The organism is Streptomyces sp. SID13031 (assembly GCF_010548305.1).
Classification (GTDB): Bacteria; Actinomycetota; Actinomycetes; order Propionibacteriales; family Kribbellaceae; genus Kribbella.
Map to the genome: position 1 here is coordinate 170,378 of NZ_JAAGLV010000003.1, position 111,586 is coordinate 281,963.

Below are 111,586 nucleotides of genomic sequence, written 5' to 3' on the forward strand. Positions count from 1 at the left end.
GCGGCTGGTGCCGTGTGACGTCTCGACGCTGGCCCTCGGGCTGGCCTGCAGCGCGGGGCAGTTCCTGCTGTCGGCCGGTACGCCGGGCAAGCGCTTCGCGCTCCGCCATGCGCGGGTGCTCATGCACCAGGGGTCGGCCGGGATCGGTGGCTCGGCGGTGGAGATCGAGATCCAGGCGAACGACCTGCGCCACATCCGCGACACCGTGCTCGCCCTGATCGCGGCCGACACCGGGCAGTCCATGGAGACCGTCTTCGACGACTCGCTGCACGACCGCTGGTACACCGCCGACGAGGCCCGGACCTACGGGTTCATCGACCACATCGTCGAGACCTTCGACCAAGTGATGCCGCAACAGCCCGCGCAGGCAGGAGCCGACCGATGAGCTACATGATCCCCAACGTGATCAGCCCGCACCCGCGCGGCGAGCGGATCATGGACGTCTACTCGCACCTGCTGACCGAGCGCATCATCTATCTCGGTACTGCCATCGACGCCGGCGTCGCCAACGCGCTGATCGCCCAGCTGCTGCACCTGGAGGCGGACAAGCCGGACAGCCGGATCAACCTCTACATCAACTGCGAGGGCGGTGACATGACCGCGATGCTCGCGATCTACGACACCATGCAGGTCATCAGCCCACCGGTCGCGACGTTCTGTGTCGGCCAGGCGATCGCGGCCGGCGCGGTGCTGCTCGCCGCCGGCGCACCAGGTCAACGGGCGGTCCTGCCGCATGCGCGCGTAGTACTGCATCAACCGGGTGCGCGCGGGCAGGGCACCATCCCCGACCTGATCCTGCAGGCCGACGAGCTGGTCCGCGTTCGCAGCCAGCAGGAGGCGATCCTGGCGACCCACACCGGTCAGTCGATCGAACGCCTTCGCCACGACACCGATCGCGACCATGTGCTGACCGCGCAAGCGGCCTGCGACTACGGCATCGCCGACGAGGTGATCCAGCACCGCACCCTGGCCAAGACCCCGGCGCTGACGGCGTAGCCCGAAGCCCGGCAGCTAAGGTCGCCGCGTGACTGCGCCTACCGCGAGTCCCCGCCCTGACAGTGAGATCGAGCGTGTGCTGGTCGTCGCCGCGCACCCCGACGACGTCGACTTCGGTGCCGCGGGCACGATCGCGCTCTGGACCAAGGCGGGGATCGAGGTCACCTACTGCATCCTGACCGACGGTCAGGCCGGCGGGTTCGAGTCCGACCGCGACCGCGCCGCGGTGATGTCGCACGCCAGCCAGCACGCCGATCCCGAGACGCTGACGACGCGACTCCAGCGGTTGTTCGCCCAGAACGCCACCAAGGCCGGCCTCCCCGAGAACCACTACGCCGAGGCCTTCACCGTCATCCGCCTCGGCGGCTGAGGAACTGCGCTACGAGGCACGGCTTGGTTGGGCGGCTAAAGGAATTGCGGTGGGTGGGGTGGGGGCGGGAGGGTGCGGGGATGACGATCTTTTATCAGGTGGCCGGCGATGGGCCGACGGTGTTGCTGGTTCATGCCGGGGTCGCCGATTCGCGGATGTGGGCGCGGCAGGTCGATGAGCTGCGGGGCGATCATCGGGTGATCACGGTTGATCTGCGCGGGTTCGGCGAGACGCCGTTGGAGGCGGGGGCGAAGTACGCCGACGCGGGGGACGTGCTCGCGGTGCTCGACGAGCTTGGGGTGGAGAGCACCAAGGTGGTCGGTTCCTCGTACGGCGCGTACGTCGTGTTGCAGGCCGCGAGTCGGCAGCCGGAGCGGTTCAGCCGGTTGGTGTTGCTGCCGCCGCCGGCGGACGACGTCGTACCGACTGATGACTTCCGCGCTTTCGCCGGTGAGGAGAACCGGCTGCTGGATGCCGGCGATATCGATGGCGCGACGGAGCTCAACGTGCGGACGTCGGTCGGGCCGGAGGCGGACGACGCGGCGCGCGAACTGGTGCGGGTGATGCAGAGGCGCGCGTTCGAGGTTCAGCTGGCCGCGGGTGACGTGGACAACGAGGAGTGGGAGGTCGGTGGCATCACGGCGCCGATCAAGCTCTTCACCGGCGCGCACGAGCTGACCTTCTTCGCCGCCTGCGCGAAGCACCTGAGCGAGATCCTCCCGACCGTCGACCACACCGAACTCCCCTGGGCCGGCCACCTCCCGTCCTTCGAACGCCCGGAAGAGATGACCGCCCTGATCCGCGCCGCCCTCGCCTGAACCGCTGAGCCTTAACCGCCGGGCCTTAACCGCTGGGCCTGTACTTCCGCCTGCCTGGGCTCAATCCGTGGTGAGGGCGTCGACGACTGCCGCCGCGGCTGCGACCACCGCGGCGCGATGCGTCCTGGCCCGGCGCTCCGGGTCGTCGCTGCCGATCGCCCGCAGCTCGGCGGCGGTGGTGAACCAAGCCGTCGACAGCCCGATCACCAGCATCAGGATGTCCATCGCCCGGGCGTCGCTCAACGTGCCGCCAGAGACGGCGGCGATCTCGCGCGCCTTCTCGCGATGGGACTCGACCTCGCCGGCCGAGACGTCCGCGCGCTCGAGCGAGCTCCACTGCGTCAGCCGCAGGATCTCCGGGCTCTCCTTCAACGCGTCGAACAGCGCGCCCGCGTAGGCCGGCAGGTCGTCCGGGGTGAACGGCGCCGCGTCGGCGAGCGCGCCCAGCCGGACCGCGAGCATCGCGTCGAACAACCCGTCCTTCGACCCGAAGTACGCATAGATCGCCTGCTTGTTCGCGGCGGCGACCGCGGCGATCCGCTCGACCCGCGCGCCGGCCAGTCCCCGCTCGGAGAACTCCGTGTACGCCGCGTCGAGCAGCCGCGTCCGGGTCGCAGCGGAGTCGTAGACCATGCCCCCAGCATACCAATCCAACCGGATGGTTTGAAATCATCGACCCTTTCAGGCTACGGTTTAAACCACCCGGTTGGATTCAAATCACAAGGGGAACACCATGACCACCTGGTTCATCACCGGCGCCTCATCCGGTTTCGGCCGCGAACTGACCGAGCGCCTGCTCGACCGGGGCGACCGCGTCGCCGCCACCGCGCGGCGGCCCGAGCGCCTCGCCGACCTCGCGACGAAGTACGGGGACCAACTCTGGACCGCCACCCTCGACGTCACCGACACCCCGGTACTGCGCGGCGTCGTCGACCGCGCATTCGCCGAACTCGGGCGGATCGACGTGATCGTGTCGAACGCCGGCTACGGGACCTTCGGTGCGGCCGAGGAGTTCACCGACGAGGCGATCGAGACGCAACTGGCCACCAATCTGCTCGCGCCGATCCAGCTCACCCGCGCGGTGATGCCCCATCTGCGCGCCCAGGGCGGCGGCCGGATCGTGCAACTGTCGAGCGCGGGCGGCCAGGCGGTCTTCACCGGCGGAAACCTGTACCACGCGACGAAGTGGGGCGTGGAAGGCTTCTTCGAGGCCCTGATCGACGAGGTCGCGCCGTTCGGCGTCGAGATCACGCTCGTCGAGCCGGGCGTCGCCCGGACCGAGTTCGGGCCGTCCCTGGTCGTCGCGGAAGCTCTCGAGGCGTACGCGGACACCCCGATCAGCCAGAACCGCCAGTACATCGAGGCTCCCGGCGGCATCACCGCGAACGGACCCGGCGACCCCGGCAAGATCGCCGACGCCATCATCGCCTCGGTCGCCGTCTCACCGGCCCCTCGCCGCCTCACCCTCGGCAGTGACGCCTACGCCTCGGTCCACGCCGCCCTGACGACCCGCCTCGCCGAACTGGAAGCCGCCGAGCAACTCGCCCACTCGACCGACTTCTGAAAACCACAACGTCCGAAGAACCGGCGGGACGTCACTTTCGGTTCTTCGGACGCAAGGGCTGTTAGGCGTAAGGCTGTAGGGGATCAGTCGGCGAGGGCGCCCATCGGGTCCCAGGCCGGGAGCACGATCGGGGCCTCGTCGAAGCGCGCCTGCAGCTCGGCCGGGAGGGCCGACTTGCGGACCGCGATCTCGAAGACGTGCTCGCCGAACCAGGAGTCGTTCATCGTCCAGAAGCCGCTGTCGGCCTTCTCGTCGCCCCAGCTGTTCTCCACCCGCCAGCGGCGCGGCTTGCCGTCGACCAGGTCGACGCCGGTGAACAGCATCGCGTGCGTCATCAGCGTCTCGTGGTGCAGCAGCCGCTCGGCCTTGTCGAGGCTGAACTCGGTGTCGTAGACGGCGCCGAAGTCGTACAGGTTGGCGTCCCAGTAGCCGAGGTCGGCCGACATCTGCTTGCCGACGTCACAGCCGAACCAGACCGGCTCGCCGCCGACGATGGCGTCCTGGGTGAGCTGCTTCATCAGGTCGACCTCGACGTTCAGGTAGACCACCGGCGGCGCGTCGATGACGTTGCCCAGGTAGTCGACGGTGAAGGTCTTGCCGGTCGGGCTGGATTCGCGCGGGTCGTGCACGATGCAGACGTACTCCTCGACCGGCACCGTCACGTACGCCGCGGCGAACTCCGCCGGCGTCGTCCAGCCGTCCCGGTGGAAGGCCTTGTCGCCGTCCTTCCACTGCCACAGGAACTTCTGCGGCGGCGTCCCGAGGTGGATGCTCAGCACCCGGTGGATCGTGGTCAGCAGCTCCTGCTTGTGCGCCCGCAACTCCTCCACACCGGAACCGGCGCCGGCCAGCTTGCGCAGGTCGCGCGCGCCCTGGCGCAGCAGCTTGCGGAGCATGTCGTTCATCTGCGCGGTCGCCGACGAGCTCTCGGTCTCCGGCATCGCGGACTTCGGCACCAGACCGTGCTTGCGGACCAGCGCGACGAACATGTTCCACTGGCCGCCGTCGCCGATCGGGTCGGACAGCAGGTGCGCGACGGTCCGGTCGTCGACGTCGCGGTCACCGGTCTCGATCATCGCTTCGAGGAAGAAGTTCGCCCGCTCGAACTTGTCCCAGAACAGCAGGTAGTTCTGGGAGAACTCGAAGTCCTTCACGCCGAGCTTCGCCGCGGCGCCGGCCCGGAACAGGTTCAGCCCGGCGAACAGCCAGCAACGGCCGCTCTTCTGCTGGTTCGTCACCTTCCAGTCGTCGAGCAGGTTCGACACGGAATGGTCGATCGAGGTGACGATCTGGCGATCCAGGGCGATCTTGGCGATCGGCGTCTCCGTGACGGCGTTCTGCATCACCCGGTACTGCGGGGTCGACGCAAACTCCTTCTCGAAGAGCGCGAGCTGTTCGGCTGTCAGATTCCGCTCCATGAGAGTCGACGGTATAACAGTCCCAAAGCTCGCTGCGCCCCTGTCGGGGTGGCGAATCTGTGCCCTGGCCGGAAGTCGCCACCCACCCCCACCGGCCGCCTGGGTGTGCTCTACCCCGGCCCGGAACGATCCGGTCACTCGATCAGGCCGCGCTGGTACGCCTTCACCAGCCGCCGGGGCACCCGCAACTGCCGCCCGTTGACCGTGATCGGCACCAGGTCGACCGGCGTCGCCTTCCACTGCGCCCGCCGGTTGCGGGTGTTCGATCGGGACATCTTGCGCTTCGGTACCGCCACGAGCCCATCTCCTCTGCCGTCGTCTTCAACCGCTATGCTAATTGAAAACGATTATCAACAGCAAGAAGGGTATGACGATGGTACGAGGTGGCAAGCCTGCCGGGCCGCGTAAGCCGAAGCAGAACCCGTTCAAACGCGACGGCATCGAATCCGTCGACTACAAGGACACCGCCCTGCTCCGCAAGTTCATCTCCGACCGCGGCAAGATCCGCTCCCGCCGCGTCACCGGCCTCACGGTGCAGCAGCAGAAGCAGATCGCCAGAGCGATCAAGAACGCCCGCGAAATGGCGCTACTCCCCTACAACTCCACCCCCCGCTGACCCTCGAACCGCTGACGTCCGAAGAACTCGAGAGACGTCATCGTCAGTTCTTCGGACGTAAGGGGTCAGACGAGGCGGCGGTCGGTGGCCCAGCGGGTCAGTTCGTGGCGGTTGGACAGTTGCAGCTTGCGCAGTACCGAGGAGACGTGGGTCTCGACGGTCTTGACCGAGATGAACAGCTCGCGGGCCACTTCCTTGTAGGCGTAGCCGCGGGCGATCAGCCGCAGTACTTCGCGTTCGCGGTTGGACAGCCGGTCCAGGTCCTCGTCCACCGAGGCGATGTCGATCGCGCCGGAGAAGGCGTCCAGCACGAAGCCGGCCAGCCGCGGCGAGAAGACGGCGTCACCGTCGGCGACCCGGCCGATCGCGTCGACCAGCTCGGTACCGCTGATGTTCTTGGTGACGTAGCCGCGGGCGCCGGCCCTGATCACGCCGATCACGTCCTCGGCCGCGTCGGACACCGACAGCGCCAGGAACTTGATGTCCGGGTGCCGCACGTGCACCTGCTTCATCACCTCGATGCCACCGCCACCGGGCAGGTGCACGTCGAGCAGCACCACGTCCGGCTCGGTTCCCACGATCGCCTTCACCGCGGACTCCACGTCGGCACCCTCGCCGACGATCTCCACCGAGGCGCCGATCTCGCTGCGCACGCCTGCCCGGAACATGTCGTGGTCGTCGATGACCACCACTCGCCTCTGCGTCATCTGTCCATCTCCAGTCGCACTTCGGTGCCTGTCTCCGGGCTCGACCGCACTGTCGCGCGGCCGCCGTGCCGTTCCATCCTGCCCATCACGCTGTGCCGCAGCCCCAGCCGGTCCTCCGGCACCCCGTCGGTGTCGAAGCCCTTGCCGCGGTCCCGGACGAACATCTCGGCCCGGTCCCCGTCCACCTCGACGAACACGTCGATCTTGTCAGCTCCGGAGTGCTTGGCGGCGTTCACCATCGACTCGCGCGCGGCCCGGACCATCGCCGACAGTCCCTCGGTCAGGTCGCAGTCGCCGACGGTCACCACCTCGACCGGTACGCCGTGGGAGTCCTCCACCTCGGCAGCAGCCCGCTTGGCCGCACCGGACAGCGTCTGGTCGGTCTGGTCGTCCTCGTCGTACAGCCAGGTGCGCAGGTCGCGCTCCTGCGCCCGAGCCAGCCGCACTACGGCCCGCGGGTCGTTCGCCTGCTTCTGGATCAGGGCCAAGGTCTGCAGCACCGAGTCGTGCAGGTGCGCGGCCATGTCGGCGCGCTCCTGCGACCGGATGCGCTCACCACGCTCGTTATTCAGGTCACGGCTGAGCCGGTGCACCCACGGCCCCGCGATGACTCCGATGCCGACCACTGCGAGCAGAAGGGCGACCAGTACGTCGCCGACCATCGACAGCCGGCCGTTCTGCACCAGGAACACGGTGACCGCGGTCCCGAGCAGGATCAGTCCGACAGCCACTCGCAGGACCGATTGCCAGCGGCCCTTGCCGAACAGCGCACCGAGGGTCGGCGCCTTGTCGACCCAGGCGTTCCGCTGCCCCTCGTCGGCCTGCCGCCAGATCAGGGCCAGGCCGGTCCCGGCGAACACGAGCGGCCAGAACATCTTGCCGGCCACCCCGAGCCCGGCCACGTTGAGCAGCAGCAAGACACCGATGCCCACCACGACCAGCGCGGTCAGCTGGCCGCGGCTCTTCTCCTTGCGACGTTCCTTGGTCGCCGACGCGATCGGCGGCGGCTGCGTCTCGGGGCGCATCCCGTTCCGGGTCGCCGCGGCCAGGCCGGGCGCGTTCGGACCGGTCGGCACGTCCAGTGGCATCAGGAACCACAGCGCCGCGTAGATCAGTACGCCGAAACCGCCGAAGACCGTCGCGCCGATGAAGACCAGCCGCACCAATGTGTCGGACACGTTCAGATGATCGGCGATGCCGCCGGCCACGCCACTCAATACGCGGCCGTCAGTACGCCGATAGGCGCGGCGTACTGGCGGGGGCTCGGGGCTTGGCGGCTGCTGCGGACCAGGGGTGCCGTACTGCGGTCCAGGGGCAAACGAACTGCCGACCGGGCCCCCAGGCGTCGAGGGCCCGCCCGTAGGCGCGGCAGCAGCTGGTTGTGTCATCACCACGATCGTCACATGCCTGCAGTCCGCACACCAGCAGGCTTCTCCCCGGCCGACTCCTCAACGCGCCCCCGCCCAACTCAGGGTCCACCGAGGGACAACCCCGAACGGCCCGGCCAACGCAGTGACTCCCAGTGACGTCCGGGGTCAGCGAGGGGGATCCCCGATGGTGCCGACGCGCTGGGCAGGACACCATCAGTGTCATGGAGCAGAACTCGAGCGGAGGATTCGACCGCGAGCAGCTGAAGGACGTGCAGAGCTGGCGTCGCAGCCGGTCCGACCGGATGCTCGCCGGTGTCTGCGGCGGGATGGGCCGCGCGCTGAACGTCGACCCCGTGCTGATCCGGGTGGTGATGGCCGTTCTGGTCGTCAGCGGCCCCGGCATCATCTTCTATGGCGCCGCCTGGGTGCTGATGCCCGACGAGGGCAGCGACCGCTCCGCCGCGCAGGGTCTGCTCGGTGACCGGGTCCGGCCCGATCACCCGTGGCTGTGGCCGGTGGTGATCGGCGTCTGCGTGTTCTCCGCGATCGCGATCATGTCCTCCTTCGACTTCGGCAAGCTGATCCCCGGGCCACTGGTGGTGCTCGGACTGCTCTGGCTGTTCTTCTTCCGCCGCAAGGGCCGCGACCACTGGGGTCATCGCAATGTCCCGTGGGGCCAGCGCAGCATGGAGCGGGCCCAGCGCACCGCCGAGCGCGCCCAGCGCCACGCCGAGCGGCACATCCAGCGGGCCCAAGGCAGTGGCCAGTGGGCCGAGCAGGCCGCCCAGTGGAGTGCAGGCAACACGCCTCCGACCGGCCAGCCCGCCGGCACGCAGTACGGGCCTGCCCAGACCGGCACGCCGACTCCCCCGCAGGCCTCGGCCTCCGAGCGCCCCCAGGACCGGGTGACCGAGCCTGCCCAGTCTGTATGGACCCAGGACGACCCGCTGGGCCTGTACGTCGACGAGCCGCCGCCGGCCACCACCGCGACGGCCACCCGGACTGCTGCTGCCCCGCCGGTGAAGGGGTACCGCGGGGTGAAGCCCGCCGTCGTCCTGCTGACGGGTGCCGCGATCGCCATCGCCTGGGTGTCCGGCGCGCAGACCACCACGATGCTGGTGATCGGCCTGGCCACGCTCGGCCTGGGCATGCTGCTCGGCGGGTTCCTGGGCAAGACCCTCGCCCTGCTACCGCTCGGTATCCTGCTCGCGGCCGCCATCGCGGCGAGCACGGTCTTCCCGAGCATCCCCCGCAACTTCGCCGAGGTGGACTTCGTCGCCACCCCGCAGAACTCGGTCGACGCGACCAACACGTCGTACACGTTCGACGCCGGCTCGGTGAAGCTCGACCTGTCCAAAGCCGTCTTCAAGCCGGGCGCCAAGGTGTTCGTCCAGGGCGGCGCCGGTGAGGTCGTCGTCACGCTGCCGCCAAACGTCGACGTGACCGGCAACCTGGTCACCGATACCGGCCAGGTGGACGCGTTCGGCAAGACCCAGGGCGGCCACGATGCGAAGATGTCGCTGACCGATCTGGGTGCCGACGGCGTGGCAGGACCGCAGTCCGTCACCCTGGACCTTCATCTCAAACTGGGCAGTATCCGGGTGGTGCGCTGATGCGGAAGATCAAGCCGGACGTCCCCGGCGTCATCGCCGGCACCGTCCTGAGCGGCGGCGCCACGATCTGGATCCTCAACGACAACGGCATCGTCCAGACCGACGACGTAGGCCTCACCGCTGCCCTCCTCCTGGTCGCCGCCGGCATCATCGGCCTGGCCGCCTCCCACCGCGGCTGAGGGCATTCACATTCACTCAGGGGTTCGGCGCAGTTTACCCCGGCCCGGGCCTGGTGCCGGTGGCGCTGGGCTAGTCTTGTTGACCGTTCGATCAACCGGTTCACCGGTGGCCGAACACCGAGGGGCCCGGTCAGCGGGTTCCGTTGAAGGTCTACAGGAGTTGTGATGGTGCGCGGCACCGTGAAGTGGTTCAACGCCGACAAGGGTTACGGCTTCCTCGCCATTGACGGCCAGGACGACGTGTTCGTCCACTGGAGCAAGATCGTCACCGACGGGTACAAGACGCTCGAGGACGGCCAGCAGGTCGAGTTCGAGGTCGTGGACGGCCCCAAGGGCCGCGAGGCCGACGCGGTGAAGACGCTCTGAGGGTACGTTCTGGTCCGGCGGCGCGGCAGTGCTTTCCTCACCCTGCGCTGAGCGTGGGCAACCGGTAACCTGACCTCTCACCTTGGGAGGGGTAACCACGTGACCGACGAGCCGGTGCCTGTGATCCGGAGGCTCGAGCTGGCGCTCGCCGACGACGACTTCGCCTGGTCGCTGGTCCTGGTCGGCGAGGACCAGACCGACAAGCTCGCCACCTTGACCGGCGACCTGCGCGGGCCGCACTCGGAGACCGGCGACGGCAAGCAGATCACCTCGGGCTTCTCCTACTGGGGGATCGGCCCGACGATCGCCTGGGCGAACGCGACCAACGACCCGTTTTACCTGGTGATGAAGGCCGGCGCGGAGTCGTTCCTGCGGCACTGGCGCAAGGTCCGGCCGCACACCGACAAGACCGGCTTCCACTTCGTCAGCCTCGGCGTCGGTACCGGCGTGAAGGACCGGACCATCCTCGCCGACATGTACCGGCGGAACCCGAACATGTACTACATCCCCGTCGACATGAGCTCCGAGATGCTCCGGATGGGCACCCTGGAGCCGGTCCGCGGCGTCCGCTTCCCGATGGCGCAGGTGCTGCCCGTCCAGCTCGACTTCTCGATCGCGGACAACATGAAAGAGCTGGGCGAGATGCTCGCCCGGCTGGTCGGCGCCGACCCGATCCTGTTCACACTGACCGGGAACACGCTGGCCAACTTCGAGAGCGACCGGGAACTGCTCAGCATGATCACCCGGATCCTGCGCCCGCAGGACCGGCTGCTGCTCGAGGTCGCGAGCACCAGCAGCCTCGACCAGGCAGCAGCGGACGCGGCGGCCGACGAGTACCAGCAGACCCGCGCGTTCGCCGAGTTCGTCACCAGCGCGCTGCGCTACAACACGGATCTGCGGATCGAGGACGGGCTGATCGACTACCGCGGCGAGGTCGAGAACAACGACGCCCTGCGGGTGAAGATCGTCTGGCAGAACAACACCAGCGAGACGATGACGATGGGCCTGCCCGACCACACCGAGGTGGTGCTGAAGCCGGACGACACGATCCTGCTCTACACCACCCGCAAGTTCTCCACCGAGCGACTGAAGAAGCTCACCGCGGAGTGCGGCCTCACCGCGATCGAGCACGCCCACTCCGGCTTCCGCCACACCCGCCGCCCGAGCCCGTTCGGCCTCGACCTCCTCCTACTGGCGGGCGAGGGCGCCGAGATCCCCAACCTTCTCGCCGACGACATCTGGGCCCAGTGACAACAACCCCTGGTACGGGCGCCGAGCCGCCGAAGCCGCGAGCCGGCGCCACCAGCGGGTCCGGCACCGGGGGTGTGGAGGCGGCTGCTGATGCCCGCCAGGTGAGGCGGGCGCGGTGGCGCGCCCTTGCCAGGCTGCGACTGCTGGGCGGCGCGCTGCGCGTCTCCCGCAGCGACCTGCGGTGGGCGGCGTACCGGCGGATGGTTGTCACCTCGGTCAGCTACGGGTTGCTGGCGGTCGCGTTCGTGCTGGGCGTGATCTGGTTCTTCTGGCCGGACAACAGCCGGTGGGAGCCAGCGGTCAACTCGCTCACCCTGGTGGCGGGACTGACCGGTATCTTCGTCGAGCGGCTCACGGCGGAGGCAGAGCGGCGTACCGGCGTACTGCGGGCCGTGGCCGACGAACTGCAGGAGAACACCCGTCTGCTGTCCGACGAGCGGTTCTCGCCGCGGACACCTACGCAGCGCCAGGTCTACCCCCGGCTGGTCGTCTCGGCCGTCGACCTCGCACTCGTCTCGGGCGCGCTCGGCCGGCTCCGTGATGCCGAACTGGTCACCCTGCTGCATCGCTGGCGCGACACCGTGCACCTGTTCAACCGCCGCCTCGACCTGACCGAGATCAGCACCTTCTCCAACACGATCTCCGCCGCGGAACTGGCCGCCTTCCACCGCGCGCTGACCCGCGAGAACAGCTACTTCGCCGCCACCCGCGAGATGCTAGAAACGCTGCTCGGCCGCCTCCCCAACCCCTGATCAGCTATCGGCCCGGGCCGAAAACGCCACCGAAAACCTGCACTAAGCGGCAGCACCTGAGAGCTTGACGCATCCAGAGTCACGGGCTCTACTTTCGGACAAGACCGTTATTCGCTGACCTGACCGGGGTGGTGGGGTGGGGTCAGCGACGACAGAGCCCCTGGAGGCAGCTCCGATGCGATCAGCGCGTGCGCTTCTGACAACGGCTTTTGCGGTCCTGCTCCTGGCTCCGCTGACGACGGCCGAAGCAGGTCATCCGCCCCTACCGCCCACCGCAGTACCGCTGGGCATCCCGCTCTCCGACGTCCTGCTGATCGGCGGCACGGTCGCCCCCGGCCCCGACGCCGGCAAGCCGGCCATCTGGAACGTGTCCACCGGCAAACCGGCGTACCTGGTCGCACTCGACCCGGCCACCGGCGCCAGTCTGATCTCGGCGCCACTCGGCGGCGCCGACGGCAGCTACGCGGTCACGGCGGCCCCCGACGGCACGATTTACGTCGGCACCTACGTTGACGGCCACCTGTATCGCTGGCGTCCGGGCAGCGGCAACACCGTCGAGGACCTCGGCCGCCCGATCGCGAGCGAAAGCTACCTCTGGGACCTGACCACCGATGAGCAGGGCAACGTGTACGGCGGCACCTACCCCAACGGCAAGGTCTTCCGGTACGACGCCGCGACCGGCGCCGTGCGCGACTACGGCCAGATCACCCCGGGCCAGCCGTACATCAAGAGCATCGGCTATGCAGGCGGCAAGATCTACACCGGATCGCTGCCCGACGCGCATCTCGCCGAGCTCGATCCGGTGACCGGCACCGTGACCGAGATCCCTGCCCCACCTGGGCTTCCGAGCCCGATCGGGATCCCCGTCAACGATCTCAACGCCCAGGACGGCAAGCTCTACGCGCGCATCGCGACGGCGTACCCGGGCCCGTTGTTCGTCTACGACCTGGCCACCCGCGCCTGGACCGACGAGATCCCCGCCGCACACGGCCTCGACCTCTCGCCGTCCGGTGACAGCGGCGAGATCTACCTGATCCAGAAGAGCGAGCTCAAGCGCTATGACCCCGCGACCAAAGCTCTGACCGGCACCGGCCTGACCTTCACCGGCCGGATCCAGAACGCCCGCTCGATCGGCTGGGCCGAGCTCGGTCTGCCCGACTACCCGGGCAAGAGCATCGTCGGCACGCTGTGGCGCGGCGAGCTGTTCCACTACAACCCGCAGACCGGCAAGTCCGAGATCCTGCAGTCGGCGGTCCGGCGCGAGCCGATCGACATCCTGTCGGTGGCCGGCGGTAAGGACACCGTGTACGCCGGTGGCTTCCTCAACGGCGGCGTCTCGCTCGTCAACCCGTCGACCGGCGCGGCCGTCTTCAATCGGTTCTCCCAGGTCGAGGCGCTGATGGAGGCCTCCGACGGCAAGGTCTGGATCGGCGCGTATCCCGAGGCCCGCCTCTACTCGTACGACCCGAAGCAGCCGTGGAGCAGTCCGGAGTACTCACCAGGACCACCCGGTACGCCGGACAACCCGAAGCTGGCCGTCAACCTCAAGCCAGAGCTGCAGATGCGGGCCCGCGCACTCGCCGAGGTGGACGGCAAGATCGCTGTCGGCACCGTCCCCGAGGGCGACCGGCTCGGCGGCGCGCTGGTGATCCATGACCCCAAGACTCAGACGACGCAGACCTTCCGCAACGTCGTCCAGGACGAGAGCGTCTTCGCCCTCGCCGCCGACCACGGCGCCATCTACGGCGGTACGTCGATCACCGGCGGTCTGGCCACGACTCCGCCGACCCGGACGGAGGGCACTGTCTTCGCCTGGGACGTCCGGCACTCCCGCAAGCTCTGGGAGACCCCGATCGCGGGCGCCGGCACGGTCAGTTCGGTGGCGATCGGTCCGGACGGGCTGCTCTGGGGCGTGGCCGGCAAGACGATCTTCGCCGTCGACACCCTCCGCGGCCGGCTCAAACGCCGCTTCGACCTGGGCACCACCAGGGCCGGCGGCGATATCGTCGCCACCCGCGATGCCCTGTACGCCGGGCTCGACGGCACCAAGCTCTACCGGCTCGAGCCCTGGCAACGCACCCCACCAGCCGTCTGGCTGACCCAGCCCAACCGCCGCCTCGCCGTCTTCGGTGACAACCAGCTACTGGTCACAACCGGGGCACAGCTCTTCGGGATTTTCTAAATCGTTGACAGCCCAAATTCATTCCCAGTAGTTTCGGCCTGGACCGTAATTAGTCCGGGCGGTCATCCGCCGGTTCGTCTCTGGACAAAAAGGGGTCTGATGAAAACACGTGTCAGCCGCATCCTGGCGCCGCTCGCCGCCTTCGCCGTGGCGGCCTCCCTCGCGGCCTGCAACAACTCGGACGAGCCGTCGTCGTCCGGATCAGGCACCGTCACCGTCTGGATGTACCCGGTGATCGGCGACCCCCAGACAGGTCCCGCGTACTGGAGCCAGATCGAGAAGGACTTCGAGGCCGCCAACTCCGGTACCGACCTGAAGATCGAGCAGCAGCCCTGGACCGAGCGCGACCAGAAGCTCGCCACCGCCTTCTCCGGCGGCAAGGGCCCGGACATCGTCGTACTGAACCCCGACCAGATCCCGCAGTACGTGAAGAACGGGTCGCTGGCCCCGGTCGACAAGGTGATGGATCCGGTCAAGAGCAACTTCCTGCCGGGCGCGCTCAGTTCCCTGACCGTCGACGGCAAGATCTACGCCGCGCCGATCTACCACACGGCGACGACGACGATTTACAACAAGACGCTGCTCGACAAGGCCGGCATCACCACCCCGCCGCAGACCTGGGACGAGATCAAGGCGGCCGCGCCCAAGCTCAAGGCGGCCGGTGTCGCGACCCTGGACTACTCGGCCTCGCCGAGCGCGACGATGAACCTCAACTTCTACCCGCTGCTGTGGCAGGCCGGCGGTTCGGTCTTCTCCGAGGACGGTAAGAAGGCGGTCTTCAACGAGGCGCCCGGCGTCGAGGCGCTGACCTTCCTGACCAACTTGTACAACGAGGGCGCGATCCCGAAGAGCGCGCTGACCAACAGCAACCTGATCGCCGACGCGGCGCTCGGCAAGCAGCAGGTCGCGATGGGCTTCACCAACTCGCTGGCTGATGCCAAGACGGTCGCCACCACCTGGGGTGCAGGCAACGTCGTCATCGGCCTGCCGCTCAAGGGCAAGAAGCAGGTCGGCTTCGGGCTGCCCGGCGGGCTCGGCGTGAACGCGGCGTCGAAGAACATCGCCGGTGCGGAGAAGTTCCTGTCGTTCATGATCGAGCCGAAGCAGGTGGTCAGCCTCGGTACCGCGTCCGGCTTCCTGTCGCCGCGGACCGACGCGAAGGTACCGGCCAAGGACGCCGAGGCGGCCAAGTTCGCCGACGCCCTGCAGTACGCGTTCCCCGGCGAGCCGAATCCGGCCGCCCGGCAGGTGAACGCGCTGCTCGCCGTCGAGATGCAGGCCGCGCTGACCGGCAAGAAGACGCCTCAACAGGCGCTGGATGACGCTGCCAAGCAGGCGAACGACCTGCTGTCGAGACAGCGGTGAGCTCGCGGGGAGGTCGCGCGGCAATGACGGAGGGAGGCCGCGCGGCATCCCCGCAGAACCAGGCGACAGGCCCGGCCGCAGGGGCGGTGCGCCGGGGCCTGTCGCCGTGGTCCCGAAGAGGATCGGACCAGAACCGATCGCCGCGGCATGGCAGGGGTCTGTCGCGGCGGTCTCTGGCCGGCCTGTTGTTCGTGGCCCCGATGCTGGTGCTGTTCGTGGTCTTCCGGTTCGTCCCGGTGGTCGGTGCTTTCCTGCTCTCACTGACCGACTACCGGCTCAACGGCCAGTGGTCGTTCATTGCCGTTGACAACTACTCGCGCCTGCTCGGCGACAAGCTCTTCCACGAGAGCCTGCTCGTCACTCTTACCTACGCGCTGATCTTCGTCCCGCTCACCGTCCTGCTCTCCCTCGGTGCTGCGCTGCTGCTGCACCAGGTGGTCTGGAGCCGCGGCTTCTTCCGGGGCGTCTTCTTCCTGCCGTACGTGACCAGCATCGTGCTCGCGGCCGTGCTCTGGAAGTGGATCTACAATGCCGAGGACGGCCTGCTGAACGGCGCGCTCGGACTGCTGTCCATCGGCCCTTACGACTTCCTCGGCAAGGCCGGGACCGTACTTCCGTCGATCGCGGTGACGTCGGCGTGGAAGGGTTTCGGCTACTCGATGCTGATCCTGCTGGCCGGCTTGCAGGCGGTGCCGAAGTCGTACCTGGAAGCGGCGATGATCGACGGCGCGGGCCGTTGGCAGCGGTTCCGCTACATCACGCTTCCGCAGTTGCGGCCGATCTTGTTCTTCGTGCTGGTGATCGAGACGATCGGCGCGTTCCAGGTCTTCGACGCGATGTACGTGATGACGGCCGGCGGTCCGGTCCGGGCCAGCTACTCGCTCGTCTACTTCCTGTACGACTCCGGCTTCAAGTTCTTCGACTTCGGCTACGCGAGCGCGATCGGGCTGGTGCTGTTCCTGATCGTGCTGGTCGTCTCGCTGATCCAGCGCCGGCTGGTCGGGAGGGACGACTGATGCGGCCGGCCCGGCTGACCGTGCCGACCCTGCTGGTCCTGACCGCGATCGTGACGATCGTGCCGTTCGCCGCGATGGTGCTGGTCGCCTTCGCGCCACCGAGTGGCCAGACGTTCCCCGGCGCGCTCGACCCGAGCCGGTGGACCTGGCAGAACTTCTCCAACGTGCTGTCCAGCTCGGACATCCCGCGCTGGACGATCAACTCGCTGATCTACTCGCTCGTCTCGGTGTTCTTCGTCCTGCTGTTCTCCGCGATGGCCGGTTACGCCTTCGCGAAGAAGCGGTTCCCGGGCCGCGAGCTGATCTTCTGGGCCTTCCTGGCGACGCTGATGGTGCCGTTCCAGGCGACCCTGATCCCGTCGTACATCCTGGTCGCGAAGCTCGGCTGGGTGGACGGCTACTGGGGCCTGATCGTGCCGACGCTGGCGAACTCGCAGGCGGTCTTCCTGATGCGCCAGTTCATCAGCCAACTCCCGGACGAGCTGTTCGAGGCGGCCGAGATCGACGGCGCCTCGGAGTGGCGGACGTTCACCACGATCGTGCTGCCGCTGGTCCGGCCGGCCCTGGCGACGCTCGGCATCTTCGTCTTCCTCTGGCACTGGAACGACTTCCTCTGGCCGCTGGTGATCGGCCAGTCGGCGCAGATGCAGACGCTGACGGTCGGCCTCGCCACCCTGCAGAGCGAGGCGGTCCCGATCAACCAGGTGATGGCCGGCGCGACCATCACCGTCGTCCCGAGTCTGCTCGTCTTCGGCCTGCTGCAGCGCTACCTGACCGACAGCATCGCGATGACGGGCCTCAAAGCCTGAGAGGCACTAGTGTCCTGCGTCTGAAATTCGCTGCATAAGTGGCTCTTCGGACCTGTCCGTGGGGTGTTTGGTGGGGTGGGTGTGGCGCACGTCGTTCCCGTCCGGGTGGGGCGAGATCTCTTGCAGGGAAGGCGTTCTGGTGGAAACTAACTTGCACCTGGAGCAAGTTGGTTTCCCCGTAGATCGACCCGGCCACCGGTCAACGCGTACCCGGGGCTCGCATGGTGCGACAGCGGGAGTTCGCGAGGTCTGCTGTGCAGCCGTGGGTGATCGCGGTCCGGACCGCCACCACCCACCAACCTCGACTGGTCGCCTGCGGCTGAGCGTGCGTAGTCGCGCTCCCGAGCAAGAACGGCAAGTTGATGTGTGATGGCAGCGCAGGCCCGCCACCCGACACCTGCGGCCGTAGTACCAGGCCTACAACCATTGAGACTTACGCGGCGAACTTCCGACGCAGGACACTAGAGGTTGCCGAAGGCCTCGATCGCCTTCAGCGCATCGGCTTGCGACATGCCCGGCGGCTGGATCCGGAGAATGATGCCGTCGGCACCCAACTCCTCGTAGTGCTGGATCCGCTCGGCACACTCGGCCGGTGAGCCGATCACGCTGCGGTCGGCGATGTCGTCCCAGCCCTGGGTGTAACGCGAGGCGTCGGCCGACGTGCGCTTCCAGCCGGCGTAGGCGTCGTACAGATCGCGCAGCGGCTCCTCGAGTGCCTTGCGGGCATCCTGTGAGGTCGGCGCTGCGAACCCTTCCCTGCAAAGGATCACCTCGGCGCCGAGCGTGCCTTCGCCCCTGGGGTACGACCTGTACTCCGCCATCTTGCCCGGAAGGTCGGAGTCGAGCTCGTTGAACGAGGTGGTCCAGCCGTCGCACATCCGGGCGGTGCGCTCGAGCATCGCGGAGACGCGGCCGCCGTTCCAGAGCCGGGGCCGCGGGTTCTGCACCGGCTTCGGCGACAGGAAGGCCTCGCTGATACTGGCGAACTTGCCGTCGTAGGTCACCTCGTCCTCGGTCCACAGCCGGGTGAGGATCTCCAGGCACTCCTCGAACCGCGCGACCCGCTCGGCCTGGGTGACGCCGTACAGGGCGAACTCCTCCGGCCGGTAGCCGAGCACGAAGCCCGCGGTGAGCCGCCCGCCCGACAGTACGTCGAGATGCGCGAGCGCCTCGGCCAGTACGACGGGCTGGTAGAGCGGGGCGACGATACCCGCGGTGGCGATGCCGATCCGGTCGGTCTTGGCGGCCAGCCAGGTCAAAGAGGTCAGGATCTCGTGGTATCCAGGTCGGTGGAGGTGCCGTTCACCGAGGACTACCCACTCGAAACCCGCCTGTTCGGCCAGCCGGGCCTGCTCGACGCCGTCCTCCAGGGACGGCCGATCCGCCTCGTCGCCGTACAGGTTCAGATAGAGGCCCAACCGCATGAGTGCCGCCTTTCCGTCCATTGACATCAACCGTCCGGGGTATTTACGGTCTTGACCGTAAGTCCTTTTTTCGTGTGGCGCGACCCCCTAGGAGCAGAATCGTGAGTGTCGCATCGCAGCCCATCGGTTTGCCGGCCGCTATGGCCGCCGGCTCGATCGCGCAGATCCGGACCCGGGTGGTGCGCGCGGCGTACCGGCGGCCGTTCCGGATCAGCAGCGGCGTGAGCAACGAACTCGTCAGCCTGGTGGTGGAGGTCGAGACGACCGACGGTGTGATCGGCATCGGCGAGACGTCCCCGATGACGGCGTACACGGGTGAGACGCTGGCCGGCGTCAGGACGGCGATCGAGGAGCACCTCGCCCCGGCGCTGATCGGCCACGACCCGCTCGACCGGGCCGGCGCCCACCTGGTGATGGACACCGCGCTGCGCGGCCAGCATGTAGCCAAGTCGGGCCTCGACATCGCCCTGCACGACCTGGCGGGCCTCTTGAGCGGCTGGCCGGTCCACGTCCTGCTTGGCGGCAGCATCCGCTCCCGGGTGGAGACTGCCTGGGTCGTAGGGCTCGGCACACTGGACGAGATGGCGGCGGAGGCTGCGGAGTACGCAGAGCGCGGTTTCCGGCACCTGAAGGTCAAGGGCGGCGAGGACCCTGCGCGCGACCTCGAACTGGTGCGCGCCGTGCTTGCCGCGCTTCCGCCGGGGGCAGAGCTGAGTCTGGACGCAAACGAGGGATATGACGCCGCTACTGCACTGCCGGTGCTCTCCAAGATGGCCGACGCGGGTCTGGCGCTCGTGGAGCAGCCACTGCCGCGCTGGGACCTGGCAGGGCTCGTGCGGCTCCGGGAGCGGCTCGACCTGCGACTGATGGTCGACGAGAGCATGCAGTCGCTGCAGGACGCCATGGAGATCGTGCGGCGCGGCGCTGCCGACGTACTGAACATCAAGATCCTCAAGGTGGGTGGTCTGCACCGCGCTCTCCAGATCGCACACCTGGCCGAGGCTGCCGGGCTGGCGGTCAAGGTGGGGTCGATGCCCGAGCTGGGGGTGGCGACACTGGCCGCAGTGCATCTGGCGGCAGCTGTGCCCGGCGCTACAGTCCCGGCTGACCTCGTCGGGCCGCTGCTCGTCCGGGAAGAGCCGCTGGCCCCCAAGGCCTTCGCTGACGTCAACGGCTGGGTGGAAGTGCCTACCCGGCCGGGACTGGGACACGACCTCTGATGCACCCCCTGGTTGATCAACTCCGCGGCACGCTCCTCCCCGCTGTCGTCACACCGATGGACAGCTCGGGCGTCGTCGCGTACGACGCCCTGGAGGCCTATGCCTCGGCTATTGCGGCTGGGTCCATCGGTGGAGTTGCTGTGTGGGCTCACACCGGCCGGGGGCTCTATCTGAGCGAGGCGGATCGCGGGAAGGTCATGGCGACCTGGCGGGCCGCTACTAGGGCTCCTCTGGTGGCTGGGGTTGGGATGCCTCGCAGTACTCCTGTCTCGACCTTGCAGGAGGCCGAGGACGCCACAGTGGCGATGGCTGTCAACGCAGCGGGCTTCGGGGCCGATGCGGTGATGGTCTACCCACTGGCCGCCTACGGCTCCCTCCCTGACGGAGATGCCGCCGCCGTGCGGCTGCACCGGCGGGTAGCGGCCGAGAGCGGGCTGCCGCTGGTCGGCTTCTACCTCCACGGCGGCGCCGGCGGCTACCCGTACCCGCCGTCGCTGATCCAGGAATTGCTGTCGCTCCCGGAGATGCTCGGCGTCAAGACGGCCACCCTGCACGACGCCGTCTCGTGTCAGGACGCGATCTGGGCGGGGCGTAGTACCGGCAAGCTGTTGATCACCGGCGAGGACCGGATGTACGGCCCGTCGATGATGTGGGGCGCCGACACGGCCCTGGTCGGCATCGCCGCCGCCCAGGTCGAGCTGTCGGCCGCCGTACTCCGCGCTTGGACCACTGGAGCTCATGCTGAGTTCTTGAGCGCCTCGGAGCGGTTGGACCGCTTCGCCGCGGCCACCTTCTACGACCCCATCGAGGGCTACATCCAGCGCATGCTCTGGGCCGCCGTCTGGGAAGGCCTACTCCCCGAGGAAGCCGCTCACGACCCCTACGGCCCTTCGCTGCCGTCGTCCGAACGCGACCTGGTCATCCGTTGCCTGGAAAGCCTCTGAACAACCTGTCCGCATTGCCGGAGAGCACCTGTTCGAGCTCTCCTTCGGTGAAGCCCGCGTCCCGGATGACCCCGAGCGAGATGCACGGATCGATCAACGTCGAGTCGGTCCCGAACAAGAACTGCGCCATCGGTACGCCGACGCTGCGGGCGAAGCCGATCCGCCCGGCATCCGTCACCGTGCGGCAGTGCTCGAGATAGATCCGATCGCACTCGACCGCGGCGTGTGCCGCCTCCCGCCAGGCATCTCCCCCTGCATGCCCAGCGATCACCTTGAGACCGGGCCGCTTCGCCAGCATCGCCGGCAGTAGCGCGACGTCCGTCCCCCAGGTATGCAACAGCAGCGGCACCCCGACCTCGTCCAGCATGTCGAACGTGTCCGCCATCAACGGCGACCCGATCCCCACTCCTGGATAGGTCGTATGAATCTTGGCCCCGACGAATCGTCCCGTGCTCAGACAGTCCCTGAGGTCTTCGGCGCTACGCTCCAGCCGGTTGGCGTTCACCACCGCATAGCCGTGCAGCCTGGGTTGCCCGACCAGTACCTCGGCCAGCTTCGCGTTCCCCGCCACCGCGTCGTACACGACCGCCTCGGCCGCCGACACGATCTGCCGCTCGATCCCGTACCGATCCATCAGCTCGAGATTGAGCGCGACATTCCCTACGTCCAGGTGAAACGGCCACGGCCCCCAGTGCCCGTGCACATCGATGATCCGCATCTCAGCCGACCAGCTTCTTGATGTTGCCGCCGGCAATCAATACCCGGTCCTCGGCCCTGATCCGCGCGTACCGCAACCGCAGCGTCTGCGGCGAGACGTCCATGAACGGCGTCCGCGATCCGAACACCAGATGCTCCGCCCCGACCGTGTCGACCACCCGCTCGATCCCGTCCGGACTCGACAACATCCGCGTCGTCGCCCTGAACCCGGCCTCCTGCCTGGCCATCAGGAGGAAGTCGCCCAGCAGATAGACGTGCAGATCCAGAAAGACGACCTCGGCGCCCCGGCCCGCCAGCACGTCCCCGAACTTCCGCGGATCCCCGTCCTGCAACAACACCAGCCTCCGCCGGATGGCCTCGTCGACGACGTGCCGGTAGCCAGGTGTGTCCCCCAACACCCCTTGGGCCCCGGTGAACAATCGCAGAAACCGAACCCCTTGCTCCACCAGCTCGTCAAGCCGCTCACCGGCGGCCATCGGGTCCCGGAGATCCACCGTTCCCACCGGAATCAACCCGATGGCTGAAGGCGACGAGCTGGTCGCGGCCAGGGTCTCCGTGTTGCCCGCCTGGTCCGAGAAGAGGGCTCCCCGGGTGGAGATGGCCAAGGCGTTCTGGATCCGATGGTGAGCCAGGTGAGCCTTGAGGGTTTCCAGGTCGGTGTCGGTGGAGCGGGCCGGCCACGGGCCGAAGAAGACGTCCGCGTCGTACTCGATGTCTTCTTCAGGGGTTCGGGTCAGCCAGTCAGCCACCGGCGTGCACCTTCCGGATCGCTCGAGCGATGTCGTCGACGTCGGACTCCGTGTAGGCCTCGTTCCAGGGCAGTACGACGAGGGTGCGGTCGATCAGCTGCTCGGCGTTCGGGCACAAGCCCACCGGATACTCCCGGCCTTCGAGTGGATAGCGCGACGTGCCGTAGACAGGACCGCTGAAGACCGGGTTCGCATACAGCGGCCGATCCAGATAGCCGGCCGACGCGGGCACCCCCTCGGCAGTCAGCCCCTCCGCCCACGGACGGTTGTCGTCGACGATCAGCGGGAACAGCCAGAAGGCGTGCCCAACCAGCGACGGCAACGCGACCCCCGCCAACTCCTCTCCCGACCCGAGTGCCGCGATCAACTGCGCGGCTGCCTCCCGCCGGCGCTTGACCACCTCGGCGACCTTGCCGAGCTGAGCGCGGGCGACCGCGGCCACCAGCTCCGTCATCCGGTAGTTCAGGCCGAGCATGAGGTGCACCCGGCCGCCCGAGCGATCCCAGCCCTTGTCCATGAAGAGCCGCATCCGCGAAGCCAGGTCCGGATCAGCAGTGATCGCCAGCCCGCCGTCCCCCGCGGTGATGTGCTTGTACTGCTGCAAGCTGAAGCAAGCGATGTCGCCGAACGTCCCCAGCAACTCACCATCCGTCGTGGCCCCGAGCCACGCCTGGGCGCAGTCCTCGATCAGCACCAACCCGTGCCGATCGGCGATGGCCCGCAACGCGACCACGTCCGCCGCCGCACCGAACAGATGCACCGCGATGATCGCCCGGGTCCGCGAGGTGATCGCCGCCTCGACCGCCGCCGGATCCAGGTTCCCCGTCAACGGATCGACATCGGCGAACACCGGTACGCCGTTCTGCGCCAGGATCGGTGCGACCGTGCCGAAATCGGAGATCGGCGTCGTGATCACCTCGTCGCCCGGGTCGAACCCCACCGCCGCGACCGCGAGGTGCAACGCCGCGGTGCCAGAGCTGCACGCCACCGCGGTACGCCCGTAGAGCGACTCCATCTCGGCTTCCAGCGCCCGCGCCTCGCCGCCGAAAGTGCTGCACAGCACCGCCGAATCGAGCACCCGCAAGACGGCGGCTCGCTCCTCGGCGCCGATGGTCCGCCCGGCCGGTACGAGCACCCCGGGCAACGGCGTACGGCGTACTGGCGCTCCGGACATGAGCGGCTCCCCGAAATCTGCAGCAATTTAGGTCTTGACCGAAACCTAGGAGACAGCGTCAGATGGCGTCAAGGGTGCCTCGCAGCGTGCAAGCAGTGCGCTATTGTGCCGCTTCGAGGGCCGGAGCAGACTTTTCACGGGTCCATTGAGGAGCGCAGAGCAGTGATCAGCGTCGGGATCATCGGCCCGGAGGACCTGGTCCAGCGCGTCCTCGCCGTCGGTACCTCGAACAACCCGGCGACCCTCGTCCCGTTGCCCTACCGGCACGAGACAGAGGCCGTCCAGCTGGTCGAGCAGGTCCGTGAGCAGGTCGACGCGATCCTCTTCACCGGTGTCGTGCCGTTCACGATCGCCACCGAGGCCGGCGTGATCGACCGCCCGGCGATGTACGTCTCGTACGACGGCGCCACCTTGCTGCGCGCGCTCGTCGAGCTGCTCCGGCTCGGCCACGACGTCACCCGGCTGTCGATCGACACCCTGCGCCGCAGCGAGGTGATCGAGACGCTGATCGAGGCCAAGCTCCCCACCGACGACATCCAGGTCCTGCCGTACCGCGCCGGGCTTACGTCGGACGACATCGTCGCCTTCCACCGCAACGTCCACGAGCAGTACGACACCAAGGTCGCGATCAGCTGCCTCGGCTCGGCGTTCCACCTGCTGGAGAACGAGATGCCCTCGGTGCGCCTGGCGCCCTCGCGGTACTCGATCCAGTCCACCCTGCAGGCCCTCGTGCTCACCACCACCGGCCAGCATGTCGGCGACGCCCAGGTCGCGCTCGGCATCATCGAGCTCCCCGAGCCCGACGACGCGCTGGCCCGCGACCTGATCACCCTGGGCGGCAGCCTCGCAGTACTGCCCGACGGCCGGAACCTGGTCGTCACCACCCGCGGCCTGCTCGAACAAGCCACCGAGCAGTTCAGCCGGATGCCCCTCCTGGACGCCCTGGCCGCCCGTCACGCCACCGCCCGGGTCGGCTTCGGAGTAGGCCGCACCGCCGCCGAAGCCGAAGCCCTGGCCAGACGAGCCGTCAGCCGAGCCGCCTCGATGGGCCCGGTCGCCGGTGTCGTCTCGATGTCGGACGACGTAGAGATCGTGATCGAGCCGTCCAGCGACCAGGACCAGCCGGCCCCCGACCGCGGCCCAGAATCCCTACCGCTGCTAGCCCGCCGGGTCGGCCTCAACACCCAAACCCTCTCCCGCATGCGCGAACTGGTAGCCACCCTCCCCGACGGCCTAACCACCCAAGACGTCGCCGAACACCTGGCAGTCCAACTCCGCACCGCCCGCCGAGTCCTCAAACGCCTAGAACGAGCCGGCCTAGCCGACCCAATAGGCAGCCAACAACACGGCCGAACCGGCCGCCCCCCCACGGTCTACCTAATCCGCCTCTAACCGCCCAAATCGCGGGCGGCGGAGGGCTGCCGAGGTCGCGCTCAGGGCTTGATGACGGTGACGCCTGCTGGCGTGCCGGTGCTCAGGGCGGCGAGGGCGGCCGGTACTTCCTCCAGACCGATGGTCCGCGTGATCAGCTCAGCGGGCCTCAAGTTGCCACTAGCAACCAGCGAAAGCATCTCGGGGTAGGCGTGGGCCGGCATTCCGTGGCTGCCCAGCCACTCCAGTTCCTGGCCGATCAGCCGGCCCACGTCGAGCTGGACGCCGCCTGGTAGCAACCCCACTTGCACGTGCCGCCCTCGCGGCCGCAAGGAGTTCAATGCGCTCTGCACGATGGCAGCTGACCCCAGCGCATCCATCGTGACCTGCGCCCCGCCGCCCGTGAGATCCAGCAACTCCTGCACGACAGTCTCCGAGGACACCACCGCGTCCGCAGCACCGTACGAGCGCGCCAACTCCAACGCAGCCGGATTCGTGTCGACGGCGATCACCCGGGCGCCGAGAGCAGCGGCGATCATCACCGCCGACAACCCGACCCCGCCGCACCCGAAGATCACCACGTTCTCCCCGGCCACCACCCGACCGACCTGCCGGACAGCCCGGAACGACGTGGCAAAGCGGCACCCCAGCCCAGCCGCAGTACCGAAGTCCATCGAATCCGGCAGCCGCACGAGATTCACCGCAGCGAACGGCAGTGCGACGTACTCCGCGAACGACCCCCAGTAGTTGAACCCCGGCTGCAACTGATTCGGGCAGACCTGCTGATTGCCCGACAGGCACTGCTCACAGCTCCCACAAGCGCAGATGAACGGCGAGGTGGCGCGATCGCCAACCGCCCAACCCTCCACCCCAGAGCCGATCGCGGCGATCGTCCCGGCCAACTCATGCCCCGGCACATGCGGCAGCACGATGTCCGGATCGTGCCCCTGCCACCCATGCCAGTCACTGCGGCACAGCCCGGTCGCCTCGACCTTCAACACCACCCCGCCAGGCTCAACCTCGGGCTCGGGTACCTCCTGTACCACCGGCAGTACGCCGTACTGGCGGATCACAATCGCGCGCATCGGGTCATCCTATCCAGACGGTTTGCATGATCATGCAGACCAGTGCATACTTATTCTCATGTCCAAGGTCATCACCTCTCTGCCCGTCGGCGAACGGGTCGGCATCGCCTTCTCCGGAGGGCTCGACACGTCGGTCGCGGTCGCGTGGATGCGCGACAAGGGCGCCGTGCCCTGCACCTACACCGCCGACATCGGCCAGTACGACGAGCCCGACATCGACACGGTCCCCAGCCGCGCGAAGGCGTACGGCGCCGAGATCTCCCGGCTGGTCGACTGCCGCGCCGCGCTGGTCGAGGAGGGGCTGGCCGCGCTGACCTGCGGCGCGTTCCACATCCGCAGCGGCGGCCGGGCGTACTTCAACACCACCCCGCTGGGCCGGGCGGTGACCGGCACGCTGCTGGTCCGCGCGATGCTCGAGGACGACGTCCAGATCTGGGGCGACGGCTCGACCTTCAAGGGCAACGACATCGAGCGGTTCTACCGGTACGGACTGCTGACCAACCCGAAGCTGCGGGTCTACAAGCCGTGGCTCGACGCCGCCTTCGTCACCGAGCTCGGTGGGCGCAAGGAGATGAGCGAGTGGCTGCTCGCCCACGACCTGCCGTACCGGGACAGTACCGAGAAGGCGTACTCGACCGACGCGAACATCTGGGGCGCGACGCACGAGGCGAAGACGCTGGAGCACCTGGACACCGGGATCGAGACGGTCGACCCGATCATGGGCGTGAAGTTCTGGGACCCGGCGGTCGAGATCGCCACCGAGGACGTCACGATCGGCTTCGTCCAGGGCCGGCCGGTGACGATCAACGGCAAGGAGTTCGGCTCGGCGGTCGACCTGGTGCTGGAGGCCAACGCGGTCGGCGGCCGGCACGGGCTCGGGATGTCCGACCAGATCGAGAACCGGATCATCGAGGCCAAGAGCCGCGGTATCTACGAGGCGCCCGGGATGGCGCTGCTGCACGCGGCGTACGAGCGGCTGGTGAACGCGATCCACAACGAGGACACGCTGGCGGCGTACCACAACGAGGGCCGCAAGCTCGGCCGGCTGATGTACGAGGGCCGCTGGCTCGACCCGCAGGCGCTGATGATCCGGGAGTCGCTGCAGCGCTGGGTCGGCTCGGCGATCACCGGTGAGGTCACGCTGCGGCTGCGGCGGGGCGACGACTACTCGATCATCAACACCACCGGGCCGGCCTTCAGCTACCACCCGGACAAGCTGTCGATGGAGCGCACCGAGGACTCCGCCTTCGGCCCGGTCGACCGGATCGGCCAGCTGACCATGCGCAACCTCGACATCGCCGACTCCCGCGCCAAACTGGAGCAGTACGCCGGCCTCGGCATGATCGGCACCGCCCACGCCGAGCTGCTCGGCGCCGACACCAACCAGCTCGGCGAGACCACCCTGATCGGCGAGATGACGACGGGCGGCGCAGACGCAATCGCCTCCCGGGGCGAGCCCAACCCCGCCGACACCCTCCTCGACAACGCCGCCATGGAATCCGGCACCGACTGACCGCCACTCCACTGCCGCGACGTCTCAGGGGTTAACCCCGCAGATGATGGGTTGCCCGCTCAGATTCTGACTGGGCAACCCGCCGTCTCAGGGGTTAACCCCTGAGACGGCGCGCGGGGCGGGTCAGCCGCCGGCGACGGCGGGGATGATGGAGATCTGGCCGCCGTCCTTGATGGGGGTCTGGAGGCCTTCGGAGAAGCGGACGTCGTCGTTGTCGACGTAGATGTTGACGAAGCGGCGGAGTTCGCCGGACTCGTCGAGGACGCGGCCCTTGATACCGGGGTATGAGGTGTCGAGGGACTCGAGCACCTCGCTCAGGGTCGCCCCCTCGACGGAGACCTCGGAGACACCCTGGGTGTAGGGGCGCAGGATGGTCGGGACACGGACGCTCACACTCACTGCAGACCAGCCTTCACGAAGGCGTCGTACGACGCGGGGATGGTGACCTTCGGGCCGACCCGGTCGGCCACGGCGTCGAGCGTCTTGAGCCCGTCGCCGGAGTTGATGATCACCGTCTCGGCGTCGGGGTCGAGCTGCCCCGTCTCGATCAGCTTCTTCAGCGTCGCGACGGTCACCCCGCCCGCGGTCTCGGTGAAGATGCCCTCGGTCCGGGCGAGTAGCTGGATGCCCTGGATGACCTCTTCGTCGCTGACGTCCTCGATCACCCCGCCGGTACGCCGGGCCACGTCCAGCACGTACGGTCCGTCGGCCGGATTCCCGATCGCCAGCGACTTCGCGATGGTGTCCGGCTTGACCGGCTTCACCACGTCGTAGCCGTCGCGGAACGCCTGCGCCACCGGCGAGCACCCGGTCGCCTGCGCTCCGTAGATCTTGTAGTCGGTCGCGTCGACCAAGCCCAGCTTGCCGAGCTCGGTGAAGCCCTTGTCGATCTTGGTCAACTGCGAGCCGGACGCGACCGGGATCACCACCTGCTGCGGGATCCGCCAGCCGAGCTGCTCGGCGATCTCGAACGCCAGCGTCTTGGAGCCCTCGGAGTAGTACGGGCGGACGTTGACGTTCACGAACGCCCAGCCCTCCTCCTCACCGGCGATCTCGGAGGCGAGCTTGTTGACGTCGTCGTAGTTGCCCTCGACGGCGACCAGCGTTCCGCCGTACACGGCGGTGGTGATGATCTTGGGGCGCTCGAGGTCCTGCGGGATGAACACGACCGAGCGGATGCCTGCTCGCGCGGCGGCCGCGGCGACGGCGTTCGCGAGGTTGCCGGTGGAGGGGCAGGCGAAGACCCTCATGCCGAGCTCGCGGGTGGCACTGAGTGCACTTGCGACAACCCGGTCCTTGAAGGAGTGGGTCGGGTTGCCCGAGTCGTCCTTCACCCAGAGCTTCCGCAGACCGAGCTCGCGGGCCAGGTTGCCGGCGTCGATCAGCCGGGTGTAGCCGGGCTCCATGTTCGGGAAGCTGGCCACGTCGACGGGGACGGGCAGCAGCGGCTGGTACCGCCAGATGTTCTTGGGTCCGGCTTCGATCTGTTCGCGCGTGATGGTCGGGAACTCGTACCCGACCTCCAGCGGACCGAAGCACTCCATACAGGCGTAGAACGGACCGAGCTCGGACTTCGCGCCACAGGCGCGGCAGCTCAGATGCGTTCCGTTGCCGAAGGCACCTTCACGGATGGTGTGGGTGGTGGCTGCGGTGCTCAGGCTCATGACGGAGTTTTCCCTCCTCATCTTCCCCGGACCGGATCTCGGCACAGGACGGATTTGGCACCGGTCCGCCGCCGAACGCCTCGGATCGAGACGCCCTACGGGGAGGGTTGCCGGGACTTCAACGGGCCGTTTCCCTCAGTCCCTCTGGATGAGCACTGCCGAGGTTACCCAATCGGGTCCATATTGTGTCTCCCGGTCCCATCATGCGAGACAGTCGATCTCATCTCCCGGCCGCCGCTCTGGAGCAATATTGACCACTTCCTGACCAGTGTGGGATCGTGCGGGACATCGACCACACCCAGGAGGTGTCATGAGACGAGCCCGCCCCACGGCTGCGCTGATCGCAGTCGTCATCGCCTCGGCAGCGCTGGCCATCACGTCCGCCACGGCCGACCGCAAACCCGAGTACGTCCCGCCGCTCGCGATCAGCTGGCAGGACGATTTCAGCGAACCGGCCGGTACCAGGCCGAGCCCGGCGCGCTGGACCTTCGAGCTCGGCGGCGAACCCGCCTGGGGCAACGAGGAGTGGCAGTACTACACGAACCGCCGCGAGAACGCGTCCACCGACGGCGCCGGCAACCTGGTCATCAGCGCCCGCAAGGAGAAGCTGCCCGGGATGGAGAAGTGCCAGTTCGGGAGCTGCGACATCACCTCCGCCCGGATCACCACGAAGGAGAAGTTCGACCAGGCGTACGGCCGGTTCGAGGCGCGGATCAAGACGCCGGCCGGGCAGGGCCTGTGGCCGGCGTTCTGGATGATGGGCAACGACATCGACGAGGTCGACTGGCCGGGCAACGGCGAGATCGACATCATGGAGATCATCGGCAAGGAGCCCGGCACGCTCTACGGCACGGTGCACGGACCGGGGTACCACTCGGAGAACGGTCCGGGCGGCCAGACCTCGTTGCCGGCCGGGCAGAAGTGGTCCGACGCGTTCCACGTCTACAGCGTCGAGTGGTCGCCGGCCCAGATCCTCTGGAAGGTCGACGGACGGCAGTACCTCCGGATCACCCCGGCGAACCTCCCGGCCGGCGCCAAGTGGGTCTTCGACCACGAGTTCTACCTGCTGCTCAACCTGGCTGTCGGTGGGGTCTGGCCGGGTCCCCCGAACTCCGCCACCGCGTTCCCGGCCAAGATGCTGGTCGACTACGTTCGGGTGTACAGCTAGTGTCCCGAGTTCGAAGTTGTTTGACAGTGGATGATTCTCAAGTGCCGCGAGGTGCGTGCCTGGGCGCCACCCACGTCAAAGAACTTCGGACTCGGGGCACTAACGTTTGGGACCTTGTGACAGCCAGCCTCCGCAAGCGCGATCGTGCGCGCGAACACCTGATCGGCCTGATCGAAGCACGGGCCGTCGGTCAGGCGATCCCGTCGGAGCGCCAGCTGTCCGCCGAGCTGGGGATCTCCCGGCCGACGCTGCGAGCCGTTGTCGACGATCTGATCCGCGACGGCTGGCTGGTCCGCGAACACGGCCGTGGCATGTTCGTCGGCAGCCCCAAGGTCGTCCAGGAGATCGTCGGCGGTCCCACCTCGCGTGGGGCCGCCTATCCTCCGGCCGCGGGGACGTGGACCAGCCGCGTGCTCGACCACGCGGTGATCCCCGCCGGCATGACGCTCGGCAGCCGCCTGCGCGTCACCCCGGGCACCCCGGTACTACGGATCGCCCGGCAGCGGCTCGTCGACGGTGAACCGATGTCGGTGGAGACCATCCACGTCCTGGACGAGCTCGTCCCGGCCATCGACCTCAGCGCGATCGAGACTGGCTCCTTCTATGCGCTGCTTCGGGACCGGTACGGCGTAGTACCGACTGATGCCGAGCAGGTGCACGAGGCTGCAGCAGCGGACGCCACCGAGGCTTTGCTGCTTGGCGTGGCTGCGGGAGCGCCCGTGCTCGTCCTGGAGCGACTGACCCGGGATCAGAACGGACGGCTCTTCGAGTTCACCCGAGCCGTCTACCGCGGCGACCGGTACCGCGTCACGACCCAGCTGTCGCTCGGCTCAGGCGGCGCGATCGCGGCGGAGGTCCAGCATGCGCATGAGTGGAGTGGCGGCGACACCGTGGACGACCACGCTCAGCACGACGGTGAAGCCGACGGTCGCCCATAGCCACGGCAGGTCGGTGCTGAAGTCGGCGCCCGCGTCGGCGAGGTAGAAGACCGAACCGACACCCCGTACGCCGAACGCGGCCGCCACCCATCGCTCGGACCGGCCCATCGGCGTACCGGTGAGTGAGATCCAGGCAGTCAATGGGCGGATCACCAGGACGAGCAGGAGCCCGATCGCGGCGCCTGCCCAGGTCAGTGGCTTGAGCAGCCCGCCGGTGACCGCCACCCCGAGAAGCAGCAGGATCCCCCAGGTGAGGATGTGCTCGAGCTGCTCGATGAACCCGTGCAGCTCCCCGTGGAAATCGTGGCTGCGCTCCGAGGCCCTTAGCGTCAACGCGGCGACGAACACGGCGATGAATCCGTAGCCGTGCAGTACTTGGGTGAGGCCGTAGACGCCCAGGGTCATCGCCAGCGCCAGTACCGGTTCGCGCGAATCGGCCAGCCGGAAGGTGCGCGACGGCGCGGAGAACGCCATCTTCCCGAGCAGCCAGCCGGCGCCGACCCCGATGGCGACGCCGATCACGGTCTTGCCGATCAGATCCCAGGCGAACCACTCCAGCGCCCAGTGCCCGACCGTGCCTTTGGTCGCGGCGAAAACGGCCGCGTAGATGAACGGAAACGCCAGCCCGTCGTTCAACCCGGCCTCCGAGGTGAGGGCGAACCTCACCTCGTCATCCTCCTCGGGCTCAGCGCCCGCCCCGGTCGTCGGCCCTTGCACCTGTACGTCCGACGCGAGCACCGGATCGGTCGGAGCCAGTACTGCGCCCAGCAGCAGTGCTGTGGCAGGCGCCAACCCGACCAGCCACCCCACCCCGGCGACAGCGGCGATACAGGCCGGCATGGCGACCAGCAGCAGTCGCCAGGTCGCCTTCCATCGCTTCCACCCAATCGGCCGATCGATCGCCAGCCCGACACCCATCAGCGCGACCAGGATCGTCAACTCGGCCAGATGCTCGGTCAGCTCCGGCTCAGCAATCGGGCTGACCCGCCCCTGCTGCACGAACAGCCCCAGCAGCAACCCGGCCGCCACGAACGCGATCGGCGCCGAGATCGCATACCGCCGCAACAGCCGCGGCAGTACGGCCCCGACCAGCAGAGCCACGCCCGCAACCAGGTACAGCCCATCCCCGTCAATCTCCATATTGCGAACCCAGTGCCCAGCCCGCCCCGACTTCAGTACCCGGGGACAGCCTGAAACGGCCGACCACTCTGGCGTCTTCCGAGCGCTCAGCGCAGGCGGTGGGTGGCGCCTGGGGTGTGGGTTGGGAGGGATTTGCGGGGGCCGTAGCGCGGGTGGCTGATGCCGGCCAGCCCCAGCAGGGCTTGTACGCGGTACCGGTGGCCGCGGTAGGGCTCGATCAGTTCGGCGCAGCCGTCGTCGTCGAGCTCTTCGCCGGTCAACGCGTAGGAGACGTCGCGCGAGACGTGGTAGTCGGCGAAGGAGAACGCGTCGGCGTCACCGTGAGCGCGCTGCCGGACCTCGGCCGCGGTCCAGACGCCCACGCCAGGCAGGGATCTGAGCCTGCGCTCGACCTCAGCTCCATCGGTCAGCTCAAGCGTCCGCTCCAGCGCGGCGGCCCGCGTCGCCGCCGTGATCACCACCCGCGACCGCCGCCCCTCGACGCCCGCCCGCAACCACTGCCACGACGGAATCAACCGCCACTCCTCCGGCGACGGCGGCACCATCATCTTCCGCCCGTCAGACGCCCCCGGCCCCGGCGCCGGCTCCCCGTACTCCCGCAGCAGCATCCGCCACCCCGCGAACGCCTCCTTGCCCGTCACCACCTGCTCGATCCCAGCCGCCGCCATCGCCTCGAACACAGCCCGAGTCCGAGGCACCCGAAAATCAGCAAACCGCCGAGCCGCCTCCACCAACGCCGGATGCTCCGCCAGCGGCTCGAACCCCTCCCAGCTATCCCCGTCCCCCAACAACTCAGGCACCCCATCGACAGCCCAGGCAGCCCCCGGCCCCCACGCCTCCGCCTCGACCTCACCCAGCGCGGAGTACGGCGTAAGCCTGATCAGCACCGGCCCATCAGGCGTCCTCGTAGCCCGCCAAACCGTCCGCCGCCCCGCCTCGAACACATACGCAGGATCCCCGGGCCCCTTCCGCAACCCCCCAATAACCACATGCGGATCCACCACCCGCCCAGCCCGCCACCGCCGCACCACAGAACTCACACCACCCAGTCTCACCCACCCCACCGACAACCGCTGTTGGAGCCCCACGCAGCTACCCACCCCAGCAGCCCGGACGGCCACGCATACCCAACCTGGCCGGCAAGCGCTTCCCTCGGCACATCAAGCCGCCGACCCGGGTTTTGCATGCGTGGCCGTCCGGCCGTCGCTAGCGTCCGAAGAAGTGGCGGAACGTGTTGCGCAGTTGTTCGGACGTAAGGACTGGGCAGACGGTGGCGGGCTCCGCGTTGTGGGGCATTTCCGTGGTCGCCGCTGGAGGGATGTCCTAAGAATTGCGACATTAGGACATCGGGGTGGAGGGCGGTTGATACTGAGAGCGGAGGTGGGGCGATGTCGGGGTGGCAGGTGGTGAAGTCGGTGGGGAACGCGGTGAATCTGTCGACGCTCGCGGGGGTGATCGTCGGGGTGATCGGGCGGGCGAAGTTCAGTCGGGGGCCGCGTGGGTTGTTCTACGCGAACGGCTACAAGCTCGGGTTTCCGGTGGCCAGTGCGTTCACGATCGGGAACGTGGTGTTGAGCATGCATGATCGGGCGTACTTCGAGGCGCGGCCGATCCTGGTCAAGCATGAGGAGCGGCATTCGTGGCAATACTTCTGTTTGCTCGGGTTGCCGATGCTGCCGCTCTACGTCCTCGGCGTCGTCTGGTCGTTTCTTCGGACCGGGTGCCCGGCCTCGCGCAATCCGTTCGAACGGCTCGCGAGTCTGACCGACGGTAACTACGACGAGAAGCCGGTGCGGCCGCTCGGTCAGGCCTTGACTCAGGCGTTCAGCGGGTTGCGATCGCGTCCGAAAGGGCCGTGAGGACGGTTACTACGCCGGCTGGGTCGTCTACGACTATGTCGGCGGCGTCTGTGAGGGCGGTGGCGCCTGAGGAGCGGGTAGCCACTAGTACTGCGTGTAGGCCTTCGGAGCGGAGGGCGTTGAGGGCCTGGAAGGCGGCTAGGTCGCCTAGGTCGTCGCCGGCGTAGAGGACTGAGCGCGCGCCGGTGGACTCGATCAGGCGGCGGAGGGCCACGCCCTTGTCGATGCCGGGTGGGCGGAGCTCCAGGACCAGGTTGCCGGGCTCCAGGCGGAGGTTGACCGACTCGGCCAGCTCAGTCAGCGGCTGGCGCAGTGCTTCGAGCGCAGGCACCGGCTCGGCAAGGCGGCGGGTGTGGATCGCCAGTGAGCTGCCCTTGTCCTCTACGAAGGCATCCCCCAGCCCCGCCTCATGCAGTAGCGCAGGCAGCTTCTCCCGAGCGACAGCAACCCCCGCAGGTACAGGGTCGCTGGTGACAGCTCCAGTAGAAGCCTCCCACCGCTCCAGCCCGTAGTGACCCAGTACTACGAGACGCCCGAGCCCCGGATGCCCAGTGACCCCAGACAGCTCGGTGGCGACCAGTGCGGGCCGGCCGGTCACGATGGCTATCTGGCCCACCGAGCGGGCCAGCCGGGCGAGTGCATCCAGCGCTCCATCGGCCGCGCGGGACATCGACGGGTCCTCGACCAGGGGTGACAGCGTGCCGTCGAAGTCCGAGGCGATCACCGCGCCGGCCGGGTTCTCGACGATCGCTTCCCAGCCCTCCCGCCCGGCTGCAGTCGCCAGCACGGGAGTGCTCATCCGGCGTAGTCCGTCGTCAGGATGACGCTCAGCCGATCTTTCTTCATGTTCGGCAGGGCGTCCTTGGTGCGGCCGACCCCGATGTCCTTGGCGAGCTGGTTCGCCTCGGCCTGCATGCCGGCCGGGAAGTACACCGTGCTGGCGACGATCTTGCCGTGCCAGTTGTCCCGGCCGGTGACGATCCAGCCGGACTGCCGGGCCCGGATCGCGACATCCTCGGCGAGACCCTTGCGCGGAGTGTTGTTGTAGACCTCCACGGCCGGCCGCTCGGAAGCTGGGATCGATGCCGGAGCACTCGGCGGCGCGGTCGGCTGGCCGGAGGGCTCCGTGGACGGCAGCGAAGTCGGCTCCGTGACAGGCACAGAGCTGGGCTTTGCAGAAGGCGTGACCGGAGGCGTCGTCGGATCAGCCGAGGACGGCGTCACCGAAGGCTTGACAGAAGGCTTGGTCGAAGGCGTGGTCTTGCCGGCCGGCTTCCCCGAGTCGGCCACGCTGTCGTTACCGCGGGTGCCGAACAGCACCAGCAGCCCACCGACGATCGCGACGACGGCGAGCACGGCGACGAGGGACGAGAGGACCTGGCCCTTTTCGTCCTGCGAGCGGTTCAAAGTTCAGACCTCGATGCCCAGGCGGCGGGCGGATCGGGCCCGTTGGCGAGCAGCCCGGAGCCGGCGCAGACGCTTGACCAGCAGCGGGTCGTGCGCGAGGGCCTCGGGCTTGTCGATCAGGGCGTTGAGCACCTGGTAGTACCGGGTCGCCGACATCTGGAACTGGTCCCGGATCGCCTGCTCCTTGGCTCCGGCGTACTTCCACCAGTGCCGCTCGAAGCCGAGGATCGCACCGTCGCGGTCAGACAACCCAGCGATAGCCGGCAGGGCTGCTTCGGCGGGGCCGGAAGAGCTGGCGTTGGCGCTGTCCATCTGCTGGTGACTCCCGTGCGGTCGGTGATCGTCCGTCCGCGTTCCACCCTACGCGGAGAACGACAGCAATGTCATTCACCGCGCAACTACCCAGGGTTGTGTCGCGGGACTCATCCCACGGACACCAGGCGGACGGCCGGGCAGGCTCAACTCTGGCAGGATCGACGGTGTGAGCTCAACTCGACAGGGCCCCGGCGACGTGTCGCCCGGTCCGCGAACCGCCGTCGCGACGGTCGAGGAGCTGCAGAACCGGTACTCCGAGCTGAATCCCCTCGTGAACGCCGTCTGCACCCCCAACCCAGCAGCCCTGACCGAAGCCACCCGACTGGACACAGAGCGTGACGACGGGCGGGCTCGTGGACCACTCCACGGCCTCCCCGTGCTGGTGAAGGACAACATCGACACCGCCGACCTGCCCACCACCGCGGGCTCGCTGGCGCTGGCCGGCCAGCCACCCCCGCCGTACGACGCCCCGCTGGTCCGCCGCCTGCGTGAGGCCGGCTGCATCATCCTGGGCAAGACCAACCTGAGCGAGTGGGCCAACTTCCGCGGCTCGGCCTCGTCGTCCGGCTGGAGCGCGTACGGCGGCCTGACGCGCAACCCGTACGCCCTGAACCGCTCGGCCGGCGGCTCCTCGAGCGGCTCCGGCGCAGCAGTCGCCGCCGGGCTGGCCGACCTGTCGATCGGCACCGAGACCAATGGGTCGATCGTCTGCCCGGCCGCCCTCAACGGCGTTGTCGGCCTCAAACCGACCGTAGGGCTGATCCCCCAGCAGGGCATCGTCCCGCTCAGTCATTCCCAGGACACGGCCGGCCCGATGACCAGGACGGTCCGCCAGGCCGCCGCGCTGCTCACCGTGATGACCGGCGGTGGCACTGACTACGAGGCCAGCTGCCGAGGGGAAGACCTCACCGGCCTTCGCATCGGAGTACCGCGGGGTCCGTTGTGGGGGTATTCGACCAGCCTCGACCAGGTCACCGAGCACTCCCTGACCCTCCTCTCAGCAGCGGGCGCGACGCTCGTCGACGGGCTGTCACTGCCGTCGCCGGGCAGCGAGGAGGACCAGCTCGCGATCCTGGCGTACGAGATGAAGGTCGACCTCGCCGCCTACCTCGCCACTCGCCACCCGGGCGGCCCGCGCAACCTGGCGGACGTGATCGCCTTCAACAACGCCCACGCCGACACTGAGCTCCGGTACTTCGGACAGGAGCTGTTCGAGCGCTCGGACGAGACCGATGGACTCGATTCGGCGATCTACGCCGCGGCGAGGTTGTCCGGACTGCGGGCCGGCCGCGACGGTATCGACAACCTGTTGCGCGACAATCAGCTCGACGCCCTGGTCACGCCGTCCTACTCACCGGCCTGGGCGATCGACCTGATCAACGGCGATCACGTGCTCGGCAGTTCGTCGTCCCATGCGGCGCTGGCGGGCTATCCGCTGCTGGCGGTGCCGTCCGGGCTGGTCGAGGGCCTGCCGGTCGGAATCACCTTCCACGGCACCGGCCGCAGTGATGCCACCCTCATTCGCTTGGCGCACGCGTTCGAAACCGCGAGAATCAAGGCTCACGGCCCGTTCCCGACCCCGGAGTTCAGACAATGGGTGTAGAAGATCGAGTCCGCTGGGGAATCGTTGCTACTGGCAACATCTCCACGTCGTTCACCAAGGACCTCGCCGTACTCAGCGACGAGGCGGTGGCCACTGCCGTCTCCTCCCGGTCCCTGGAGAGCGCCAACAAGTTCGCCGACGAGTTCGGCATCGAGCACCGGTACGACGACTGGCGCCGGCTGATCGACGATGGCCAGGTGGACGTCCTCTACATCGGTACTCCGCACCCGCAGCACTACGCGATCGCCCGGGCCGCCCTGCAGGCCAAGATCGCCGTGCTGTGCGAGAAGCCGGTCACGCTGACCGCGAAGCAGGCCCGCGACCTGATCGCCGTCGCCGCCGAGAACAACACGCTCTTCGCCGAAGCGATGTGGATGCGTACCAACCCCGTCATCCAGGCGTTCTTCGAAGACCTGGCCAAGGGCACGATCGGCGAGCCGATGGAGGCCCTGGCAGACTTCGGCTTCCACAAACCGCGACTGCCGGCCCGGTTGCTCGACCGCGACCTGGGCGGCGGCGCACTGATGGACGGCGGCATCTACCCGATGACGTTCGTCCACATGGCGCTCGGCAAACCCGCCGAGCTGAAGGCCGTCGGGTCGCTCAACGACGACGGCGTCGACCTGAACGTCGCGATGGCCTGGCGCTACGACTCCGGCGCCGTCGCAGCCCTGACCTGCGGGCTGCGCTCCCAGAACCCTTGGACGGCCTCGGTCAGCGGCCCCGAGGGCAGCCTGCTGCTCCCGAACCGCTTCCACCACCCCGAGTACTACGTCCGCAGTACGGCGGCGGGCCAGGAGCGGGTGGAGGTACCGGCGCATGGCCTTGGGTACCACTATGAAGCAGCCGAGGTGATGCGGGCCCTGCGAGCGGGGCAGATCGAATGCCCCGCCCTCCCGCATGCCGCCACGATCGAAATCCTCGACCTGCTCGACGAGACGCGTAGACAGATCGGGGTCAGCTACCCCGGCGACGACGAATACCTGGGTGGATAAACACTGATGCCGAGCGGACGCAGTTCCTTCGTGGTGGTGGCCAACCGGCTCCCTGTCGACCGGATCGAGATGCCCGACGGTACGACGGCCTGGCGCCGCAGCCCCGGTGGTCTGGTGACCGCCCTGGCACCGGTGATGCAGCGGCACCACGGCGCCTGGATCGGCTGGACCGGTGGCGCCGACGAGAAGCTGGACCCGTTCGACGAGGCCGGCATGCATCTGGTCCCGGTGACGCTGTCGGCCGAGGACATCGAGCTGTACTACGAAGGTTTCTCCAACGCGACGCTCTGGCCGCTCTACCACGACGTGATCGTGGCGCCGGAGTTCCATCGCGAGTGGTGGGAGTCGTATGTCGCCGTGAACCGCCGCTTCGCGGAGGCCGCCGCGGAGGCCGCCGACGACAACGCGGTGGTCTGGGTGCACGACTACCAGCTGCAGCTCGTCCCCGCGATGCTGCGCCGGTTGCGGCCCGACGTACGGATCGGCTTCTTCCTGCACATCCCGTTCCCGCCGACCGAGCTGTTCGCGCAGATGCCGTGGCGCCGGCAGATCCTCGACGGGCTGATGGGTGCCGATCTGGTCGGCTTCCAGCGGCCGGGCGCGGCCTCGAACTTCGCCCGGCTCGCCCGCAACCGGATGGGGCTGCGGACCCGCGGCGACCGGATTCACCTGCCCGACGACCGGGTCGTCCGGGCCAAGGCGTTCCCGATCTCGATCGACGTCGGCGAGCTCGAGGAGCTGGCCCGCCAGCCCGAGACGATCGCCCGCGCCGCCGAGATGCGGCAAGAGGTCGGCAACCCGGCGCACATCCTGCTCGGCGTGGACCGGCTCGACTACACCAAGGGCATCCGGCAGCGGCTGCGCGCCTTCGGAGAGCTGCTCGACGAGGGCCGGGTGTCGGTCGACGACGCCGTTTTCATCCAGGTGGCGACGCCGTCGCGCGAGCGCGTCGAGCAGTACCGCGTACTCCGCGACGAGATCGAGCTGCTGGTCGGCCGGATCAACGGTGAGCACGGCCGGATCGGGACGCCGGCGATCAACTACCTGCACACGTCGTACTCACGGACCGAGATGGCGGCGTTGTTCCGGGCCGCCGATGTCGCCGTGGTGACGCCGCTGCGCGACGGGATGAACCTGGTCGCCAAGGAGTACGTCGCCTGCCGGTACGACGACACGGGCGCGCTGGTGCTGAGCGAGTTCGCGGGCGCGGCCGACGAGTTCCGGCAGGCGTTCCTGGTGAACCCGCACGACATCAACGGGATGAAGGACACCATCGTCGACGCGATGAACACCGACGACCGCCAACTCGGCCGCCGGATGAAGGCGATGCGCAAACACCTCGCGGCCCATGACGTGAATGTGTGGGCGGCATCGTTCCTGAAGGCGTTGCATGCCGAGGACTGACGGCCCCAAGCTTGACGGGCGCTGCCTCGCACTTGATCTGGGCACCTCCTCTGCTCGCGCCTTGGTGCTGTCTGAGGACGCCTCACCGATTCCCGGGGCGTTGGCGCGGCACAAGATCAGTCCGACGTACGCCGCTGCCGGTGAGGCAACCCTCGATCTGCATGACTACATCGAGGGCCTGCTCGGGTGTCTCGACGAGTTGCAGCAGAACGGGCAGCTGACTGATATCACCGCGATCGTGCTGTCCTCGCAATGGCACTCGATCATTGCCCTGGACAACAACGGTGCAGCGCTCACGCCGGTGATCCCGTGGGTCGACACCCGTTCTGTCGATCTCGCGCTCGACCCGTCCTTCGACGAGCGCGCCTTCCACGCTCGCACCGGCGCCTGGCTGCACCGGCTCTACTGGACTCGCCGGATCCCCTGGCTCCGGTCGTTCACCTCGCCGGCGAGCTATGCCGGGCTCCCCGATCTCGTGCTCGAGCGGCTGACCGGTGAGCGCGTAACGTCGGTCTCGATCGCGTCCGGGACAGGCACGCTCAACCTCGCCAGCGGGGCGTATGACGACGAGGCGCTGGCCGTAGCCGGGGTAGCGGCCGGCCAGCTCCCGCCGATCGTGGCGACCGGCTGGACCGGCGCGCTCTCCAGCGAGTATGCGAGACGCTGGCCGGGGCTGGTCGGCGTACCGATTCATCCGCCCACCGGTGACGGCGCCGCCTCCAACGTCGGCACCGGCGGCTATGACGAGACCACAGCGGCAGTAACAGTCGGTACTTCGGCCGCCGTGCGCGTCGTGCACCCGATCGAGGGCGCACCCGAGCTGCCGTGGGAGCTGTGGCGCTACCGCGTCGACGACCAGCGTGCGGTGACCGGGATGGCCTTCTCCGCCGCCGGCAACCTGCACGCCTGGCTCACCGGCGTACTGAATCTCGATGCTCCTGAGCCCACCGACGTGGAGATCGGCTCATCGCGCGTGATCGCGATCCCGTTCCACGCCGGCACCCGGCCGCCGGACACCGTCCCGAGCGGTTCCGGCGTGTACTTCGGACTGTCGTTCGACGACACCGCCGCCGACCTGCTCGCCGCTTCCCTGCAAGGCGCGTCGCTGGAGATCGACCGCGGTCTGCGGATGCTCGATGAGCTGTTCGGCCGGCCGCTCGAGGTCGTCCTGGGTGGCGGCGGCATCGACGCGTCCGCGTGGTGGCGGCGCTGCCTGACCGCGACCTTCGACCGGCCGACCGAGGTCTGCTCCGAGCCCGAGGTCGGCGCCCGCGGCGCGGCAGCGGTCGCGCTCGGCCTGACCCCGCAACCCGGTGGTGACCATCTGGAGCCGGTGGCCGCCGAGGTCGACCGGGTGAAGGCGCTCCGCCCCCGCTACGAGACCCTCCGCGGACTCGCGGTCCAAGCCTCCACAGAAACGAGCATCGGGTGAGCTCCGATCCGCACGCCGACTATGCGAGCAACCTGCAGGCCGAGATCCAGCGGATGCTCGCGACGGACATCGTCGTGCTGGCTGCGCGGAGTTTCGTGGCGCTTTTCCCCGGCGTCTATCTCGGCCGGGACCTCGGCCCCGGCAAGATCCGCAAGTGGCTGCGCGAGGAGTTCGGCAAACCCCGCTGGACCGAGACCAACACCTACGCCTTCGACGCCCTGACGGTCGAGATCGAGCTGATCTACGAACGCGCCCGGGTCGCCGCTCGCAAATCGGGCGGCCAGCTGATCCTGCTCCCCCGGGGCCTCCAGCTGCTCGCCGCACCCGACCCGGTCGCCGCGCTCCGCGAGCTGCTCTGACCACCCACTGCCGACCTTTCTGGCAGGCTGGAATTGCAGTTTCCTGCAAGTGCTTGGCCCTCCTGGGCGACCTGTCGGCGAGGTAGGTTGCGGACGCACCCGTCCCTCTCCTGGAGGTAGTTCGCCGATGCGTCTCCGTCTGGCCCTCACTGCCACCGCCACCCTGGCCCTGATAGCTCCCGCCGTACCGTCCCTCGCTGCTGCTCCGGCTGGCGCCCCGGTCGTTGCCCCAGTCGTTGCTGAGAGCAAGCATCCCCGGGCGCTGGTCTTCGGCGCCTGCCCGGAAGACGTGGCGGGCCGGTTCCCAGCTCTCACCTGCGCGACCCTGACTGTCCCGCTGGACTACTCACGCCCGCACGGCGCCACCCTCTCGGTGCTGGTCACCAAGCACGCGGCGAACAACCCGGCCAAGCGACTCGGCGCGCTGCTGGTCAACCCGGGCGGCCCGGGCGGCGGCGGAGCGGTTCTGGCCGGAACGCTGTCGACCCCGGACGGTACCGGCTTCACCCGGCTCGAGGCCGGCGTCCTGGACGCCTACGACGTCATCGGGTTCGACCCGCGCGGCGTCTGGCACAGCTCTCCGATCAGCTGCGCCGCTCCCGACCACTTCGCCCCGCCGCAGCCGGACCCGGACGTCAAAGCCAACCGGAGCGAGCTGTGGGGGCTCTGGAGCAGCTACGCCCAGGGCTGCAACGCCAAGAACAAGGCGGTCCTGCCGCACCTCGGCACGGTGAACGTCGCCCGCGACATGGACGCCATCCGCGCGGGGCTGGGTGAGCAGAAGCTCAACTATCTCGGCTACTCCTACGGCACCTACCTCGGCGCCGTCTACGGGCAGATGTTCCCGCAGCGGGTCGGCCGGATGATCATCGACGGCAACGTCGACCCGACCCCGAAGGACCTCTGGTACCAGGCCGGTCTGACCCAGTCGGCCGGGCTGCAGAAGCGCTTCGACGGGGACTACCTGCCCTGGGTCGCGAAGTACGACAGCGTCTTCCACCTGGGCAAGGACGTCGCGACCGTACGGGCCGCCTGGAACAAGACGCTGACCGAGTTCCGCACCACGCCGCACGGGGTCGTCGGCGGCAGCGAACTGCTCGGTACGGCGTACGGGGTGATGTTCTCCGAATCGGGCTGGATCCCGTTCACCCAGGCGCTCAGCGCGTACGCCGTCGGCGGTGACGACGCCGATCTGGTCGACTTCGCCACTCCCAGCACGAGTGCGGACTCCGAGGAGGACAACGCCATCTTCAACGCGGTGATCTGCGCCGACTCGAAGTGGTCGCGTAGCCGGGCGACGTACGAGCACGATGCGGCCAAGCTGGCCAGGACCTCGCAGTTCGCCTGGTACAACATCTGGACCAGCGGCAGCGCCTGCCAGAGCTGGGCCTTCGACAGCCCCGGCCGGGTCAGGATCACCGGCAAGAACCTGCCCGGCGTGCTGATGTTCAACACGATCGGCGATCCGGCCACGCCGTACGCCGGCGCGCTGAAGATGCACAAGTCGCTGCCGACCTCGGTCCTGGTCACCGAGAAGGACTCCGGCAAGCACTGCGTCTTCGCCAACGGCCGCGCCGCCGTCAACCCGGCCGCGAACGCCATCGGTACGAAGTACCTGCTGACCGGCGAACTGCCCACTAGCGACACGACAGTGGCCGGCCACCCGCTGCCCATCCCCACGCCTGCCGCCGCAGCACGCACCAAGAGCTTCGAACTGAACCGCAGCACACCCTTCGAGTAACCCGAACGGCAGCTTGAGCCTGGCTGTACCGCGTTCGTAGTACTGCGTTGATACGGCCGGCGGACGACGCGTTCGCCGGCCGTGCGCACGTAGAGTGATGGAATGGCAGCAAGTCCCTGGTGGTATCCCCGGTTCAAGGCGCACCCGCTGGCGTACGACTACGCCATCGTGCTCCTCCTGGTCACCATCAACCTGCTGCAACCGGGCACCAAGCGCGACGGCACCCAGATCGACCTGACCCTCACTGGCACGATCCTGATCCTGATCGCCTGCCTGCCACTGGCCTTCCGCCGGAAAGCCCCGCTCCTCGTGCTGGCGATCACCACACTGGCGACGATCGGCTACGCGGCCTACGCGCAGGTGAAGAGCCCGATCGGCCTCGCGCTGGCCTGCGCGACCTACACGGTGGTATCCCAGAAGGGCCGGCAAACCCGGTCGGCCGCGGTCTGCATCCTCGTCGTGGTGATGATCGCCACGGCCGTGCTGTTCACCGACGGCGACCTGCTCGCGAACCTCTCGGTCGCGATCTTCGTGCTGTTCGCCGCTGCCATCGGTGAGGCGGTGCGCTACCGGCGCGCCTACCTGCACGAGCTGGAGGATCGCGTCCGGCAGGCCGAGCACTCCCGCGAGGAGGAGGCCGAGCGCCGGGTGATCGAGGAGCGGCTGCGGATCGCGCACGAACTGCACGACGTGATCGCCCACCACATCGCCTTGATGAACGTGCAGGCCGGCGTCGCCTCCCATCTGCTGCGCGAGCAGCCCGACGAGGCCGATAGAGCGCTCGCCCTGGTCCGCGAGGGCGGCCGGACCGTGCTGTCCGAGCTGACCGTGCTGCTCGGCGTACTGCGCCGCTCGGGCGTCGACTCGCTGCCGACCGCTCCCACACCCTCCCTGCAGGAACTGAGTGCTCTGATCGAGTCGTCCACCGCGGCCGGAATCACCATCGACTGGCAGCCGCCGGTGCCCACGTCGCTCCCGGACGTGCTCGAACTGACCATCTATCGCATCCTGCAGGAGTCCCTCACCAACGTGGTCAAACACGCCCCTGGTGCCGTCGTCCGGGTCCGGTTCGAGGAACTGCGCGGCTCGCTCACGATCGAGGTCACCGACGACGGCGGCCACCCCGGTACGCCCTACCGCGACGTCGGTACAGCTGCTGCTCCGCTCGGCTCCGGCCACGGGTTGCTGGGCATGCGAGAACGCGTCGCGGCCGTCGGTGGAGACATGGCCGCCGGTCCGCTACCGCACGGCGGATTCCGCGTCCGTGCAGTCCTTCCCCTGGAAACTGGAGCAACTGGTGACGATCCGGGTACTACTGGCCGACGATCAGAAGCTGATCAGGAGCGGGTTCCGAGTACTGGTGAACTCGGCGCCCGATCTAGAGGTCGTTGCTGAGGCCGCGAACGGCCAGGAGGCCATCGAACTGGCCCACAGCGAGCGCGCGGACGTGATCTTGATGGACATCCGGATGCCGGTGCTCGACGGTCTGGCCGCGACCCGGCAGATCATCGCCGACGAGTCGCTGGCCGGGGTCAGGGTGCTGATCCTGACCACGTTCGAGGTCGACGAGTACGTCTTCGAGGCGATCCGGGCCGGCGCGAGCGGGTTCCTCGGCAAGGGCGCCGAGCCGGAGGAGCTGATCAACGCGATCCACACGGTCGCCCGCGGCGACGCGCTGCTGTCCCCGCTGGCCCTGCGGGGACTGATGAACCGCTTCCTGGCCCAGCCCGAGGTCGCCTCGGGGACAGGCTCGACAGATCTGGACGTGCTCACCGACCGGGAGCGCGAGGTGGTCGGCCTGGTCGCGCTCGGGTTGTCCAACGACGAGATCGCCGACCGGCTGGTGCTCTCTCCACTGACCGCCAAGACGCACGTGAACCGCGCGATGATGAAGCTCGACGCCCGCGACCGGGCCCAGCTCGTCGTGATCGCCTACCGCACCGGCCTGGTCCGGGCCGGCGCGGCGGAGTAGTCCGGCCAGCTCGGCGTACAGCCGCTGCAGTAGGGAGTACGGCAGACGCAGTACGGCGGGGAGACCACGGTCGGCGGACGCGGACTACCGGGTCCAACCGGAACGATCGTCAGCATGGCTACCTACCTTTATCGCCTCGGCCGGTTCGCGTTCCGGCGCCGCCGGCTCGTCGTATTCGTCTGGCTGGGGCTGCTCCTCGCCGGTATCGCCGGCGCCGCCACGCTGTCCGGGCCGACCTCGAACGGCTTCTCCATTCCCGGCACCGAGTCGCAGCGGGCACTGGATCTGCTCGACGAGCGGTTCCCGCAGGCAGGCGCGGACGGTGCCACCGCGAGGATCGTCTTCCAGGCACCGCCGGGTGGGAAGCTCGCCGATCCGGCCAGCACCGCGCTGGTGAAGAGCACTCTCGACCGGATCGAGTCCGCGCCACAGGTGGCCAAGGTGGTCGATCCCTTTGCCGCGAAGGCGATCTCGGCCGACGGGAGGACCGGCTATGCCCAGGTCTCCTACGACGTCACCGCGCAGGAGGTGACCCCGGAGGCCCAGGAAGCAGTCGCCGACGCGGTGGAGCCGGCTCGGGCCGGTGGTCTCACTGTTGAGTTCGGCGGCGATGCCATGCAGGTCCAGGAGCCGCAGAGCGCCACCGAGGTGATCGGGATCGGGGTCGCCGCGGTGGTTCTGCTGATCACCTTCGGCTCCTTGGTCGCGGCCGGCTTGCCGTTGCTCTCGGCAATCATCGGGGCCGGCATCGGCGCCACCGCGATCACGGCGGCCACCGGCTTCATCGACATCGGCTCCGGTACGCCGATCCTCGCGGTGATGATCGGACTGGCGGTGTCGATCGACTACGCGTTGTTCATCATGTCCCGCTACCGCCATGAACTGAGCAGCGGCCTGGAACCCGAGGAGGCCGTCGGCCGGGCCGTCGGTACCGCTGGGTCGGCCGTGGTCTTCGCCGGGCTGACCGTCGTGATCGCCCTGGGCGGCCTCTTCGTGGTGGACATTCCGTTCCTGACCCAGATGGGGCTCGCGGCCGCGTTCACTGTCGTGATCGCCGTGGCCATCGCGCTGACGTTGCTGCCCGCAGTACTCGGTATGGCCGGCCGTCGGGTACTCGGCGGCAAGATCCCGGGGCTGCGCGGTGGCGATCCGGAGGGCGAGAGCAAGAAGCCTTCCGCAGGCCGCAGGTGGGCCGGCTTCGTCACCCGCCGCCCGGTGGCCGTCCTGCTGGTGGCCGTGGTCGGGCTCGGAGTGGTGGCGATTCCGGCGGCCAGCCTCGAGCTCGGGCTGCCCGACGACAGCACGTCCGCGCCCGACTCGACCCAGCGCAAGGCGTACGAAATGCTCTCGGACGGCTTTGGCCCCGGCTTCAACGGGCCACTGATGATCGTCGTCGACGCGGCCGGTGCTGCCGACCCGAAGGGCGCGGCGGCGGCTACCGCGGACGCAGTACGGAAGCTGCCGGACGTCGCTGTGGTGACGCCGCCGAGCTTCAACCCGCAGGGTGACACCGCTCTGCTGACGGTGATTCCGTCGAGTGGTCCGGGGACGGCCGAGACCAAGGCACTCGTCGGGGCGATCAGGGACGCCCCGCAACTGGGTGGCGCAGAGGTTTCGGTGACCGGTGCGACCGCCTTCAACATCGACATCTCCGCCAAGTTGAGCGGCGCGCTGCTGCCCTATCTCTCGTTGATCGTCGGGCTGGCGTTCCTGCTGCTGATGCTGGTGTTCCGCTCGGTGCTAGTGCCGTTGAAGGCGACGCTGGGCTTCCTGCTGACGGTCGCGGCGACCTTCGGGGCCGTGGTCGCGGTGTTCCAGTGGGGCTGGCTGGCCGGCCTGCTCGGCATCGAAGGGCAGACGGGACCGATCATCAGCATGCTGCCGGTGTTCCTGGTCGGGATCGTGTTCGGGCTCGCGATGGACTATCAGGTCTTCCTGGTCACCCGGATGCGGGAGGAGCACGTCCATGGCGCCGCGCCGACAAGGGCCGTGGTCGATGGTTTCAGCCACAGCGCCAGGGTCGTCACCGCGGCGGCGGTGATCATGGTCGCGGTGTTCTCGGGCTTCATCCTGTCCAGCGAGACCCTGGTCCGCGAGATCGGCTTCGGGCTCGCCGTCGCCGTCGCGATCGACGCCTTCGTGGTCCGGATGACGATCGTGCCCGCGGTGATGACGTTGCTCGGCCGCTCGGCCTGGTGGCTGCCGCGCTGGCTCGACCGGCTGCTCCCGGACGTCGACGTCGAAGGCGAGAAACTACGCCGCACCTTCGACCCCGAAGTACCAGCCCGCGAACCCGAACTAGCCTCCCGCTAACCCACCACGCCCCCACCCCCGTGGTGTGCCGAGCCCACCAGTGGTGGGTTCGGACACCCGGGAGGTTGGCGTGGGGGTGACGGTGGCCACTGACAGTGATCGGGGTGGGCGGGATGATGGGCGCCATGCAGCGCTCGATGATGAAGTCCAAGGTCCACCGGGCCACCGTCACCCAGGCTGACCTCGACTATGTCGGGTCGTGCACGCTGGACGCGACCCTGATGGAGGCGGCGAACCTGCTGCCCGGCGAACAGGTCGACATCGTCGACATCACCAACGGCAACCGGCTGACGACGTACCTGATCGAAGGACCGCGCGACAGCGGCATCGTCGGCATCAACGGTGCGGCGGCACACCTGATCCACCCGGGCGACCTGGTCATCTTGATCTCGTACGGAATCTTCGACACCGTGGAGGCGAAGACCTTCGCGCCGAGCGTAGTCTTCGTGGACGGGCAGAATGCGATCACCCGCATCGGCTCCGACCCCGCCGAGATGCTGCCGGACAGCAGCACGCTCCGCGGTGACGAACTCCACCCCGCGCGCTGAGATGAGGATGGCTCGACGATGAGCGACAGCACGGACAAGGCCCCCAAGACCGCGACCCACGACAGCCCGTCGGGCGAGAAGCTGCGCGAGTTCATGAACTCCGGCTGGGGCTCGATCGAGCGAGAGGACGTCGCTCTCAGTGACGTCGGCACCTGGGCCGCGAAACGGCGCGACGCCTTGTCGCAGGCGTTCCCGGGTGAGCGGCTGGTAATCCCGGCCGGCACCTACAAGGTCCGCTCGAACGACACCGACTACGCGTTCCGCCCGCACACCGACTACGTCTGGCTGGTCGGCGACCAGAGCTCGGACGGCGTCCTGGTGCTCGAGCCGAACGGGACCAGCGGGCACGACTCGGTGCTCTACTTCCGGCCCCGCGCGGACCGCAGCGAGGGCGAGGAGTTCTGGCGCGACCGGATGTACGGCGAGCTGTGGGCCGGCCGGCGCCCGTCGTTGACCGAGACCGCCAAGGAGTTCGGGATCGAGACCCGGCACGTCGACGCGCTCGCCGACGTACTGAAGAGCGACGTACCGACCCGCGTCCGGCGCGGTGAGGAGAGCTCGATCAGCACCCTGCTCAGCGGCACGAAGACCGACGAGGCCCGCGACGGCGAGCTCGCCTACGTGTTGTCCGAGCTGCGGCTGGTCAAGGACGCGTTCGAGATCGAGCAGTTGCGCGAGGCGTGCGCGATCACCCATCGCGGCTTCTCCGACGTGCTGTCCGACATGGCATCCGTCCGCAAGTACGGCGAACGCTGGATCGAGGGCACCTTCTGGCGCCGGGCCCGCGCGGAGGGCAACGACGTCGGCTACACGTCGATCGCCGCCGCCGGACCGCATGCGACCACGCTGCACTGGATCGAGAACGACGGCCAGGTCAACGACGGCACGCTGATGCTGCTCGACATGGGCGTGGAGAACCGCAACCTCTACACCGCGGACATCACCCGCACGCTGCCGGTCAACGGCGAGTTCACCCCGCGCCAGCGCGAGCTGTACCAGCTGGTCCTGGACGCCCAGAACGCCGGCATCGCAGCGCTCAAGCCCGGCGTGAACTTCCGCTCCGGCCACACCGCCGCGATGGAGGTCATCGTCCACGGCCTGGCGGCGATGGAGCTGCTCCCGGTCACCGCCGAAGAGGCCCTCGACCCGAACAGCGGCATCTACCAACGCTACACGCTGCACGGCGTCAGCCACATGCTCGGCATCGACGTCCACGACTGCGCAGCGGCCCGCAATGAGAAGTACAACAAGGGCAACCTGGAAGCCGGCTACGTCCTCACCGTCGAGCCCGGCCTCTACTTCCAGGCCGAAGACCTGACGGTCCCGGAAGACCTCCGAGGCATCGGCATCCGGATCGAAGACGACATCCTCGTCACCGCAGACGGCACCGAAAACCTCTCAGCCGCCATGCCCCGAGAAATCGACGCCATCCAGGCGTGGATGGCCGGCTAACAGCAATCTCCCCTCGTACCTCCTCCGCCGGCACTCCTACCCAGCCGCCCCAAGTCGCCACTCCTCTGTCGAGGGCGCCGTGGGCGGCTGGTCGCGGCCACCTTGTGCACCACCTGAGCAAATCTGTCGCCGGAGAATACTCACCCGATGCACTAGGTGCCTCCGGCAACGGGTTTCGCTCGGGTTTCGGTGGCCGGCCGGTCCGCCAGCGCACACCAACCCTTCGGGCAACCGGTTTCCTCGGCGTGTCGGGGCGGTTCCCTGGGGTTAGGCATTCGTGGCGGTCCGGCCGACCAGCTCCGTCTCGGCGCGACAGGTGCGTCACCCACGATGAGGCTGTCCGCGCTGGCGGACGGAGCTCTTTTCGACGGAAGCGGCGTCGGCTGGCGGGTTTCAGTACCGATAGCGGGATGTAGCAAGCTAGTGGTGCAATAACCCGCCAGCGGCGGGTGAACCGGCCGCCCGAGTCCCCGATCAGGCTGGCGCGGTGGGATGCCGGCCAGCCCGAGCGCCGGATCGGGGCTGGCGCCGGTGGGGTGGCGGGTGCCGAGCGCCGGATCAGGATGGCCGGTGGGATCTCGAATCCCTGAGGTGCCCGGACGGTGGCTGGCCTTGGGATCCGGGGCCGGATGGTGGCTGGCCTTGGGATTGTGGTGACCGATCCACTGTGGTCAGTCCCTCCAGCGGCTCCGGGATAGCTGCGTCTTTCCCTGGTCGCGGTGGCGTGTGTCAAGAGTCGAACTTGTTCGACCCCGAAGGGGCGCAAAGCGCTCTTGACGCGCGCCGCCGCGACTAGGACCATCACGCAGCCCGGCGACGCAATCCAGGCCGGCCTTTCCGTAAGAACACCACGCAACAGACAGGCCCTGCCCTCAGCCGCAAACGCAACTGCTCCCATCCGTGGTGGATGGGAGCAGTTGGGTGGATGGGAGCAGTTGGGGTGGGACTCACCAGATGCGGACGCGGTCTTCCGGGGCCAGCCACATGGCGTCTGCTTCGGTGATGGCGAAGGCTTGGTGGAAGGCGTCGATGTTGCGGACTACCGCGTTGCAGCGAAACTCCGGTGGGGAGTGCGGGTCGATGGCCAGGCGGCGGATGGCTTCCGCCTCGCGGGCCTTGCTGGACCAGCCGAGAGCCCAGGCCAGGAAGAAGCGTTGGGGGCCGGTCAGATTGTCGACCGTCGGGAACTCGGAGTCGCCGAGCGAGAGGGTGTAGGCGACGTAGGCGATCGAGAGGCCGCCGAGATCGCCGATGTTCTCGCCCAGGGTGAGCTCGCCGTTGACCGGGTGGCCGGGGGCGTCGGTCGGCTCGAGGACGTTGTACTGCGCGACGAGCTTGGCCGTGCGTTGCTCGAAGGCGGCCCGGTCGTCGTCGGTCCACCAGTCGACCAGGTTGCCGGCGCCGTCGTACTTCGAGCCCTGGTCGTCGAAGCCGTGGCCGATCTCGTGGCCGATCACCGCGCCGATCGAGCCGTAGTTCACCGCGTCGTCGGCGTCGAGGTCGAAGAACGGCGGGTGCAGGATCGCGGCCGGGAAGACGATCTCGTTCATCCGCGGGTTGTAGTACGCGTTGACCGTCTGCGGCGTCATCAGCCACTCGGTCTTGTCGATCGGCTGACCGAGCTTGGCCAGGTCGCGTGCCGTCTCCACCGCGACCGAGCGGCGGACGTTGCCGACCAGATCGTCGGCGCGGATCTCGAGACCGCTGTAGTCCTTCCACTTGTCCGGGTAGCCGATCTTCGGCGTGAAGGTGGCCAGCTTGTCCAGCGCGCGCTGCCTGGTCTCGGGCCCCATCCAGTCGAGCGCCTCGATCCGCTGCCCGTAGGCCTCGACCAGGTGGCCGACCAGCTCGACCATCCGGGCCTTCGCGACCGGCGGGAAGTGCTCGGCGACATACAGCTGGCCGACCGCTTCACCCAGCGCGGAGTCGACGGCGCCGAGGGCGCGCTTCCACCGCTCGCGCAGCTCGGGGGCACCGGTCAGGGTCTTGCCGTAGAAGTCGAAGTTCTCGTCGACGAAAGGCTGGCTCAGCAACGGCGCCGCGCTGTGGACGATGCGCCAGTCGAGCCATTCCTTCCACTGCTCGAGGTCGACCTCCTGCAGCGCCGCGGCGGCCGCGGTCAGGTACTCCGGCTGCCGCACCACGAGCTGGGCGAATGCGTCCTCGGGCACGCCGGCGTTGGACAGCCAGGCGGCCCAGTCGAAGCCAGGAGTCAGCTTCTCGAGCCCGGCCCGATCGACCTTGTTGTACGTCGCGGTGACATCGCGGTTGCGCACCCGGTCCCAGTGGCCAGACGCCAGCCGGGTCTCGAGCGCCATGATCCGCTCGGCGGCGGCACTCGAGTCGGGCCGCCCGGCGAGCTCGAGCATCCGCGCGACGTGCGCGACGTACGCGGTACGGACGTCGGCGAAGGAGTCTTCGTGGTAGTACGACTCGTCCGGCAGGCTGATACCGCCCTGGCTCGTGTAGATGATGTACTCGTCGGACTTCTTCGCGTCGATGTCCGCGCCGTAGTAGAAGACACCGGAGACGCCCTGCAGCTCGAGCCGGCCGAGCGCGGCGACCAGGCCGTCGACGTCCTTGATCGAGGCGACGAGCTCGAGCTGGTCCGCGATCGGGCCGGCGCCGAGCCGCTCGATCGTCTCGGTGTCCATGAAGCTGTGGAACAGGTCGCCGATCTTGCGCGCCTCGCTGCCGGCCGGGTGCTCCGCGGCCGCGGTCTTCTCGACGATCGCGCGCACGTCCTGCTCGGCGCTGTCCCAGAGCATGTGGAAGGCGCCGTAGATCGCCTTGTCGGCAGGGATCTCGGTGCGATCCAGCCAAGGCCCGTTCGCGTACCGGTACAGGTCGTCCTGCGGCCGCACCGTCGTGGACAGATCCGAGCTGTCGATCCCTGCTGTCATACCTGCCCGCTCCTCTGCTGGTGGATCCGGCCTGCTGGCACTCACAGTGACATTACCCGTTCGGCCCCAAGGCCCGGGAAAGTTATCAACAACGCTGAACCTTCCAGCCCGGCCATTCGTTCCCCTATTGTTGAAAGAACAACCAGCCGCGGCGTCGGCGTACGAGGGGCGTCGGCCCGGCCCGGTCATCGACCAGGAGGACACTCCGCCATGTCACGTCCACAGCCGAGACATTTTGGCCGCGCGCTCGCCGCGACTCTCGGCCTCCCCGTACTACTCCTCAGCAGTCTCACGGCGTCCGCCTTCACCGGGACACCCGCCGCCACAACCGCCGCCATCCGGTCGACGTCCAGTACCTTCCTGGACGACGGCCTCTGCGACCGCGTCCGCTTCGGTACCAACCCGGCCCATTTCGACCTCCCGGCCGGCTTCCAGCCCGAGGGCATCGCGATCGACAAGTCCGGTACTGCGTACTTCGGCTCACGGCTCGACGGAGACATCTACGCCGCCAGCCTGCGGACCGGCGAAGGCAAGGTGATCAGCCAAGGCCCAGGGACCGCCTCACAAGGCATGAAGGTCGACCAGCGCGGCAGGCTGTTCGTGGCCGGCGCCGGCGGCGGCAACGGCCGGGTGATCGACACCCGCTCCGGCAAGGTGCTCGCCGCTTACACCTTCACCACGTCGACGAACACCTTCGTCAACGACGTCGTCCTGAGCAAGGACGCCGCCTGGTTCACCGACTCGCGCCAGCAGGTCCTCTACCAGGTCCCGCTGGGCCGCAACGGCAAACTGCCCGGCCAGGCAGCCGTCAAGACGATCCCGCTCAGCGGGGACTACGTGCACGACCCGGTGAACCTCAACGCCAACGGCATCGAGCTCACCCCGGACGGCCGCAACCTGATCATCGTGCAGTCGGCCACCGGCTTCCTGTTCCGGGTGGACCCGCGCACCGGCGTCACCCGGCGCATCGACCTCGGCGCCACGGTGATGACCAACGGGGACGGCCTGCTGCTGTCCAAGAACACCCTGTATGTCGTACAGAACCGCCTGAACAAGGTCGCCGTCCTGGACCTCGACAGGTCTGGCAGCAAGGGCCGGCTGGTCAAGGAGTTGACCAGCACCGACTTCGACATCCCGACCACGGCAGCCCTCTACGGGTCACGCCTCTACCTGCCCAACGCCCGGTTCAGCACCCCGCCGACCCCGACAACGGAGTACTGGGTCACTGCAGTCCAGCGGTGATCAGGAAACCGTGCGGAGGTTGCCTCGGGCTGCGGCCTTGAGGCGGCTTCCGCACGACAGGCGGACGGAGTACGCAGCCGGGATCGACAGCGGCTCACCGGTCTGCGGGTTGCGGCCCGTCCGCGGTGCGCGCATCACCCGCTCGATGCTCAGCAGGCCGGTCAGCGAGACCTTGTCCCCCTTGTGCACCGCCTCGGTGACGACGTCACCCAGCGCGTCGAGCACCTTCTCGGCCTGGTTGCGCGGGATGCCCGCTTTCGTCGCCACGCCGGCGACCAGCTCGTTGCGGTTCACGGTTCTCCTCAGACTCGCGCCGCCGGATCGGCACCCCATACGCCGTTCCGGTCGGTCTCGAAAACCTTAACCGAAATGAATGTCGTTAGCGAGAGCGATCTCAGATTGTGGGGAAATCCCGCGTAAACGTGCCCCTGGAGGCCGTCCCGATCGTGCCAACCGGACTGCCGGCGAGGGTCGATGGAAGCGGCCGCCAACTGGTAGCAGGCACCGCGCACGCACTGTCCGGCGGATTGGTTCGATCAGCGGGCAAAGATCCTCCTTTCGATCGAGGCGGCGCCCGCTCACGGTCTGAAAGTGTGGGGTGAAGACCCTTCCCAGGAGTGACGCACGAACGACCCGGCCCCGATACCTTCGTGCCATGAGCCAATCGCAGTCCATCGACCCGCGCTATGCCGGCCGCCCGCCAGCACGACCCAAGAAGCGGCGCAACTGGTTCGCCCGGATCATCGGACTGGTCGTCCTGTTGTTCGTGCTGAGCCTGATCTGCATCCCGCTGTTCGCCTGGGGCAAGATCAACAAGGTCGAGGCCATGCCCGACGGCGACCGGCCCGCCGACACCGCCGGTACGACCTTCCTGCTGGTCGGGTCCGACAGCCGCGAGGGTCTGACCCGCGCCGAGCGCGCCAAGCTGCACACCGGCACGGCGGCCGGCCAGCGGACCGACTCGATCATGTTGCTGCATGTGCCGGAGTCCGGCCCGACCGCGCTGATCAGCCTGCCGCGGGACAGCTACGTGTCGATCCCCGGCCACGGCAAGAACAAGATCAACGCGGCGTTCACGTTCGGCGGCCCCCAGTTGCTGATCAAGACCGTCGAGAACGTCACCGGTCTGCGCGTCGACCACTACGTCGAGATCGGCTTCGGCGGCTTCGCCTCGATCGTCGACAGCGTCGGCGGGATCAACATGTGCTTGCCCAAGGCAATTAAAGACGAATACGCGCACATCGACCTGCCGAAGGGCTGCCAGGACCTCGACGGCCCGAACGCGCTCGGCTACGTCCGGGCCCGCCACTTCGACCCGCTCGGTGACCTCGGCCGGGTCCAGCGGCAGCGCGAGATGATCGGCGCGATCGCCGACAAGGCCGTCGGGCCGGCCACCTTCCTGAACCCGTTCCGGTTCTACAAGCTCAGCACCGCGGGCGCCGAGGCGCTCACGATCGACAAGGACATGGGCCCGCTCACCCTGCTCAAGTTCGCCCGCGGGATGAAGGCGGTGGCGGCCGGCGGCAACGGCATCACGCTGACCGTGCCGGTCTCCGACACCAACCTCAAGACGCCGAACGGCTCGGCCGTGAAGTGGGACAACGCCAAGGCGACGGCCCTCTTCAAGGCTCTCAAAGCAGACGACACCAGCGGTCTCAAGAGCACCTAGTGCTGATCCTGGTTCACCTGGTGGTGAGCCTGGGGATGTTGGTGATCGTCCCGCTCGGGCTCAGCCTGGTGAAGATCGACGGCGGTACCGCGGTCCGCCGATGGTGGCTCGTCGCGGCCGTGCCAGGGGTGATCTCCCTCTGGCTCGGCCGCGGTCCGCTGTCCATCACGCTGGCGAGCATCTACCTGGCCGGCACGCTGGCCCTCGTAGTACTGGCTGCTGCTGACCTGGTACGCCGGAAACGCCTGCGGGCAAGGGAGATCGCGCTCTACACCGCGTTGGCGACACCCGCGATCGCCGCCTTGGCCCTGGTCGCCGAGCGTTCGTCGTACGAGCTGTTCGGCTTCAGCCTGACCGTACTGTCGCTGACGGTCGCCCACTTCCACTTCGCCGGCTTCGCCGCGGCCCTGATCGCCTGTCTCGTGGTGGAGTCGACCAGCACCGGTTGGGCGACCGCTGCGGCGATCAGCGTGCCACTGGGGACGGGGATCGTGCTGCTGGGTTTCTTTCTCGGCGACCCGGTCGAGCTCGCCGGTGCCGCAGTACTGACGGCCGGCATGTGGCTGGTCGGCTGGACGATGTGGCGGCGGTCGCGGCAAGCCGAGCGGGCGACCAAGGTGCTCCTCGTCGTCTCGGCCGGCACGATCGTACTGACGATGCTGCTGGCGCTCAGCTGGGCGCTGGGGCACGTGGTGGCGACGCCCTACCTGCCGTTGCGCTGGATGGTTGCTACACATGGGGTGGCGAACGCGCTCGGCTTCGCCCTGTGCGGACTGCTGGCCTGGCGCCGGTTGAAGGAGTGGGATGAAGCTCGATGACCTGAGTGGTCAGCGGTTCAGCTACGACGCGGTCGGCTCGACCCAGTACGACCGAACGCCGCCCGGCTACCACCGGCTCGACTACCGGCTCCGGATCGGCACCGGGGACGAGGTGTTCCGCCGGGCCGGTGAAGCGTTGCTGACCTGGAGAGCGCACCGCGCGGCCGGCATCCCCGTCCAGGCCACCGACGTCCCCCTCGTGGTCGGCACGAACTCACTCGGCCGCCTCGGCGTCGGCCCGATCGGCCTGCCGGTCCCTTGCCGAGTCGTCTGGGTCGTCGACGAGCCGGACCGCATCGGCTTCGCCTACGGCACTCTGGACGGCCATCCGCAAGCCGGCGAGGAGTCCTTGGTGGTGACCCGCGAGCCGGACGGCATCTACTACACGATCCTCGCCTACAGCCGCGCCGCCACCTGGTACACGCGTCTCGGCGGACCCGTCAGCCGCACCGCCCAGAAGCTCGTCGCCAAGCAGTACGCCAGGACCCTCGCGCGGCTCGCCAACTAATGGACTGTTGAACACAGCCCGGATTGGACCTGTCGCAAGCAGTAGCGGCCTCCTTAGCCTGGAGGCATGAGCAACGTCCGCGTAGCCGTCACTGCAGACATTCCGCAACTCGTCGACGCCTACAGCTGGCTCTCCGAGCCGCCTGGCGCGAAGCCGGCCGGCTGGGACCCGATCGTCGCTGCCGATCGCCTGAAACGCACCATCGCCGGCCCGGACACCGGCGTACTGGTCGTCGTCGAAGGTGCGACAGTCATCGGTTTCTGTACGACCTACCTGGACCTCGAGTCGGTCCGGCTCGGGCAGCGCTGCTGGGTGGAGGATCTCGCCGTCGTTCCCGGCCGGTGCTCCGACGGGATCGGCGCAGCGCTGCTGAGTGCCGCCCGCATCTGGGCCAGGGCCAGCGGCGCCACCCACCTGGAGCTCGACTCCTCGACGGCGCGCGCCGAGGCCCACCGCTCCTACAACCGGCACGAGCCGGCCAGCCACTCCGTCAACTTCGGGTGGCAGACGGCTTGAGCCAACGCAAAGGCCCCGCAAGAGCTCATACCTTTTGCGGGGCCGGGGATATTTTTACAAGTCCCGATCGACCAACAGGCTGACCGACACGCGAACAGTGGGTGACATCACAGCCCGGGGTACCCCGGGCGAAGCAGGGATGGGAGGCTTTGGCGGGTGAGTCCCAAGACTTTGAGTGATCTGGTGGCGTCCGACTGGGCCGAGGCGCTCGCGCCCGTCGAAGAGACGGTGTCGCGGATGGGCGAGTTCCTCCGTGGCGAGATCGCCGCCGGGCGGCCGTACCTGCCCGCCGGCGAGAACGTCCTGCGCGCCTTCAACCAACCGCTGAACGACGTGAAGGTGCTGGTCGTCGGGCAGGACCCGTACCCGACTCCCGGGCACCCGGTCGGCCTGAGCTTCTCGGTCGCACCCGACGTGCGCCCGATCCCGCGCAGCCTGCAGAACATCTACCGCGAGCTGATGGCCGACATCGGCGTACCGGCTCCCTCCAACGGCGACCTGACGCCGTGGGCCGACCAGGGCGTCCTGATGCTCAACAGAGTGCTCACCGTGCAGCCGGGCAAGTCCGCCTCGCACAAGGGCAAGGGCTGGGAGACCGTCACCGAGCAGGCCATCCACGCGCTCGTGAAGCGTGGCGGGCCGCTGGTGGCGATCCTGTGGGGACGGGACGCGCAGACGCTGAAGCCGATGCTCGGCACCACGCCGTACATCGAGAGCGCCCACCCGAGCCCCATGTCGGCCGACCGTGGCTTCTTCGGCTCCAAGCCGTTCAGCCGGGTCAACGAGCTGCTGGAGAAGCAGGGCGGCACTCCTATCGATTGGCGCCTTCCCTAGAGGGATCTGTACCAGTCCAGCTGTGCCAGAGCTGGCTGTAGCGACCGCCTACAGCCAGCAGCTCGTCGTGCGTCCCTGACTCCACCACTCGCCCGTGGTCCATCACGACGATCCGATCCGCCTGCTGCGCCTGCGTAAGCCGGTGAGCCACCACCAGCGTCGTACGGCCTTCTGTAGCGGCCGCACTGGCCCGCTCCAGCTCCCGAGCCCCAGCGCTACCCGCCTCAGCCGTTGCCTCATCCAGTACTGCGACCGCCGGGTCCGCGAGCACCAGCCGCGCCAGGGCGACTTGCTGTGCCTGCGCACCGGTCAACTGATGCGCGTTCTCGCCGACCTGGCTCTCCAGCCCCTCCGGCAACGCACACACCCAGCCCAACGCGCCGACGAGCTCCAACGCGGCCTCCACCTCAGCAACAGTCGCATCAGCTTTAGCGAGCCGTACGTCATCCACCAGCGCCCCGGAGAACACGTGGACCTCCTGGCTCAGCAGTGCAACCTGCTGCTGAGTACGCCCCTCACCCAGCGCCTTGATGTCCACGCCACCCAGCCGCACGGTCCCAGCAGTAGGCATCAGCACTCCGGCCGCGATCGCCGCCAGCGTGGTCTTCCCGGCGCCGCTCGCACCGACCAGCGCAACGCGCTCCCCGGGCTCGATCCGCAGTGACACCCCATCGACCACCAGCGGTCCCTCGTACGAGTGCCCGACCCCCACCAGCTCCACCGACGCATCGGCGGGAGCAGGCCCGGCCGGCGGCTCTACCGCAGGCTCCAACGTCAGTACTCCGGCCAGCCGCGCCAACCCCGCCGCAGCCGTCTGGATCTGGTCGAACTCCATCAGCAGCGCGCCGATCGGGTTGAACAGCCGATGGAAGTACAGGGCGGCCGCCGTGGTCGCGCCGACCGTCACGGCATCCGCCCGGACCAGGAAGAAGCCGCCGACCAGGAGAGACGTCAGGCCGACGAACTCGGCGTAGTTGATCCGCGACGAGAAGTTGCTGAAGAGCTTGAAGACGTTCAGCGAAAGGTCCCGCGCCGTCGCCGACCGATCCGCGATCCGCTCCAGCTGCGTCTCTTCGAGCTGGTACGCCCGGACCGTCGCGCTGCCCCGCAGCGAGGTGATGATCGCCTCGGACCGCTCGCCCATCGCGAGCCGTTCCTTGCGGTAGAAGGGCGCAGAGCGCGGCAGGTACCAGCGCAGCGCGAGCAGATACATCGGCAGGGCGAGCAATCCGGCGAGCCCGAGTCGCCAGTCCAGCGCGAAGATCCCGGCCGTCGTCAGCACGATCGTCAGCGTCGCACCCAACAGCACCGGCCCTACCTCGGTCAGTGCCGCTGCCACTGACGCCACGTCATCGCCGACCCGCGACAGCAGGTCGCCGGTGCGAATCCTCTCGAGCACGGGCGCCGGGAGGTGCAGCACGCGATCGAGCACCTGCTCCCGGATCCGAGCGAGCACGGTCTCACCCACCCGCGCGATCAGCGTCACCCCGAGCGCAGTCAGCAGACCGGACAGCAGCGCGGCCCCACCGATCAGCACAACCACCCGCACGATGGCTGAACTGTGTGCACCGGTCGAGACGTCATCAACCAACACACCAAGAGCCCATGGCGCGACCAGCCCGGCCGCACTCCCCACTGTCACCACAGCGGCGGCAACCAACGACAGTGCTCGTAGTCGGCGAATCTCCCGCCACAGCACGATCCAGGTGGCGCGTGGCCCGGTGATCGGCAGCAATTCGGACGTGCTCATCGAAGGACCGCCTCCTGGTACGCCGAATCCGTCTCGGCCAGCTCTGCATGCCGTCCCTCGGCCACCAGCACACCGTCCGACACCACCAGCACTCGATGCATCTTGCCCAGTAGCGCCGGGCTGCTCGTCAGTACGAGAGTCGCGAGCCCGGGTAATCCACGGACCTCCGCAAGCCCCTCGGCCAGTAGCTCCTCGGTGACGGCGTCCACCGCAGTACTGGGGTCGTGCAGCACGAGCACTGGAGGCTCAGCCAGCAAGGCACGGGCGAGGCCGAGGCGTTGGCGTTGACCTCCTGACAGGGTTCGGCCGCGATCGGCCAGCGGATGGTCCAGCCCGTCCGCATGCGCCTCGATGACGTCAGTGGCCGCAGCGGCCACCACAACGCTGTCCAGCCTGGAAGAGTCGGAGGATCCGGCCAGGAGGTTGGTCCGTAGCGTCCCCTCGAACAGGTCGGTGTCGTGCTGCTCGACGAGCACAGAGCGGCGTACCAGGTCGATGTCGAGCTCCTCGACCGCAGTACCACCGACGAGCACCCGGCCTTCGTGCGAGGCGGCCCGGCCTGCCACCACGGTCAGCAGAGCGTCGGCATCGCGCGGGTCATAGCAGAGGACGCCTACAAGCTCACCCGGCTGCAGGGACAGGTCCAGCGACGACAGGGTCTTGTAGGTGACGCTCTCCAACGACAGCAGGGGTTTCGCAGAGTCCACGGTTGTGGAGGAACCAGTAGCGATCTCCCACGGAGAGCCGAGCACGGAGGCCAGGCGCCCGGCCGAGGCACGAGCCATGGCGAACACCTGGCCGCAGTACCCGAGTAAGCCGACAGGCTCTGCGACGAACTGCGCCAGGCCGACCACCGTGATCAACTCGCCGATGGTGATCCGTCCGTTCAAGGCGAACCACCCGGCGACGCCTGCGACAGCCGCCAGGAGCAGGCCGCTCAGTGCAGTGGTCACACCGTCCTGCAGGCCATTGGTAGACGCCGCACGGAGAGTCGCCTTCAGCGTCTCCTGGCTGGACCGCCGGTATCGCTCGGCAGCGTTGTGCTGCGCCCCGATCCCCCGCAGCGTGCGCAGGCCGCCGACTAGGTCAGTGGCGAGGGCCGTAGTACTAGCGACGGCCTCCTGTTGCGAAGAGGTACGGCGAGTCAGCAGTGGCGACAAGGTCTGGATCCCCAACACCAGCAGGGGTACACCGATCACCACGCCAAGCCCCAGCGGTACGTCGACGAGCAGCAGCGCCACTGATGACACCGCAAGCGCAGTACAGCCGGCGAATCCGACCGACACGGCCCGTAGTACCAGCGCTGCCTTCTCTGCGTCGGAGGTCGCGATCAGCAGCAGCTCGCCAGACCTCAAGCCGGTCTGGTGTCCACGCGGATCCAGCACCCGGCGCGAGATCTCCAAGCGGAGCAGGTGCGTCTCGTACTCGATCGCGCGGACCACCTGCCGCGCACCGGCCTTCCACGCGTTCGACAGCACCGCGAACAGCGCGATCATCATCACCACGCACCACAGCAGGGGTTCCAGCCGTCCGGTCGACACCGCTCGGTCGACGAAGATGCCGATCGCGACCGGTACGGCGGCCTCCGTCGCCTGGTGCAGCGCGAGCACCAGGCACCCGGCGATCATCCGCGCCCGGTGCCGGCGGATCGCCCGCCGCATCACCCCGCCTGCTGTGAACTCCACGGAAAGCCCTTCCCCGCTCAGACATCCCCGACAAGTTAGCTCACCCTAACTTGAGTCGGGGACAAGCCGATCGCGCTGATCGATTGACACCTACCGCGACTCCCCCGTACGGTCTCGCGGTAATAGGAAACTTTCCTAACAGTTGATCTGGACCACTACTCAGCAGCGTGGTTGGGCGACTCGGCGGCGAAGGGAGGGCAGGGTAAGCACATGGCCAGCACACCCGGTACTCCTCGCCTGCTCCGCGCGATGAACGACCGCGCCGCCCTCGACCTGCTCCTGACCCAGGGCCCGCTGTCGCGCACGACGCTCGGCAACCTCACCGGCCTCTCCAAGCCGACCGCCTCCCAGCTGCTCTCCCGGCTCGAGAGCGCCGGCCTGGTCCGCGCCAGCGGCACGAGCGCCGGCCGCCCAGGCCCGAACGCGCAGCTGTACGAGATCAACGGCGGCATCGCGTACGTCGCCGGCCTGGACGTCACGCCGACCCGGATCCGCGCAGCCGTCGCCGACCTGACCGGCAAGGGGTTCGGCCGCTATGAGCTGCCCACGCCCGGCCGGAGCGCCAAGGGCACGGTCGAGCGAGTGGTGAAGACCATCGACGGCGCGCTCGGCGAGGCCGGGCTGACCCGCGACCGGCTGCACCGCGTCTCGATCGGCACCCCGGGTGGTTTCGACCCGACGACCGGCCGGCTGCGCTACGCGACCCACCTGCCGGGCTGGCACGCGCCGCACCTGCTCGAGGAGCTGGCCGCCGCGATCGCAGTACCGCTCGAGGTCGAGAACGACGTCAACCTGGCCGCCGTCGCCGAGCAGCAGGTCGGGCACGCGAACAGCAGCGACAACTTCGTCATGCTCTGGGGCGAGGAGGGGATCGGCGCCGCGATAGTGATCGGGGGCCACCTCGTCCGCGGCGCGACCGGCGGCGCCGGTGAGGTCGCCTTCATGCCCCTGCCCGGTACGCCGCTGGTCCGCAACGTCGGCCGCAACAACGCCGGCGGCTTCCAGGAGCTCGCCGGTGGCGAACCGGTCCTCGAACTGGCCCGCGTCAACGGCCTCCGCGCCCGTACGCCGGAAGCCGCGATCACCGCCGCGCTGCAGACCCCGGGCGCGGGCGACATCGTGCTCGCCGAGTTCGCCCATCGCCTGGCGGTCGGCCTGGCCGCGATCGTCTCCGTCGTCGACCCCGAGCTGATCGTGCTCGCGGGCGGCGTCATCACCGCCGGCGGCGAACGGCTCCGCGGCCTGATCCAGGACGAGCTGGCCGAGCTCGCCGTACCGCGGCCGCGGCTGCTGATGACCGCGATCAACACCGACCCGGTGCTGTCCGGCGCCCTCCAGTCAGCCCTGAGCTACACCCGCGACGCAGTCTTCGACACTGCCGGCACCACCTCCGGGAGCAGCACCGACTAGCCCCCAGACCGCCATCCCCACACATCCCCGGACCAGGAGCACTCACCTGGCCCGGTGGATCCGCACATCCAAAAGCTGTCCAGCTCCACCCAGGATCAGGAGAACGGAAATGCGTCGAGTCCACAAAGCAGTGACCGCGGCCGCCGCGGTCGCGCTGCTCGCTACCGCCTGCACCGGTACGTCGAGCGCCCCCAAGGCGAGCGACGACGCCACCAAGGACACCACCATCACCTTCTGGCACGGCTGGAGCGCGCCCAGCGAGGCGGCCGCGATCGCCGCCAACGTGAAGGCGTTCGAGACCGCGCACCCGAATATCAAGGTGAAGGTCGTCGGCAACATCAACGACGACAAGATCAAGCAGGCGCTGCGGGCCGGCGGCCCGAACTCCCCCGACGTGGTGTCGTCGTTCACCACCGACAACGTCGGCACGTTCTGCGCCTCGAACGTGTTCGCCGACCTGAAGCCGTTCCTGGAGAAGTCGGGCGTCGACCTGGACAAGACCTTCCCGAAGGCGCTGCAGGACTACACCCAGTTCCAGGGCAAGCGCTGCACGCTACCGCTGCTGAACGACGCCTACGGCCTGTACTACAACAAGACCGCGTTCAAGGCGGCCGGTATCACCGAGCCGCCGAAGACGCTCACGGAGTTCGACGCCGTGGCCAAGAAGCTGACCAAGGCCACCGCCGACGGCTACTCGCAGCTCGGCTTCATGCCGAACTTCCACGGCTACGAGTCGACCAGCACGCACTTCGCCGCGCAGTGGAACCCGACGTACTTCACCGCCGAGGGCAAGTCGAACCTGGCCGCCGACCCGGCGTTCGGCAAGATGCTGACCTGGCAGTCCGGCCTGGTCAAGGAGCTCGGCGGCTTCGCCAAGCTGGAGAAGTACCGCGCCACCTTCGGTGACGAGTGGGGCGCCAAGAACCCGTTCCACACCGGCCAGGTCGCGATGTCGATCGACGGTGAGTGGCGGCTCGGGATGGCCAAGGAGGCCGGGGTCAAGTTCGACATCGGCGTCGCGCCGTTCCCGGTCCCGGACGACCAGGCCGACAGCTACGGCAAGGGCTACCTGTCCGGCACCATCATCGGGATCGCGAACACCAGCCAGAAGCAGAACGCCGCCTGGGAGCTGGTCAAGTTCATGACCACCGACACCAAGGCCGTGGTCGATTTCTCCAACGCGATCCACAACGTGCCCTCCACGCTGGACGCGCTGAAGTCGCCGGACCTGAAGATCGACGACAGCTTCAAGGTGTTCCTCGAGATCGCCCAGCACCCGAAGAGCAGCACCACCCCGGCCAGCCCGAACGGCGGCGCCTACCAGCTCACCCTGCAGGACTTCGGCTATGCCTTCGAGTCCGGTAAGCAAACCGATCTGGCCGCTGGTCTCGCCAAGACCGACACCCAGATCGACAAGGACATCGCGCAGGCGAAGTGATGGCGACCATCTCCGTAGGGCTCCGGCAGAAGCGGCGTAGGGAACGGCTGCGCAATCTCGCCTTCCTGTCTCCGTGGCTGATCGGGGTCAGCGTCTTCTTCCTGTACCCGCTGGCCTCGACCGTCTACTTCAGCTTCATGAAGTACGACGGGTTCACCCCGCCGGTCTGGACCGGCCTGAAGAACTGGACCTACGTCTTCACCGACTACCCGTTCTTCTGGCCGGCCCTGCGCAACACGCTCTGGCTGGTGATCGTCATGGTCACCCTCCGGGTCCTGTTCGGGCTGGGCATCGGGATGCTGATCACCAAGGTGAAGACCGGCGCCGGGATCTTCCGGACGCTGTTCTACCTGCCGTACCTGGCGCCGCCGGTGGCCGCGACGATGGCGTTCGCGTTCCTGCTCAACCCGGGCACCGGGCCGGTGAACAGCATCCTGGGCAAGCTCGGGCTGCCGCAGCCGGGCTGGTTCAACGATCCGGCCTGGTCGAAACCGGCCCTGACGCTACTGGCGATCTGGGGCATCGGGGACCTGATGGTCATCTTCATGGCCTCGCTGCTCGACGTACCGCTGGAGCAGTACGAGGCCGCGTCGCTGGACGGGGCCGGGGCGTGGAAGCGGTTCGTCCATGTCACGCTGCCGAACATCCAGCCGATCGTGTTGTTCGCGGTCATCACCGGCGTGATCCAGACGATGCAGTACTACACGCAGCCGTTGATCGCCGGAAAAGTCGCGAGCGGGGTGATCGGTGGGTCGGGGCAGCAGTTCGAGCCCGGCTACCCGGACAAGTCGACGCTGACCCTGCCGCAACTGGTCTACAACCTGGGCTTCCAGCGGTTCGACACCGGTGGCGCCTCGGTGATCGCGCTGGTGCTGTTCGTACTGGCGATGGTGTTCACGGCGATCCTGATGCGCCGCGGCAGTGGCTTCCTGGCCACGGACGACTAGGAGGCCTGCTTATATGAGCACCTTGACCACTCCCCGGGTGGAGACACCCGCATCCACCCCAGGCCTGACCACGGCCGGCCGCGAGGCCCGGCGTACCAGGTTCCTGCACTGGGTCGCCGTGCACTCGCTGGCGATCGCGGCGGCGCTGTTCTTCGTCCTGCCGTTCGTGTTCGTCGCGCTCACCGCGCTGATGAGCGACCAGCAGGCGCTCACGCGCGACCTTTGGCCGGACACCTGGCACTGGGAGAACCTGCGCACCGTGTGGGAGACACCAGGGTTCCTGACCTGGTGGAAGAACACGCTGATGTACGCCGTCCTCGGCACCGTGCTGACCTTGCTCTCGAGTATCCCGGTGGCCTACGCGCTGGCCCGGTTCAAGTTCAGGGGCCGCAACCTCGCGATGATGCTGGTCATCTCGACGATGATGCTGCCGCCGCAGGTCGTGATCGTGCCGATGTACCTGTTCTGGGCCAAGGAGTTGCACCTGTCCGGGACGTTGTGGCCGCTGATCATCCCGCTGGCGTTCACCGACGCGTTCTCGATCTTCCTGCTCCGGCAGTTCCTGCTGACCATCCCGAAGGAGTACGTGGACGCGGCGAAGGTGGACGGCTGCGGTGACTTCCGGGCGTTGGTCCGGATCATCTTGCCGATGGCCAAGCCGGCCATCGCGGCCGTCGCGCTGTTCCAGTTCTTCTACTGCTGGAACGACTACTTCGGCCCGCAGATCTACGCCAGCGAGAACGCCGCCGCCTGGACCCTCAGCTACGGTCTGGAGTCCTTCAAGGGCGCCCACCACACCAACTGGAACCTCACGATGGCAGCGACCCTGCTGGTGATGGCGCCAGTGATCATCCTGTTCTTCTTCGCCCAAAAGGCCTTCATCGAAGGCGTCACACTCACAGGGGTCAAAGGTTGAAACTCACAGTCGTCGGTGGCGGATCCACCTACACGCCTGAACTCATCGACGGGTTCGCCCGGTTGCGCGATTCCCTCCCGGTCACCGAGCTCGTCCTCGTCGACCCGGCGGCCGACCGGCTCGCGCTGGTCGGCGGGCTGGCGGAGCGGATCTTCGCGAAACAGGGGCATCCGGGCAAGATCGTCACCACCTCGAACCTCGACGAGGGCATCGACGGCGCGGACGCGGTCCTTCTGCAGCTGCGCGTCGGTGGCCAGGCTGCTCGCGGCCAGGACGAGAGCTGGCCGCTCGAATGCGGTTGCGTCGGCCAGGAGACCACCGGCGCGGGCGGCCTCGCGAAGGCGCTGCGCACGGTTCCCGTAGTACTGGACATCGCCGAGCGGGTCCGGCGTACCAACCCGGACGCGTGGATCATCGACTTCACCAACCCGGTCGGGATCGTGACGCGGGCCCTGTTGTCGCAGGGCCACAAGGCCGTCGGCCTGTGCAACGTGGCGATCGGGTTCCAGCGGAAGTTCGCCGGGATGCTCGGCGTGACGCCCGAAGAGGTCGCACTCGACCACGTCGGGCTGAACCACCTGACCTGGGAGCGTGGGGTCACAGTGGGCGGCGAGAACGTGCTGCCGAAGCTGCTCGCCTCGCACTCCGCCGAGCTGGCCGCCGACCTGAAGCTCCCGGCCGAGTTGCTGCTGCAGCTGGGCGTCGTACCGTCGTACTACCTGCGCTACTTCTACGCCCACGACGAGGTGGTCCGCGAAATGCTCGACAAGCCGTCGCGGGCCTCCGAGGTCGCCGCGATCGAGAAGGAACTGCTCGACCTGTACGCCGACCCGGCGCTGGACGAGAAGCCTGCGCTGCTGGAGCAACGTGGTGGCGCCTACTACTCGGAAGCCGCTGTCGCCTTGGCGTCGTCGCTGCTGAACGACACTGGTGACGTCCAGGTCGTCAACACGCTGAACAACGGCGCGTTGCCGTTCCTCCCCGACGACGCGGTGATCGAGGTCCCGGCGACGGTCGGCGCCGGCGGTACCACGCCGCTGCCGATCTCACCCCTCGAGCCGCTGTACGCCGGACTGGTCGCGAACGTGACGGCGTACGAGAATCTTGCTCTCGAGGCGGCTCTGAAGGGTGGTGCGGACCGGGTGTTCACCGCTCTGCTGGCGCACCCGCTCGTCGGGCAGATCGAGTACGCCAACCAGCTCACCGACAAGCTGCTCGCGCACAACCGCGAGTACCTGCCGTGGGCATGACAATGACTGACGGGGTTCGCGTGATAAGACCGCTGGTGCCTGGCGGCGTACTGGCCTTCGACGCGGGCAATAGCAAGACCGATGTGGCCCTGGTGTCCGCGGACGGCACAGTCCTCGGTACTGCGCGCGGCGGCGGCTTCGAGCCGCATATCGTCGGCGCCTACGCCGCCGTCGAGGGTCTGGCCCCACTGGTTGCCGCTGCCGCTTCGGAGGCCGGGCTCGCGGTCGGTGAAGTACCGCTGGTACAGCAGATCTCCGCGTGCCTGGCGAACGCGGACCTGCCGATCGAGGAGGAGCGGCTCGCCGAGGCGTTCGAGTCGTTCGGCTGGGCAACGTCGGTGCACGTCGCCAACGACACGTTCGCCCTGCTCCGTGCGGGTGTGGACGAGCCGCGCGGCGTCGCGGTCGTCTGCGGCGCGGGCATCAACTGCGCCGGCCTGCTCCCCGACGGCCGTACTGCGCGCTTCGCGGCCGTCGGCAAGATCTCCGGCGACTGGGGCGGTGGGCAGCAACTCGCCGACGAAGCCTTCTGGGCGGCCGCCCGAGCCGACGACGGCCGAGGCCCGGCAACCTTGCTCACCACAGCCCTCCCCGCCCACTACGGCGTCGCCTCGATGCCTCTACTGATCGAGGCCCTCCACCTAGGCGACATCCCGGTCTCCCGGCGCCTGGAAGCAACTCCTCTCCTCTTCCAGGTCGCCGCAGCAGGCGACGCCATCGCCCGCGCGGTCGTCCAGCACCAGGCCGAGGAGATCGTCACCATGGCAGTAGTGGCCATGCGGCGCCTGGACCTCCTGGACGAGCCCACTCCGGTAGTACTGGGCGGAGGCGTCCTGACAGCAGGCCACCCCCTCCTGATGGAAACCCTCACCCGCCTCTTCGCGGAAGCAGCCCCCAAGGCCATCCCCCGCGTAGTTGACGTCCCACCCGTGGTCGGCGCCGCCCTCCTAGGCCTGGACCACACCGGCGCGGCCCCGGCAGCCCACCTGACCCTCAGATCCGCCTACGCAACATCCCCTGCTGCGTAGACGACCAGGCGGTCCGGCCCGGGCCCCGTTACTGAGCCGGACCGCCTGTTTCACTTCACGTCCGCGGCATCCTCATAGATGACCTCGTTGTGCTCGTAGCCAACCGTCACTTCCGGTAGACCCGGCGGAAGGACAGGAGCCACCGCCCGCCACACCCGGCGCAGAGCCTCCTGGTCGAACTCCCGCGGAATAGCAGTCGCCAGCATCAACACATCACCGCTGTCCAGTGTCCGGACCGCCACGAACGCACCCGAGGCCTCGAGCCCGGCTCCACCGCCGAGCCGATCGGCAAGCACCTTCGGGCACAGCGTGATCCAGCCGTAGCCGCGCAGGAACTTCGCGCTCTCCTTGATCGAGGTGATGAAGGTGCGGCCCAAACCTGCGTCGAGCGAGGTCGAGTGGTTGATATTGCCGTCGAGGACGACCTGCCCGTAGTCGACAGACCGCGACCCGACGCAGTCGGCCAGAAACGACATCCACCGCTCACCGACTCCCTGCGCCAGCAACTCCGGCGCCCGCGCATTGAGCGTCAGCCGCACCTGCCCCGGCCGGTCCGTCTGTTCGTCGATCGCGGTGATCTCGACACCCCCCCAACGACTCCTCCACCATCGACAGCGTCAGTCCCAGCGGCCCGTCGTCCAATCCGGCCAGCCGCTGTTCCCATCCCGACAGCGAGAACTTCCGCTGGGACATCCGCGTACCTCGAGGCTGATCCACGAACGCCCGGTGGCCGCCCCGGACCTGAGCCGGTCGAACAGCTCCGGAAAGAACGCCACCCCACCCTCGAGCCACCCGCGCGCCACCACCGCAAACTCCGCGCCGTCAGCCAGCAAACAGTTCACCTCGACATGCACGAGTGCGACTCCTCGCGTCCGCATCCGTCCTCCTCCACTCAGTTGGCGGGCACGAGCCCGCTGGCAACTACCGCCGTGGCTACCAAGGCATATTCCCATGGCTTCAGCTGAGGCATAGACCAACGGAAAGAGTGATCCACAGTCTGCGGAGCCTCTTGCTCTTGCTCCTGTCTCGCCTGCACTTGACCGCCGGCGGTCCGGCGGTCTGTTGGGGCGTAGTACCTCAACCCCATCTGTGTCGCAGGTCCCTTGTACTTGGGAATCTTGCAGCTAGTTGCAGATCGCTTGATACGTCCTGATTGGCCTGAGTTTGCGTGATGGTGTAACTATGATTACATGAGTACACAGTCGGAGATTGAGCGGGTGCGGGGGTGGCTGACTGGTCGGCTGCCCGTGGAGTGGTTCGAGGGTGAGCCTGAGGTGAGTGTCGATCGCGATGAGATTCTCGTGGTCGGGAGGATCGCGGCGCCTGAGCAGGGTGGCGAGGTCAGTGCGGCTGAGCGAGCGGCTGCTGAGGAAGGGCGGATCAAGCAGTTCCGGGAGGACACCCGGGAGAAGCGGATCGAGATCGCGCGCGAGTTGGAGCATGCGACTCGGCGGAAGGTCGCCTGGGGCGTGCGGGCCGGCGAGACGCGGACCGTGTTCACGTCGCTGTCGGCGCCGGTGATGACGCGGCTGCGGCAGCCCGAGCGGCAGGTGCTCGACACGCTCGTCGACGCCGGGGTCGCTCGGTCCCGGAGCGACGCGCTGGGTTGGTGCGTCAAGCTCGTCGCACAGCACAGCGAGAGCTGGTTGGGCGACCTCCGCGAGGCGATGACCAAGGTCGAGGACGTGCGCCGGGCCGGCCCCGACGCAACCGAGGAGTCCGTCCCGACCGACAGGACATAGTCACCTGAGCGACCCCCGCTCAGGCGGGGGCCGCTCGGCGGCGGGCACGAAACCGCGACTATGTCCTGTCCTTAGGGACGCAACCCGGCGAGTTCCTGTCGCTGGGCAGGTGACCCCGGGGAGGGTCTAGCTGTGGCGCGGGGGCTCCGTGCTCCAGCCGTTGTCGCTGCCCGGCCAGTTGCCGTTGGACTGCGGCGCGCCGTGGTGGGCCGGCTCCTGCGACGGGTAGCCGGCAACGCCATTGCCGATACCAGCGCCGTTGCTAGTACCAGCGCCATTACCGGTACCAGCGCTCGTCCCGTTGTCGCTGGAGCCCATCCCGTTCGACCCATCAGTACGGTCCGGGCTTGCCGGGCGGTTGATCGTGGTGCGGTCGAACAGGGTGTGCAGCGCCTGGCCGGCCATCTCGCGGCCCCCGAGGCCGAAAGCGAGGCCGAGTGCGAGGGCGGCACCCGCGAGCACGATCAGCAGCGTGTTGCCGGTCAGCTGGACGGCGATGCCCAGCTGGGTCAGCGCGGCGAACGCGGCGTACACCAGGACGGCGTACCGGCCGACCTTGGCGAGCGTCTCGTTGCCGGTGGCGCCGCGGATCACCATCGCCAGGAAGTTCGCGAACAGCGCCGCCAGGCAGATGATCACGATCGCGGCGAAGATCCGCGGGATGTAGCCGAGCATGTCGGACATGAAGCTCGAGATCTCCGGTACGCCGAGCGCGGAGGCGAACATCGTGAAGCTGATCAGGAAGACGAACCAGAAGACGACCTTGCCGAGCATCGTCGAAGCGGTCAGGCCGGTGCCGGACCGCTGCAGGACGCCGGACACGCCGGCCCGTTCCATCCACTGGTCGAAGCCGACCTTGCCGAGCAGCGTGCCGACGAGTTTGCCGAGCACCTTGGCGACGAAGTAGCCGATCAGCAGGATCACGATGCCGCCGAGCAGATTCGGGATGAACCCGAGAAGCTTGCTGAAGGCATCTTCGAATGGCTGGGTGAAGTCGATTGCCAGTGCAGACATCGGGCTTCCTCTCGGACTGGCCCGCATCCGCCGCCACGCAACCCGCTACCGCGCGACTCCGGCTACGGGCGGATGCAGTGGTGTCCGCCCTCCCGTGCCCGGCCGGCCGGGACGCAAACGGGGTTTTCTAACGCAATGTGATTGCATAAGGCAAGTACTGTCACCGCCGGACACTGCTGACCCCTGCTCTGCAACGACGCCAGGCGGCTTGAGATGCTGGCCGGCATGACCGATCTCGTGATCCGCCGTGCCACCGCCACCGACCTCGCCGGCATCGTCGCGATGCTCGCCGACGACGAGATCGGCGCCGGCCGGGAGAACCTCACCGACCTGACGCCGTACCAGGCAGCCTTCGCCGCCATCGAGGCCGACCCGAACCAGGTCCTGGTCGTTGCTGAGCGCAACGATGAGCTGGTCGGCACGCTGCAGCTGACGATCACCCCCGGCCTGTCCCGCCAGGGCACCACCCGTGGCCTGGTCGAAGCCGTCCGGGTCGCCTCCTCAGCTCGCGGTACCGGCCTCGGCACCACCTTGATGGAGTGGTCGATCGAAGAAGCCCGCAGCCGCGGCTGCACCGTCGTCCAGCTGACCTCCGACAAGGCCCGCGCCGACGCCCACCGCTTCTACCTCCAGCTGGGCTTCGAGCAGTCCCACGAAGGCTTCAAACTCCAGCTCAACTGACCTTCGCGGACGGTGCGACGTAGGTGTTGCAGGAAGCCGGGTTGGCGGTTTTGAAGCCCTGATCGGACCAGAACAGGTAGCTCTTGCTCGAGCCGTGGTCGCGGACTTTCTTGGTCGTCAGCTCGTCACCGATGTGCCTCGACAAGAAGTTCCAGAACACCAGGTTCTCGCCCACCAGGCCGAGCGTCTTCTTGTTCGCGCTGACGAAGGCTGCGCCCAGGCAGCTGGCTTGCAGCTCCAGGCGCCTGCTCCACTCGAGCTTCACGGCCTTGCTCGTCGTCCGGCGCGCCTGGGAGTCCGAGGAGATCAGGATATTGGTCAGCGTCTGCACGTGATGGCTGTACTCGTGGGCCATCGTCCTGACCAGGTCGACGACGGCGACCGGAGTCTGCTTGTAGAACTTGACGTCGTCTTCCCACCGCATGTAGATGGTCTCGTCCTCGGGGCAGTAGAAGGACGTCTCGAGCGCCTCACCCCCGCAGGCCCCCGTGGCGCCCTTGGTCGCGAGTGCCAGCTTGGGCTGGCGGAACGGGTAGTCGGCCTTGAGGACCAGCGGCTCCCACGTCTCGGCCAGACAGGGCAGCATCGCCTGGTAGAAGCGCAGGACATTCGTCTTCGTGTTCGGCTTGACCTTCGGCAGGGCGCAGTTGTAGCCCGGCAGTTTGCCGACCTTGTACAGCTCGTTCTTCTGCACCCGTACGTCGTCCGGAACGGCCGGGACGATCACCGTTTCGGTCGCCGGAGGCGGTATCGGCGAGGGGGCGTCGGCCGGCTTCTCCGACGGCTTGTTGAGCGGGTCCGCGACTGCGCTGCCGGGGGAGCCGATCGAGCTGTAGGCCGCGACGGTGCCGCCGCTCACCGCGATCAGGGCCACCGCGCACAGCAGCACCAGGATCCGGCGCGAGAACCGCTGCGGGCCTTTTGGCTGCGCCTCGAACGCCCGTACTCCGGTCCGCTTGGGCGACGTGTGCCACCCGATCCGCTGCGGCCCGGCGAGCCGGCGCGTGCCGCTCAGCGGCGTGGTCGGCGCATTCGGCAGCGGCGCGGGCGGCGGTCCGCTGTAGAAACCCTGGTACTCCGGGTCGCTCGGCAGCGGAGCCGCCTTCTTCGGCACACCATTGGCCGGCGGGCTGATCGGCCGTCCCGCGCCGAGCTCGGACTGCTTGCGGTTGCCGTTGTCCGGCGAAGTCAGGGCAGTCCGCGCCGGATCTGCGGCGCCACCGGTCAGCTCGACCGGATCACCGGGTGTACTCGGCCTGGTACCGGGTGTGTCCGTCGGGGCAGACTCAGGCTGGTCGCCTGCACCACCGGGCAGGAAGTGCCCCGGCTTCGGCGCCCGCTCGTCGTCCGCCATCCATCTACCCCAGTCCGTCGTCGATCAGCTGACTTCGCCCGCAGCTGCCACGTAAGTGTTACAGGAACCCGGATTCGCTGTCGTGAAGCCCCTGGTCATCCACAGCTCGGTGCTCTTGGCGGTACCGAAGTTCCGCACCTTGTCCTTGGTCGTCTCGTCGCTGGCGTTCTTGCTACGCCACTTCCAGGAGGTGAGCAGATCACCGGTGACGGGAAAGGCCGCTTTCGCGGCCCCCAGAAAGGCAGCCGCCAAACAAGTCGACTGCAGTGAGAACCGTCGCGACTGCTCCATCTTCAGTGCCGCGGTGGCCGCTTCGTCCTCCTCGTCGAACGACGCATCGCGAATACCCATCAGGTTCTGGACATGGACGGAGTAGACGTAGCCGAGGGCATTGGCCATGTCGATCCGGGTCAGCGGCCGGTTGGTGGCGTACTTCTTGCCCAGGTCCGCCCAGGCCAGAGCGACGCTGCCGCCGTTCTTGTGGCAGTAGACGGTGTACTCCACAAAGACATTGCACGGCCCGATCTGATCCTTGTCGACGACGACCAGTTTCGGCGGGTGGAACTCGTTGCCCGTCTTGCGGACGACGGGCTCCCACGCCTTGTTCATGCAGACCATGAACGTCTGGTAGTAGCGCCGGATGTTCGCCTTGGAGGTCGGCCGGAAGGCGGGTTCCTTGCAGTTGGCCGGTGCGAGCTTGCCGGTCGTGTAGAGCTTGTTCGTGCGCAGCACGGTGAGCGCGTCCGGCGCTGGGACGATCACAGCCGTCGAATCGCTCGGGGTCGGCGTGACCGACGGCGTACCGGCCGGGCTCGAGGCGCCGCTCGACGGCAGGACCTTGGTCGCGGCGAACACGGCGCCGCCGATGACGATCAGCGCGCCGGCCACGATCGCGGCGATCAGCGCTTTGGAGCGCTTCTTCGGCTCGAACGCGAGCGGCTCCGGCTGGTACCGGGCCTTGAACGCGGCCGCCGCGCGATCACCGGCCGGCGGCGGACCGAGCCGCGAACCGCTCAGCAGTGGCGGCCCGTCCGGAGTCTCGGCGCCCCGGCCGAGTCGCGGGGTGGGTGCGGTCAGCGGCTCAGAGGGAGCACCGTACGCCGGTACGCCCGGCCTCTCGTACCCCGGCTGCTCGTCGTTCGGCAGGAAATGCCCGGGCCTGGGCCCCGACTCCTCGGCCATGCGTCCCCGCTTCTCCCCAGTCCCGGGCATGGCCCCGGACCCATCTCAGCTCGGAAGCGATCCGAGGCCACCCCAAGCCTGAACCGCCGCCTGATGCTACGACGCGGCCGCTCGTTCGCTGTACTGGGTTGCAGCTATTGACATCGCTTCGCGACCTGAGATGACTCTCCGTACTGGCAGGGGTACCGAATGAGCGTGCTGGACAGTTTTGGGCTGACGGGCAAGCGGGCGCTGGTGACCGGCGGCAATCGTGGGCTCGGGCGGGCGTTCGCGCTGGCGCTCGCCGAGGCGGGTGCCGACGTGGCGATCGCGGCGCGCGACGCCGAGCGGAACGCCACGGTGGTGACGGAGCTCGAGTCGCTCGGGCGGCGAGGGCTCGCGGTACAGGCCGACATCACCGTACGGACGGACGTGACCCGGATGGTCGCGGAGGTCAGCGAGGCGTTCGGCAGGATCGACATCCTGGTGAACAACGCCGGCATCGCGATCCATCGGCCGGCGTTGGAGGTCCCCGACGACGAGTGGCAGCAGGTACTGGATCTCAACGTGACGGCGTTGTGGAACACGAGTACTGCGGTCGCCCGCGGCATGATCGCCGCCGGTGGCGGGGTGATCGTCAACGTGGGCAGCATGTCCGCGCAGATCGTGAACCGGCCCCAGCACCAGGCGTCGTACAACGCCTCGAAAGCAGCCGTCCACCACCTGACCAGAAGCCTCGCCGCCGAATGGGCTCCGCACAACATCCGCGTCAACGCGATCGCCCCCGGCTACGTCAAGACCGACATGGCCCCGGTGGACCGCCCCGAATTCCGTCAGAACTGGATCCTCGACGCCCCACTCCAGCGCTACGCCACCCCCGCCGAGATCGCCCCCTCCGTGGTCTACCTGGCCTCCCCCGCCTCCTCCTTCATGACCGGCTCAATCCTCCTGATCGACGGCGGCTACTCGGTTTACTGAGAGCTTTGAGGCGCGATCTAAAGTCTGCTGTATGGGATTCAGTGATGCTGCGCGGAAGTTGCTGAACGGGGCCAATCCGGCGGTGCTGGCGACGGTCAATGCGGATGGGAGTCCGCAGACGTCGGTGGTGTGGGTGGGGTTGGACGGGGATGACGTGGTCATCTCGACGCAGGCGGGGCGGCGGAAGGACAGCAATCTACGGCGGGATCCGCGGGCGAGTCTGTTGGTGATCGCGAAGGATAATCCGGATGAGTACGTGGAGATCCGGGGGTCCGCGGTGGTCAGCGAGGACGTCGGGCGGGTGGTGGCTCAGCGGCTGGCCGAGCACTATTCGGGTGCGGGCGCCGGCCAGGAGTACGTCGACCTGCCGGCCGAGGTCGTGCGCACCGTCATCCGGATCACGCCGCACAGGCTCACTGGCCCGGCCGCCTAGGTCCACGTCGCCGGGCGCCCGAGGACACCCCATTTACCCCCGCCGTACCCTGCCCCGACGAGTCGCCTCATCTTCCTGAACGGCGCCCCCTCCACCGGCAAGACCACCCTCGCCACCGCCCTGCACCAAGCCCTGCCCAGGCCGGCCTTCTACCAATCCCTGGACACCTTCCGCGGCGCGATCCGCCCCGATTTCTGGACCCGCGGCAACATCCCCAGCCTTTTCAGCCGCGTCCTCGACGCCTACCTCCCCTGCCTGCGCGAGGTCGCCGCCCAGGGCTTCGACGTGATCGCCGAGTCGATCATCCTGCCCGCCGACCTCCCCCGGCACGCCGAACTCTTCGCCGGCCACGACGTCATCCTGATCGGCATCACCTGCCCGCGGCGGCAACGAGCGGAGCGGCGTCGGAGGGGTGGGAACCAGCGGGCCTCCTGCACGGAGGCATCCGGGTCGTCGACGGCGAAGTCGCCGTGGGGGACGTCTGCGCGGTAGTTCCATGCAGTACTGCGGGACGAGCCGTCGTGGCTCACCACCAAGACCTCGGCGATCAAGGTCAGCTGGTCCACGTGGACGACGAGGCCGGTCTCCTCGCGAAGCTCGCGGACCGCCGCCTCCGCCGGCGATTCACCCGGCTCGACAGCACCGCTCGGCAAGGACCATTGCTCGTTCTCCCAGTCCTCGTACCGCTCCCGGACGAGCGCGATCCGGCCGGCCCGGAACGCGAGGACGCCCGCGTAGTCCGTTCATCGGGACTCACTGGACGCGCCGGACTCGTCGGACGCGCCGGACTCGTTGGACGCATCGGACGCATCGGACGCATCGGACGCATCGGACGCATCGTGCTCACCGGACCCGTCGAGCTCGGCGAGGTCCAGTGTGAATTCGGTTTCGTTGAATTCGTTGGTGCCCTGCTCGACGAAGGCCGTCCCCCTGAGGAGGGCGAGGCTGGGGTGGTTGGTGAGATCGACCGAAGCATGGATCTGGCGAGCGCCGAGCCCGCCGGCCAACGCGATGACCTGGTCCACGGTCGGGCTGCCGAGCCCCTGCCCGCGACGGGCGAGGCAGACGTAGTACGTGATCTCAGCTTCGTCGTCGAGGATCTCCAGGTCGATGAAACCGATCGGTCCGGTCTCGTCGAAGGTGATCCAGCCGTGCCGGCTCGGGGCCTGGAGCAACGGCGCCCAGCGGTCCACGGCATGCCCGTAGAAGCCGCCGAAGATCGCGCCGCCGACGGGATCGGCCGCCAGCCACCGCTCGACCTGCCGCAACCCGTCCTCGTCGATCGCCCTCACCTGCATCCGAGACTCACCCCCGAGCACGTCACCCATCGCGCTTCCATGCCACTGCACTCTGCCTGCCGCCACCGACAATTCGCAATCCTGTTGAGCCCACCCCGGCAAGAGCAGTTGCCTGAACCGCCTAGTCGACCTCCACCGCGCCGCCCGTAAACCATCCTGATGGCCCCGGGTTTCGCGCTGGACCAGTACTGAGCAATGCTGTCGGTATGAGCTGGGCTATCTACGCGATGCGAGGACCAGGCGGCGTCCGCCGTCTCGAGGACATTCCGGACGGATATGCGCCACCGTCGGTCGGTAGTACGGAGTCAGTGCTCGACCAGGTCCGCGAGCTGGCGCCCGGGGTCGACGCGAGCAACCGCTCCTGGCTGGTGCTGAAGAGCGACGACTACGACATCGAGATGTCGATCGGCAAGAGCGTCGAGGTCCGCGACATCACCTTCTACCTCAACGACGGACCGCGCTCGATCCCACTCGTGATGGAGATCAGCAGCAAACTGGGCGTCACGCCGTACGACACCGAATCCGGCAACTTCCTCACCGAGGAGTCCCGCCCGCCGGTCCCACCCCCACTGACCGAAGAAGAGCTCAAGGCGAACAAGCCCAAGTGGTGGAGATTCGGCCGCTGAACCACCCCCACCCCCACCCCCACGCCGGCACCACGCTCTCCAACGTCGCTCACACAGCGCTAGCTCCCACCCACCCCAGAACGCGAGCTCCTCCGTCGCCGCTCGGGCGGCCGCTGCCCCGAGCCTTCGGCTAGCCACTTTGTGCATCACCTGAGCAACATCCCTCGGCCCAGACGCTCACACGGTGCACAAAGTCGACGCTCCTACACCGCGCGGGGGCGACCGCGGGGGGGAGTCGGGGCTAGATGGGGTGGGTTTCCCGCGCCTGCCGCTGCTAGCTCCTGCGTCGCTTGCGCTGCGGGTGCTCCCGCCCACCCGAGAACACGCTCGGCGCTTGACACCCTTAGACCTGGGAGGTCTCCGTCACCCACCAGGTGAAAGCGCGCGGTTGTCGCGCTGGCTCGATCGTGGGGTGAGTGCGGTGGCAGCCACGCGGATGTTCATGCCCAGCGGATCCCGTGGTCGGGTCGCTAGCCCTGTTCCTGCCTCTGGTCGTTGATTCGCAGGGCTTCGGCGAGTTGGTCTTCCAAGATGATGATCCGGCAGGCCGCCTCGAGCGCGGTGCCCTGGTCGACGAGTTCACGAGCCCGGGCAGCCAGGCGTAGCTGGTAGCGGGAGTAGCGGCGGTGACCGCCGTCCGAGCGCTGCGGGGTGATCAACTTCGCCTCGTCCAGGCTGCGCAGAAATCCCGGCGTCGTGCCCAGCATCTCCGCGGCCCTGCCCATCGTGAAGGCCGGGTAGTCGTCATCGTCGAAGTGGGCCGGGCCGGCCGGGGTTGAACTCATCAAAGTCTCCGTGTGCAGGTCTGGGGTCATCGAACCTCCGTGCCGAAGGGCCCCGGTGCCGAAGCACCGGGGCCCATGGGTTAGTTGGATTTGTCACCATCTACCGGCCGTGAGGCCGGCCTTGCAGGTCCGCAGGACGCCACGTGAAGGCTGTCCCTGCGGGGATCGCTGAATGCGTAACCGAAGACCACCTTCCAATCCGATGGAACTGCGGCACCCGCCCGGCGAAGTACTGGCACTGGCGGGCGATCCGACGGTGTAATCCGTTCCCTTCTCTCTCGAACAACAATTGCTTACTCACTGCTACCGCAACTACAAACAGCAACTACTGGTACGGAACTACGAACTGCAACAGCTACCTCTATCCGTCAAGCCTGGAACCCTCTTCAACCACTGGCTCCAGCAGCTCTGACCAGATCCTGGCGTGAAACCCGAGCCCCTTCACTGATCGGCCCGGCGGAATCCGCCGTTCTACCTCTTTCACAACCTCGGACAGATCGTTAGCTGTCCACGTCAGCTTCGCTGTTCTTCTCTGTCAACACGAAGAACACTACACACGCCGCCAGGCAATGTCTACTCCCGCCACCACAGATATTGGGCGTGTCCTGGATGAGCTTCAGGGACGCGTCTGGGCTGCCGTCACGCGCGGGGTGGGCGGGCAGGACTTGGAGTGTCGTCAGGCCGCCGGGCGCGTGTCGACGAGGGTGGCGATCTTGTTGATTCGGTGTTCGGGGTTGTTCTGGGCGTCGTGCCAGTAGTTGCCTGCGGCATGGTCTTCTGGGGTTGCGCAGGTCGACAGGGTGAGCATCGCTTGGGTCGGGGTGACTCCAGGGCGGCCCGGTACGGCGGCGTTCTGCTGGGCCTTCTCGGTGGGCTTGCGGAACGAGATCGTCATCGTCAGGCTCACCACGTAGTCGTAGACCGTCCCGCCGGCCGTGACGAGCACGTGGGCGCCGTTCTTCACCTCGGGTAGTCGCTCGAGCGGCTTGCCATGCGCGGTCCGGTGGCCGGTCACGATGAAGTTGCCGATCTCTCCGGCGCCGACCCCACCGGCGGGTCCCCGCGGCGACGCGAACAGCCCCCGATCCTGGATGACCGTCCCCGGCTGGTCGTCGGCAGTACCGACGTAGCCGACCACCCGCAACGCCTTCACCCCGATCGACGGAATCGCCAGCGTCGTCACGGTCGTGATCGGCTTGGCTGTCGACGGTGTCAACGAGGGCGTCGGTGTCGACGAGGGTGACGGCTTGGCCTCGGTCGGTTGGGAGCCCTCCGGGATGGAGCTCTTCGGCCCCGGCGGCGTCACGGTCGGCGTCGGGCTGACCGGCGACCCCGCGGTACCGGAGCCCGTAGTACCGGACCCCGCAGTACCGTCCGTCTCGGCGCTCGTGTCGGCGCAGCCCACCAGGGCGGCCGCCAGTGCCGCCGCTATCATCCATCGCCCGACCATCGTCGGACCGTAACCCGCGGTACCGAAAGCCGGCCGAAAACCTAGGCCGGCGCCTTCTCCTTCAGCAGAGCCATGAACGCACGCATCCACGCAGGATGATCGGGCCAGGCCCGCCCGCTCACGACGTTGCCGTCCACGACCGCGTCACCGTCGACCCACTCGCCACCGCCGGCCGCGTCTCCGGTGAGAATCAGCACCTTCGCCATCAACACCACCTCCTCCGCCAGCGTCCGCTCGGCAAACCCCATGGTCAAGACCGCCAAGCCCTGGATAATCGAGCCGATGAGTGGATGGGAACGGGTCTAGTCGACGTACAGGGTGGCCGGTCCGAGGTTGAGGGTGCCGGAGCTCAAGGGCTCGCAGCGGACCCCGCCGTGCCCACGCAGTCCCTTAAAGGCGCCGGGCGCGACCGTGACGTCCATCCACGCGCACGGATTGGCCGGGCGATGTGCCTGAAACCGCACCGCTCCAGACCCCGTATCCAAACTGAAGCTCCGCCCGGGCACCCGCTCCCCCGACCCCGTACGCCGAACCGCCAGCTGGTCGATCGGATAGCCCCGGATGATGATGTTCCGCCTGGTCAGCACCGGATCAGGCACCTGAGCCAACCCAAGCTCGGCAGCCAACTCGTCCAGCACCGAGGCATCGAAAACCGTCACGGCCGCGTTCCGGTGAGCCGACTGGTTGAAGTACCGATCGCCCACGATCCCCAACCCGGCCCGCACCTCGATCTCTTTCCGCGACACCACCCCGGGATCCACCGCCGGACCGTCCTGTGGCCGCCCCACGTAGGCATGCACAGCCGACACCACCAGCGCCACGATCTCCACCGAGACAACCTCAACCACAATGCCACGCTACCCGCAACACCACGAACCTCCGCGCTACCGGCCTACAGCAGGCAGCGCGGAGGTGAAGGGCGGGACGGTGCCGCGGGGTTGGTCAGTCGAACTTGCATGCGGTGGACCAGGAGTGGGAGTCGTGGTCGTTGTCGTCCAGTTGGGCGTCGTACCACTCGCCGGGGCCGATGCACATGTTGTAGCGGCCGTAGTTCACGTCGTAGTAGATCCAGACGTGGTCGAAGCCGCCGGGGGTGCCGTTGTTGTAGACGGTTTCGTCGTTGTCGTGCATGCCGTCGTCGCCCCAGTTGCTGTCGTTGCCGGACCACTGGGCCCGGTGGCCTTGGGCGTTGTCGTCGGCCCAGGCGCAGAAGTAGCTGGACGGGCAGTCTCCGAGCGCGGCGGAGGCGGGGATCACGGGTGCAGCGGTGGCGGTCAGGGCTACTGCGGCGAACGCCGCGGTCTTCCAGGTGAGCGAACGCATCGGCCATTCCATTCTTTCAGGGGACAGCTCGCCCGCAGAGCAGCGGACAAGCGGGGTCAGTGGTTCTCGAGGGCTGCTTTCGCCCGGGGTACCGCGGCCTGCTCCAAGACGTTCAGATCGGCCAGCTCGCGCTGATGCTCGGCGATCGCCGCGGCCCGATACCCGGGCTCGATCGACCGCAACGTCCGCGTCAGCGACGTCGAGTTCGCGCAGGTCGCCTCGGCCACGGTCGCTTCGACCTCAGCCGCCCGTACTACGGACGCCGCACGGCCTTCGTTGCGCTTAGCAACGACTTCGCGCAGCGCGCCCGGGTCGGCGGCGTCATAACCGCGACCCTTGACGCAGCCGGCCCAATCGGCCATCGCGGTGACGTACCGCTGGTCGTCACGGACCTTGTCCTGGACCAGGAAGTCGAGATTGTCGGTGAGCCGCCGAGCCTTGAACCAGCCCACCAGATCTCCGTACAGTGTCCGCCGCGCAGAGGCGATGCACCCCTTGTCGCTGGCGGACAACCGCCGCCCCGGAGCCAGCTCGACCGAGATCTGCTTGCCCGAGCCGACCAGCGTCTTGCGCCAGGCATTCTGCTGTTCCTTGGGCAGACCGGCGAAGTATCGAGCAGCCGGATCCACCGGCGGAGCAGTCTGCTCCGGGCGGCCATAGCCGTTCGCGGCGGCCCAAGCCACGTCGTCCACCACGTATGGGAAGTCACGCTGATCCGACTTCGTCGCGGGCGGCCTCTCGAAGTACTGGAAACCGGCGGCGCTCATGCACTCGTGGACCAGCCGCTCTTCGGCACTACGCAACAGCGCCTTGCCCTGCGCGCCGACCGCCGGGGCCGTCTGCACTCCGGTCGCCTCGCCGGTCCGGTACGCGACCAGAACCCCGACCGCCAGCACCGAACCGACGACCACCACCACCAGAACAGTGGGCAGGCGTCGTTGACCACGCAGCGTGAGCTTCATCCCGCAAAACGTAGCCCATCAGCGGAGTCATAAACGAACGTTTAGATGACAACCCACGGTGATGGCGAAACCGGTCAACCCCAGGTAAGAGGGTCGAGCAATCCTCACATAACGAGATCTGCTGCCGTTCTACTAGGAGACACTGGAGGAGAGAATGAACAACCGGCACGCAATCGTCAGCACGCAGCTCGGCGACCTGACCCTCGTCGCCTCGGACGACGCCCTGATCGGGATCTACTTCCCGCATCACTGGGTGAAACCCGAGCGCGCCACTCTGGGCGACGAGGTTGAGGCGGCAACAGATCCTGTACTAGCCGAGGCCGCGCGACAGCTGGCCCAATACCTCGCCGGCGAACGCGACACGTTCGACCTCACGACGGAGCTCCGCGGCGGCGACGCGTTCCAGCAGCAGGTGTGGGCCTTGCTCGACGAGATTCCGCGCGGCGAGACCACGACGTACGGGGAACTCGCGGAGCGGCTCGGCGACAAACAGCTCGCTCAGCTGGTCGGGAAGGCCGTGGGCAGCAACCCGCTCTCGATCATCGTCCCGTGCCACCGGGTGGTCGGGAAGGACGGCAAGCTGACTGGGTACGCCGGTGGGCTGAAGCGCAAGCAGTTCCTGCTCGACCTCGAAGAGCCCGCCTTGGTCAAGGAGACCAGGCTCTTCTAGACGACAGCCGTCGATTCCCGCGCGATCAATTGCCACGGGAAGTCGTACACCTTGCCGGCCGCGCCCTCGCGGTCGGTGAGGCGGGCGACCATGATCCGGCACAGCGCGGCATTGAAACCGACCGGCCCGACCGTCGACAACGACGGATCCAGATGCTCACCCTCAGGCGTGTTGCCGACCCCGATCACGGCCAGGTCCCCCGGTACGTCGAGATGCAACCGGTGAGCCGCCCGGATGGCGGCGATCGCGGCGAAGTCCGTCGTGCAGTACAGCGCCGACGGCCGGTCAGGCCGGTTCAGCACCGTCATCGCCGCCCGATAAGCCCCTTCGGGATGCGGCTCGTACGTCGCCACCAAATCATCCAGCACCGGTACTCCGGCCGCCGCCATCGTGCGCAGATACGCGTCGTACCGCGGCCAGCCGGCCAGCTTCGAGGTGAGCGCGCCGATCCGGGTGTGCCGCTCCAGCAGGTGCTCGACCGCGAGGTGGCAGCGTGGCTCGGCGCCGGACCGGATGACGTCGTAGCCCTGCGGTTCGAGCACTTCACTGAAAACGACCATCTGCACGCCCTGCGCGGCGAACGCCTCGAGATCGGCGACCAGCGAGGGATCGTCGCGGACGTGATCGATGAAGATGACATCCGGCGTGCGGTTCGCGAGCACCGTCCGCCAGTCGCTGTCGGCCACGATCAGCGCGGTCTTGCCCAGCGGCTGCACCGCGGCGCTCACATCCGCCGCCACCGCCTGCGCCCACGGATCGGCGAGGACGCTCAACGAGAGCAGCACGAGGTCGGACTTGCCCGTCCGGATCGCCCGGGCGGCATCGTTGCGCCGGTAGCCCAGCCGCGAGGCCGCCTCGCGCACCCGGTCCGCGGTGTTCTCCGAGATCGTCTGACTGCGCGGGTGCCCGGACAGTACGTAGGACACCGTGGCGATCGAGACTCCCGCCGCCGCGGCAACGGTCCGCAGCGTCGGTTTGTCGGTCATCCCCGTGGCCATGCGCGCAATTGTCTCAGCCCTTGACCGCACCGGTGATGACGCCCTTGTTGAAGTGCCGTTGCAGGAACGGGTAGACCATCGCGATCGGCACCAGCGCGACCACCACGACGGCCATCTGCAAGGACTGCGGCTGCGGCAACGGCGTCACCCCGAGCTGGTCGGCCGACAGGGACTTGCCCTGCAGCACGTACGTCCGCAAGATCACCTGGACCGGCCACTTCGACGTGTCGTTGATGTAGAGCAGCGCGTTGAAGAAGGCGTTCCAGAAGCCGACCGCGTAGAACAGCCCGACCACCGCGATCACCGCCTTCGACAATGGCATCACGATCCGGCGCAGGATGGTGAAGTCGCTCGCGCCGTCGATCCGCGCGCTCTCCAGGATCTCCTGCGGAACGTTCATGAAGAACGTCCGCATCACCACGAAGTTGAACGCGCCCAGCGCGCCGGGCAGGATCAGCGACCAGAGGCTGTCGATCAGCCCGAGCTGCTTGACGATCAGGAACATCGGGATGATGCCCGGCGCGAACAGCAGCGTGAACAGCACCAGCAGCAACACCGGCCGGCCGAACAGCACCGGCCGCGAGGTCGCGTAGGCGAGCGCGATCGTGGTGCACAGGGCGATCGCCGTACCGATGACGGTGACGAAGACGCTGACCCCGATCGCCCGCGCCATCAGCCCACCGCTGAACAACGTGTCGTAGGCCTTGAAGGTCGGATGCGACGGCCAGAGCACGTAGCCGCCGGCCTCGATGATGTCGGCGTCGCTGGCCAGCGAGGTCGAGATCACCACCATGATCGGGATGATGATCGCGAGCGCGAAACCACCGAGCACGACCGCCTTGATGGTCTGGTACGCCGGTGACGGCCGCTCCTTCCAGATCGGCCTCACGAGACACCTCGCTTCTGGAAGATGCCCGGTTCGCCGAGGCGATGGGCGATCGTGTTCGCACCCCACAGCAGCAGCGCGCCGATGACTCCCTTGGCCAGCCCGGCCGCGGCTCCGCTGCTCCAGTCACCGCCGACCACGCCGGCGTAGTACGTGAAGGTGTCCAGTACTTCGGCCGCGCCCGGGCCGACCGAGTCGCGTTGCAGGATGAACTGCTCGAACCCGACGCTGAGGATGTCGCCGATCCGCAGGATCAGCAGCAGCACGATGACGGTCCGCATCGACGGCAGGGTGATGTGCCAGAGCCGTCGCCAGCGACCCGCTCCATCCGCCGCGGCAGCCTCGTACAGGGAGACGTCGACCGCCGAGAGCGCGGCGAGGAAGATGATCATCGCCCAGCCGGCGTCCTTCCAGATCAGCTGCCCGACGACGAGCAGCGGGAAGGTGTCCGGGTTCGTCATAAACGGGATCGGGTCGAACCCGGCCTGCCGGAGCAGGTTGTTGACGAACCCGGCGCCACCCAGCGACTGCTGGAACAGCGCGATCACGAGCACCCAGGACAGGAAGTGCGGCAGGTACGCGATGGTCTGGAACGCGCGCCGGATCCTGTTGCTGACCAGGGAATCCACGATCAGAGCCATTGCCAACGGCACCGGGAAGAACAGCACCAGCTGGACCGCCGCCAAGATCAGCGTGTTGCGCAGCGCGTCCCAGAAGTCCGGGTTGGCGTACAGGTTGACGAAGTTCTGGACGCCGTTCCACTCGCTGTGCATGATGCCGAGGTACGGCTGGAAGTCCTGGAAGGCGACCACGTTGCCGAGCACCGGCACGTAGAAGAACACCAGCAGGAAAAAGACTCCCGGCACCATCAGCACGAGCATCTGCCAGTCCCGCCGCAACCGGACCCGGAACGGCAGCTCCGGCTGCTTCCTCCTGCTCAAGACTGGGTCACCGGTGCGCCGGCGGGCAGGACGGCTTCGAACTCACCACGCATCTTGTCGCCGCCGCCACTCTTCCAGCGCTTCAGCGCCTCGTCGTACGCGCCGATCTTCTGCCGCCCGGTGACGATGTCGACGATCGTGTCGCGGAACGCCGCGGTCAGCTTGGTGCCGACCTTGCTGCTGGTGTCGGAGTACGTGCCCGCGGTCGGGTTGCGCATCGCGAACTCGAGCAGCTTCTGCTCGGTGGCGTGGATCTTGCGGGTGTCCTCGGGGAACGCCGGGTTGAAGATCACGCTCTCCGGCGCGGTCATGATCTGCAGGGCGCTGACCAGGCCGGGCGCCTGCTGGTTGCCGGCCGAGTTGAGCACCGGGTTCTTCTTGCCGTCGAGGGTGTACTGCTCACCCGCGGTACCGAAGTTCTTCTGCAGGTACTCCTTGGTGCCGAACGGCGCCGAGAGGTAGTTGACCAAGGCAAGGAGTTCGCGGATGCGGCCCTCGTCGGTCTTCTTGAACGGGGTGAAGCCGACCGTGCCGTAGCCCATGTCGTAGACCGGCTTGGCCTTGCCGTCGTGACCGAACGGGATCAACGTGTCGACGAACAGCGCCGGGTCGGCGGCGCGGAAGTCGGCGGTCGCGCGCGGCCCGACGACGACCTGGGCGGCGATCTGGCCGTTGACGGTCTTCGGCGTCGCGTCCGCGAGGTTGAGGTCGGGGTAGAAGACCTTGGCCGCCCAGAGCTTGGCGGCGTACTCGACGGCGGCCTTGTAGTTGTCCGTCTCGTACAAGTGGGTCAGCGACCGGTCCTGGTTGACCCGCCAACTGTTCGGGGCGCCGAACCACTCACCGAACATGTGCAGCATGTTGACGATCGCCGGCTCGAGCGCGTAGTTCGTCCCGCGGGTGAGCTCCTTGCACTTGGCGAAGAACTCGTCGGCGGTCGTGCACTGCAGCCCACCGACCTTCGCCCAGGTCTTCGGGTTGCCCATCATCACCTGGCCGAACGGCGTCGACGGGATCGGCGCGCCCCAGATCTTGCCGTTCACGACCGCGGTCCGCCAGGAGGCCGGCTTGAGCGCGGCGAGGTTCGGGTACTCCAGTACCGCGTCGCCCGACAGGTACTGGGTCAGGTCCTGGAACTTGGCCTCGAGCATCGGGCCGATGTTCGGGATGCCCTGGTTCGGCGGCAGCCACATCAGGTCGGGCAGCGAGTCGCCGGCCAGCAGGGTGGCGAACTTCTCCGGGTAGCCGGGGTCGGTGCCGATGGTGAGCTTGAGGTCGCCACCGAGCGCCCGGTTGAGCCCCTGCCACATCGGGTTGCTGCCCATCGGCGGCGGCGGCGTCGCGAACGTCTCGGTCAACGCGGTCACCGCACTCTTCAACGGCGCGCCCTGAACGCTCGCGATCGCGTTCTCCGGGAACTGCAGGAAGCCCGGCTCGAGGCCCGACTCGGCCCCCGCCAGATCCGGCCGCAGCCCCTCGAAGGCCTTGTACGTCGGCAGCTTCACGTCTCCCGACGCCTTGGCGCCGCCGCCGGCCGAACCACCGTCACCACAACCGGTGAGCGTCGGCCCGAGTACTACGACACCGACCGCTGCACCACCCAGCCCGAGAAACCGCCGCCGCCCGAAGTTGCTCTCCATGTCGCCGCCTCACCTCTGCTCTGGTCTGTCACCACTGACCGTTTATGATCTGTCTCTGCACAAATCACTCACTAACGATCACTTAAACGTTAACCGGGACCGTAAACCCAGGCCTCCCGATCACGCAAGGCCGAATCAACAATTCACAGCCCTGGAACAGCGAGGTCACGCACCGCAGCCACCCTGGATGCCATGGACCCCCTCCGAAGTTCGGTCACGGCCGGTACTGCGTGTGACGTCTGCGGGCGGATGCCTCATCCGGCCCGGCTCCGGCTGACGCTGGCCAAGCTCGCCGCGATCTTCCCGCTGGAGCTCGCGCTGCACGCGGTCATCGTGGCGATCCATCCGCCGTACCTGGTCGCGGTGAGCCTGCTCGCGATCACCACCACCGCGCTCGCCATCTGGGTGATCGAGCCCTCGACGATGCACCTGCTGCGCACCTGGTTGCACGCTCCCGGCCACCGCCTCCGGCGAAGCGCTCACGCCGGCTTGGAGCAGGCGCCGTCGCTCTGGCGGATCAGGGTCACCCTCGACGACCGGGCCGGCGCCTTGGAGCAGCTCACGTTCGGGCTGACCGAGCTGGACGCCAACATCCTCGGATTGCACGTCCACCCGGTGTACGACGGCGTACGGGACGAGTTGGTCGTCTCCACGCCTGATGGGGTCGGGCCGGACGAGCTGCTGGAGATCGTCACCGCGGCGGGTGGGCGCGACGTCCACGTCCGGCCGACCACGACGCTCGCGCTGGTCGACGGGCAGACGACGGCGTTGAGCCTGTCAGCGCAGGTCGTCGCGGATCCGGCCGAGCTGCCGCATGCGGTCGCCGAGCTGCTCGGCGCTCAACTGGTCAACGACCCGAAGACGTACCAGGGCAAACCGCTGCCAACCGACGGGACGATCCTCAAGATCCCGTCGCCGTGGAGCGGGCTCTATGTCTTCACCCGCCCAGGCGAGCCCTTCACCCCGGCGGAGTCCGCGCGAGCACACCGACTCGCGGAGGTCGCCGAGGCCGCTCGGGTGCTGACCGCGGACCGGTGACTGCTGTCAGCGGATAGGCCAACCGGTCAGTCGCGGTTGGTGACCTCGAAGGCGACGACAGCGGCAGCGACCGCGACGTTCAGCGACTCGACTCCTGCGTGCAACGGGATCTGCAGGTCCTCGTCGGTGCCCACGGTGATGCCGTTGGTCTCGCCGCCGAGAACGAAGACCGCGCGGTCCGCGAGCTCCGCCTTGAAGAGTGACTGCTTCGAGCGCGCCGACAGGCCGTAGATGCGGTACCCCGCTTCGGTCAGCAGGTCGGCCGCTGCCTTCGCCGTCGCCACGTTGACGATCGGGGCCTGGAACGCGATCCCGGCCGAGGCCTTGATGACGAGCGGCCCCACGTGCGGAGTACCGGCTCGGGGCAGGATCACGCCGTCGAAGCCGGCGCCGGTCGCCGTCCTCAAGATCATCCCGACATTGCCCGGGTTGGTGACGCCGTCCAGCAGGAACACCTTCGTCGGCCGCTTACCCCGCGCCTGGACGAAGTCGGCCAGCGGCGTCATCCGGGGTGCATCGACGTCGGCGACCACCCCCTGATCGTGCTTGCCGTTGCCGGCCAGCCACTTGACCCGGGAGGCCGTCGCCCGCTCCACCGGCGTACCGGTCTGGGAGGCGGCGCGCAGGATCTCGTCCAGCGAGCCTCCGCCGGCGTTGTCCGCGACCACCACCTTCGCCACCGACAACGAGGGATCGTTCAGCGCCTCGAGCACCGGCTTACGCCCGAAGATGGTGATCCATTTGTCCCGGGGAGAGAGCTTCTCCCGCGCCTGCTGATCCACGGTCGTACCGTACCGCCCGGGTCAGTCGGCGTGCGGCGGGTGGTGGCCGCGGAGGAGCGCCAGGCCCGCGACGCTGACGATCAGGAACCAGCCGCCGACGATCCAGGTGAGCGCGGTCAGCCAGGCGGGGAGGTCCTCGGCGCCGCCGGCGACGAAGCCCAGGATCAGGATCGAGGTGAGCAGGCCGACCGCCGGCCCGGCCTCGCGTCGCGCCCTGCTGAACCCGTAGGTCGCGAGGCTGAGGCCGGTCAGCACCACCCCGACGGCGATGTAGAAGATCGTGGCGTACCCGTTCGGATCGCAGACCACGGCCGCGCAGTCGGCCGCGCCTGTCCGGCCCGCGACGATCGGCAGCAGTACGGAGAAGACAGCGACCACCACCGAGCTGATCCAGGTCACCCGCCAGACCAAGGTACGCATGATCAGAGCCTGCCACGGCTGGGTCAGGCGTGTTTTGGCGCACGCCAGCTGAGCGTGTTGCGGAGGCCGGCGGACGGTCGCTCCACGCTGTTGTTGTCAGGCCTTGCCCGCCGGGTTGGTGGCTTTGCCGTCCAGCCACAGGGTGTCCGAGTCGTCGCGGTGCACCCCGGTCGATCCGACGTGCTTGTCGCCGATCTTGGCGCCGTTCTTGATCACATACACGACCGCCATCGCGTGCCCGCGTCCTAGCTCGTAGTCCTCCTTCAACCAGTCACAGACGGCTCCCGCCTTCGTGTCCGGCCCCTCGAATCCCCGCTCGCGCGCCAGCTCCACCAGCTCCCGCGGAGTCAGCCCGGTCTTCTCCTCGACCTTGTCCAAGTACGCCTGGAACGACATCTGACTCACCTCTCATCAGGAGCGGCCCTGGTAGCCGCCACACCCCAGCGTCGAACGCACCACCGCAAGATCGACACCACCTCACCAAAATCCTCTCCCACCTGGGCGTTATTGTCAGGACGTGAGTGAGGACGGCAAGGCGGGTGGGCGATTGGGGGACCCGTCGTTGCTCCGCCGGCTCAACTTCTCGGCGGCGCTGGCGGCGTTCCTCGACGCGGACAGGCTGACCTTGCGGGAGCTGCGTTCGGTGGTGGGCGTCTCCCGGCCGACCGCGGAGGACCTGCTCGCCGAGCTGCTGACCGAAGGCCGCGTCGAAGAAACGGCACCACCTCGTACTTCGTCGGGGCGGACGGCGGGACGGCCTGCCCGGCACTTCAGGTTTCGGGCGGACTCCGGTCATGTCAGCGGCTTCGACATCGGGGCGCACAAGGCGATGGCCGTCGTCACCGACCTCCGCGGCAACACCCTGGCCAGCCGGCGGGTCGAGCTGGATCCCGACCTGCCTGCCCGAGACCGGCTGCAGGCCGCGATCGACACCACCAGAGCCTGCTGGGCCGACGCCGCGCTTGACCCGGCCCAGATCACCGGCGTCGCCTGTGGGATCACCGGCGCGCTCCGGGCGGCCGAGGGCGTGTCCGACGTCCGGGTCGGGCCGTTCGGAGCGAACCTGGCGCCGTACTCGCTGCCCGGGTTCACCGAGGTCGATGTCGCCCAGGTGCTGTCCGACGGGCTCGGCCAACCGGTTGCCGTGGCCAACGATGTGAAGCTGGCGGCGCTGGCCGAGCACTGGAAGGGCGCCGTGCAGAACCACCGCGACGTCGTCTACATGTTCGCCGGGCACCGGGCCGGCGCCGGCGTACTGATCGACGGACAGGTCCATCAGGGCAGGCATGGCGCGGCCGGCGAGATCGGCGTGCTGCCGATGCTCGGCTGGGCCGAAGCCGTCGAGCGGCTGCACGCCCGCGGTGCCGCCCTCGCGGCCGAGGCCGGTGCGCCGTCCGGTCGCGAGGGAGAGTTCCTGATCGCCTCGGCGGCGCTACAGGATCCGGAGAGCCTCGCGGTACTGATCGCGTTCGCGGAAGCGCTGGCGCGAGGTGCCGCCGTCCTGGCGCTCGCGGTCGACCCCGAGGTGGTGGTGCTGGGCGGCGGGATGTCGCGCGGTGGCGCGATCATCGCCGAACCGTTCCGGCGCGAGCTGGCCAAGCTGACGCTACTCCCGCTCGACGTGGTCACCTCGACGATGGGCGCCGACTCGGTCGCGTTCGGCGCGGCCAAGATGGCTCTCGATACGGTCTTCGCCGACCTGCTGGCCGTCCCCGGCGGCTGACTCCCCCGGCTGACTCCCCCGGCGACCGACTCCGGCGGCTGACTCCGGCGACCGACTCCGGCGACTGGCTCCGGCGACTGGCTCCGGCGGTCGATCCACGCCGGTGGCCCGCGGTTTTCCGGCTGTGCCACGCTTGGTGCTGCCAGCCACCGACGGAAAGGTTGACGGGATGACGAACGACGCCGGGATCCGGCCTGAGGTCGCGCCTTCGGGACCGGGCTGTGTCGAGTGCACGGACGGCGGCGGCTGGTGGTTCCACCTGCGCCGTTGCGCCGAGTGCGGACACATCGGCTGCTGCGACAGCTCGCCCGAGCAGCACGCCAGCAAGCACGCCGCTGAGACGAACCACCCGATCATCCAGTCCTACGAGCCGGGCGAGGACTGGTTCTGGGACTTCACCACCGAAGAGATCGTGGACGGCCCTGAGCTGGCCCCGCCCGCCAACCACCCGGTCACCCAGCCGACCCCCGGCCCGGAGGGCGCAGTACCGGCCGACTGGGTCCAGCACATCCACCAGTAGCCGGCAGGGGCTGACGTCACCCGACCGGCCCGCTGACGAACTGCTTGATCGTCGGCAGCGTGGCCGGGTCGATGGTGTGGCCGCCGTCGAAGGCGAGTACCTCGACGGCGGCGCTCCGGCGGCGCAAGTTGGCCGCAAGGGTCTGGGTCTGAGCCGTGGTCGCCATCGGATCCTGAGTGCCGTTGACGATCAGGACGCGTTTGCCGTCGAGGGTCTGATCCTCCGGCCCCGCATCCGCGAACGGGACCATCGCGCCGAGCAACACGACGCCTGCGAGCGACTCCGGATGCCGCAGCAGCAGAGCCGACGCCATGTTGGCTCCGTTCGAGAAGCCGACCGCGATCCAGGCACCGGCCGGTACTCCGTACTTCCCTTCGGCCGCGGTCAGGAACTCGGCGAGCTCATCAGCGCGCGCCCGCAGGTCGTCCTCGTCGAAGACGCCCTCCCGTAGCCGACGGAAGAAACGGGGCATCCCGTTCTCGAGCACCGTGCCGCGCGGCGACAGGACCGGCGAGTCGGGAGAAAGGTGCTCCCGCAACGGCAGCAGGTCGTGCTCGTTGCCCCCGGTGCCATGCAGGAGCAGCAACGGAGTACCGGTTCCTGACTGCCAGACGTACGGGCGGTCCAGTGCGTCGCTCATCGGGGAGCGTCGGGCACGCGGAGAGCCGGCAGCGCGTTCTCGATCTGCTCGCGGTTCGGCTCGAGCCACGGTGGCAGCTTGAGGTGCTGCCCGAGTTCGAGCAGCGGTTCGTCCACGGTGAAGCCCGGCTGGTCGGTGGCGATCTCCAGCAGCACACCGCCAGGCTCGCGGAAGTAGATCGAGGTGAAGTACTGCCGGTCGAGGATCTCGGTCACGTTGATCCCGGCCTCCAGCAGCTCCAGCCGCCACCGCGCCTGCGTCTCCTGGTCCGGCGCGCGGAAGGCGATGTGGTGCACGGTTCCCGCCGCCTGCAACCCGCGAGAATCCTTGCTCGGCAGGACATCCACCGCAGTACCGTCCTGCCCGCCAGCCATCACCAGCCGCGTCCGGTCCGCCGTGTTGTGCCCGTATTCCATCCCGAGCATCCCGGCCAGCATCTCCGCCGTCGGCTCCAGCTCGCGCTCGGTCATCGTCACCGAGTACAACCCGCGAATCGCGCTGTCAGCCGGTACTGCGGAAGCACCGTCCCACCCGGACCGCGAATCCCCGTCGGACGCGACCAACTCGATCACCAGCCCATCGGGATCACGCAACCGCAGTACCTCTTCATCGGCTCGCGCGACCGGATCATCCGCGTCGACCTTCAGCTCCTTGAGCCGCTTCTGCCACCACCCCAACGCCTCGGGCGGAATGCTGAACGCAGTCGCCGTCGTCAACCCGGTCCCCTGCCGCCCCGCATCGGCCCCCGGCCACGGGAAGAAGGTCAGCAACGTCGAAGGCCGACCCGACTCGTCCCCGTAGTACAGGTGATAGTTGCCCGGCGAATCGAAGTTGACGGTCCGCTTCACCAGCCGCAGCCCCAGCACCGTCGTATAGAAGTCGACGTTCCGCTGCGGATCCTCCGCGATAGCGGTGACGTGATGCAACCCATGCGGAGCAAGCGCGGCAACCATCAGCAGATTCCTCTCCAGGGGATATCCATCAGCTTGCCTGCCGATCGCCGAAGACGGTAGTAGCAACCGCGCCGGGGCAACGCGCGGCAGTAGCTTGGGTGCATGGCTGACTACCCCGCATCCATTGCTCAGACTGACCACCTCGAGCCGGTACCGCGGCGGATCCGCGCGATGCTCGGCTCCCAGATCGTGCTGGACACCACTCGGGCGGTTTACCTCTGGGAGTGGCCCAACTACCCGCAGTACTACATCCCCGTCGCCGACGTGCTGCCCGGCGTACTGGTCGATGAGAACCACCCGCAGAAGCTGAAACGCGGTACTGCGCGACGTCACGCGCTCCAGCTCGGTGAGATCCATCGCCCCGCGGCAGCACGTCTGTACGGCGATGACGCGATGAGCGGGCTGGCGGGCCTGGTGCGCTTCGAGTGGTCGGCTTTGGACGCGTGGTTCGAGGAGGACGAACAAGTCTTCGTCCACCCTCGCAACCCCTACACGCGAGTCGACTCTCTGCGCTCCACCCGCCACGTGCAGGTATCCCTGGACGGCCTCGTTCTGGCGGATTCGTCCTCGACCGTCATGGTCTTCGAGACCGGCCTGCCGACGCGCTACTACTTCAACCGCACCGAAGTCGACTTCACCCACCTGGAGCCGTCCGGCACCGTCACCGCCTGCCCTTACAAAGGAGAGACAAGCGGCTACTGGTCCGTCCGCTCCGGCGCCACCCTGCATGAAGATCTCGCCTGGGCCTATGACTTCCCGACCCTCGCCCTTCAGCCCATCGCAGGCCTGATCGCCTTCTACAACGAGAAGCTCGACATCACCATCGACGGCACCGAAGTCGATCGCCCGGTCACGCACTTCTCCTGATCCGCAACGTTGCGTGCTCAGTTGACGGTCGCGAAGAAGTCGGCCGCCGGGATGGTGAAGTTGAGGAGGGCGCCTTCGCGTTCGGCGGTGGCGGTGGGCCAGCGGCGGCGGACCATCCGGAGCACCCGGTCGTTCATGGCACTGACCATCACGAGGAACTGATCGGCCCCGGCCGCCAGCGCATGGTGCGCGGCTTCGGTCAGCAGCTGTACGCCGAGCCCGCGCCGCTGCTCCGGGTCGGCGACGATCAGCGCCAGCTCGGCGGTCGGCACGGTCGCGCCCTTGACCCACGCCCACATCGCATGGCCGATGACCTGGCAATCGCGTTCGGCGATCCAGGCGGCGCCGTTCGGGCTGACGAGCTGCTGCAGCAGGGCCGGCCGTGGTGGCCGGCCGATTGCTGTCTGGAAGCGCATGTAGAGGCTCAGATCCGGCTGGCTGGTCAGCATCCCGGACAGCGACTCGGCGTCGGCGTCACCCGCTCGCCGAAGTACCAGCTCTGCGGGAGCCTCGACCACCACCACCTGAGTCTGAATCATGGATTCAGCTTCGCCTGGGATGGCTGAGTCTGTCAAGTAGACTTAGTCCATGAGTACTCAGGCTCAGGTACCGGAGGCCATGCACTGGTCGACCGAGAACTGCACGATCTCGCGCACGATGGAGATCCTCGGCGAGAAGTGGACGTTCCACATCCTGCGCGAGGTGTTCGTCGGCGTCCGCCGGTTCGAGGACATCCGGGCCCGGGCGATCATCCCCCGCCAGGTGCTCACCGACCGGCTGACGGCCCTGATCGATCACGGCCTGCTCCGCCGCGTGGCCTACCGCGTCCCCGGCCAGCGCGAACGCTACGAATACCGCCTCACCCAGGCGGGCCTGGACCTCTACCCGGTGATGGTCGCGCTGGTCCAGTGGGGCGACCAATACCTCCCCATCGACGGCGGCCCGCCCCTTCTCCCCGAGCACCGAGGCTGCGGCGAGCGAGTCGAGGTCACGATGCAGTGCGCCGCCGGCCACACCCCGACCCCGCGCGAGGTCGCCTTCCGCCCGGGCCCCGGAGCCACCCCGCGCGAGGTCAGCTGACAGAGCGAATGCTCGCGGTGCCGCAACCTTCGCGGCACCGCGAGCATCGTTGTCTCCGGAGGGTTGTCCGGCCGCGGACCTGACCGGGTGACTTTCCGAATTGGTGCCCGACCGGACACAACATTTTCGGCCCCTCAGTACGTCTATTCCCGTAGAGACGCAACGCCTGGCGACTCGGCGAAAAACAAACCCACAAATTTCAAGGGCACCGCCCGCCCTCAATACCGGTCTAGACCTGAATTGTCAAGACCCGAATGACCTGTGAGGACGGAAATGACGCCCCGACGGCACAGCTATCGTGATCGCCTTCGCCAGGGCCGGCTAACCCGCCGGCAGTGGCTGCCCCTGCTGGCGGCGGGAGTCGTCGTCATGGCGATCGCGCTGGTCACCGTGATCGTCTCGCCCCAGCACGCCTTCAGCCCCGGCCAGGCGCCGAGGGCCGGGACCAAAGCGATCCCGACCGCGACGAGGCTGACCACACCACCCAAGCCCGGCAAGGTGGTTCAGGACACGTACGCGTGCCCCGGTTACAGCGGGATCGAGCGCACCAACCCGTTGTCCCGGCTGTACCAGGACACCTTCGAGTGGAGCGTCAACCCGCCGTACCAGGTGGGCAACGGCAAGGGCGACATCAACTGGCGTTCGGACCCGTACAACCAGCGCAGCTGGTACATGTGGCTGCACTCGCTGCGCTGGCTCGGCAAGGGCATCCGGGCCGCCGGCAACGGCGACAAGCTGGCACTGACCCGGGTGACCACGATCATCCACGACTGGGTGAACGACAACCCGTATGACTGGAAGGTCGACACCGGCGCGCACGAGGCGACGATGCACCGCAGCAACGTGCTGATCTGCACCCGCCAGGCGATCCTGTCCGGCCTTAAGGTGAAGACTTTGCCGCCCGCCTACGCCTGGCTGGACAAGGCCTTGCTGGACCACGCCAGGTTCATGGAGATCAACTGGAGTGGCCCCGGCAACCACGGCACCGACGAGAGCATCGCGATGTTCGGGATCGGCTGCACGCTCAAGCGCGAGCCGATCAAGCAGCTCGCCCAGCGGCGGCTGGCCCGGGCGATCACCGAGGCGATCGACAAGCAGGGCTCGACCAACGAGCAATCGGCCGGCTATGCCCAGTTCAACTTCACGCTGTGGGCCCGCGCGCTGAAGGCGCTGCAGGAGTGCGGCGCCGATCCCGGGCCGAACATCACCACCCGTCGCACTGCTCTCGCGAAATGGCTGACGGTCGCCACCGACTCCTTCGGCCGGCTTCCCCAGCTCGGCGACTCCGAAATGGTCGACACCCTCGATCTCGCCGGTGTCGCGACGCCGGAGATGATCTACGCCGGATCGCAGGGAGTCCGCGGCCGCCGGCCGACGCAGCGGATCGGGATCTTCGACGCCGGCTACATCTTCGGCCGGACCGGCTGGGGCGAGAAGCGGCCGTTCGCGCTGGAGTCGACCTACAGCCTCAGGTACGGACCGGCGCGCGCCCTGCACGGTCACGACGACCACATGTCGATGACCTACACCTCGCACGGCCGGCAGATCCTGGTCGACAGCGGTCACTCCGGCTACCAGGACGACAAGTGGCGCGACTTCGTCAAGAGCGAGGCCGCGCACAACGTGATGTACAGCCCGGACATGGCCGGGCACGCGACCGAGACCAAGCTGGTCCGCTCGGAGGTGAAGCCGACCTCGGAGTTCTACGACCTCTCCGACTCGCCCGCGCCGGGGATGACCCGCAAGCGTTCGGTCCTCGTCCTCAAGGATCCGGACCTGATCGTCGCGCTGGATCGCGCCACCGCTCAGCAGGACCAGCCGTTCCAGACCTTGTGGCACCTGCCGGAAGGCCAGCAGGTGACAGTCTCCTCGCCGACCACCACGGTCGCCCAGAAGCCGGGCGACAAAGTGAAGACAGTCCTGCTCCAGATCCCTTACCAGGAACAACTTCAAGGTGTTGCGACGACGGTGGCCCAGGGCAAGGAAGACCCGATCCAGGGCTGGCACTGGCCGAAGGCCACCCAGCAACTGCCGGCGCCGACCGTGGCCTTCCACCGCAACGGCCGCTCGGCGACCATCCTGTCCGTCATCGTCCCCGCCGACTCGAAAGCGGCGGTCAGCTACCAGACTCGATCGACCGGGTCGACGTTCCTGGTCGACCTCACCGTCGGCACCCTGCACACGACCATCGCAGTACAGGCGGACGGCAGTCTCAGCCGGCTGAAGTGAGCTCGAACTTCTCAGGGCCGGGCGGCTTCCAATGTGATGAGGGCCATAGGGAAGCTCTCGAAACCGGGAGGGGAACCATCATGCTTCGTAAGACCATCAGTCTGGCGGGCGCCGCGGTCCTGGCCGTGGCGCTCGGCTCGACCGTCGCACCGGCCAGCGCCGAAGTCTCGGCAACCGCCGCCGCACCCTGTTCACTCGACCTCGGCTCGGTCACCACGGCCGGCGCCCAGACCACGCGCACCATCACTGCGACCTCGCCGGCGACCGTCGGCGCGGTGAAGACCACCCCCGGCGTCTACCAGCCGGGCAAGGTCGAGCACATCACCACCTTCACCAGCATCCCAAGTGGTACCGGTGCGTCCAGGACCGGCAAGGCCGTCATCGGGGGCGTCCTCTACACGACCTCGTACGGCGTACTCGCCAACGGCCAGGTCGACCCGGCGCACCCGGTCGTCCAGACCCGCGTCGGTGGCGGCTGGACGAAGCACCGGTGGATCGAGCAGTCGCTGTACATGTCGCCGGATCCGCTGGAACCCAAGCGGTCTTCGCTCTACGCGCAGGACACCACGGGCTTGCTCGCGCGCTGGACCCTGGACGGCACAACCTGGCGCAACACCGGTGGCATCGGCGGGCTCACTGTCGCCAAGTCGATGACCTTGATCAGCCGCGACTACTACCAGGACACGTTCGTGCTCAATACGCGGGCCGGCAAGCTGATGACGGTCGCGGTGCCCAACGTCTTCCCGATGCAGACCTACGGCACGACCCTGCGCAACTCCACCTGGCAGGTCTTCGAGCAGCTCATCGCCACCAGGTGCGGCCCCGACGGCTCACTGATCCTCGGCATCGACCGCGACACCAACTCCGCGTACCTCTACCAGCTGAACCACGTCGCCTACCCCGGCACCTCAACGGTGATCAAGAGCCTCGGCAAGGTCCCCGGCACCTTCACCGACCCGCATTACTTCCGCTACGCCCCCAAGTACGACCCCCTGAACGGCCAGTGACCACAACCGTCCCCACCCGACTTCCGGGTGGGGACGGTCACTCGTCGGGAGTGGGCTCAGGGATCGTCAGCGGACTGTCGTCACCCGGGCGGGTACCGAGGTCGGGGTTCTCGGTGCCCGGGTCGACCAGATCCGGATTCTCAGGATCGCTGCCCGGTCCGGTCGGCGGGATGGGAGAAACGGTGCTCATCGCAGTACCTCCAAATAGCTGACGGCCACCCCAGTACCCGCCACTACCACCGGCAATCTCCGAATGCGCTCACCGAAATGCTCAGCCGGATCTCCACCGCTGTCGCCGGTCGGTTGGCATAATTTCGGTATGGAGCACTCCCAGGACCGCGGGACGGGGACTGCCGGCCAGCCCCCGGCGCACGCAGCCGACATCTTTGCGCGCCTTGCCGTCGAGTTGCACGACGCGCCGGGCGTCGTCGAGACCGTCGACGCCGTCGTCCAGTTCGCCCTGCAGGCGCTGAACTGCAGCCATGCCGGGGTGGTGTTGCACGGTCGCGGTTCGCCAGAGGTCGCCGCTGTCACGGATTCCACCGTCGCGGAGGTCTACAGCCTGCAGATCGACAGCGACTCCGGCCCGCTGATCACCGCCCTGGAGAACGGCACGACCGTCCTGATCCGCGATACCAGTACCGACACCCGCTGGCCGAAATGGGCCGAGAAGGTGGCCAGACTCGGCGTCCGCAGCGTGCTGGACGTCCCCCTCGCCATCGGCGGCAGCACCCGCACGCCGATCGGCGTACTGGGCCTGTACTCCGCAGAGCCGGACGCCTTCGGCGAGGACGACGACGCAATCGCGCACATCCTCGCCCGCCACGCCTCCGTAGCAGTCGCCTCAGCACGACACGAGGAAACAATGGCGCAGGCCGTCGACGCCCGAAAGCTCGTCGGCCAGGCGATGGGCATCCTGATGGAGCGCTTCGACGTCGACGACGACCGGGCCTTCGCGATCCTCAAGCGCTACTCCCAAGACACCAACACCAAACTCCGCGACGTGGCGCAACAGCTGATCGACACCCGCAAACTCCCCCACTGACCTCCCGTTGGCTCATGCCTTCGGGTACCCGGTGGAAACCTCTATCCGGCCTGCAGCTCCGCGGTGACGTTGGCGCCGGCGAGGAGCATCGCGACGGCGGCATTGGGCGTGGCGACCACGAGCCGCCGGCCCTTCGCCTGGAAGCGGGCCTGCGCGTCCCGGAGGATCTGCGCGAGCAACTCGGCGCCGTTGACGGGGATGTCGAGGTGCAGCCGCAGCGCACCCGCGCGCCAGTCGGCCGCCTCGGCAAGAATCTTCCGGAGCGCCATCGCCACCGGAATATCCATCACCCCGGCCACTGCGACCACCGCTCCGCCATCGGCCACGGACAGGTCGATCCGGGCCGACCGCTCTCCGCTCATGCGCATCCCCCTGGGCGTTGCTCCACCCCCACACTCCAGTCTGTCCCGCATACCGTCAACCGCACCGGGCGCGTTGGCTAGGGTGAGAACGTGCCATCGGCCTTGATCGCGCCCACCACCCGCCTGCATCTCCCCTGGCTGGAAGCACATGCCGAATGGGGTCCTGGCCTCCACGAGGACGGCTTCGGGCTCGAGGCAACCGACCAAGTCGAGTCCCCCGAGGGCTTCGCCACCTGGGTCACCCGCCTGACCGCCTCAGACGACGCCACCTGCCGCTGGATCGTCGATAGCGAGCGGGTCCAAGGCGCCATCGCGCTCCGCCACCACCTCAACCCCCGGACCGGCCATATCGGCTACGGCATCCGCCCATCGGCCCGCGGCCAGGGCCTGGCCACCTGGGCCCTCGCCCAAATCCTCGAGGACGCCCGCCGCCTCGACCTAGCGCGAGTACTACTGGTCTGCGCCGCCGACAACCCCGCCTCCGCCCGCACCATCGAGCACAACGGCGGCGTACTCGAAGAATCGGAAGCCACCGCGGTACGCCGCTACTGGATCGACCTGTCCCGGCCTGGGCGGCCGCCGGCATGACCAAGGTGCGTGGGGCTCAGGCTCATGCGGTGGTGACCGGGGGATCCAGTGGGATCGGGTTGGCGACTGCTCGACTGCTTGCCTCGAAGGGGGCCTCGGTTTCGCTGATCGCTCGTGGGGGCGAGCGGTTGGAGGAGGCTGCGGCGGGGCTGCGAGCGAGCGGGGCGGTCGTTCGTACTGCGGCCGTCGACGTCTCCGACCAGGCCGCGTTGACGGCGGCGATCGACGGATTCGTAGCAGAGGGAGGGCCGTGCGACATCTTGATCACCGCGGCCGGGTTGGCGCGCCCGGGGCATTTCCTCGAGCTGTCCGATGAGGTGTTCCGGAGCATGATCGAGGTCGACTACTTCGGCACCTTGCACGCGATTCGGGCGGTGGCGCCGGGGATGGTCGAGCGGGGCAACGGTGCCATCGTGGCGATCAGCTCTGCTACTGCGGTTCTCGGGTTCTTCGGCTATACGGCGTACGCGCCGGCGAAGTTCGCAGTACGGGGCCTGATGGAGGCGTTGCGCAGTGAGCTGAAGCCGGCCGGGGTCCACGTGGGGTGCGTCTTCCCGCCCGATGTGGACACTCCGCAGCTCGCCGAGGAGAACCTCTACAAACCCGCCGAGACCGCCGCCATCTCGGGCGCGATCAAGCCCATCACGGCCGACAAGGTCGCCGCCACCATCGTCCGGTCGATCGAGCGCCGCCGCTTCGCCGTCTACCCCGACCCCGGCATCGCGGTACTGGCCGGGCTCGGCCCGTTGCTCGCCCCGTTGGTACGCCGGTTCGTCGATCGCCGGGTCCGCCGGTACCGCGCCACTCGCTAAGGGTCTCGCCGAGCCGCTCCTCTCGGGTTACTGTTCGGTAAGCATTTTGGGGATGGGAGCGCGGATGGTGGAGGTCGGGCTGCGCAGTCGCTGGGGAGCGATTGTCGCGTTTGCGGTGGTGGGGGCGTCGACTCAGCTGGTCTGGCTGAACTTCGCCGGGGTGACGACGGTCGCGGCCGCGCGGTACGGTGTGTCCGAGAGTGCGATCGGCTGGCTCGCGCAGGTGTTCCCGCTCCTGTACGTCGTACTGGCGATCCCGGCCGGGTTGATCCTCGACAGGTGGTTTCGCAGCGGCCTGATCGCGGGTGCCGTGCTGACCGCGCTGGGTGCGCTGCTCCGGCTCGGCGGTGACGACTACGGCTGGCTGCTGGCCGGTCAGATCGTTGCCTCGGTCGCCCAGCCGCTCGTCCTGAACGCGGTCACCGGGATCACCGGCCGGTACCTCGCGGAGAAGGACCGGCCGACCGGGATCGCGGCCGGGACGGCGAGCATCTTCGCCGGCATGGTGATCGCCTTCTTGCTGTCGGCAATATTTGCCGACGGCAGCGAACTGCCCACGATGTTGTGGCTGACGGCAATCTTCTCGGTCGTTGCCGCGGTCATCCTGATCGTTGCCCTGCGCAAACCTGGCGAACACAAGGTGGAGCGGCGACGGCCGGATCGCGGCGCCCTGCGGGTTGCCTGGGGCGATCCGCTGATCAGGCGAGTGTGCGTACTGGCACTCTTCCCCTTCGGCGTCTTCGTTGCCATGACCACCTTTTCGCAAGCACTACTGGAGCCGGCCGGCGTCAGTGCGGGTACCGCCTCGACGATCCTGCTGATCAATGTCGTTGCCGGAGTCATCGGAAGCGCCGTCATACCCGTGCTGGTGGTCCGGCACAAGTCGGAAGCAGCGTTGCTGGTAGCAAGCTTGTCGGCGACCGCGCTGGCCTGCGTCGCGCTGGCGCTATGGCCCGGCGTGGCCATGGGATTCATCGCGATCACCCTGATCGGGTTCTTGCTCCTTCCCGCGCTGCCGATCGTGCTCGAACTCGTCGAGCGCCGCACCGGCGAGGCAGAGGGCACGGCCGCCGGTCTGATCTGGATGGCGGGCAACCTCGGCGGGTTGCTGGTCGCGGTCATCGTCGGACTACTCGTGGATCACCCGTTGGTGGCATTCCTGGTAATGGCCGGAGTCGCGCTGATCGCAGTACCGGGAGCCCGATCCCTACGACAACCAATCGCCGAACTCAACGTTGCCGAACTCAACGTTGCCGAGCCCGACGCACAAGGCTGACCGCGGTGGCGGCCGAGGCGAGCAGTCCGCCCGTCCCGGCGGCGATGAAGGTCGTACGGGCAGCCCCAGCAGTCCCGCCAAAAATAAAACGAAACCGACCGCGCCAAACCAGCCGCCGAAACCCCCGATTCCCCCGCCACACCCCCACCGCCCCCATCCCCCCAGCCTGCGCCCCACCCCACCCCACCCACCCCCCGTTTCCCATCCACTAGGATGGACCAGCACTCCGGTGCACCAGCCGACGTGGCGCAATTGGTAGCGCACCGCTCTTGTAAAGCGGTGGTTAGGGGTTCAAGTCCCCTCGTCGGCCCTCTGACCAGCACTTATTCCCATAGGGGCATGTCCCCGAGGGCCGCAACTCAAGACTTACTCACGACTTTGAGCTCTCACCTCGACACCTTTCGTCAGATGTCGGGACCTGGCGGCACCTGTCGATCCTGCTCATGGATGGACCGCATCGCCTCGTCGAGGTGCTTCGCAGCCTCCGGATTACGGGTCTTACGGCCGATGCAGTCATCCATCGTCGTCGACAGGCGCGAGTGTCCGAGCTGATCCGCGATCTGCCGCGGCGTCTGGCCCGCATCCTCCAGGATGGTCGCCGTGGTCTTGCGGAACTTGTGCGAGGTCACCCACGACAGCTCGTCCGCCACAGTGCGCATGCCGGCCAGTTCGGTCGCTTCCAGCAACGCCGACCGGGCTGCACGCGGAATCCGATACGCGTCCGCGAGAGCAATCGCGTCCTCAATCTCCACGCGGACTCGTCCTGTCTCAACCAGACTCACGCGCGTCTTTGGCCACCCCAGCTTGGCTACGGCTTGCGTCTGGGTCAGATTCGCCGCTCTTCTGTGCTGCCGTAGCAACGCGCCGAGCTCTCGGCGTCGCTGACTACCGATTGGCCGCCGGGCGTCACGAAGCGCCTTACTCACGTTGTGAGGATCCCGGAACCTCCCACCGAGTCCGGAAAGAGCGGCGCGTCAAGCGATGTCCCAGGCTTCCAGCGATCGTTCAACATCTCGATCGCCCAATCGGGAAGCTTCGACGACCTCGGGCCCTCTCCACGCGGCGGCTGGCACCGCAAGGAATAGACCTGCGGCTAGTGCTCGTCCGTCAGTACCCCACCGACTGACGGATGAGCACGATGTGGATTCGGCCGGGCAATTCCTGGTGGATCTCGAGGATCATGCCGACGGAGCTGTGCTGCCCATAGGCTGCCTGGGCGCGAGCGTCCTCCAGCTTCAGGCTGTGCTGGTAAACGCGCTCGCGCGCGACTTCCAGGCTTGGAACCAGCTTCTGAGCGCCTACGACGAAGATCACGTTCGCGGCACCCCAATGCGCACGCTGCCTGCTGGCTGCCGGAGGCCGAGGCAATGACCAAGGTCCCGTCCTTGGTGATCGCGTGAACGCTGCCCAGGGCGTAGTCCGCCTGGCCGGCGATCGTCTTCATCTCCTGGGCTTGGGTTTGGTAGTCGAGCGCCAGCATCTTGTTTCACGGTCTTGTCGTCCTTGTTGTAGACGACGATCCATTCGTCACCAGGCGACGGGAGTTCGCGGGTCGCGTAGTCGGGGATGTGGATGCCGTCGCCGACCGAGCAACCCAGTCCTCACTGAATTCCGGGTCGTAGACCGGGTCGGAGTTGCTCGAGGTGAAGACTGTGATCTGCCACTCCGGGCCGTTCAGCCGCGGGGTGTTGCTGCCCATACTGTTGACGATCGCGCTCGAGTTCGGGTCCAGCCGCGGGTTGGCTCCGATCGCCGAGCGGAAGTAGTTCGCGGAGCCATCGGTCGCCGTGAACAGGTCGTTCGGGCCAGGCTGTCGCGGATCCCAGTCGCCGGTCGGCGGCGGGTCGGTCGGTCCGCCGCCACCTGCTCCTTCGTACGCACCGACGTCGTACCCATTGCCCTGCGGTCGCGCGACACCATCCCGGTCGGTCGCCGGAGCGCCGCTCGCGCTGCCCGCGTCGATCGCCGACGAGCCCTCGCGCAGGTGGTAGTCACCGTTGCCCGGGTCAATGAATCCCGGATCGCTGGTCAGGTTGGGGTCGGAGCTGAACGGCCCGCCGATCCCGGTCGAGTTCCCGGCGAAGATCGTGTTCCGGACGACGTTGCCGGAGCCCGACACCGCCGAGGCGCCCAGGATGCCCGGCTTCGGATTGTTCGCGATCGTGTTGTTGATGATCGAGATACCCGAGATCCCACTGTGGCCGCCGTACCCAGTTGGCGTGCGGCGGAGCTTGGGGACCGGTCCCGAGGCTCTGGTTGTACAAAGTTCGGGACGCTCACCTCTTGGGGGTACGACGATCATGACTGTCACCAGGCTGACCCAGCGGACCGGTTCGCACCAGGCATCTGCGCGGGGTGGGGTTGCCGCGTTGCTGGCCGGCGCCCGCGAGGAGGTGATCGCGATCAGCACGTTGACGCCGACAGGGGCGGCGTTCGGGCCGCGCGATGTTTGTCCCGGCGTTCGGTACCGCGCGCTCTTCCCTGATAGCGCGCGGACCGCTCCGGCGTTGTCCCGTCGCCTCGGCGCGCTGGCGATGGCCGGTGTTGCGGTCCGGACGACGCCGGTGGTGATGATGAACGTGCTCGTCATCGATGGCAGGACTGCTGTGGTACCTGCAGACAGTGCCGACAATAGTGTGGCTGTGCTTTGGCTGAACAACGTCGTTGCCGCCGCGACTGGCTTCTTCGAGCGGGTTTGGCCCGATGCTGTGCCGTTCGGCGGCACCGACGTCGCCATGACGGCCGAACTGTCCTGGCGGGAGCAGGAGGTACTGCGGTTGATGGCACTCGGGTGCACCGACGAGCACGCTGCCGCGCAGTTGGGGGTCTCCGTGCGGACCATCCGCCGGATGGTGGCAAAGTTGATGATCCGGCTCGGCGCGCGCAGCCGGTTCCAAGCCGGGGTGAAGGCCGCCGACCGAGGCTGGTTGCTGGACTGGCTGACGTGATGTCTGTGCGGGCCGGATCAGGTCGGGGGAAGCTTGGCGCCGGGGTTGTCTCCGGCCAGCTCGAGCCACTCCAGGTCCATGGGCACGATGGTGGTGGACTGCACGAGTTCCCAGATCAGATTGACCGTGAGGGTCAGGCCGACCGGTTCGCCGACCTCGTCGCGGCGCAGACCGGCGACGCCGGCGTCGGAGAGTCGTTGCCGCAGGCGCGAGACGATGTGTTCGACGCGCTTCGCGGTCCAGGTCTCCTGCGGCCGCAGGTCGGCGAGCTCTGCCGCGGCCTGTTGCCTGGTCAGCGGCAGGGGCTGCAGATCGTAGGCCAGGTAGCGCTGGGCAAGAACTGTCAGCGTGAGGTGTTCTTCTGGGGTCAGCCGCCAGCGCTTCGGCGGCACGGTCAACTGGCTCGGCCGAGGTTGTGCGGCCCGGCCGTCGCCGTCCGAGACCAGCACCTCCAGAAGATGCTCACGGTGGCGGTTCCCGCGCAGGAAGAGCGTCGTGTAGCCGACGGCCAGCGGGAGCGGCTCGCTGCCGGTATGGAGCAGTACGGCGTTCGACACCCGGATCGGAAGCCGGCCCTGATTGCGCAGCCACCAACGCCCCTCCTGGCAGGTAATGGTGCCGTGCACCCGGCTGATCCGTACGTCGTTTTCGCCGATGCACAAGTCGACGGCCAGCCGGTTTCGTCCGAAGCTGATCTCGGCATCGGGAGCGGGCGGCACGACAAGGTTCTCGGCGACCGTGAGGACACTCAAGGTGCCCGGCGGTGGTTCGTCAGGGGCGTGCCGAAGGCTTCGGAGCTGGTTGAACTTCGCTCTCCTGGCGATCGGTTCCATGGTCAGCGGATGTCCGGAAGTCGTCGTACGACGGCCTCGGCAGCTGCTCGTGTTCTCGCACAGACAGTGGCTGAGTCCGGAGCGGTTGTATCGACTACCTGGACGGAAACCACCTCTTCGCGCTTGTCCGGGGTGCCCTCCAAGACCGGCAGGCTCGGCTTGTAGAGCCGGTGAACCACCATGGCGGTACAGATGGCCTTGTTGTCGGAGTCGGGGATCAGGCGCGCGTTCCGGTCACCGACCTTGATGACCTTTCCACCCCACTCTGGGTCGCCTTCGATCGGCCACTCACGAGTGAACTTGGCGCTGAGCTCGCTCGCCCCTCCCTCCCAGGTGCATCCCCAGTTGCCGAAATCCGAAGTTGGCCGACCGCTGGGCTTGTCGAGTGGCTGACTGGCCTCGGTGGCGTCGACCAGCGTGCAGGCGTCGACTTTGGCCAGCGAGTCCGCCGGCAATTCCGCTCGTTGCGGCAGCGGGCCCTTCGACAAGACTGCCAGCGCGTCCTGTATCAGCGACTCCGAGAACGGACAGAGCCGCGCCTGCTTCGCCTTGTCCGTGCGGTACGTCGAGATGGTGAGACGGTTGGTGTCGGGCAGGGTGACGACGCGCTCGCAACTTGCTTCTTTTTCGTCGGGCCGTTCGATCTCGCCCAGCTGGCCAGCCGCCAACGGACGCGACGGATACCTTTCAGGGCCGGTGAACTCGATGGCGGACTGCACCTGGCCGCTGCCGTCCTTGAGATTGCTCGAGATCACGCAGCTGGCGAAATTCCTGGCCTCAGGGTCGACGAAGGACTGCCCGAACTCACGCAGCGCGTCCGCAGGAATCACCGCGCAGGGGTCAGCAGCCGCTGGATCGGACCCGAGCCCGATGGGATTCGGCCTGGCCGCCTGCGGGGCCGGGCTGCGTGGCAGAAGCCATGCCAGGAGTACGGCGCCCACCACGACTGCGGCGACCGCGGTCAGGATCGCCCCCCGTCGTACCGGTCGGAGGCGCCGCTTCCAGGATCGGCGCGGGAGATCGCGCCCCTGGATCAGCCCGGCGGCCTCCGCTGCCGACGGGCGATTCGCCGGGTCCGGCTCCATCAGGGCATCGAGTAGCGGCGCGAGCTGCCGTGCGTGCTGGTAAGGGATGGGCGAACCCTTCGCCGCCCGCTGGATCTGGGAGAACGGCCCGTCGGCGCCATCGCCCCATGGCGACCGGCCTTCGACGGCCGCGTAGAGAGTGGCGCCGAGCGAAAACACGTCGGAGGCCGCAGTTGCCTCCGCGCCGTTCGCGACCTCAGGTGCGACATAGCCCAGCGTGCCCGTCAGCTGAGCTCCGCCGGTCTGCGTGACCTCTGTCCAGCGAGCGATCCCGAGATCGGTGAGCTTGACGACATCGTCGTCGGTGACCAGGACGTTGGCCGGTTTGATATCGCGATGCACGATGCCACGCTCGTGAATCGCGACGAGAGCCGTCGCCAACTTGGCGCCGATCGTGAGCACCCGTGCCTCCGAGAGCGGACCGCCGGCTTCGATGATCCGATCCAGGCTCATCGCCTGCACGTACTCCGTCACGAGCCACTGCACGTCACCGTCGACGACGGTGTCGAAGACCGCCACCACGTTGGGGTGGAGCACCCCTGCACCGACTCTGGCCTCACGGCGGATCTGCCCGGCGCCCCCTGCGATCGCCCGCTTCAGCGACACCTCGCGCCCCAACTCCAGGTCCACCGCGCGCCAGACAGCCCCCATCCCGCCTTGGCCGAGTTCTTCTTCCAGGCGGTATCGACCGGCGACGAGCGAGCCAGGATGCATCGGCTCATCGTAGGAGCCCGCGCCACCGGACGCCACTTGGCCGGGCCCTGTCCGGTTCTTAGCTGCCTTCGATCACGATTCTCGACACGTCGGTCCCGGGCGGCAGGTTGCGGACCTACTGCCAGATCTGGCCGGCCAGGTCCCAGTAGACCTCGAGGCAGTCTGCTGCGTAGCCGAGGTCGTACTGCTCACCAGCGACTGAGGTCTGCCACGGCAGCAGTGTGGCTGTCGTCTTGCGGAAGTTGTGCGATGTCACCCACGCCAGTTCATCGGCAGCCACGGGCGCGGCGGCCATTTCCACCAGACTCAGCGATGCCATCCGAGGCGCGGGAGCCCATCCGGTAGGCATCCGCGAGCACGCGCGCATCGACCTCATCAACTCGTACCATCCGCACTCCTGCACTGAACCGACGCTGAAGCATCGCCATACCCCAGGCCGGTGGATGCAATACACGTTGGCCAGCACGCGACTTGGTGCTTTCGGCAACGATGCCGCACCCGTCCCGAGGGATGTCGTAAATCGGCGGTGCCGATCTCCGCCAGCGAGAACGCCTTCCGCTGGTCATGGGGCGTGCTCAAACTCAGAGCACCCAAACGCCATCGCTGCCGATTCATCCCTGTCGCGGCCGGCGCACCCCAGGTCGGCCGATCGTCGACCCCGCCCCAAGGAGCAGTTGTGAATCGAGCCAAAACCAGGTTGACCGCCACCAGCGGTCTTCTCGCTGCTGGGCTGGTGATGACGCCTGTCTTCGCCGCCAACGCCGACCAGACACCTCCTGGCGCCGTCGCCCACGAGTCGAGCTCCTTGGCTGCCAACGAGCAGGCGCACGCCCCGGCGAGTGCCTCCGCGCTGGGCCTGGCATCGGGCGAGAAGCTGACCGTCAAAGCGGTCATCGAGGACGCTGACGGCGGCACACACGTGCGTTACCAGCGCACGCTCGACGGGCTGCGGGTGATCGGTGGTGACCTTGTCGCCCACAAGGACGCTAAGGGCGCGGTCACGGAGGTCACCTACAACCTCGGCCGCAAGAGCATCGCCCCCGCGTCGCGGACCCCGAAGATCTCCAGGGCGGCGGCACAGGCCAAGGGCCTCGCCACGGCGCAGGCGACCAAGGACGAGACGACCGCCGGGAACGAGTTGGTCGTCCTCGTCACCGACCAGGGCCCCAAGCTGGCGTACGACGTACTGACCACCGGCATCCGTGCCAACCAGGTTCCGACCCGGCTGCACACGTACGTCGACGCCGGCACGGGCGCCGTGCTCTTGACCGACGACGAGATCAAGACCGGTACCGGCGACGGCATCTTCGTCGGCAACGTCACCATCAACACCAGCGCCAAGTCGGGCGGCGGTTTCGAGATGAGGGACGCGACGGGCAACACGGCCACCGACGTACACAACCAGGGCGACCCGAACACGGGTGAAGGCCCTGACGGTGACATCTTCACCGACGCCGACGACAAGTGGGGCACCGGGGCGCAGTCCGACCGTGCGTCCGCCGCCGTCGATGCGCTCTACGGCGCGCAGAAGACGTTCGACTACTACAAGACCCAGCTCGGCCGGAACGGGATCTGGAACGACGGCCGCGGGGCCCGCTCGCGCGTTCACTTCGCCAACGCGATGGTCAATGCGTTCTGGGACGGCACACAGATGTCGTACGGCGACGGTGCGAACAACGCTGCTCCGCTCACCGAGCTGGACGTCGCCGCGCACGAGATGAGCCATGGTGTCACCGAGAACACCGCAGGACTCGTGTACAGCGGTGAAGCCGGCGGACTCAACGAGGCGAACTCCGACATCTTCGGCACGGCAGTCGAGTTCTACGTGAACAACCCCAACGACGTACCGGACTACTTCATCGGTGAAGAGATCAACATCCACGGCAACGGCTCGCCGCTGCGCTACATGGACAAGCCGAGCAAGGACGGAGCGTCGAAGGACTGCTGGTCCTCGACGCTCGGGTCCCTCGACCCGCACTACTCCTCGGGTCCGCTCAACCACTGGTACTTCATGCTCTCCGAGGGCTCGGGCGCCAAGACGGTCAACGGGATCAGCTACAACTCCCCCACCTGTTCCGGCGCCGCGGCCGTGACCGGCATCGGTCACGCCAAGGCCGAGAAGATCTGGTACCGCACGCTGGCGACCTACCTCACGTCGTCGAGCAAGTACTCCAATGCCCGGACCGGCGCGATCAAGTCGGCCAAGGACCTCTACGGTCAGGGCTCGGCAGAGTGCCTGGCGGTCGAAAAGGCGTTCACGGCCATCGCCGTCGCGGCGACGACCGAGACGTGTGGCACGGGCAACCCGGATCCCGGCTCCCCGACGGTCACCAACCCCGGCGCGCAGACGAGCACGGCAGGGACCGCTGACACGCTGCAGCTCGCAGCGACTGGCGGCACCACGCCGTACTCGTGGTCGGCGACGGGTCTCCCTGCGGGCCTGACGGTCAACGCCTCGACGGGTCTGGTCTCCGGCACCCCGACCGCCGCGGCCAGCTCCACCGTGACGGCGAAGGTCACTGACGCCGGGGGCAAGACGGCCAGTGTGTCGTTCTCGTGGGTCGTCTCCGGCGGCAGTGGCGGGACGTGCACCGGCGCGCTCACCTACAGCGGCAGCCTCACCGCGGGCGGCAGTAAGACGTTCCCTGCATTCAGCGACAGCGACGCGGGCCAGCTCAAGGTCTGCCTCGACGGGCCGACCGGCAGCGACTTCGACGTCTACCTGCAGAAGCAATCCGGATTCACCTGGGTGACAGTTGCCCAAGGCATCAGCCCGAACCCGGACGAGTCGTTCACCTACAACAACACGGCGGGCACCTACCGCCTCGTGGTGAAGGCCGACTCCGGATCGGGCGCGTTCACGGCTTCCGTGTCGGAGTGATCGCACACCTGGAAGGACCAGCTCCAGC

At 68.0% G+C, this 111,586-nt stretch carries 114 protein-coding genes, 1 tRNA gene, 2 pseudogenes and 1 riboswitch (1 of these 118 only partly in view); of the genes and pseudogenes, 66 read left to right on the forward strand and 51 right to left on the reverse strand.

Features of this window, described 5'->3' with window-relative positions:
* The 4 genes from G3I17_RS08105 to G3I17_RS08120 all read left to right on the forward strand — a co-directional run.
* Positions 1-385, forward strand: the 3' portion of a protein-coding gene (locus tag G3I17_RS08105; RefSeq protein ID WP_164595313.1) for an ATP-dependent Clp protease proteolytic subunit. The gene continues 224 nt to the left of window position 1, outside the view; 385 of the gene's 609 nt are visible here — the last part of the coding sequence; the start codon falls outside the window, past its left edge; its stop codon occupies positions 383-385.
* A complete protein-coding gene (locus tag G3I17_RS08110; RefSeq protein WP_164595314.1) occupies positions 382-996 on the forward strand; it encodes an ATP-dependent Clp protease proteolytic subunit in 615 nt (204 codons plus the stop codon). Before G3I17_RS08105 ends, G3I17_RS08110 begins: the two co-directional genes overlap by 4 nt.
* 28 nt (positions 997-1,024) lie before the next feature.
* Positions 1,025-1,366 (forward strand): PIG-L family deacetylase, encoded by a 342-nt coding sequence (locus G3I17_RS08115; protein WP_164595315.1) that lies wholly within the window; start codon positions 1,025-1,027, stop codon positions 1,364-1,366.
* A gap of 80 nt (positions 1,367-1,446) precedes the next feature.
* Positions 1,447-2,184, forward strand: a complete 738-nt coding sequence (locus G3I17_RS08120; protein ID WP_164595316.1) for an alpha/beta hydrolase — start codon at positions 1,447-1,449, stop codon at positions 2,182-2,184.
* Between the two features lie 60 nt (positions 2,185-2,244).
* Here the strand turns inward: G3I17_RS08120 and G3I17_RS08125 are convergent, their stop codons facing one another.
* Positions 2,245-2,817: a TetR family transcriptional regulator gene (locus G3I17_RS08125; protein ID WP_164595317.1), complete on the reverse strand. Its 573-nt coding sequence runs from the start codon at positions 2,815-2,817 to the stop codon at positions 2,245-2,247.
* A 100-nt stretch (positions 2,818-2,917) separates the two neighbouring features.
* Here G3I17_RS08125 and G3I17_RS08130 point away from each other — a divergent pair, with 100 nt between their 5' ends.
* A complete protein-coding gene (locus G3I17_RS08130; RefSeq protein WP_164595318.1) occupies positions 2,918-3,748 on the forward strand; it encodes an SDR family oxidoreductase in 831 nt (276 codons plus the stop codon).
* Between the two features lie 83 nt (positions 3,749-3,831).
* Here G3I17_RS08130 and G3I17_RS08135 read toward each other — a convergent pair whose 3' ends face one another.
* Both G3I17_RS08135 and rpmF read right to left on the reverse strand, forming a co-directional pair.
* A complete protein-coding gene (locus G3I17_RS08135) occupies positions 3,832-5,166 on the reverse strand; it encodes a C1 family peptidase (RefSeq protein ID WP_164595319.1) in 1,335 nt (444 codons plus the stop codon).
* Between the two features lie 134 nt (positions 5,167-5,300).
* Positions 5,301-5,462, reverse strand: a complete 162-nt coding sequence (gene rpmF, locus G3I17_RS08140) for a 50S ribosomal protein L32 (protein ID WP_164595320.1) — start codon at positions 5,460-5,462, stop codon at positions 5,301-5,303.
* A 77-nt stretch (positions 5,463-5,539) separates the two neighbouring features.
* Between rpmF and rpsR the strand changes: the two genes are divergently transcribed.
* On the forward strand, positions 5,540-5,782 hold the full coding sequence (gene rpsR, locus G3I17_RS08145; RefSeq protein WP_164595603.1) for a 30S ribosomal protein S18: 243 nt from the start codon (positions 5,540-5,542) through the stop codon (positions 5,780-5,782).
* 65 nt (positions 5,783-5,847) lie between these two features.
* Here rpsR and G3I17_RS08150 read toward each other — a convergent pair whose 3' ends face one another.
* Together G3I17_RS08150 and G3I17_RS08155 are read right to left on the reverse strand one after the other, a co-directional pair.
* Positions 5,848-6,489, reverse strand: a complete 642-nt coding sequence (locus G3I17_RS08150; RefSeq protein ID WP_164595321.1) for a response regulator transcription factor — start codon at positions 6,487-6,489, stop codon at positions 5,848-5,850.
* On the reverse strand, positions 6,486-7,877 hold the full coding sequence (locus G3I17_RS08155) for an ATP-binding protein (protein WP_164595322.1): 1,392 nt from the start codon (positions 7,875-7,877) through the stop codon (positions 6,486-6,488). The genes G3I17_RS08150 and G3I17_RS08155 overlap by 4 nt, the downstream gene beginning before the upstream one ends.
* A 203-nt stretch (positions 7,878-8,080) precedes the next feature.
* On the opposite strand from G3I17_RS08155, the gene G3I17_RS08160 reads away from it, so the two are divergent.
* The 9 genes from G3I17_RS08160 (at position 8,081) to G3I17_RS08200 (ending at position 17,392) form a co-directional block, all read left to right on the forward strand.
* Entirely contained in the window at positions 8,081-9,472 is a 1,392-nt protein-coding gene (locus G3I17_RS08160) for a PspC domain-containing protein (RefSeq protein ID WP_164595323.1), read from the forward strand.
* Positions 9,472-9,651 carry a hypothetical protein gene (locus G3I17_RS08165; RefSeq protein WP_164595324.1) on the forward strand — a complete coding sequence of 60 codons (180 nt, stop codon included), beginning with the start codon at positions 9,472-9,474 and terminating at the stop codon, positions 9,649-9,651. The genes G3I17_RS08160 and G3I17_RS08165 overlap by 1 nt, the downstream gene beginning before the upstream one ends.
* A gap of 165 nt (positions 9,652-9,816) precedes the next feature.
* Positions 9,817-10,017 (forward strand): cold shock domain-containing protein, encoded by a 201-nt coding sequence (locus G3I17_RS08170; RefSeq protein ID WP_164595325.1) that lies wholly within the window; start codon positions 9,817-9,819, stop codon positions 10,015-10,017.
* Between the two features lie 99 nt (positions 10,018-10,116).
* Entirely contained in the window at positions 10,117-11,268 is a 1,152-nt protein-coding gene (locus G3I17_RS08175; RefSeq protein WP_164595326.1) for an L-histidine N(alpha)-methyltransferase, read from the forward strand.
* Complete coding sequence (locus G3I17_RS08180; protein WP_164595327.1) at positions 11,265-12,020, forward strand: hypothetical protein; 756 nt, start codon at positions 11,265-11,267, stop codon at positions 12,018-12,020. The genes G3I17_RS08175 and G3I17_RS08180 overlap by 4 nt, the downstream gene beginning before the upstream one ends.
* A 175-nt stretch (positions 12,021-12,195) precedes the next feature.
* A complete protein-coding gene (locus G3I17_RS08185) occupies positions 12,196-14,202 on the forward strand; it encodes a hypothetical protein (RefSeq protein WP_164595328.1) in 2,007 nt (668 codons plus the stop codon).
* Positions 14,203-14,301: 99 nt separating this feature from the next.
* Positions 14,302-15,567, forward strand: a complete 1,266-nt coding sequence (locus G3I17_RS08190) for a sugar ABC transporter substrate-binding protein (protein WP_164595329.1) — start codon at positions 14,302-14,304, stop codon at positions 15,565-15,567.
* A 200-nt stretch (positions 15,568-15,767) separates the two neighbouring features.
* Complete coding sequence (locus tag G3I17_RS08195) at positions 15,768-16,583, forward strand: sugar ABC transporter permease (protein WP_239062354.1); 816 nt, start codon at positions 15,768-15,770, stop codon at positions 16,581-16,583.
* Positions 16,583-17,392: a carbohydrate ABC transporter permease gene (locus G3I17_RS08200; RefSeq protein WP_164595331.1), complete on the forward strand. Its 810-nt coding sequence runs from the start codon at positions 16,583-16,585 to the stop codon at positions 17,390-17,392. Before G3I17_RS08195 ends, G3I17_RS08200 begins: the two co-directional genes overlap by 1 nt.
* Before the next feature lie 461 nt (positions 17,393-17,853).
* Here the strand turns inward: G3I17_RS08200 and G3I17_RS08205 are convergent, their stop codons facing one another.
* Positions 17,854-18,816, reverse strand: a complete 963-nt coding sequence (locus G3I17_RS08205) for an LLM class flavin-dependent oxidoreductase (protein ID WP_164595332.1) — start codon at positions 18,814-18,816, stop codon at positions 17,854-17,856.
* A gap of 101 nt (positions 18,817-18,917) precedes the next feature.
* Here G3I17_RS08205 and G3I17_RS08210 point away from each other — a divergent pair, with 101 nt between their 5' ends.
* Positions 18,918-20,036: an enolase C-terminal domain-like protein gene (locus G3I17_RS08210; RefSeq protein WP_343238238.1), complete on the forward strand. Its 1,119-nt coding sequence runs from the start codon at positions 18,918-18,920 to the stop codon at positions 20,034-20,036.
* Positions 20,036-20,980, forward strand: coding sequence for a dihydrodipicolinate synthase family protein (locus G3I17_RS08215; RefSeq protein ID WP_164595333.1), 945 nt, complete (start codon positions 20,036-20,038; stop codon positions 20,978-20,980). The genes G3I17_RS08210 and G3I17_RS08215 overlap by 1 nt, the downstream gene beginning before the upstream one ends.
* On the opposite strand, the gene G3I17_RS08220 is transcribed toward G3I17_RS08215, so the two are convergent.
* The 3 genes from G3I17_RS08220 to G3I17_RS08230 are packed head-to-tail and all read right to left on the reverse strand — an operon-like array spanning position 20,955 to position 23,620.
* Positions 20,955-21,698: an amidohydrolase family protein gene (locus G3I17_RS08220; protein ID WP_164595334.1), complete on the reverse strand. Its 744-nt coding sequence runs from the start codon at positions 21,696-21,698 to the stop codon at positions 20,955-20,957. The genes G3I17_RS08215 and G3I17_RS08220 overlap by 26 nt on opposite strands.
* Position 21,699: 1 nt before the next feature.
* On the reverse strand, positions 21,700-22,446 hold the full coding sequence (locus G3I17_RS08225; RefSeq protein ID WP_164595335.1) for a hypothetical protein: 747 nt from the start codon (positions 22,444-22,446) through the stop codon (positions 21,700-21,702).
* Positions 22,439-23,620 carry a DegT/DnrJ/EryC1/StrS family aminotransferase gene (locus G3I17_RS08230; protein WP_164595336.1) on the reverse strand — a complete coding sequence of 394 codons (1,182 nt, stop codon included), beginning with the start codon at positions 23,618-23,620 and terminating at the stop codon, positions 22,439-22,441. Before G3I17_RS08230 ends, G3I17_RS08225 begins: the two co-directional genes overlap by 8 nt.
* A 162-nt stretch (positions 23,621-23,782) precedes the next feature.
* On the opposite strand from G3I17_RS08230, the gene G3I17_RS08235 reads away from it, so the two are divergent.
* A complete protein-coding gene (locus G3I17_RS08235) occupies positions 23,783-25,012 on the forward strand; it encodes a helix-turn-helix domain-containing protein (protein WP_164595337.1) in 1,230 nt (409 codons plus the stop codon).
* 41 nt (positions 25,013-25,053) lie between these two features.
* Here G3I17_RS08235 and G3I17_RS08240 read toward each other — a convergent pair whose 3' ends face one another.
* On the reverse strand, positions 25,054-26,076 hold the full coding sequence (locus G3I17_RS08240) for a zinc-dependent alcohol dehydrogenase family protein (RefSeq protein ID WP_164595338.1): 1,023 nt from the start codon (positions 26,074-26,076) through the stop codon (positions 25,054-25,056).
* Between the two features lie 58 nt (positions 26,077-26,134).
* Here G3I17_RS08240 and argG point away from each other — a divergent pair, with 58 nt between their 5' ends.
* Positions 26,135-27,589, forward strand: coding sequence for an argininosuccinate synthase (gene argG, locus G3I17_RS08245; RefSeq protein ID WP_164595339.1), 1,455 nt, complete (start codon positions 26,135-26,137; stop codon positions 27,587-27,589).
* A gap of 123 nt (positions 27,590-27,712) precedes the next feature.
* On the opposite strand, the gene G3I17_RS08250 is transcribed toward argG, so the two are convergent.
* Both G3I17_RS08250 and thrC read right to left on the reverse strand, forming a co-directional pair.
* The gene (locus G3I17_RS08250) at positions 27,713-27,988 is read right to left on the reverse strand and encodes a MoaD/ThiS family protein (protein ID WP_164595340.1); all 276 of its coding nucleotides are present in this window, start codon (positions 27,986-27,988) and stop codon (positions 27,713-27,715) included.
* A complete protein-coding gene (gene thrC, locus G3I17_RS08255) occupies positions 27,985-29,253 on the reverse strand; it encodes a threonine synthase (RefSeq protein WP_164595341.1) in 1,269 nt (422 codons plus the stop codon). The genes G3I17_RS08250 and thrC overlap by 4 nt, the downstream gene beginning before the upstream one ends.
* 14 nt (positions 29,254-29,267) lie before the next feature.
* Positions 29,268-29,408, reverse strand: a riboswitch (SAM riboswitch).
* A 155-nt stretch (positions 29,409-29,563) separates the two neighbouring features.
* Between thrC and G3I17_RS08260 the strand changes: the two genes are divergently transcribed.
* Together G3I17_RS08260 and G3I17_RS08265 are read left to right on the forward strand one after the other, a co-directional pair.
* Positions 29,564-30,421 carry a glycoside hydrolase family 16 protein gene (locus G3I17_RS08260; RefSeq protein WP_164595342.1) on the forward strand — a complete coding sequence of 286 codons (858 nt, stop codon included), beginning with the start codon at positions 29,564-29,566 and terminating at the stop codon, positions 30,419-30,421.
* A 116-nt stretch (positions 30,422-30,537) separates the two neighbouring features.
* Positions 30,538-31,359 carry a GntR family transcriptional regulator gene (locus G3I17_RS08265; RefSeq protein WP_164595343.1) on the forward strand — a complete coding sequence of 274 codons (822 nt, stop codon included), beginning with the start codon at positions 30,538-30,540 and terminating at the stop codon, positions 31,357-31,359.
* Here G3I17_RS08265 and G3I17_RS08270 read toward each other — a convergent pair.
* Positions 31,252-32,499 (reverse strand): cation:proton antiporter, encoded by a 1,248-nt coding sequence (locus G3I17_RS08270; protein ID WP_164595344.1) that lies wholly within the window; start codon positions 32,497-32,499, stop codon positions 31,252-31,254. The genes G3I17_RS08265 and G3I17_RS08270 overlap by 108 nt on opposite strands.
* An 86-nt stretch (positions 32,500-32,585) precedes the next feature.
* A complete protein-coding gene (locus G3I17_RS08275) occupies positions 32,586-33,386 on the reverse strand; it encodes a DNA-3-methyladenine glycosylase 2 family protein (RefSeq protein ID WP_203589900.1) in 801 nt (266 codons plus the stop codon).
* A gap of 501 nt (positions 33,387-33,887) precedes the next feature.
* On the opposite strand from G3I17_RS08275, the gene G3I17_RS08280 reads away from it, so the two are divergent.
* A complete protein-coding gene (locus G3I17_RS08280) occupies positions 33,888-34,358 on the forward strand; it encodes a hypothetical protein (RefSeq protein ID WP_164595345.1) in 471 nt (156 codons plus the stop codon).
* On the opposite strand, the gene otsB is transcribed toward G3I17_RS08280, so the two are convergent.
* Genes otsB through G3I17_RS08295 form a run of 3 tightly spaced genes read right to left on the reverse strand, consistent with a single transcriptional unit; the run spans position 34,324 to position 36,077 of the window.
* Positions 34,324-35,157 carry a trehalose-phosphatase gene (gene otsB / locus G3I17_RS08285; protein WP_164595346.1) on the reverse strand — a complete coding sequence of 278 codons (834 nt, stop codon included), beginning with the start codon at positions 35,155-35,157 and terminating at the stop codon, positions 34,324-34,326. The genes G3I17_RS08280 and otsB overlap by 35 nt on opposite strands.
* Positions 35,154-35,765, reverse strand: a complete 612-nt coding sequence (locus tag G3I17_RS08290; RefSeq protein ID WP_164595347.1) for a LytR C-terminal domain-containing protein — start codon at positions 35,763-35,765, stop codon at positions 35,154-35,156. The genes otsB and G3I17_RS08290 overlap by 4 nt, the downstream gene beginning before the upstream one ends.
* 3 nt (positions 35,766-35,768) lie before the next feature.
* Entirely contained in the window at positions 35,769-36,077 is a 309-nt protein-coding gene (locus G3I17_RS08295; RefSeq protein ID WP_164595348.1) for a DUF3263 domain-containing protein, read from the reverse strand.
* Between the two features lie 169 nt (positions 36,078-36,246).
* Between G3I17_RS08295 and G3I17_RS08300 the strand changes: the two genes are divergently transcribed.
* The 11 genes from G3I17_RS08300 (at position 36,247) to G3I17_RS08350 (ending at position 49,899) form a co-directional block, all read left to right on the forward strand.
* Positions 36,247-37,683 (forward strand): amidase, encoded by a 1,437-nt coding sequence (locus tag G3I17_RS08300; protein ID WP_203589901.1) that lies wholly within the window; start codon positions 36,247-36,249, stop codon positions 37,681-37,683.
* Positions 37,674-38,678, forward strand: a complete 1,005-nt coding sequence (locus tag G3I17_RS08305; protein ID WP_164595349.1) for a Gfo/Idh/MocA family oxidoreductase — start codon at positions 37,674-37,676, stop codon at positions 38,676-38,678. The genes G3I17_RS08300 and G3I17_RS08305 overlap by 10 nt, the downstream gene beginning before the upstream one ends.
* 6 nt (positions 38,679-38,684) lie before the next feature.
* Positions 38,685-40,082 carry a trehalose-6-phosphate synthase gene (locus G3I17_RS08310; protein ID WP_164595350.1) on the forward strand — a complete coding sequence of 466 codons (1,398 nt, stop codon included), beginning with the start codon at positions 38,685-38,687 and terminating at the stop codon, positions 40,080-40,082.
* On the forward strand, positions 40,069-41,514 hold the full coding sequence (locus G3I17_RS08315) for an FGGY family carbohydrate kinase (RefSeq protein WP_164595351.1): 1,446 nt from the start codon (positions 40,069-40,071) through the stop codon (positions 41,512-41,514). The genes G3I17_RS08310 and G3I17_RS08315 overlap by 14 nt, the downstream gene beginning before the upstream one ends.
* Entirely contained in the window at positions 41,511-41,873 is a 363-nt protein-coding gene (locus tag G3I17_RS08320; RefSeq protein WP_164595352.1) for a hypothetical protein, read from the forward strand. The genes G3I17_RS08315 and G3I17_RS08320 overlap by 4 nt, the downstream gene beginning before the upstream one ends.
* A 127-nt stretch (positions 41,874-42,000) precedes the next feature.
* Entirely contained in the window at positions 42,001-43,614 is a 1,614-nt protein-coding gene (locus tag G3I17_RS08325; RefSeq protein ID WP_164595353.1) for an alpha/beta hydrolase, read from the forward strand.
* 102 nt (positions 43,615-43,716) lie between these two features.
* On the forward strand, positions 43,717-45,009 hold the full coding sequence (locus G3I17_RS08330; RefSeq protein ID WP_164595354.1) for a sensor histidine kinase: 1,293 nt from the start codon (positions 43,717-43,719) through the stop codon (positions 45,007-45,009).
* A complete protein-coding gene (locus G3I17_RS08335; protein ID WP_164595355.1) occupies positions 44,912-45,586 on the forward strand; it encodes a response regulator transcription factor in 675 nt (224 codons plus the stop codon). Before G3I17_RS08330 ends, G3I17_RS08335 begins: the two co-directional genes overlap by 98 nt.
* 114 nt (positions 45,587-45,700) lie before the next feature.
* Entirely contained in the window at positions 45,701-47,899 is a 2,199-nt protein-coding gene (locus G3I17_RS08340; RefSeq protein WP_164595356.1) for an MMPL family transporter, read from the forward strand.
* Positions 47,900-48,024: 125 nt separating this feature from the next.
* Positions 48,025-48,447 carry an aspartate 1-decarboxylase gene (panD, locus tag G3I17_RS08345; protein WP_164595607.1) on the forward strand — a complete coding sequence of 141 codons (423 nt, stop codon included), beginning with the start codon at positions 48,025-48,027 and terminating at the stop codon, positions 48,445-48,447.
* 18 nt (positions 48,448-48,465) lie between these two features.
* A complete protein-coding gene (locus tag G3I17_RS08350; protein WP_164595357.1) occupies positions 48,466-49,899 on the forward strand; it encodes an aminopeptidase P family protein in 1,434 nt (477 codons plus the stop codon).
* 947 nt (positions 49,900-50,846) lie between these two features.
* On the opposite strand, the gene G3I17_RS08355 is transcribed toward G3I17_RS08350, so the two are convergent.
* The gene (locus tag G3I17_RS08355; RefSeq protein WP_164595358.1) at positions 50,847-52,802 is read right to left on the reverse strand and encodes a M13-type metalloendopeptidase; all 1,956 of its coding nucleotides are present in this window, start codon (positions 52,800-52,802) and stop codon (positions 50,847-50,849) included.
* Between the two features lie 210 nt (positions 52,803-53,012).
* Here G3I17_RS08355 and G3I17_RS08360 point away from each other — a divergent pair, with 210 nt between their 5' ends.
* Positions 53,013-54,044, forward strand: coding sequence for an SMP-30/gluconolactonase/LRE family protein (locus G3I17_RS08360; RefSeq protein WP_164595359.1), 1,032 nt, complete (start codon positions 53,013-53,015; stop codon positions 54,042-54,044).
* Here the strand turns inward: G3I17_RS08360 and G3I17_RS08365 are convergent, their stop codons facing one another.
* Positions 54,045-54,338 (reverse strand): HU family DNA-binding protein, encoded by a 294-nt coding sequence (locus tag G3I17_RS08365; protein WP_164595360.1) that lies wholly within the window; start codon positions 54,336-54,338, stop codon positions 54,045-54,047.
* 361 nt (positions 54,339-54,699) lie between these two features.
* On the opposite strand from G3I17_RS08365, the gene G3I17_RS08370 reads away from it, so the two are divergent.
* The 5 genes from G3I17_RS08370 to G3I17_RS08390 all read left to right on the forward strand — a co-directional run bounded on the left by G3I17_RS08370 (position 54,700) and on the right by G3I17_RS08390 (position 58,389).
* On the forward strand, positions 54,700-55,713 hold the full coding sequence (locus tag G3I17_RS08370) for an LCP family protein (protein WP_164595361.1): 1,014 nt from the start codon (positions 54,700-54,702) through the stop codon (positions 55,711-55,713).
* Complete coding sequence (locus G3I17_RS08375) at positions 55,713-56,531, forward strand: YndJ family protein (protein WP_164595362.1); 819 nt, start codon at positions 55,713-55,715, stop codon at positions 56,529-56,531. Before G3I17_RS08370 ends, G3I17_RS08375 begins: the two co-directional genes overlap by 1 nt.
* Complete coding sequence (locus tag G3I17_RS08380) at positions 56,518-57,039, forward strand: DUF1990 domain-containing protein (RefSeq protein ID WP_164595363.1); 522 nt, start codon at positions 56,518-56,520, stop codon at positions 57,037-57,039. Before G3I17_RS08375 ends, G3I17_RS08380 begins: the two co-directional genes overlap by 14 nt.
* 66 nt (positions 57,040-57,105) lie before the next feature.
* Positions 57,106-57,555: a GNAT family N-acetyltransferase gene (locus G3I17_RS08385; RefSeq protein ID WP_164595364.1), complete on the forward strand. Its 450-nt coding sequence runs from the start codon at positions 57,106-57,108 to the stop codon at positions 57,553-57,555.
* A gap of 156 nt (positions 57,556-57,711) precedes the next feature.
* On the forward strand, positions 57,712-58,389 hold the full coding sequence (locus G3I17_RS08390; RefSeq protein WP_164595365.1) for a uracil-DNA glycosylase: 678 nt from the start codon (positions 57,712-57,714) through the stop codon (positions 58,387-58,389).
* Here the strand turns inward: G3I17_RS08390 and G3I17_RS08395 are convergent.
* Positions 58,367-60,139: an ABC transporter ATP-binding protein gene (locus tag G3I17_RS08395; protein ID WP_164595366.1), complete on the reverse strand. Its 1,773-nt coding sequence runs from the start codon at positions 60,137-60,139 to the stop codon at positions 58,367-58,369. The genes G3I17_RS08390 and G3I17_RS08395 overlap by 23 nt on opposite strands.
* Positions 60,136-61,824, reverse strand: coding sequence for an ABC transporter ATP-binding protein (locus tag G3I17_RS08400; protein ID WP_203589903.1), 1,689 nt, complete (start codon positions 61,822-61,824; stop codon positions 60,136-60,138). The genes G3I17_RS08395 and G3I17_RS08400 overlap by 4 nt, the downstream gene beginning before the upstream one ends.
* 210 nt (positions 61,825-62,034) lie before the next feature.
* On the opposite strand from G3I17_RS08400, the gene G3I17_RS08405 reads away from it, so the two are divergent.
* The 6 genes from G3I17_RS08405 (at position 62,035) to G3I17_RS08430 (ending at position 68,813) form a co-directional block, all read left to right on the forward strand.
* Positions 62,035-63,234 carry an ROK family transcriptional regulator gene (locus G3I17_RS08405; protein ID WP_164595367.1) on the forward strand — a complete coding sequence of 400 codons (1,200 nt, stop codon included), beginning with the start codon at positions 62,035-62,037 and terminating at the stop codon, positions 63,232-63,234.
* Positions 63,235-63,343: 109 nt separating this feature from the next.
* Positions 63,344-64,672, forward strand: a complete 1,329-nt coding sequence (locus G3I17_RS08410) for an ABC transporter substrate-binding protein (RefSeq protein ID WP_164595368.1) — start codon at positions 63,344-63,346, stop codon at positions 64,670-64,672.
* Positions 64,672-65,619, forward strand: a complete 948-nt coding sequence (locus G3I17_RS08415; RefSeq protein WP_164595369.1) for a sugar ABC transporter permease — start codon at positions 64,672-64,674, stop codon at positions 65,617-65,619. The genes G3I17_RS08410 and G3I17_RS08415 overlap by 1 nt, the downstream gene beginning before the upstream one ends.
* A gap of 13 nt (positions 65,620-65,632) precedes the next feature.
* Complete coding sequence (locus tag G3I17_RS08420) at positions 65,633-66,535, forward strand: carbohydrate ABC transporter permease (RefSeq protein WP_164595370.1); 903 nt, start codon at positions 65,633-65,635, stop codon at positions 66,533-66,535.
* A complete protein-coding gene (locus tag G3I17_RS08425) occupies positions 66,532-67,785 on the forward strand; it encodes a 6-phospho-beta-glucosidase (protein WP_164595371.1) in 1,254 nt (417 codons plus the stop codon). The genes G3I17_RS08420 and G3I17_RS08425 overlap by 4 nt, the downstream gene beginning before the upstream one ends.
* A 2-nt stretch (positions 67,786-67,787) precedes the next feature.
* Positions 67,788-68,813 (forward strand): BadF/BadG/BcrA/BcrD ATPase family protein, encoded by a 1,026-nt coding sequence (locus tag G3I17_RS08430; RefSeq protein WP_164595372.1) that lies wholly within the window; start codon positions 67,788-67,790, stop codon positions 68,811-68,813.
* Between the two features lie 50 nt (positions 68,814-68,863).
* On the opposite strand, the gene G3I17_RS08435 is transcribed toward G3I17_RS08430, so the two are convergent.
* Positions 68,864-69,352 carry a hypothetical protein gene (locus tag G3I17_RS08435; protein WP_164595373.1) on the reverse strand — a complete coding sequence of 163 codons (489 nt, stop codon included), beginning with the start codon at positions 69,350-69,352 and terminating at the stop codon, positions 68,864-68,866.
* A 651-nt stretch (positions 69,353-70,003) separates the two neighbouring features.
* On the opposite strand from G3I17_RS08435, the gene G3I17_RS08440 reads away from it, so the two are divergent.
* A complete protein-coding gene (locus G3I17_RS08440) occupies positions 70,004-70,555 on the forward strand; it encodes a hypothetical protein (protein WP_164595374.1) in 552 nt (183 codons plus the stop codon).
* A gap of 126 nt (positions 70,556-70,681) precedes the next feature.
* Here G3I17_RS08440 and G3I17_RS08445 read toward each other — a convergent pair whose 3' ends face one another.
* Complete coding sequence (locus G3I17_RS08445; RefSeq protein ID WP_164595375.1) at positions 70,682-71,569, reverse strand: hypothetical protein; 888 nt, start codon at positions 71,567-71,569, stop codon at positions 70,682-70,684.
* Between the two features lie 225 nt (positions 71,570-71,794).
* Here G3I17_RS08445 and G3I17_RS08450 point away from each other — a divergent pair, with 225 nt between their 5' ends.
* Positions 71,795-72,250, forward strand: a complete 456-nt coding sequence (locus tag G3I17_RS08450) for a GNAT family N-acetyltransferase (RefSeq protein ID WP_164595376.1) — start codon at positions 71,795-71,797, stop codon at positions 72,248-72,250.
* Here the strand turns inward: G3I17_RS08450 and G3I17_RS08455 are convergent.
* Both G3I17_RS08455 and G3I17_RS08460 read right to left on the reverse strand, forming a co-directional pair.
* A complete protein-coding gene (locus tag G3I17_RS08455) occupies positions 72,243-73,604 on the reverse strand; it encodes a neutral zinc metallopeptidase (protein WP_164595377.1) in 1,362 nt (453 codons plus the stop codon). The genes G3I17_RS08450 and G3I17_RS08455 overlap by 8 nt on opposite strands.
* A 24-nt stretch (positions 73,605-73,628) precedes the next feature.
* Complete coding sequence (locus G3I17_RS08460) at positions 73,629-74,786, reverse strand: neutral zinc metallopeptidase (RefSeq protein ID WP_164595378.1); 1,158 nt, start codon at positions 74,784-74,786, stop codon at positions 73,629-73,631.
* A 189-nt stretch (positions 74,787-74,975) separates the two neighbouring features.
* Here G3I17_RS08460 and G3I17_RS08465 point away from each other — a divergent pair, with 189 nt between their 5' ends.
* Together G3I17_RS08465 and G3I17_RS08470 are read left to right on the forward strand one after the other, a co-directional pair.
* On the forward strand, positions 74,976-75,743 hold the full coding sequence (locus tag G3I17_RS08465; RefSeq protein ID WP_164595379.1) for a glucose 1-dehydrogenase: 768 nt from the start codon (positions 74,976-74,978) through the stop codon (positions 75,741-75,743).
* 31 nt (positions 75,744-75,774) lie between these two features.
* Positions 75,775-76,176, forward strand: a complete 402-nt coding sequence (locus G3I17_RS08470; protein WP_164595380.1) for a PPOX class F420-dependent oxidoreductase — start codon at positions 75,775-75,777, stop codon at positions 76,174-76,176.
* Between the two features lie 242 nt (positions 76,177-76,418).
* On the opposite strand, the pseudogene G3I17_RS40550 reads toward G3I17_RS08470, so the two are convergent.
* Both G3I17_RS40550 and G3I17_RS08485 read right to left on the reverse strand, forming a co-directional pair.
* A pseudogene (locus G3I17_RS40550) lies at positions 76,419-76,898 on the reverse strand (NUDIX hydrolase); the annotation flags it as partial.
* Between the two features lie 21 nt (positions 76,899-76,919).
* Positions 76,920-77,504, reverse strand: a complete 585-nt coding sequence (locus G3I17_RS08485) for a GNAT family N-acetyltransferase (protein ID WP_203589904.1) — start codon at positions 77,502-77,504, stop codon at positions 76,920-76,922.
* A gap of 176 nt (positions 77,505-77,680) precedes the next feature.
* On the opposite strand from G3I17_RS08485, the gene G3I17_RS08490 reads away from it, so the two are divergent.
* On the forward strand, positions 77,681-78,100 hold the full coding sequence (locus tag G3I17_RS08490) for a hypothetical protein (protein ID WP_164595381.1): 420 nt from the start codon (positions 77,681-77,683) through the stop codon (positions 78,098-78,100).
* Between the two features lie 470 nt (positions 78,101-78,570).
* Here G3I17_RS08490 and G3I17_RS08495 read toward each other — a convergent pair whose 3' ends face one another.
* Positions 78,571-78,885, reverse strand: coding sequence for a MerR family transcriptional regulator (locus G3I17_RS08495; protein ID WP_164595382.1), 315 nt, complete (start codon positions 78,883-78,885; stop codon positions 78,571-78,573).
* 676 nt (positions 78,886-79,561) lie between these two features.
* Positions 79,562-80,068: a class E sortase gene (locus G3I17_RS08500; RefSeq protein WP_164595383.1), complete on the reverse strand. Its 507-nt coding sequence runs from the start codon at positions 80,066-80,068 to the stop codon at positions 79,562-79,564.
* Between the two features lie 4 nt (positions 80,069-80,072).
* On the opposite strand from G3I17_RS08500, the gene G3I17_RS40555 reads away from it, so the two are divergent.
* Positions 80,073-80,348 (forward strand): hypothetical protein, encoded by a 276-nt coding sequence (locus G3I17_RS40555; RefSeq protein WP_164595384.1) that lies wholly within the window; start codon positions 80,073-80,075, stop codon positions 80,346-80,348.
* 28 nt (positions 80,349-80,376) lie between these two features.
* Here the strand turns inward: G3I17_RS40555 and G3I17_RS08510 are convergent.
* From G3I17_RS08510 to G3I17_RS08525, 4 genes and pseudogenes are all read right to left on the reverse strand, one after another.
* A pseudogene (locus G3I17_RS08510) lies at positions 80,377-80,508 on the reverse strand (peptidase); the annotation flags it as partial.
* Positions 80,509-80,637: 129 nt separating this feature from the next.
* The gene (locus G3I17_RS08515) at positions 80,638-81,183 is read right to left on the reverse strand and encodes a molybdenum cofactor biosysynthesis protein (RefSeq protein WP_343238240.1); all 546 of its coding nucleotides are present in this window, start codon (positions 81,181-81,183) and stop codon (positions 80,638-80,640) included.
* A 94-nt stretch (positions 81,184-81,277) separates the two neighbouring features.
* The gene (locus tag G3I17_RS08520) at positions 81,278-81,658 is read right to left on the reverse strand and encodes a peptidase inhibitor family I36 protein (RefSeq protein WP_164595385.1); all 381 of its coding nucleotides are present in this window, start codon (positions 81,656-81,658) and stop codon (positions 81,278-81,280) included.
* 56 nt (positions 81,659-81,714) lie between these two features.
* Positions 81,715-82,620 (reverse strand): hypothetical protein, encoded by a 906-nt coding sequence (locus tag G3I17_RS08525; protein ID WP_164595386.1) that lies wholly within the window; start codon positions 82,618-82,620, stop codon positions 81,715-81,717.
* Positions 82,621-82,774: 154 nt separating this feature from the next.
* Between G3I17_RS08525 and G3I17_RS08530 the strand changes: the two genes are divergently transcribed.
* Positions 82,775-83,290, forward strand: a complete 516-nt coding sequence (locus G3I17_RS08530) for a methylated-DNA--[protein]-cysteine S-methyltransferase (protein WP_164595387.1) — start codon at positions 82,775-82,777, stop codon at positions 83,288-83,290.
* Here the strand turns inward: G3I17_RS08530 and G3I17_RS08535 are convergent.
* Genes G3I17_RS08535 through G3I17_RS08550 form a run of 4 tightly spaced genes read right to left on the reverse strand, consistent with a single transcriptional unit; the run spans position 83,287 to position 87,755 of the window.
* Positions 83,287-84,288 (reverse strand): LacI family DNA-binding transcriptional regulator, encoded by a 1,002-nt coding sequence (locus G3I17_RS08535; protein WP_164595388.1) that lies wholly within the window; start codon positions 84,286-84,288, stop codon positions 83,287-83,289. The genes G3I17_RS08530 and G3I17_RS08535 overlap by 4 nt on opposite strands.
* 13 nt (positions 84,289-84,301) lie before the next feature.
* Positions 84,302-85,177, reverse strand: a complete 876-nt coding sequence (locus G3I17_RS40560; protein ID WP_164595389.1) for a carbohydrate ABC transporter permease — start codon at positions 85,175-85,177, stop codon at positions 84,302-84,304.
* Complete coding sequence (locus G3I17_RS08545; protein ID WP_239062319.1) at positions 85,174-86,115, reverse strand: ABC transporter permease subunit; 942 nt, start codon at positions 86,113-86,115, stop codon at positions 85,174-85,176. Before G3I17_RS08545 ends, G3I17_RS40560 begins: the two co-directional genes overlap by 4 nt.
* On the reverse strand, positions 86,112-87,755 hold the full coding sequence (locus tag G3I17_RS08550) for a sugar ABC transporter substrate-binding protein (RefSeq protein ID WP_164595390.1): 1,644 nt from the start codon (positions 87,753-87,755) through the stop codon (positions 86,112-86,114). Before G3I17_RS08550 ends, G3I17_RS08545 begins: the two co-directional genes overlap by 4 nt.
* 192 nt (positions 87,756-87,947) lie before the next feature.
* On the opposite strand from G3I17_RS08550, the gene G3I17_RS08555 reads away from it, so the two are divergent.
* Positions 87,948-88,793 (forward strand): hypothetical protein, encoded by an 846-nt coding sequence (locus G3I17_RS08555; protein ID WP_203589906.1) that lies wholly within the window; start codon positions 87,948-87,950, stop codon positions 88,791-88,793.
* Positions 88,794-88,819: 26 nt separating this feature from the next.
* Here G3I17_RS08555 and G3I17_RS42030 read toward each other — a convergent pair whose 3' ends face one another.
* From G3I17_RS42030 to G3I17_RS08570, 3 genes are all read right to left on the reverse strand, one after another.
* Positions 88,820-89,575, reverse strand: coding sequence for an RNA methyltransferase (locus G3I17_RS42030; protein WP_164595391.1), 756 nt, complete (start codon positions 89,573-89,575; stop codon positions 88,820-88,822).
* Positions 89,576-89,596: 21 nt separating this feature from the next.
* The gene (locus tag G3I17_RS08565) at positions 89,597-89,995 is read right to left on the reverse strand and encodes a hypothetical protein (RefSeq protein ID WP_164595392.1); all 399 of its coding nucleotides are present in this window, start codon (positions 89,993-89,995) and stop codon (positions 89,597-89,599) included.
* Positions 89,996-90,091: 96 nt separating this feature from the next.
* Positions 90,092-90,391 (reverse strand): DUF4287 domain-containing protein, encoded by a 300-nt coding sequence (locus G3I17_RS08570; protein ID WP_164595393.1) that lies wholly within the window; start codon positions 90,389-90,391, stop codon positions 90,092-90,094.
* Positions 90,392-90,512: 121 nt separating this feature from the next.
* Between G3I17_RS08570 and G3I17_RS08575 the strand changes: the two genes are divergently transcribed.
* Both G3I17_RS08575 and G3I17_RS08580 read left to right on the forward strand, forming a co-directional pair.
* The gene (locus tag G3I17_RS08575) at positions 90,513-91,718 is read left to right on the forward strand and encodes an ROK family protein (protein WP_164595394.1); all 1,206 of its coding nucleotides are present in this window, start codon (positions 90,513-90,515) and stop codon (positions 91,716-91,718) included.
* A 169-nt stretch (positions 91,719-91,887) separates the two neighbouring features.
* A complete protein-coding gene (locus G3I17_RS08580) occupies positions 91,888-92,238 on the forward strand; it encodes a UBP-type zinc finger domain-containing protein (protein WP_164595395.1) in 351 nt (116 codons plus the stop codon).
* 16 nt (positions 92,239-92,254) lie between these two features.
* Here the strand turns inward: G3I17_RS08580 and G3I17_RS08585 are convergent, their stop codons facing one another.
* Entirely contained in the window at positions 92,255-92,878 is a 624-nt protein-coding gene (locus G3I17_RS08585; protein ID WP_164595396.1) for an alpha/beta hydrolase, read from the reverse strand.
* Positions 92,875-93,831 (reverse strand): ring-cleaving dioxygenase, encoded by a 957-nt coding sequence (locus tag G3I17_RS08590; RefSeq protein ID WP_164595397.1) that lies wholly within the window; start codon positions 93,829-93,831, stop codon positions 92,875-92,877. The genes G3I17_RS08585 and G3I17_RS08590 overlap by 4 nt, the downstream gene beginning before the upstream one ends.
* A 102-nt stretch (positions 93,832-93,933) precedes the next feature.
* Here G3I17_RS08590 and G3I17_RS08595 point away from each other — a divergent pair, with 102 nt between their 5' ends.
* Positions 93,934-94,698, forward strand: a complete 765-nt coding sequence (locus G3I17_RS08595; protein WP_164595398.1) for a DUF427 domain-containing protein — start codon at positions 93,934-93,936, stop codon at positions 94,696-94,698.
* A 17-nt stretch (positions 94,699-94,715) separates the two neighbouring features.
* Here the strand turns inward: G3I17_RS08595 and G3I17_RS08600 are convergent, their stop codons facing one another.
* A complete protein-coding gene (locus tag G3I17_RS08600) occupies positions 94,716-95,237 on the reverse strand; it encodes a GNAT family N-acetyltransferase (protein WP_164595399.1) in 522 nt (173 codons plus the stop codon).
* Between the two features lie 49 nt (positions 95,238-95,286).
* Here G3I17_RS08600 and G3I17_RS08605 point away from each other — a divergent pair, with 49 nt between their 5' ends.
* From G3I17_RS08605 to G3I17_RS08615, 3 genes are all read left to right on the forward strand, one after another.
* Entirely contained in the window at positions 95,287-95,778 is a 492-nt protein-coding gene (locus G3I17_RS08605; RefSeq protein WP_164595400.1) for a helix-turn-helix domain-containing protein, read from the forward strand.
* A gap of 273 nt (positions 95,779-96,051) precedes the next feature.
* Positions 96,052-98,007 carry a heparinase II/III family protein gene (locus G3I17_RS08610; RefSeq protein ID WP_164595401.1) on the forward strand — a complete coding sequence of 652 codons (1,956 nt, stop codon included), beginning with the start codon at positions 96,052-96,054 and terminating at the stop codon, positions 98,005-98,007.
* A gap of 80 nt (positions 98,008-98,087) precedes the next feature.
* On the forward strand, positions 98,088-99,014 hold the full coding sequence (locus tag G3I17_RS08615) for a hypothetical protein (protein ID WP_164595402.1): 927 nt from the start codon (positions 98,088-98,090) through the stop codon (positions 99,012-99,014).
* Positions 99,015-99,051: 37 nt separating this feature from the next.
* On the opposite strand, the gene G3I17_RS08620 is transcribed toward G3I17_RS08615, so the two are convergent.
* Positions 99,052-99,204 (reverse strand): hypothetical protein, encoded by a 153-nt coding sequence (locus G3I17_RS08620; protein ID WP_164595403.1) that lies wholly within the window; start codon positions 99,202-99,204, stop codon positions 99,052-99,054.
* 129 nt (positions 99,205-99,333) lie between these two features.
* On the opposite strand from G3I17_RS08620, the gene G3I17_RS08625 reads away from it, so the two are divergent.
* A complete protein-coding gene (locus G3I17_RS08625; protein ID WP_164595404.1) occupies positions 99,334-100,059 on the forward strand; it encodes a GAF and ANTAR domain-containing protein in 726 nt (241 codons plus the stop codon).
* A 41-nt stretch (positions 100,060-100,100) separates the two neighbouring features.
* Here the strand turns inward: G3I17_RS08625 and G3I17_RS08630 are convergent, their stop codons facing one another.
* The gene (locus G3I17_RS08630) at positions 100,101-100,421 is read right to left on the reverse strand and encodes a hypothetical protein (RefSeq protein WP_164595405.1); all 321 of its coding nucleotides are present in this window, start codon (positions 100,419-100,421) and stop codon (positions 100,101-100,103) included.
* A gap of 90 nt (positions 100,422-100,511) precedes the next feature.
* Between G3I17_RS08630 and G3I17_RS08635 the strand changes: the two genes are divergently transcribed.
* The 4 genes from G3I17_RS08635 to G3I17_RS08650 all read left to right on the forward strand — a co-directional run bounded on the left by G3I17_RS08635 (position 100,512) and on the right by G3I17_RS08650 (position 103,407).
* Positions 100,512-101,009, forward strand: coding sequence for a GNAT family N-acetyltransferase (locus tag G3I17_RS08635; RefSeq protein ID WP_164595406.1), 498 nt, complete (start codon positions 100,512-100,514; stop codon positions 101,007-101,009).
* Complete coding sequence (locus G3I17_RS08640; protein ID WP_164595407.1) at positions 101,006-101,821, forward strand: SDR family oxidoreductase; 816 nt, start codon at positions 101,006-101,008, stop codon at positions 101,819-101,821. Before G3I17_RS08635 ends, G3I17_RS08640 begins: the two co-directional genes overlap by 4 nt.
* A gap of 52 nt (positions 101,822-101,873) precedes the next feature.
* Positions 101,874-103,097: an MFS transporter gene (locus G3I17_RS08645; RefSeq protein WP_239062320.1), complete on the forward strand. Its 1,224-nt coding sequence runs from the start codon at positions 101,874-101,876 to the stop codon at positions 103,095-103,097.
* Between the two features lie 237 nt (positions 103,098-103,334).
* Positions 103,335-103,407 (forward strand) — tRNA-Thr (locus G3I17_RS08650).
* Between the two features lie 94 nt (positions 103,408-103,501).
* On the opposite strand, the gene G3I17_RS08655 is transcribed toward G3I17_RS08650, so the two are convergent.
* From G3I17_RS08655 to G3I17_RS08670, 3 genes are all read right to left on the reverse strand, one after another.
* The gene (locus G3I17_RS08655) at positions 103,502-104,023 is read right to left on the reverse strand and encodes a helix-turn-helix domain-containing protein (RefSeq protein ID WP_164595408.1); all 522 of its coding nucleotides are present in this window, start codon (positions 104,021-104,023) and stop codon (positions 103,502-103,504) included.
* Between the two features lie 181 nt (positions 104,024-104,204).
* Positions 104,205-104,465, reverse strand: a complete 261-nt coding sequence (locus G3I17_RS08660; protein WP_239062321.1) for an LUD domain-containing protein — start codon at positions 104,463-104,465, stop codon at positions 104,205-104,207.
* A 118-nt stretch (positions 104,466-104,583) separates the two neighbouring features.
* Positions 104,584-105,399 carry a choice-of-anchor Q domain-containing protein gene (locus G3I17_RS08670; protein WP_164595410.1) on the reverse strand — a complete coding sequence of 272 codons (816 nt, stop codon included), beginning with the start codon at positions 105,397-105,399 and terminating at the stop codon, positions 104,584-104,586.
* Here G3I17_RS08670 and G3I17_RS08675 point away from each other — a divergent pair.
* Positions 105,398-106,045 carry a helix-turn-helix transcriptional regulator gene (locus G3I17_RS08675; protein WP_164595411.1) on the forward strand — a complete coding sequence of 216 codons (648 nt, stop codon included), beginning with the start codon at positions 105,398-105,400 and terminating at the stop codon, positions 106,043-106,045. The two genes, G3I17_RS08670 and G3I17_RS08675, sit on opposite strands and share 2 nt — an antisense overlap.
* Before the next feature lie 17 nt (positions 106,046-106,062).
* On the opposite strand, the gene G3I17_RS08680 is transcribed toward G3I17_RS08675, so the two are convergent.
* From G3I17_RS08680 to G3I17_RS08690, 3 genes are all read right to left on the reverse strand, one after another.
* Positions 106,063-106,878 (reverse strand): FHA domain-containing protein, encoded by an 816-nt coding sequence (locus G3I17_RS08680; RefSeq protein WP_239062322.1) that lies wholly within the window; start codon positions 106,876-106,878, stop codon positions 106,063-106,065.
* 2 nt (positions 106,879-106,880) lie between these two features.
* Complete coding sequence (locus G3I17_RS08685) at positions 106,881-108,677, reverse strand: serine/threonine-protein kinase (protein ID WP_164595412.1); 1,797 nt, start codon at positions 108,675-108,677, stop codon at positions 106,881-106,883.
* Positions 108,678-108,792: 115 nt separating this feature from the next.
* Positions 108,793-108,972 (reverse strand): hypothetical protein, encoded by a 180-nt coding sequence (locus G3I17_RS08690; protein ID WP_164595413.1) that lies wholly within the window; start codon positions 108,970-108,972, stop codon positions 108,793-108,795.
* 381 nt (positions 108,973-109,353) lie between these two features.
* Here G3I17_RS08690 and G3I17_RS08695 point away from each other — a divergent pair, with 381 nt between their 5' ends.
* Complete coding sequence (locus tag G3I17_RS08695) at positions 109,354-111,558, forward strand: M4 family metallopeptidase (protein ID WP_164595414.1); 2,205 nt, start codon at positions 109,354-109,356, stop codon at positions 111,556-111,558.
* The last annotated feature ends 28 nt before the right edge of the window (positions 111,559-111,586 follow it).

Bases quoted from the DNA above. Each gene is read 5' to 3' on its own strand.
- G3I17_RS08110 (WP_164595314.1), top strand. From the start codon at position 382: ATGAGCTACATGATCCCCAACGTGATCAGCCCGCACCCGCGCGGCGAG.
- G3I17_RS08120 (WP_164595316.1), top strand. From the start codon at position 1,447: ATGACGATCTTTTATCAGGTGGCCGGCGATGGGCCGACGGTGTTGCTG.
- G3I17_RS08125 (WP_164595317.1), bottom strand. From the start codon at position 2,817: ATGGTCTACGACTCCGCTGCGACCCGGACGCGGCTGCTCGACGCGGCG.
- G3I17_RS08130 (WP_164595318.1), top strand. From the start codon at position 2,918: ATGACCACCTGGTTCATCACCGGCGCCTCATCCGGTTTCGGCCGCGAA.
- G3I17_RS08135 (WP_164595319.1), bottom strand. From the start codon at position 5,166: ATGGAGCGGAATCTGACAGCCGAACAGCTCGCGCTCTTCGAGAAGGAG.
- rpsR (WP_164595603.1), top strand. From the start codon at position 5,540: ATGGTACGAGGTGGCAAGCCTGCCGGGCCGCGTAAGCCGAAGCAGAAC.
- G3I17_RS08150 (WP_164595321.1), bottom strand. From the start codon at position 6,489: ATGACGCAGAGGCGAGTGGTGGTCATCGACGACCACGACATGTTCCGG.
- G3I17_RS08155 (WP_164595322.1), bottom strand. From the start codon at position 7,877: ATGACACAACCAGCTGCTGCCGCGCCTACGGGCGGGCCCTCGACGCCT.
- G3I17_RS08160 (WP_164595323.1), top strand. From the start codon at position 8,081: ATGGAGCAGAACTCGAGCGGAGGATTCGACCGCGAGCAGCTGAAGGAC.
- G3I17_RS08165 (WP_164595324.1), top strand. From the start codon at position 9,472: ATGCGGAAGATCAAGCCGGACGTCCCCGGCGTCATCGCCGGCACCGTC.
- G3I17_RS08170 (WP_164595325.1), top strand. From the start codon at position 9,817: ATGGTGCGCGGCACCGTGAAGTGGTTCAACGCCGACAAGGGTTACGGC.
- G3I17_RS08185 (WP_164595328.1), top strand. From the start codon at position 12,196: ATGCGATCAGCGCGTGCGCTTCTGACAACGGCTTTTGCGGTCCTGCTC.
- G3I17_RS08190 (WP_164595329.1), top strand. From the start codon at position 14,302: ATGAAAACACGTGTCAGCCGCATCCTGGCGCCGCTCGCCGCCTTCGCC.
- G3I17_RS08195 (WP_239062354.1), top strand. From the start codon at position 15,768: ATGCTGGTGCTGTTCGTGGTCTTCCGGTTCGTCCCGGTGGTCGGTGCT.
- G3I17_RS08200 (WP_164595331.1), top strand. From the start codon at position 16,583: ATGCGGCCGGCCCGGCTGACCGTGCCGACCCTGCTGGTCCTGACCGCG.
- G3I17_RS08205 (WP_164595332.1), bottom strand. From the start codon at position 18,816: ATGCGGTTGGGCCTCTATCTGAACCTGTACGGCGACGAGGCGGATCGG.
- G3I17_RS08215 (WP_164595333.1), top strand. From the start codon at position 20,036: ATGCACCCCCTGGTTGATCAACTCCGCGGCACGCTCCTCCCCGCTGTC.
- G3I17_RS08220 (WP_164595334.1), bottom strand. From the start codon at position 21,698: ATGCGGATCATCGATGTGCACGGGCACTGGGGGCCGTGGCCGTTTCAC.
- G3I17_RS08230 (WP_164595336.1), bottom strand. From the start codon at position 23,620: ATGTCCGGAGCGCCAGTACGCCGTACGCCGTTGCCCGGGGTGCTCGTA.
- G3I17_RS08240 (WP_164595338.1), bottom strand. From the start codon at position 26,076: ATGCGCGCGATTGTGATCCGCCAGTACGGCGTACTGCCGGTGGTACAG.
- argG (WP_164595339.1), top strand. From the start codon at position 26,135: ATGTCCAAGGTCATCACCTCTCTGCCCGTCGGCGAACGGGTCGGCATC.
- thrC (WP_164595341.1), bottom strand. From the start codon at position 29,253: ATGAGCCTGAGCACCGCAGCCACCACCCACACCATCCGTGAAGGTGCC.
- G3I17_RS08260 (WP_164595342.1), top strand. From the start codon at position 29,564: ATGAGACGAGCCCGCCCCACGGCTGCGCTGATCGCAGTCGTCATCGCC.
- G3I17_RS08270 (WP_164595344.1), bottom strand. From the start codon at position 32,499: ATGGAGATTGACGGGGATGGGCTGTACCTGGTTGCGGGCGTGGCTCTG.
- G3I17_RS08280 (WP_164595345.1), top strand. From the start codon at position 33,888: ATGTCGGGGTGGCAGGTGGTGAAGTCGGTGGGGAACGCGGTGAATCTG.
- otsB (WP_164595346.1), bottom strand. From the start codon at position 35,157: ATGAGCACTCCCGTGCTGGCGACTGCAGCCGGGCGGGAGGGCTGGGAA.
- G3I17_RS08295 (WP_164595348.1), bottom strand. From the start codon at position 36,077: ATGGACAGCGCCAACGCCAGCTCTTCCGGCCCCGCCGAAGCAGCCCTG.
- G3I17_RS08305 (WP_164595349.1), top strand. From the start codon at position 37,674: ATGGGTGTAGAAGATCGAGTCCGCTGGGGAATCGTTGCTACTGGCAAC.
- G3I17_RS08310 (WP_164595350.1), top strand. From the start codon at position 38,685: ATGCCGAGCGGACGCAGTTCCTTCGTGGTGGTGGCCAACCGGCTCCCT.
- G3I17_RS08315 (WP_164595351.1), top strand. From the start codon at position 40,069: ATGCCGAGGACTGACGGCCCCAAGCTTGACGGGCGCTGCCTCGCACTT.
- G3I17_RS08325 (WP_164595353.1), top strand. From the start codon at position 42,001: ATGCGTCTCCGTCTGGCCCTCACTGCCACCGCCACCCTGGCCCTGATA.
- G3I17_RS08330 (WP_164595354.1), top strand. From the start codon at position 43,717: ATGGCAGCAAGTCCCTGGTGGTATCCCCGGTTCAAGGCGCACCCGCTG.
- G3I17_RS08340 (WP_164595356.1), top strand. From the start codon at position 45,701: ATGGCTACCTACCTTTATCGCCTCGGCCGGTTCGCGTTCCGGCGCCGC.
- panD (WP_164595607.1), top strand. From the start codon at position 48,025: ATGCAGCGCTCGATGATGAAGTCCAAGGTCCACCGGGCCACCGTCACC.
- G3I17_RS08350 (WP_164595357.1), top strand. From the start codon at position 48,466: ATGAGCGACAGCACGGACAAGGCCCCCAAGACCGCGACCCACGACAGC.
- G3I17_RS08355 (WP_164595358.1), bottom strand. From the start codon at position 52,802: ATGACAGCAGGGATCGACAGCTCGGATCTGTCCACGACGGTGCGGCCG.
- G3I17_RS08360 (WP_164595359.1), top strand. From the start codon at position 53,013: ATGTCACGTCCACAGCCGAGACATTTTGGCCGCGCGCTCGCCGCGACT.
- G3I17_RS08370 (WP_164595361.1), top strand. From the start codon at position 54,700: ATGAGCCAATCGCAGTCCATCGACCCGCGCTATGCCGGCCGCCCGCCA.
- G3I17_RS08380 (WP_164595363.1), top strand. From the start codon at position 56,518: ATGAAGCTCGATGACCTGAGTGGTCAGCGGTTCAGCTACGACGCGGTC.
- G3I17_RS08385 (WP_164595364.1), top strand. From the start codon at position 57,106: ATGAGCAACGTCCGCGTAGCCGTCACTGCAGACATTCCGCAACTCGTC.
- G3I17_RS08395 (WP_164595366.1), bottom strand. From the start codon at position 60,139: ATGAGCACGTCCGAATTGCTGCCGATCACCGGGCCACGCGCCACCTGG.
- G3I17_RS08405 (WP_164595367.1), top strand. From the start codon at position 62,035: ATGGCCAGCACACCCGGTACTCCTCGCCTGCTCCGCGCGATGAACGAC.
- G3I17_RS08410 (WP_164595368.1), top strand. From the start codon at position 63,344: ATGCGTCGAGTCCACAAAGCAGTGACCGCGGCCGCCGCGGTCGCGCTG.
- G3I17_RS08415 (WP_164595369.1), top strand. From the start codon at position 64,672: ATGGCGACCATCTCCGTAGGGCTCCGGCAGAAGCGGCGTAGGGAACGG.
- G3I17_RS08420 (WP_164595370.1), top strand. From the start codon at position 65,633: ATGAGCACCTTGACCACTCCCCGGGTGGAGACACCCGCATCCACCCCA.
- G3I17_RS08430 (WP_164595372.1), top strand. From the start codon at position 67,788: ATGACTGACGGGGTTCGCGTGATAAGACCGCTGGTGCCTGGCGGCGTA.
- G3I17_RS08440 (WP_164595374.1), top strand. From the start codon at position 70,004: ATGAGTACACAGTCGGAGATTGAGCGGGTGCGGGGGTGGCTGACTGGT.
- G3I17_RS08445 (WP_164595375.1), bottom strand. From the start codon at position 71,569: ATGTCTGCACTGGCAATCGACTTCACCCAGCCATTCGAAGATGCCTTC.
- G3I17_RS08450 (WP_164595376.1), top strand. From the start codon at position 71,795: ATGACCGATCTCGTGATCCGCCGTGCCACCGCCACCGACCTCGCCGGC.
- G3I17_RS08455 (WP_164595377.1), bottom strand. From the start codon at position 73,604: ATGGCGGACGACGAGCGGGCGCCGAAGCCGGGGCACTTCCTGCCCGGT.
- G3I17_RS08460 (WP_164595378.1), bottom strand. From the start codon at position 74,786: ATGGCCGAGGAGTCGGGGCCCAGGCCCGGGCATTTCCTGCCGAACGAC.
- G3I17_RS08465 (WP_164595379.1), top strand. From the start codon at position 74,976: ATGAGCGTGCTGGACAGTTTTGGGCTGACGGGCAAGCGGGCGCTGGTG.
- G3I17_RS08470 (WP_164595380.1), top strand. From the start codon at position 75,775: ATGGGATTCAGTGATGCTGCGCGGAAGTTGCTGAACGGGGCCAATCCG.
- G3I17_RS08485 (WP_203589904.1), bottom strand. From the start codon at position 77,504: ATGGGTGACGTGCTCGGGGGTGAGTCTCGGATGCAGGTGAGGGCGATC.
- G3I17_RS08490 (WP_164595381.1), top strand. From the start codon at position 77,681: ATGAGCTGGGCTATCTACGCGATGCGAGGACCAGGCGGCGTCCGCCGT.
- G3I17_RS08495 (WP_164595382.1), bottom strand. From the start codon at position 78,885: ATGAGTTCAACCCCGGCCGGCCCGGCCCACTTCGACGATGACGACTAC.
- G3I17_RS08520 (WP_164595385.1), bottom strand. From the start codon at position 81,658: ATGCGTTCGCTCACCTGGAAGACCGCGGCGTTCGCCGCAGTAGCCCTG.
- G3I17_RS08525 (WP_164595386.1), bottom strand. From the start codon at position 82,620: ATGAAGCTCACGCTGCGTGGTCAACGACGCCTGCCCACTGTTCTGGTG.
- G3I17_RS08530 (WP_164595387.1), top strand. From the start codon at position 82,775: ATGAACAACCGGCACGCAATCGTCAGCACGCAGCTCGGCGACCTGACC.
- G3I17_RS08535 (WP_164595388.1), bottom strand. From the start codon at position 84,288: ATGGCCACGGGGATGACCGACAAACCGACGCTGCGGACCGTTGCCGCG.
- G3I17_RS08550 (WP_164595390.1), bottom strand. From the start codon at position 87,755: ATGGAGAGCAACTTCGGGCGGCGGCGGTTTCTCGGGCTGGGTGGTGCA.
- G3I17_RS08555 (WP_203589906.1), top strand. From the start codon at position 87,948: ATGGACCCCCTCCGAAGTTCGGTCACGGCCGGTACTGCGTGTGACGTC.
- G3I17_RS08565 (WP_164595392.1), bottom strand. From the start codon at position 89,995: ATGCGTACCTTGGTCTGGCGGGTGACCTGGATCAGCTCGGTGGTGGTC.
- G3I17_RS08570 (WP_164595393.1), bottom strand. From the start codon at position 90,391: ATGTCGTTCCAGGCGTACTTGGACAAGGTCGAGGAGAAGACCGGGCTG.
- G3I17_RS08580 (WP_164595395.1), top strand. From the start codon at position 91,888: ATGACGAACGACGCCGGGATCCGGCCTGAGGTCGCGCCTTCGGGACCG.
- G3I17_RS08585 (WP_164595396.1), bottom strand. From the start codon at position 92,878: ATGAGCGACGCACTGGACCGCCCGTACGTCTGGCAGTCAGGAACCGGT.
- G3I17_RS08590 (WP_164595397.1), bottom strand. From the start codon at position 93,831: ATGGTTGCCGCGCTTGCTCCGCATGGGTTGCATCACGTCACCGCTATC.
- G3I17_RS08595 (WP_164595398.1), top strand. From the start codon at position 93,934: ATGGCTGACTACCCCGCATCCATTGCTCAGACTGACCACCTCGAGCCG.
- G3I17_RS08600 (WP_164595399.1), bottom strand. From the start codon at position 95,237: ATGATTCAGACTCAGGTGGTGGTGGTCGAGGCTCCCGCAGAGCTGGTA.
- G3I17_RS08605 (WP_164595400.1), top strand. From the start codon at position 95,287: ATGAGTACTCAGGCTCAGGTACCGGAGGCCATGCACTGGTCGACCGAG.
- G3I17_RS08610 (WP_164595401.1), top strand. From the start codon at position 96,052: ATGACGCCCCGACGGCACAGCTATCGTGATCGCCTTCGCCAGGGCCGG.
- G3I17_RS08615 (WP_164595402.1), top strand. From the start codon at position 98,088: ATGCTTCGTAAGACCATCAGTCTGGCGGGCGCCGCGGTCCTGGCCGTG.
- G3I17_RS08620 (WP_164595403.1), bottom strand. From the start codon at position 99,204: ATGAGCACCGTTTCTCCCATCCCGCCGACCGGACCGGGCAGCGATCCT.
- G3I17_RS08625 (WP_164595404.1), top strand. From the start codon at position 99,334: ATGGAGCACTCCCAGGACCGCGGGACGGGGACTGCCGGCCAGCCCCCG.
- G3I17_RS08630 (WP_164595405.1), bottom strand. From the start codon at position 100,421: ATGAGCGGAGAGCGGTCGGCCCGGATCGACCTGTCCGTGGCCGATGGC.
- G3I17_RS08640 (WP_164595407.1), top strand. From the start codon at position 101,006: ATGACCAAGGTGCGTGGGGCTCAGGCTCATGCGGTGGTGACCGGGGGA.
- G3I17_RS08645 (WP_239062320.1), top strand. From the start codon at position 101,874: ATGGGAGCGCGGATGGTGGAGGTCGGGCTGCGCAGTCGCTGGGGAGCG.
- G3I17_RS08675 (WP_164595411.1), top strand. From the start codon at position 105,398: ATGACTGTCACCAGGCTGACCCAGCGGACCGGTTCGCACCAGGCATCT.
- G3I17_RS08670 (WP_164595410.1), bottom strand. From the start codon at position 105,399: ATGATCGTCGTACCCCCAAGAGGTGAGCGTCCCGAACTTTGTACAACC.
- G3I17_RS08680 (WP_239062322.1), bottom strand. From the start codon at position 106,878: ATGGAACCGATCGCCAGGAGAGCGAAGTTCAACCAGCTCCGAAGCCTT.
- G3I17_RS08685 (WP_164595412.1), bottom strand. From the start codon at position 108,677: ATGCATCCTGGCTCGCTCGTCGCCGGTCGATACCGCCTGGAAGAAGAA.
- G3I17_RS08690 (WP_164595413.1), bottom strand. From the start codon at position 108,972: ATGGCCGCCGCGCCCGTGGCTGCCGATGAACTGGCGTGGGTGACATCG.